Consider the following 103,776-nt stretch of genomic DNA (forward strand, 5'->3'; position numbering starts at 1 on the left):
TTTTTATTTTTAAACATATTAATAAATATGGTTTAACTTTGTTAGTTTTTATTAGAATATTTTTATAACTGTAATTAAATGTAATAAATTATAGATGAAAATAAAAAAAACAGTGAGTTATTATGACAAAATTTTGAAAAGAAACAGTTTATAATTTAAGTACAAGGGGGGAATGAAAATGGTTATATATATTGATATACTTTTAGCTGAGAATTTTATAATTAATTTATTTTTGTTGTTAATATCGTTAAAGATTTTAAGATATAAATATTTTAAAACAATTTATTTAGCTGCAATTTTGGGATCGCTATATACTTTATCTTTATTTATGAATAGTGATATATTAGTATCTTTACCCTTTAAGTTTATTGTAGTTATACTTATGATTATGATTAGTACTAAAAATATAAATATATTAAAACTAATAAAATCAGGAGCTACATTTATTATATTGTCATTTACATTGTGTGGAATAGCTTTTGCATTTTCTATGGTTGAGAATTACAATAGCTTTTTTGAAAACTATTCAATTAATAATTATTCTATAAAGTATTTATTATTATCACTTATGTTACTTTATATAGTTATAGTTAGGGTAGTTGATTATTTAAAAGACAGAGCTTTATTAAATAATTTTATATTTGATATAGAAATAACAAATAAAGAATCATCTCTTATTATTAAAGGCTTATTAGATACTGGGAATGGTCTTAGAGAACCAGTTACAAATTTACCTTGTATAATAATCGAAAGTGATTTACTTAAAGCATTTGATATAAAAAATCATGAGGAGTTTTTGATACCCTATAACACTATTGGTGAAGAGGGAGATTTAAAAGGTTTTAAATACAATAAAGTGAGAATTAGAGGAGAAAACAAAGATTGGAAAAATGTGGAGGTAATAGTTTGCATTTGTAAAAATAAATTAAGTAAGAATAATGAATTTAATGCATTATTATCAAGAGGAGTAATATAGTTATGATAAAAATAAGAATATTGATAAATAGAATTATACAAAAATTGAGGTTTTTAAAAAGTGAACTTTATTATGTTGGAGGAAGCGAAGCTTTACCTCCTCCACTTAAAAAAGATGAAGAAGAGGAACTAGTTAATAAATTGATTCAAGGTGATGAATCAATAAGAGATATTCTTATTGAAAGAAACTTAAGATTAGTTGTGTATATTGCTAGAAAGTTTGAAAACACAGGTTTTGGAGTTGAAGATTTGATTTCTGTTGGAACTATAGGGTTAATAAAGGCTGTAAATACTTTCAACCCTGAAAAAAAAATAAAACTTGCAACGTATGCATCTAGATGTATAGAAAATGAAATATTGATGTATTTAAGAAGAAATAGTAAGGTGAAAGCTGAAATTTCATTTTATGAACCATTAAATATAGACTGGGATGGGAATGAACTTTTATTATCAGATATTTTAGGTACTGAAAATGATATAGTTTATAATTTGATAGAAGATGAAATTGATAAAGAATTATTATTTTTGGCTCTTAAGCATTTAAATGATAGAGAGAAGGAAATTGTAAGATTAAGATTTGGTTTAAATGGAGCAAGAGAAAAAACTCAAAAGGAAGTAGCTGATATGCTTGGTATATCACAATCCTATATTTCTAGGTTAGAAAAGAAAATAATTAATAGATTAAAAAAAGAAATCAATAAGATGATTTAGTTTGTCTTTAGTATAAAACATATCACTCTCGGGGATACTTTTTAATGCAGTATGATATTACTTCCGAAGGGGATGATAACTTGATTATTAATAAGGTAGAAATCTGTGGTGTTAATACTTCGAAACTACCTATCTTAAAAGAGAAAGAAAAAAGAGAATTGCTATTAAGGATGAGAGATGGGGATAGAAGTGCAAGAGAAATATTTATAAAAGGCAATTTAAGATTAGTTTTAAGTGTAATACAAAGGTTTAATAATAGAGGAGAAAATGTAGATGATTTATTTCAAGTAGGGTGTATAGGCTTAATGAAGTCTATCGATAATTTTGATTTAGGTCAAAATGTTAAGTTTTCAACCTATGCTGTACCTATGATAATTGGTGAAATTAGAAGATATCTAAGAGATAATAACTCAATAAGAGTAAGCAGGTCATTAAGAGATATAGCATACAAAGCTTTATTAGTAAGAGATAAATTAATAAAGGAAAATAATAAAGAACCAACTGTTTCACAAATAGCAAAAGAATTGAATTTACCTAGAGAAGAAGTAGTATTTGCATTAGATGCCATTCAAGATCCAGTATCCTTATATGAACCAATATATCATGATGGTGGAGATGCAATATATGTTATGGACCAATTAAGCGACTCTAAAAATACTGATGAAAGTTGGCTTGAAAATATATCAATAAAAGAAGCGATGAAAAAGTTAAATGATAGAGAAAAGCTTATATTAACACTAAGGTTTTTTAATGGTAGAACACAAATGGAAGTAGCTGATGAAATAGGAATATCTCAAGCTCAAGTATCAAGATTAGAAAAAACTGCATTAAAGCATATGAGAAAATATGTTTAGAGCTCATTTATGAGCTCTATAAAAATAAAATTAAGTGTACATGCTTTATAACTTAAGGAGGTTTATATGGGTTTTTTTGATAATGTTAAAGTTGAAGATGAGAAAATAATAGATGAAAATGAGTTTTTATTACATTCTTTAAATGCTCTAAGAACAATGGAAGTAATAGATATTAAAACAGGAACAAAACTTGGATTTATTAAAGATTTTGTGATAGACACTAAAGAAAGTAAAGTAGTATCTATATTACTACCTGGGATGGCAAAAGGTTGGTTTACTAAAGACGAAGATATAGAAATACCTTGGGATAAAGTGAAAAAAGCTGGAATTGAAGTTATATTAGTAGATAGTACAGATATAGAAACATTAAAATTATAAAAAAATATAGAAATAATTGAGTAAAATATGTATAATTTATACTAGGCAAAAGAAACTAAGAAAGGCGTGAAAAAGATGAGATGTCCATTTTGCTCATTTGAGGAAAGTAAGGTGGTAGATTCTAGATCAACAGATGATAGCACTACAATAAGGAGAAGAAGAGAGTGTCTAAAATGTGGTAAAAGATATACTACATATGAAAAAGTAGAAGATATTCCAATTTTAGTTGTTAAAAGAGATTCAACTAGAGAAAATTTTAATAAAGAAAAAATTATAAATGGTCTTATTAGAGCTTGTCAAAAGAGACCGGTATCTAGACAACAAATTGAAGATTTAGCAGAAGATATCGAAAAAACAATTTCTAATAAAATGATAACAGAGGTTAATTCTAAATTAATTGGTGAAATGGTAATGGAAAGATTAAAAAATGTTGATGAAATATCTTATGTAAGATTTGCTTCTGTATATAGAGAATTTAAAGATATAAATACTTTTTTAGAAGAAATAAAAAGTTTAGTTTCCAAAAAGTAAAAACTGTTAAAATGATTTTTATCATTTTAACAGCTTTTATTTTTTTTATTTTATAGGAATTTATAAAAAATAACCTTCTGAATAATTTTTTATAAGTTAAAAATAAGTTAAATAATTAAATAGTAGTTCAAAAAAATAGATAATAGACTTAATCAATGGTAAAATATATTAAAACATTTAAATGAGGTGACTAAATGATTAGATTATACAAAGAAGATTTTAAAAGAGAAAAGGATTTTCTTATTTATGATTTAGGAAAAATAAATGTAGTTTTTTCAACAGCAGAAAATAATAGAAGCTTTAATAGACATACGGATTATGGAGTAGAGAATTTAAATAGCATAGTAGAGGATTTAGAATTAAGTAATATCCAATATTTAAATCAAATTCATAGCGATAATGTATTTATATACAGTAACTTAAAGGGAGATATAAAAAATAAAGAAGGAGATGCTTTAATAACAAATGAAAAAAATACTGCAATAGGTGTTTTTACAGCAGATTGTGTTCCTATTATTATAGTAGATGTAAAAAATAATATTATTGCATCTATTCATAGCGGTTGGAAAGGAACTTTTAATTCAATAGTTATAAAAACTTTAGATAAAATGAGAAAAGAATTTAATATAGATATAAATGAGACAAAAGTATTTATAGGTCCTCATATAAGGCAATGTTGTTATGAGATATCTGAAGAATTAAAAAAATCTTTTATTGATAAAACAAAAATAGATGAAAAAATATTATTTAAAGATAGAAATTTGAGTATGGAGGAATGTATACTAAAGGATATAAGAGAATTTGGAATAAAGGAAAGTAATATTTACTCTTTAAAATTGTGCACTCACTGTGAAGAGGATATTAATTTATATTCTTATAGAAAATCAGTAGGAACTTATGGAAGATTATTTTCATTTGCTTTTATAAAGTAAGGGGGGATAGGAATGGCATCAGAAAAAATACTAGTGGTAGATGATGAAGATCATATTGTTGAATTAATTAGCTATAATTTAATAAATTCTGGATATAGTGTTCTTACAGCAAATAACGGAATAGATGCTGTAAGAATAGCAAAGGAAGATAATCCAAACTTAATTTTATTAGATTTAATGATTCCAGGACTAGATGGATATGATGTTTGTAAAGCTATTAGAAGTGATGTAAATACTAAGAATATATCAATAATAATGTTAAGCGCTAAGGGTGAAGAGTTAGATAAAATATTAGGATTAGAACTTGGAGCGGATGACTATATTACAAAACCATTTTCTATAAGAGAACTTCTAGCTAGAATTAAGGCAATACTTAGAAGAACAAAGTCTTTATCTGAAAGTGAAGAAATATATAGATGTAATGATATGTGTATCAATTTTGAAAGAAGAGAGGTTACTATTTTAGATAATAAGATAGATTTAACTTTAAAGGAATTTGAATTACTTGAAATATTAGTTAAAAATAGAGGGAAAATATTAACTAGAGAAACTCTTTTAGATAAAATATGGGGTTATGAATATGTTGGTGAAACAAGAACTATAGATGTTCATATTAGATATTTAAGAAAAAAAATTGAGGTAGATGATAAAAATCCAAGATTTATTGAAACTATAAGAGGAGTAGGATATAGATTTAATCCTAACAATTAGTTATGAAGAAAAGAATAGTAGTATCATCATTAATAACAGTAATATTTGCATTGATAGTAGTGACTTCTTCTTTCATAGCATTATTAAATGTTAAAGAAATAGAAAGAACAAAAGATATTCTATCAAGTTATAATGATATGGTTATAAGACATATTAAGCTAGGAGATGATGACTTAGTTGGTTTTAAAATTAATAATTCTAGAGTTAGATTTACAATAGTAGATAAAGCAGGAAATGTAATAAAGGATTCAGAAAATAATAATCTTGAAAATCACTCTAGTAGAGAAGAAATAATAGGTGCTTTTAAGAATGGGAAATCAACTTCAACAAGATATAGTAGGACTGAAGGCGTTAATGTTATTTATTATGCAACAAAAATAGATGAAAATACAGTATTAAGATCCTCAGTTCCTATAAGTAATATTAAATTTTTTACTGAAGGCTATATAAAATATTATCTTATAATAATAATCTTTGTTATTTTATTATGTTTAGGACTTTCCTTAAAATTAATTAGAGCTATTATATATCCTTTAAAGGAATTAGAAATAGTAACTGATAAAATTGCTAATGGAGATTATAGTAGAAGAGTTGATATACATACAAATGATGAAATTGGATCACTAGCCAATACTTTTAATAATATGGCTGATCAACTTAATTCAAAGATTATAGATTCAATAGATAAACAAAACAAGTTAGAAGCTATACTAGAAAGTATGGAAAGTGGTGTAATAGCAGTAGATAATAAACAAAATGTTATTTTAATAAATCCATATGCTCAAAACTTATTAGGAATTAATAAAGATATTATAGGTAAGAATATATCAGAATATATCATTGATTATGATATTATTTCTTTTATGAGAAGTATACATGAGATTGAAACAAAGGAAATTAAACTTATGCATCCTATTCCAAGGGAGCTTAGGATAAAAAAATCACCTATAATTAATACTAAGAAAATACCAATAGGAGTAGTTTTATCTATTTTAGATATTACTGATATAAAAAGACTAGAGAATATTAGAAGCCAATTTGTTGCAAACGTATCTCACGAACTTAAAACTCCCTTAACATCTATTAAGGGATTTGCAGAAACTTTAAAATATGTTGAAGATATTGAAACTAGAAATAAATTTTTAGACATTATAGATAAGGAAACAGAAAGATTAACAAATTTAATAAATGATATATTAGTTTTATCAAATATAGAAAATAACAAAATGAAAGAAGAGGAATTTAATCCTTCTGAAGTTATAGAGGATGTAATTAATATGTTTATTAATCAAGTTAATAATAAAGATGTTGAGATATATTTTCATGATAAAGGAAGTAATGTGCTTCTTGGAGATAGAGATAAATTTTATCAAATGATGTTAAATTTAGTTGAAAATGCAGTGAAATATTCAAATAATAAAGCAATAATTAATATAAGAACTTATGAAAGTCAGTATTATGAGTATATAGAGGTAGAGGATAATGGAATAGGAATTCCAAAAGAAGACTTACCAAGGATTTTTGAAAGGTTCTATAGAGTAGATAAGTCACGGGCAAAAGGAGGAACTGGATTAGGATTAGCTATAGTAAAGCATATTGCTAAGATGTTTAATGGAGAAGTTTATGTGGAGTCAGTACTTAATAAAGGCACAAAATTTACTATTAAGCTTAGAAAGATTAAAAAATTAAATGAATTATAGAACTAAAAAGTTGTTCCAAAAGCAATTATAAATTGTTTTTGGAATAACTTTTTTTATATATTTGTTAAATACATTTAACATAATCCTAACTTTTCTTAACATACAAATAATATTTACTTAACCTTTAAAGATTAATATTAAAATGTAAGATAAATTAATAAAATATTAATTTGGAGGAGTAAATATGAAAGGAAAGAGTTTAAAAATTATATGTACAGCATTATTAGTAAGCATAGTGGGACTTAGCTTTTATGGTTGTGGAAATTCTTCATCTGAAGAAAATGGTAGTTTAGAGAACTCTAAAAATAAAGAAACTATATCTATTTCTGGATCAACATCTGTTGGACCATTAATGGGGAAGCTAGCGGAAAGCTATGAAAGTAAGAATAGTAATATCTCCATAGAAATAAATGAAGTTGGATCATCAGCAGGAATTAAGGATGCTATAAATGGTGTTTCAGACATAGGAATGTCATCAAGAGAACTAAAATCTGAAGAAGCAAGCTTGCTTAAAGCAACAACAATTGCTTATGATGGTATAGCTATAATAACAAACAAAAATAACCCAATTAAAAATATAACTATTGATGAAATTAAAGATATATATACAGGGAAAATAACAAATTGGAATCAAATACAAGATGGAGAGGATTCACCAATAGTTGTAGTATCAAGAGAAGAAGGTTCAGGAACTAGAGAGGCTTTCCAAGAAATAGTTAGATATAAATCAGAAGAGTTAATATCAAATGCAATGATTGCTAATGCAACAGGAGCTGTTAAACAAATGATTATAGGGAATAAAAATGCAGTAGGCTTTGTATCTTTTGAATACTTAGATGATGAAGTAAATGTGGTAAAGGTGGAAAATGTTGAGCCAAAGGCTGAATTAGTTCAATCTGGGGAATATAAAATATCAAGACCCTTCCTTGTAGTAAATAAAGAAGGTAGCTTAAGTGAAGAGGGGCAAAAGTTTATAGACTTTATTTTAAGTGAAGAAGGCCAAACTATGGTTAAGAATAACAAAGCAATTCCAGTTAAATAACTGATTTATTAAGAATGTTAAGGTGTGCATTCTTAATTTTATAGGAGAGGATAAACATGTTAAATGTTAATAGAAAAAATAATGGTAAGTACATTATAGAAAGTATTTCAAAAGGAGTGTTTTTAGCAAGTGCTCTTATTGCAGTAATAAGTTTAGTAGTAATTATAGGATTTGTATTTTATAAAGGATTAACACCATTTATTAATAAAGGGTATTCCTTTAGTGATTTTTTCTTTGGTACTAAGTGGGTACCAAGTTCTGATAAATATGGAGTTATGCCTATGGTAATTGCATCAATACTCGGAACTTTAGGTTCTTTAATAGTTGGTGTACCAATTGGTATTTTAACAGCTATTTTCATAGCAGAAATTGCACCAAGAAGAGTGGGAAGGATTATATCAGGAGCTGTTGAACTTTTAGCTGGAATTCCATCAGTATTATATGGGCTATTTGGTCTAGTAGTAATAGTTCCTTGGATTATGAATACATTTAATCTTCCTAAGGGGCAAAGCCTATTAGCAATAATAATAGTTCTATCAATTATGATGTTACCAACAATAGTAACAGTTTCAGAAACTGCAATAAGAGCAGTTCCTAAATCATATAAGGAAGGATCATTAGCTCTAGGAGCTTCACAGATAGAAACAACATTTAAAGTAGTTGTTCCAGCAGCTAAGTCAGGGATTTTAGCAGCTGTAGTGTTAGGTATAGGAAGGGCCATTGGGGAAACTATGGCAATAATATTAGTAGCAGGAAATTCTCCAATTATCCCCACATCTATTATGGATTCTGTAAGGCCACTTACTACTAATATAGCCTTAGAAATGGGATATGCTTTTGGTACTCATCAAGAAATGCTATTTGCAACAGGTGTTATATTATTCTTATTTATATTAATGTTAAACTTAGTGTTAAGTAAACTTTCTAGTAAGGAAGGTAACTAGTTATGAGAAAATTTAAAGAAAACGTATTAAAAATATTACTATGGCTATCTGCAGCCATTACAGTGGGTATGTTAATTTTCATATTAGGATTTATATTTTTAAAGGGATACAAATTAATAAATATAGATTTCATTACCCAAAATTATTCTGCTTTAGGAGATGGTGGGATTTTACCTATGATAGTATCTACTTTATATACTGTATTTATTTCAATAATAGTAGCAACCCCTATAGGAATATTAGCAGCCATTTATTTAACAGAATATGCTAAGCAAGGTAAGATTGTAAAAATTATTAGATTTGCCACAGAAAGCTTATCTGGAATACCATCAATTGTTTATGGATTATTTGGATCAATATTTTTTGTAGTTACATTAAAACTTGGGTATTCATTACTTGCAGGATCTCTCACTGTTGCAATTATAATATTACCTGTAATTATTAGAACTACAGAAGAAGCTTTAAAAGCTGTACCACCAGCATATAAAGAAGCATCATTAGGTCTTGGAGCAACTAGGTTTCAAACTCTTTATAAAGTAATAGTTCCAAGTGCTATACCAGGAATATTAGTTGGTGTAATATTATCTGTTGGACGTGTGGTTGGTGAGTCAGCAGCTATCTTATTAACAGCAGGTACAGTTGCAAAGATGCCAAAGGGAATTATGTCTAGCGCAAGAACTTTAACAGTTCAATCTTATTTAGTAACTCAAGAAGCCGGTGATATAGGACAGGCAGCGGCAGTTGGAATAGTCTTAATAGTTATAATACTTTTATTAAATATATTAGCAAAGATAATAAGTAAGAAATTTAATAAGGCAAATTATTAATTTATAAATACTAAGAGGTGTAAGTATGTCAAAAGAGGATTTAAAAAAGATTCAAGTGAGAAATTTGAATTTATATTATGGAGATAATCATGCTTTAAAAAACATAAATATAGATTTAGAAGAAAATAAGGTTACAGCATTTATTGGACCTTCAGGATGTGGGAAATCTACATTTTTAAGAACAATTAATAGGATGAATGATTTAATCGATAATGTAAAAATAGAAGGAGAAATCTTTGTTGATGGAGAAGATATATACAAAAGTAAGGATGTTATTGCATTAAGAACAAAGGTAGGAATGGTTTTTCAAAAACCAAATCCATTTCCAATGTCTATTTATGATAATATAGCTTATGGACCAAGATTACATGGTATAAAAGATAAAAAATCCTTAGATGAAATAGTTGAAAAAAGCTTAAAAGGAGCTGCTCTTTGGGATGAAGTAAAAGATAGACTTAAGAAAAGTGCTTTAGGATTATCTGGAGGACAACAACAAAGGCTTTGTATAGCAAGAACAATAGCAGTTTCTCCAGAAATAATATTAATGGATGAACCAACTTCTGCTTTAGATCCAATTTCTACAAATAAAATGGAAGAATTAATGGAAGAATTAAAGAAAAAATACACAGTAATAATAGTTACTCACAATATGCAACAAGCAGGAAGAATTGCAGATAAAACAGCATTCTTTTTAAATGGCGAGATAATTGAGTATGGTGCTACAGAAGATATTTTCTATAAACCTAAAGATAAGAGAACAGAAGATTATATTACTGGAAGATTTGGTTAAAATTATTAAGAGGTGAGAAAAATGATGAGAGAAGTAATGAGTAATAAGATAAAATTACTTAATTCAGAATTAATTGAAATGGCAAGTTTAGTAGAAAAACAAATATATGAAAGCATGGTTGCATTAAAAAATCAAGATGTGGAATTAGCTAAAGAAGTTATAAAAAATGATGATAAAGTAGATGACCTGCAAAAAATTATAGAAGAAAAATGTATAAAATTTATGGCTACAGAATCACCTTTAGCAAGAGATTTAAGAAGTATTTATACAACAACTAAAATTGTAACTGATCTTGAAAGAATGGCAGATTATGCTGTTGACATATGTAAGATAGTTCCTAGGATAAAGGGAGTAAATTTCTCAGATGAAATAACTCCAATTTGGGAATTAGTTGATATTGTTAATAATATGATAAAATTATCTATAGAAGCATATATAAATGGAGATGATAAGGCAGCTTATGAAATTTGTCATATGGATGATAAGGTAGATGCAATTTATCAAGGGATGTTTAGTATAGTTCTTAAAAAGATGGGTAAAGAAACTGAAATGATAAATCAAGGTACTCAAATACTTTTTGCTTCAAAGTATTTAGAGAGAATTGGAGATCATGTAACTAATATATGTGAATGGATAATATTTTCTAAAAAAGGTAATTATGTTGATTTAAATGAATAAATATCACCTTCAGTATATAAGGAGCTGAATATTATATCACATTGACTTGGATTTAATTCAAGATTACAAGGAAATAATATTTAGTTCCTTTTTATTGACTAGAATTTATTAATAATGTAATATAACATCAAGTGATTATTAAAATTAGGGTAACTATGCTTATAAGAAAATTAAAAAATTTAAATTATTATTATAAAAATATGTCTGATTTTATAAATATAAATTTTCGTCAATAATATAATATTGACGGATACTGAGGTGAAAAAAAGTGAAAAATTTAATTAAAAAAGTTGATGTAGGAAGTATAGCTGAAGAAGTTGGTATTGAAGTCAACGACGTATTAATATCAATTAATGGTACTCCTATTGAGGACATTATAGATTATAAATTTTTAGCCGTAGATGAAGAAGTGGTTCTTGAAGTTGAAAAACCGGATGGGGAAATTTGGGAATACGAAATAGAAAAAGAATATGGTGAAAATTTAGGGCTTGAATTCCAGGGTGGAATAATGGATAAGGCAAAAAGATGCTCTAATAATTGTATGTTTTGTTTTATTGATCAGAATCCAAAAGGAATGAGAGATACTTTATACTTTAAAGATGATGATTCAAGATTATCATTTTTACAAGGAAACTTTGTTACATTAACCAATATGAAGGATGAAGATATTGATAGAATAATAAGATATAAAATAAGTCCTATAAATATTTCAGTACATACTACAAATCCAGAACTTAGAGTTAAGATGTTAAAAAATAGATTTGCAGGATCTATTATGGAAAGACTTAAGAAATTAAGAGATGCAGAAATTCAAATGCATGCACAAGTTGTATGTATACCTAACATAAATAATGGTGAGGAATTAAGAAAAACTGTAACTGATTTATATGAATTACATCCTCATGTAAAAAATGTAGCAGTAGTTCCAGTAGGTATTACTCAATTTAGAGAAAATTTACCTAAGCTAGATACCTTCAATCATGAATCAGCAAAAAATGAAATATTGATGATTGAAGATTTACAAAAGAAGTATATTGAAGAAACAGGAGCTCCATTTGTAAGACTTTCTGATGAGTTTTATATAACAGCAGGAATAGATGTACCAAATGAAGAATTTTATTCAGAGTACGATCAGCTTGAAGATGGAGTAGGAATGATAAGATATTATAGAGAAGTTGTAAAAAGATCTATAGAGTTTTTAAACAAAGATCTAAAGGGAAGTTTTTCTATGGTAACTGGAGAATTAGCTTATAATGAAATAAAAAGATCAGCAGACCTTATAATGAAGCATAATTCTAAAATTCATATAGATGTATATAAGGTTATAAATAACTTCTTTGGAAATACTATAACAGTAGCGGGGCTTTTAACAGGTACTGATATAATAGATCAGCTAAAAGGTAAAATTAAAACAGATTATTTAATTATGTCAAGTAATATGTTTAGAAAAGGTTATGAACTAGCTCCAGCTGATATGGTTATGTTAGATGACTTAAATATTCATGACATAGAAGAAGCTTTAAATGTTAAGGTTATAGTTTGTGATTATACAGGTGATGACCTTATTGATTTAATAAATGCAAATTGTAAGGAGGACTAAAAATGGCAAAACCAATAGTTGCAATAGTTGGAAGACCAAATGTAGGGAAATCTACTTTATTTAATAAATTAGCAGGTCAAAGGATATCAATAGTACAAGATACTCCTGGAGTAACTAGAGATAGAGTATATGCTCAAGCTGAGTGGTTAAATCATAATTTTACAATGATAGATACAGGTGGTATTGAACCAGAAAGAGAAGATATAATTGTTAAGCAAATGAGAAGACAGGCTAATATTGCTATAGAAACAGCAGATGTAATAGTATTTGTTGTTGATGGAAAGGAAGGATTAACACCAGCTGACCATGAAGTAGCAAGTATGCTTAGAAAAAGTAAAAAAGAAGTTGTTTTAGTAGTAAATAAAGTAGATAACTTAAAAGATGAAGATAATGCTTGGGAGTTTTATAATTTAGGTATTGGTGATCCAATAACTATATCAGCATCACAAGGATTAGGACTTGGAGATATGCTTGATAGAGTAGTTGAGAACTTCGATAGATTTAATGAAGAAGAGGAAGAAGATGAATATATAAGAATAGCTATGATAGGTAAGCCTAACGTAGGTAAATCATCTTTAATCAATAGATTACTAGGAGAGGAAAGATTAATTGTTTCAAATATTCCTGGAACTACTAGAGACTCAATAGATAGTACTTTAGAAACTGATATTGGTAAATTTGTACTAGTAGATACTGCAGGTCTTAGAAGAAAGAGCAAGGTTAAGGAAGAGATAGAAAGATACTCTGTAATAAGAACTTATACAGCTATAGAAAGAGCAGATGTATGTATATTAATGATAGATGCAACTGAAGGAGTAACTGAACAAGATGAAAAAATTATAGGTTATGCTCATGAAATGAATAAAGCCATTATGGTTATAGTTAATAAGTGGGACTTAATAGAAAAAGATGATAAGACAATGCAAAGATACAAAGAAGACTTAGAAATGAAGTTAAAGTTCTTAAAATATGCGAAGTACTTATTTATTTCTGCAAAAACTGGTCAAAGAACACATAAAGTTTTAGAAATAGCGAAAGAATGTTATGATAATTATTCAAAGAGAGTTCCAACTGGGATATTAAATGAAGTTATAAATAAAGCTGTATTAATGAAGGAACCACCAATTGTAGGTCTTAAAAGATTGAAGATTTACTATGCAACACAAGTAGCTTCTAAACCACCTAAATTTGTATTCTTTGTTAATGATTCAAATGCAAAACATTTTTCATATGAAAGATATATTGAGAATCAATTAAGAGATAGCTTTGATTTTAGTGGTACTGGACTTCAAATAGAGTATAGAGAAAGGAAGGAATAATTTATGAGTAATGTGGCTTTTTTGGGAGGAGGTAGTTTCGGTACTGCCTTAGGGATATTATTAGCTAATAAGGGATATGAAGTTAGCATCTATGATAGAGATAAGTCTGTAGTGGATGATATAAATTATAATAGGAAAAATGATAAATATATCAAGGAACTGAAAATACCTAAAAATGTCACTGCTTATAATGATTTGGATGATACATTAGAAAATGCTAAGTATGTAGTTTTGGCTGTGCCTTCACATGTTATAAGAGCAATTTCTAACTCGCTAAAAGGTAAGATTGATAAAGATGTTATAGTAATAAGTATAGCCAAAGGTATTGAAGAAGGTAGCAATTTAAGATTATCAGAAGTTATAGCAGAAGAGTTACCAAACAATAAAGTGGTAATTTTATCTGGACCAAGTCATGCTGAAGAAGTAGCATTTGATATTCCAACAACGGTTGTTGTTTCTTCTAAAGATGAAAAGGCTTCAAAGGAAGTACAAGATTTATTTATTACGAAAGAATTTAGAGTATATACAAATGATGATTTAGTAGGTGTTGAAATAGGAGGAGCCGTTAAAAATATAATTGCTTTAGCAGCAGGAGTTTGCGATGGAATTGGATATGGTGATAATTCTAAAGCTGCACTTATGACAAGGGGAATGGCTGAAATAGTTAGAATTGGTATAAAATTAGGTGGTAAGCCAGAGACTTTCCTTGGACTTACTGGAATGGGAGATTTAATAGTTACATGTACTAGTCTTCATTCTAGAAATAGAAGAGCTGGTTTCTTAATAGGAAAAGGTGAGAGCGTTGATGAAGCTATCAAAGATGTAGGAATGGTAGTTGAAGGAATTAAAGCTTGTAAAGCCTTTTATGAATTAAAAGAAAAATTAGATATAGAAATGCCTATTACTGATGTTTTATATAAAATTTTATTTAAAAGTAAAGATCCTAAAGATGCAGTAGTTGAACTTATGGAAAGAGAAAAGAAAAACGAAATATATTAAGATTAATTAAATAAGGGAAATTTATATCCACTATAAAATTTCAGATATTAATGTCTGGAATTTTATAGTGGATTTTTTATGGTAAATAAATATATTTATATATAATAAGTTAAAAAGAAAAAAGTTGTATATTTTTTTGGGCTTTAGAATATATATATAGTGTTAAAAATAATAGGAGGGTACACTGTGGACAGCTTTAATATATACAAAGATATAGCTGAAAGAACACAAGGGGACATATATGTAGGCGTTGTTGGACCTGTTAGAACTGGAAAATCAACATTTATTAAAAAGTTTATGGACCTTATGGTAATACCAAAGATTGATAATAATTATAAAAAGGAAAGAGCTAAAGATGAATTACCTCAAAGTGGTTCAGGAAAAAGTATTCATACTACAGAACCTAAGTTTGTACCTAATGAGGCAGTAGAAATAACAATTGATGAAGATATAAAATTTAAAGTTAGAATGGTAGACTGTGTTGGTTATATTGTAAAAGCTGCAATAGGCTACATGGATGGAGAAGAAGTCAAGATGGTAAATACTCCATGGTATGAATATGAAATACCTTTTGAAGATGCTGCAGAAATAGGAACGAGAAAGGTTATTACTGATCATTCTACTATAGGTCTTGTAGTTACTACAGATGGAAGTATAACAGGTATTGAAAGAGATGAGTACTTAGAAGCAGAGGAGAGGGTAATAGATGAATTAAAGGCAATCAAGAAGCCATTTATAGTGGTACTTAACACAAAACATATAAATTCTCCTGAAACTAGAGCTTTGAAAAAAGATCTAGAAGATAAATATGATGTTACAGTTCAAGTTATGGATGTAGCTAATATGAATGAAAATGATGTGGAAGATATTTTTAAACATGTACTTAAAGAATTCCCAATTAAGGAAATAAATATTGATATGCCTTCTTGGGTTGAAAAATTGGAGTCTGATAATTGGCTAAAGAAAGATTTCTTTAATATTATCAAAAAAATGTGTGAAAATATTAATAGGGTAAGAGATATTAAATCTTTTGTGAATTTATTAGGAGATGAAGAAAATTTAGCTCCTATTGAAATGAATTCAGTTAAATTAGGAGAAGGGACGGCTAATATAAAATTAAAACCAAAGGATGGAATATTCTATAATATATTAAGTGAAATGTGTGATTTGGATGTTAAATGTGAAAGTGATTTATTAGCTTTAATAAAGGATTTAAATTTTGCTAAGAAGGAATATGATAAGATAAAAGATGCTTTAAATGATGTTAGAGAAACTGGTTATGGTTTGGTTCCACCTCAACTTTCAGAAATGAAATTTGAAGAACCAGAAAAAATTAAACAAGGAAATATGTTTGGAGTAAAATTAAAGGCTTCAGCTCCATCATTGCATTTTATTAAAGCTGATATTAGAACAGAAATAAGTCCTATTATGGGGTCAGAAAAAGAAAGTGAAGAACTTGTAAAATCTTTAATGGATCAATTTGATAATGATCCCACATCTTTATGGCAAAGTAATATGTTTGGAAAGCCTTTAGAAGTGCTTATTAGAGAAGGATTGCAAAATAAATTGTATAAAATGCCAGAAGATGTACAGTTAAAAATTCAAAAGACATTACAAAAGATAATAAATGAAGGTAGTGGGGGATTGATTTGTATTATACTTTAGAATATTAGGGTTGGCATAAAAACCAACCTTTTTTGTATAATATTATTAGTATTTTACAGATGAATAATGTATCCTATAACTAATTGAAAGATAGATAGTAGATTAGATAGTTGTAAATTAATTCTTTGGAGATAATTAAATAAGTTGAAAGATTAATATAATAAATATATAATGTACAGAGTAGATTTTAGTAATTATATTTGTTAAAGAAATGTAGGATATAGTGCCTACAACAAATAATTTTAATTTGAACTTTTGGGTAACCAAGAGTTTTATTTTATTTATATAGATATATTAATGATATTATGTATTATAAACTTTAGGAGGAAATTATGAAGAAAGTAGCAGTTGTATTTAATGGTGGAACTATATCTATGAAAGTTGATGAAAGGATTAAAGCAGCAGTGCCAAGTTTAACTGGAGAAGAAATAATGTCTATGGTAACAGGTATTGAAAATTATGCAAAAATAGAATCATACAGCTTTTCTAGCAAACCATCACCACATATGACTATAGAAAATATGTTAGAACTTAGCAAATTTATAAAAGAGCTTATTAATAGAGAGGATATTGATGGAGTTGTATTAACTCATGGAACAGATACTTTAGAAGAAACAGCATATTTTTTAGATTTAACTATTGACACAGAAAAAGTTATTGTAGTTACAGGTGCTATGAGAAGTAGTTCGGAACTAGGCTATGATGGACCATTTAATTTAGCTACATCAATTTGTACAGCTATTTCAGAAGATGCAAAAGGAAGAGGAGTATTAGTATGTTTTAATGGTGAACTTAACTCTGCAGCTGAAGTTACGAAGGTAAGTTCTATGGCTCTTAATGCCTTTAAGACTCCAAATTTTGGACCAATTGGAATAGTAGATAATAATAAAGTTTTATTTTATAGGAATACTATTAAACATAGAGTTTATAATGTAGAAAATATAAAAGATAATGTAGCATTAATAAAATGTGTTGCTGGAATGGATTCTGATTTTATAGACTTCGCTATAGAAAAAGGATATAAAGGTATAGTTATTGAAGCTTTAGGAAGAGGAAATGTACCACCTACAATGGTAAGCGGAATTAAAAGAGCTCTCAATAATAATATTCCAGTAGTAATTGTATCAAGATGTTTTGAAGGTAGAGTACACGAATCTTATGGATATGATGGTGGTGGGAAAATGCTTAAGGATTTAGGAGTGTTTTTTGAAGAAAGTATGCCTGGTCAAAAAGCGAGAATTAAGTTAATTGTAGCACTATCAAGTGAAAAAGCTATAGATATCAGAGAATCATTTCTTAATAATACGAATTTTACACTAATATAGTATATATTTATACGGAAATATTGACAAAAATAATACCGAGATATATAATAATGTTCGGAGAAGGCTTATATAATTTTTATAATAAGGGTGAAAAGTTTCTATCAGGATTCCGTAAATATATTTACTATTAATTCAATGCTAAAAATACACTAACTTAGCATATACAAAACCCTTAAGGTATATTAATGATAATCTTAAGGGTTTTTATAATTATAAATACAAGGAGGATAAAAATGAAAAATTCTTCAAAAAAAGAAGGTTTATTACCTATATTAACAAATGAGAATGTTAATTTGAAAAAAGAAATTGTTGCAGGTATTACAACGTTTTTAACAATGGCATATATAATAGCAGTAAATCCTAATATATTATCAGCTGCTGGAATGCCAGCAGGTGCATTAGTAACATCAACATGTTTAGCAGCAGCTATAGGTTGTATTTTAATGGGTATTTTCGCTAATCTTCCATTTGCTTTAGCGTCAGGAATGGGGCTTAATGCATTTTTTGCTTATTCTGTTGTAATTGGAATGGGAATATCATGGCAAATGGCTTTAACTGCTGTTTTTATAGAGGGTATTATTTTTATTATCTTATCAATATTTAAGGTAAGAGAGGCAGTTGTTAATTCAATTCCTATGACTATGAAACATGCAGTAACAGCTGGTATTGGAATATTCATTGCTTTTATAGGTATGGTTGGATCAGGTTTAGTAATTAATGATGAGTCAACATTAGTGAAAATGGGTGAATTTTCTCCAACAGTGATAATAGCTTTAATAGGAGTAGTTATTATTGCAGTTTTAGATAAGAAAAAGATTAAAGGCTCTATATTATTTGGAATATTAACTAGTACATTTCTAGCTTGGGGATATGCTTTAATAAAACCTGAAGCAGCTATGAACTTAGGTATATATTTACCAACAGGTTTATTTAAGTTTGAAAGCATTGCACCAATAGCAGGAAAAATGGATCTTACACATTTATTCAACAGAGAAACTGTAGGACAATTAATTGTTGTTGTTTGTACATTCTTATTTGTGGACTTTTTTGATACAGTTGGAACATTGGTTGGTGTTGCATCAAGAGCAAATATGTTAGATGAAAAAGGAAATGTTCCTAATGCGGGAAGAGCTTTATTAGTAGATGCAGTTTCAACAACAATAGGAGCAGCATTAGGAGTATCTACTGTTACTACATATGTTGAAAGTTCAACAGGTGTAGCTGCAGGTGGTAGAACAGGATATACTGCTATTACTACTGGATTATTATTTTTAGCTGCTATGTTCTTTTCACCAATTTTTATTGCTATACCTTCATGTGCTACTGCACCGGCTTTGATATATGTTGGATATTTAATGCTTGGCGCTGTAAAGAATATTGAGTTTGATAATATAACAGAAGGTGTGCCAGCCTTTTTAACAATTTCATCTATGGCTTTAACATATAGTATTGGTGATGGTTTGACTATAGGGATATTGTCATATGTAATTATTAATATAATTTATAATTTATTCTGCAAAGAAAAAGAAAAGAAAACTAATTTATCTATTGTGATGATTATTTTAGCTATAATATTTATAATAAAATTAATTTTTATATAAATATTAGTTTTAAATTTTATTTAATAAAATATAAGGAGTTATATTCAATTGTAGAAAATAATATAACTCCTTATATTTTTTTTATTAAAATGTTAATATTTTGTGAACAAATCATTGACATTTTTATTAGAAAAAATTATATTGGATATAGTCTAAAAACAGTATAAAAATATAGTCTTGGAGGAGAATATGGTTAAAAGTATGACTAGCTTTGGAAGAGCTAGCAATGAAGAGGGAAGTAAGCATTTGTTTTCAGTTGAAATGAAAAGTGTTAACAGCAGATATTTAGATGTTAATGTTAGACTACCTAAAAGTATTATTTCATTAGAAGAAGAAATAAGAAAATTAGTTAATTCAAAGCTTTCTAGGGGAAAAGTAGATATTTTTATTAATCAAAAAAGCTATTCTCAAGGGGATGGATTAGCAAAGCTTAATTTGAGCTTAGCACGAAGTTATTATGAATGTTTAAAAGAAATTGAAAAGGAAATTGGAATTAAAAATGACATTACAGCTACTCAAATTGCAAGATTTCCAGATGTAATTGAAATAGTGGAGAAAGAAGATTCAATTGAAGAAATTTGGATGTTAATAAAGCCTCTTATATCATCTTCTTTAGATATGATGGAGGAAATGAGATTAATTGAAGGTGAAAAATTAAAAGAAGATATATTATTAAAATTAAAAGAAATAGAATCTATAGTTAATAAAATTGAAGTAATTTCAGATGTAATACCTGATACGTATAAGAAAAAGTTGGAAACTAGACTTAAAGAACTTTTAGAAGCAGTTGAAATAGATGAAGCTAGAATTGCACAAGAAGTAGCAATTATTTCTGATAAAGCTTCAGTAGATGAAGAAATTATAAGATTAAGAAGTCATTTAAATCAAATGAGAATTACTTTAAATGAAGGCGGTCAAATAGGAAGAAAACTTGACTTTATAATTCAAGAAATGAATAGGGAAGCAAATACTATAGCTTCAAAATCAAGTGATATGGATATGACTAATTATGTCATTAACATAAAAAATCTAATAGAAAAAATAAGAGAACAAGTGCAAAATATAGAATAAATAGGAGGAAGAAAATGGGAATAAAACTAATTAATATTGGATTTGGAAATATAGTATCAGCAAATAGACTTGTAGCTATAGTAAGTCCAGAATCAGCTCCAATAAAGAGAATAATTCAAGAAGCTAGAGATAGAGGTATGCTTATAGATGCCACATATGGTAGAAGAACTAGAGCTGTAATAATAACTGATAGTGACCATGTTATTTTATCAGCAGTTCAACCAGAAACAGTTGCACATAGATTAGTAGTTAAAGATGAAGCTGTAGATGAGGTAGATGAATAATGCAAGGTAATAGAGGGATATTAATAGTTATTTCAGGTCCATCAGGAGCGGGGAAAGGAACTATTTGTAAAGCTTTATTAGAAAAGCATGATAATATTTTTATCTCAGTTTCTGCAACTACTAGAAACCCTAGACAGGGAGAAATTGAGGGTGTAAATTATTATTTTTTAACTAAAGAAGCTTTTGAAGAAAAAGTTAAAGAAAATGGTTTCTTAGAATATGCAAATGTTCATGGAAACTTTTATGGTACACCAAAGGTAAATGTAGAAAAAATGTTAGATGAAGGAAAAGATGTTATTTTAGAAATAGATATTCAAGGAGCATTACAAGTTAAAGATAACTTTAAAGAAGGAGTATTTATTTTTATACTTCCTCCATCAATGGAAGAATTAAAACAAAGAATAATAAAAAGAGGAAGCGAAACTGAAGAATCCTTAATGACTAGATTTAAAAATGCCTATAAGGAAATTAACTATGTTTCAAAATATAATTATGCTGTAGTTAATGATAAGCTAGAAGTAGCTGTATCAAAGGTAGAGTCAATTATAGCAGCTGAAAAATGCAGAGTTGATAGAATAAAGGAAAATACAATATTAGATTCTAAGGAGGGCTTAATTCATGAACAACTCTATGATTAATCCATCAATTATTGATTTACTTAAAAAGGTAGATGACAGATATTCATTAGTAATAGTAACTTCAAAGAGAGCTAGACAAATAATAAACGGAAGTGAACCGTTAGTTGCAACAAAATCTAAAAAACCACTTACTATAGCTATTAATGAAGTTAATGAAGGAGAAGTGGGTTACGAACCTACTTTTACAAAAGAAGGTTTAAAATAACATGGATAATAAAAAATGTGTATGCATAGGAGTAAGTGGTGGAATTGCTGTTTATAAAGCATTAGATGTTGTAAGCGCTCTAAGGAAAAAAGATATAGATGTTAGGGTTATTATGACAGAATCTGCAACAAAATTTGTTACACCATTACCCTTCCAATCTCTTAGTCAAAATATGGTTGTAACTGATATGTTTGCAGAACCAAAGGCTTATGAAATTCAACATATTTCTTTAGCAAAAAGAGCAGATGTTTTTTTAGTAGCTCCTGCAACTGCAAATATTATTGGAAAGGTTGCAAATGGAATTGCAGATGATATGCTTTCTACAACTATCATGGCAACTAGAGCCAAGGTTATTTTTGCTCCAGCTATGAACACGAAGATGTATGAAAATCCAATAGTTCAAGAAAATATAAATAAATTAAAGAAACTTGGATATGAATTTATTGAGCCTGCATCTGGAGTGCTTGCATGTGGAGATGAGGGAAAAGGAAAGTTAGCAGATGTAAATACTATAATAGATAGTGTTTTAAATGCACTTGAAAGTAGAGATATTGAAAAAGATTTACTTGGAAAAAATATATTGATAAGTGCAGGACCTACACATTCCAAGATAGACCCCGTAAGATTTATAACAAATAGATCTACTGGGAAAATGGGCTATTTCTTAGCAGAAGAAGCAAGAGATAGAGGAGCTAATGTTATTTTAGTTTCAGGACCTACAAATTTAACACCTCCACAAGGAGTAAAAGTAATTAACATTACTACAAATGAAGAAATGAAAAATGCAATTTTAGATAATTACGATAATAGTGATATAGTAATTAAATCTGCAGCAGTTGCAGATTATAAGATAAAACAGTATAGTAATGAAAAAATAAAAAAAGGCGATAATGATTTAGTTTTAACCTTTGTAAGAGATAATGATATATTAAAAATTTTAGGTGAAAGAAAAAAGCAACAAATACTAGTTGGATTTGCAGCAGAAAGTAATAATGTCATTGAAAATGCAAAGAAAAAGCTTGTTAATAAAAACTTAGATTTCATTGTAGCAAATGATATAACAAGTAGTGATACAGGATTTGCTAGTGATGATAATAAAGTTATTATCCTTAGTAAGGATGGAGAAGAGAAACATTTAGAGAAGATGAATAAAAGAAAAGTTGCATCAGAAATCTTTCAAACTATATTAAGAAAGCGCTAAAATGCGCTTTCTTTTATATGGAGTATAATAGAACCTAATAAAAGGGTGATGAATTTGAAAATATATGCAGAAATTGTTATAAATAGTGATGCGTTAGATATAGATAAACCTTTTACTTATGAGGTACCTAAAGAGATGCATGATGATATAAAAATAGGGCAATGGGTAAAGGTTCCTTTTGGTATTAAAAATTCTATTACAGATGGATTTATATTATCTATAAAGAATGATGAAATCTCCGGAATGAGGATAAAAAAAATAAAGTCTATAGTTAAAAATGAACCTTTATTAAATAAAGATGACATAAAGATAGTAGAATTTTTAAAGGAAAATTATTTGTGTAGATATATTGATGGTATTAGGCTTTTAATTCCTCAGGGTTTGTTAAAGGGAATTAATAATAAACATAAGATGGTGGTTTCAATAGCAGAATTGGAAGTTCCAGAAGAGGTTTTAAGAAAATACGAAGATATTTTTAAATTTTTAAAGGATAATAATGGGAAATATAATAAAGCTGAATTAAGTAAAGAGTACGGTTTTTCTATATATAAACTTAACAAGCTTATTAAAGAAGGTTACTTAAAAGTAGATGAAGAAGTTATATATAGATATAACTATAGAGAATATGTTGATTATAAAGAAAAAAATTTAACAGAAGAACAAAATAATGCAATTAAATTAATTGAAAAATCTACAAAAAATATAATTTTACTAAAGGGAGTAACTGGATCTGGTAAAACTGAAGTTTATATGAATCTTGTAAAAAATGCTATTATAAATGGAAAATCAGCTATAATATTAGTGCCTGAAATCTCTTTAACACCACAAATGATAGAACGTTTTAAAGGAAGATTTGGTAGAGAAGTTGCAGTATTTCATAGTAAACTTTCTGAAGGTGAAAGATATGATGAATGGTACAGAATAAAAGAAGGTAAAGCTAAAGTTGTAATAGGTGCAAGAAGTGCATTATTCTTGCCACTAAGGAATTTAGGAGTAATTATTATAGATGAAGAGCATGAAAATACATATAAGTCTGAACAAAACCCTAAATATGTTACTAGGGAAGTTGCTGAGTTTATAAGTGAACTAAAAGGATGTAAAGTTATTCTTGGTTCAGCTACACCATCTATAGAGACTTATTATCGAGCTATTTCTGGAGAGGTAGAACTTGTTGAATTGAAGAATCGTATTGATAATAAACCTATGCCACAAATAGAAATTATAGATATGAGAGAAGAACTTACTAAAGGGAATATTTCTATGTTCAGTAATAAACTTTTTTTAGAAATGAAAGAGGCTTTAAAAAGAAATGAACAAATCATTTTATTTTTAAATAGAAGAGGTTTTTCTACTTTTGTATCCTGTAGAAGTTGTGGATATGTATTTAAGTGTCCAAAATGTGATATATCTATGACATTTCATAAGAATGGATACTTAGTATGTCATTATTGTGGTCATGGAGAAAAACAACCCAATATTTGTCCAAAATGTAAAAGTAAATATGTTAAGCATTTTGGGGCTGGGACTGAAAGAGTTGAAGCAGAAGTAAAAAAATATTTTAAAGATGCTAAGATATTAAGGATGGATATGGATACCACAAGAAATAAGAATTCTCATGAATCTATATATAATTCTTTTAAAAATAGAGAAGCAGATATTTTAATTGGTACACAAATGATATCTAAAGGATTAGATTTTGAAAATGTTACATTAGTGGGAATATTAGCTGCTGATATGTCTCTAAATCTTCCTGATTATCGATCAGCAGAAAAAACCTTTCAAATTATAACTCAAGTTTCTGGAAGAGCAGGAAGAGGAGAAAAAGAAGGTAAAGTAATTCTTCAAACATATAATCCAAATCATTACAGTTTGAATTATGCTAAAGATTATGATTATGAGGGTTTTTATAAGGAAGAATTTACAACTAGAGGTTTGATGTATTATCCTCCTTTTGGTAGAATACTATTAATAAATGTTTCATCTAAGAATGAAAATGCTTTAAAATCTTTCATGAATTTATTAAAAAAAGAATTAAGTAAGGTATATGAAGATGAGATAAATATAGAAATGCTTGGGCCAGTTCCATGTATAGTTTCAAAAATAAAAGATAATTTCAGATGGCAAATTATATTTAAAGGTGATTTATCTTTAGATTTCTGTAAAAAAATTAAAGATAACCTTTATCAATTAAATAAGAATGTATATAATGAAATAAAAGTAACTATTGATATTAATCCAAACAATTTGCTTTAGGAGGTAAAATTAATAAATGGCAATTAGAAATATTAGAATAAATGGCGATGATGTATTAAGAAAAAAATGTAAGGTTGTAACAGAAATTACACCTAGAACTTTAAAATTAATTAAAGATATGGCTGAGACTATGTATGAAGCAGATGGAGTAGGACTTGCAGCACCACAAGTAGGAATATTACAAAGAATATTCGTAATAGATGTATTTGATGATTATGGTCTTAGAGTATTTATTAATCCTGAAATATTAGAAGTTTCAGGTACTCAAATAGGAGAAGAAGGCTGTCTAAGTGTTCCTGGTGAAGCAGCAGAAATTGAACGTCCAAATTATGTTAAGGTAAAGGCCTTAAATGAAAAAGGAGAAGAATTTGTACTAGAAGCAACTGAACTTTTAGCAAGAGCAATATTACATGAAAATGATCACTTAAATGGGAAACTATTCATAGATTATTTAAAATAAAAGGAGGCTTAACATGAAGATAGTATTTATGGGAACTCCAGATTTTGCAGTACCATCCTTAAAAAAAATAATAGAAGTATTTGGCGTAGAGGCAGTATTTACCCAACCAGATAAGCCAAAAGGAAGAGGTAAAAAAATAGCCTATTCACCAATAAAAGAAGTAGCATTAGAACATGATATAAAAGTGTTACAGCCTATTAAGTTAAAAAATGATATTGAAGCTATAAACTATTTAAAGGAATTAAATCCAGACTTCATTATTGTAGTAGCATTTGGTCAAATATTAAATAAAGAAGTTCTTGATATTCCTAAGTATGGATGTATTAATTTACATGCTTCATTATTACCTATGTATAGAGGAGCAGCACCTTTAAATTGGGCAATAATTAAAGGTGAAAAAAAATCAGGAAATACTACAATGCTAATGGATGTAGGTTTAGATACTGGAGACATGCTTCTTAAAGATGAAGTTGAAATAACTGAAGATATGACTGCTGGTGAACTTCATGATATTTTAATGGAAAGAGGAGCAGACTTATTAATTAAAACAATAGAGGGAGTATATAATGGAACTATAATTCCTGAAAAGCAAACAGATGAAACTTTCTATGCTAAAATGTTAAATAAAGATTTGGCATTAATAGATTGGAATAATAAGGCAGAAGATATTCACAATTTAATTAGAGGACTTAATCCATGGCCAATTGCGTATACTAATTATGAAAATAATTATATGAAGGTTTTTGAAAGTAAGGTTTTAAATGAAACTACAGCTAAGGAACCTGGCACTATAATTGGTGTATCAAAAGAAGGTATAAGAGTTGCTACTTCAAAAGGAGTATTACTTATAAAGAAAATTCAATTTCCAAACGGTAAACCCTTAACTGTAGAGCAATATATTAATGGACATGAAATTAAGGTAAATAATAAGCTTTATTAAAAACTGTTATAAAGGAGATGCATATATATGTTTTATCCAGGGTTTTATTTTGATTCAACTTATTTGTTGTTAGTACCAGCTATAATTATAGCTTTTTGGGCACAATTAAAAATAGATAATGCTTATAAAAAGTATAAAAATGTTAGAACAGCAAGTGGGGTTACTGGTAGTGAAGTTGCAAGAAGTATATTAGATGGAGCAGGACTTTTTGATGTTAGGGTTGAAAGGTATAATAAGCAATTAGGCGATCACTATGATCCATCTTCAAGGGTAATAAGGCTTTCACCAGAAGTTTATGATGGAGCAACAGTAGCAGCTGCTGGAATAGCAGCACATGAGTGTGGTCATGCAATACAACATCAAACTCATTATTCACCTTTAGTTCTAAGAACTAAAATTGCTCCAGTTGTTAATATAGGTAGTAATTTATCTATATGGTTATTTATGATAGGAATATTTTTTGGATTTCCTCTATTTACACAAATAGGAATTGTATTTTTTGGAGGAGCTGTAATTTATCAACTTGTTACTCTTCCAGTAGAATTTAATGCATCTACTAGAGCGTTAAGTATATTGAAAACAAGAACTTTTCTATATGGTGATGAGTTAAAAGGAGCACAAAAGGTCCTAGATGCAGCTGCGATGACATATGTAGCAGCAACTTTAATGGCTATTTCTCAATTAATAAGATTAATAGCTTTAAACAACAGATATAATGATAATTAATGAGGTAGTGAAATGAATAGTAGAAAACTTGCAAGACAAATAGTACAAAGAGTATTAGAAGAAGGAGCATATTCTAACTTAGTTCTTTCCAAAGAATTAAATAGAGAAGAAATAGATGATAAGGATAAGGGACTTATAACAGAAATAGTCTATGGTACTTTAAGAAGAAAAAGAACTTTAGATGTGCTAATAGGAAACTTTGTAAAAGATATAAATACATTAGATTCAACTGTATTAAATATATTAAGAGTAGCAATATATCAAATGTATTTTTTAGATAAAATACCTGAATATGCAGCTTGTAATGAAGCAGTTGAAGAAGCAAAGGAAGTTTCTCTAGAAGCATCTAAGCTTGTTAATGGAATCCTAAGAAATTATATAAGGGATGAAAAAGAAATAATTGTTCCTGGAAACAGAATAGATGAATTAGCTTATAAATTTTCTTTTCAACCATGGATGATAAGACTATTTATAAAACAATATGGTGAAGAAAGAACAATGAAAATTATGGCTGGTTTAAATGAAACGCCTAAAGTAACAGTAAGAGTAAATGAGTTTAAAAGTGAGTTTGAAGAAGTATATGAGAAATTAGAAGAAATGGGATATAGTGTAGAAGAAGGATATGCTTGCCCAGAAGCCATTGCAATTCATGGGGGGAAAGGTATTGAAAGTAATGAGCTTTTTAAAGAAGGCTTAATTACAGTTCAAGACGAAAGCGCTATGCTAGTAGCTCCACTATTAGATTTAAAAGAAGGGGAAAAAGTTTTAGATTTATGTGCAGCTCCAGGTGGGAAAACTACTCATATTGCAGAATTATTAGGAAATACAGGGGAAGTTGTAGCCTTTGATTTGCATGAAAATAAATTATCTTTAATTGAGGAAAATGTAAAAAGACTTGGATTGAGCAATGTAGTATGCAAAGCTATGGATGCTACAAAGCTTAACCCAGATTATATATGCTATGGGGATAAAGTATTGATTGATGTCCCTTGTTCAGGTCTTGGTATAATAAGAAAGAAACCTGAAATAAAATGGAATAAAACAAGGCAAGATTTAAGAGATCTAGTTGAAGTACAAAGAGAAATAATGGAAAATGCTTGGCAATACTTAAAACCAGGTGGAACTTTAATTTATTCAACTTGTACATTAAATAAAGAAGAAAATGAAGATAACTTAAAATGGTTTTTAGCTAAACATAAAGATGCTGAAATTGAAAATATATATTTAGGTAACAATAATAATTTTATATACAATGCTGATAAAAGTTTAACTATATTACCAAATGATTCTATGGATGGTTTCTTTATAGGAAAAATAAAGAAAATAAAATAGGTGATAGAATGAAAAATTTATTAGATTATAGCATGGAAGAAATTTCAGCTTGGATGAAAGAAAATGGGGAAAGTGCTTTTAGAGCAAAGCAAGTATTTTCATGGATATACAATAATGTTTGGGAATTTGAAAATATGAAAAATTTACCTAAGGCTTTGATTAATAAACTAAAGGAAAATTTTTATATAGGCATTCCTGAAATAGTTGCAGAATATAATTCTACGACAGACGAAACAAAAAAAATATTGTTTGCTTTTCAAGATAAAAATATTATTGAAAGTGTAATAATGAAATATAATTATGGAAATACGATATGCATTTCTACTCAAGTAGGTTGTAGGATGGGATGTAAATTCTGTGCATCTACGTTAGAAGGAAGAGTAAGAAACTTAACAGCTGGTGAAATATTATCAGAAGTTATTGTAGCTCAAAAGGTTCTAGGAGAAAGAATTTCTAATATAGTATTAATGGGAAGTGGTGAACCATTAGATAACTATGAAAATGTTACAAAATTTTTAGATTTGGTCAATGCTGAATATGGATTAAATATTGGCCAAAGGCATATTACTCTTTCTACTTGTGGTCTTGTACCTAAAATTTATGATTTAGCTAATAAAGGGTATAGCATAACTTTAGCAATATCTTTACATGCCTTCAATGATGAAAAGAGAAGAGAAATAATGCCAATTGCAAAAAAATATTCTATTAAAGAAATTTTAGAAGCATGTGATTACTACTTTGAAAAAACAGGTAGAAGAATATCTTTTGAATATTCTTTAGTTTCTGGAATAAATGATGGTAAGGAAGATGCACTATCATTATCAAAATTATTAAAGGGAAGACGATGCCATATAAATTTAATACCTGTAAATGAAATTAAGGAAAATACATTGAAAAGACCTTCTAAAAAGACTATAGAAGAGTTTGAAAAAATAGTGAGTAATCATGGATTAGATGTAACTGTTAGAAAAGAAATGGGTAATGATATTAATGCTGCTTGTGGTCAATTAAGGAGGAACTTCTTAAAGACTAAAAATTAGAGGAGTGGGTGTTGTGATTGGTATAAAAAGTGATTTAGGTAATATAAGGAACTTAAATGAGGATTATGCTGACTTTTATGAAGATATAAATTATAAAGTTTATGTATTAGCCGATGGGATGGGTGGCCATAATGCTGGCGAGATTGCTAGCAAGGCTGCCTCAAAGGCATTAATAAAATACATAAGAGATAATATGGATATATACAATACTAAGGAATTATTAGAAAATGCAGTAAAGCATGCTAATTCAAAAGTTTTTAATCTTTCTCATTGTTCAGAGTCATATACAGGAATGGGTACTACTTTAGTTGCATGTCTAATTACAAAGGATATTATTTTAGTAGCTAATATTGGTGATAGTTCTTGTTATGGAATTAAGGGGAAGGAAATAGTGAAAATAACAAAAGATCATTCATTGGTACAAGAACTTGTAGATTGTGGTAGTATTTCTTTAGAAGAAGCAGTGAATCATCCACAAAGAAATGTTATTACAAGGGCTATAGGGACAGAAAAAGATGTGAATGCAGATATATTTGAAATAAGAGTGAAGGAATATGATTTTTTCCTAATGTGTAGTGATGGATTAAGTAATGAAGTTGATTTATCTATTATTAAATCTTATAATTTTGAAGAAACAGAGCTACAGAATATTTGTGAAAAGCTGGTGGAAAGTGCAAAACTTAATGGTGGAAGAGATAATATTACTGTAATGCTATTTGGAGGAGAGGTGTAACATGAAAGGAATTATTTTAGGTGGTAGATATGAGCTTCTTGAAAAAATAGGCGAAGGTGGAATGTCAGAAGTATATAAAGCTAGATGTAATAAATTAAATAGATTTGTTGCAGTTAAAATATTAAAAAAGCAGTTTGCTGATAATGAAGATATCTCACAAAAATTTAAAAGAGAAGCAACTGCCATTGCAAATTTATCAGATACTAATATAGTTAATGTACTTGATGTAGGAACTCAAGATAATATGGACTATATAGTAATGGAGTATGTAAGTGGAAAAACATTAAAGGAACTAATTAATTATAGTGGGAAACTTAGCTACAATACTGCAATAAAAATAGCTTTACAAATTGCAAAAGCTTTAGATTGTGCTCATAGAAATAATATAATTCATAGAGATATTAAACCACAAAATATTTTAGTTACAGAGGATGGAGAAGTTAAGGTTAGTGATTTTGGAATAGCAAAATCTACTGATTCACAAACAATAACAAATACAACTAGTATCATTGGGTCAGCTCATTACCTTTCACCTGAACAAGCAAAAGGAACTTATATAGATTTTAGATCTGATTTATACTCTTTTGGAATAGTATTATATGAAATGGTGACAGGAAGATTACCTTTTGAAGGTGATTCACCAGTTACGGTAGCATTAAAGCATTTACAAGAGGAACCTGTTCCACCTAAAAATATAAATCCTGCTATTCCAGATAGCTTAAATAAATTAATACTTAAGGCTATTCAAAAAGAACCTATAAAAAGATATCAAAATGCTAAAGAAATAATTCAAGATTTACAAAAGATACAGGAAAATCCTGATGTAATAATAGGTCAAAATAAAAGTAATATTGACAATGATAGTACTATTGTTATGACTCCGATTAATACTAACAATACATCTCATATATCTAAATTAGAAGATGATTATTATGATGATGAAGATTACGATGATTATGATGATGAAGAAGATAAACCTAAGAAGAAAAAAAATAAGACTGGTTTAAAGAAAACTTTAATAGTAATTGGAGCTATATTAGCAATTTTACTCTTAGGTTCTGTTGGCTTTTTTTTAGCAGGGGGAGCTGGAGTAACCAATGAGGTGGAAGTTCCAAATATAGTAGGTAAATTAACTGATGATGTTAAAAATCAAGTTGAACAATTAGGATTAAAATTAGAAGTGAAATCTACAGAAAAAAGTGATGAACTTGAAAATACTATATTAGAAATAGATCCTAAAGCAGGAACAAAGGTGAAAAAGGGATCTGTAATAAATGCTATAGTTTCAGCAGGTGAAGAGCAAATTGAAATGCCTGATTTGAGAACTTATGAAAGAACAAATATTGAAAAAACACTAAAAGCTAAGAATTTAAACAATTATGAAATAACGGAAGAATATAGCGATGAAGTAGAAAAAGGCTATTTAATTAAGCAAAGTCCAGATGCTGGAACAAAAGTAAGTAAGAATACTGAAATAAAAATAATAGTTAGTAAGGGACCAGAAACTAAATTCGTTGATATAGTTGATGTAACAGGAAAAACTTTATCTGAAGCAAAAGAATTGTTAAAAGGTCTTGATGTTGAGGTTGAAGAGAAAATTACGCATGATAAATCTCAAGATGGTATAGTATTAAAACAAAGTATTGCTCCTACACAAATAAAAGAAGGAACACCTATTACAATAACAATAGGAAAATATGAGGAACCAACAATAGATGTTTCATCTTATGGAATTACAGAAGGAATGCAACTTAATGATGCCATTAAGATACTTGAGAGAAATAAGATTAATTATAAGGTCATTGGTAGTGGTGACATAGTCGAAAGCTTCACTAAAGAAATAAAAGCTAGTGGCACTGTAGAAATAAAGGCTAAAAAATCTGATACACAAAAGCCACCTGAAAGTAATAGTGTTAATAATGATACAAACAATAATAATGAATAACGAATCGGCCTTTTGGCCGATTATTTTTTATAAAATTTATTTGCATTTTTCACTTAAATCTGTTTATTATAAATATGAAGATAAAATTGTTTGGAGGAATTATGGAAGGAAAAATAATAAAAGGAATTGGTGGGTTTTACTATGTTAAAACTAAAGAAGAAGTTATAGAATGTAAGGCTAGAGGAAAGTTTAGGCATAAAGATATGAAGCCTATGGTTGGTGACAATGTGCTTATTAATGTATCTAATGGCAAAGGGGTAATTGAAGATATACTTGAGAGAACCTCAGAATTAATAAGACCCACTGTAGCAAATGTTACTCAAGCTTTTGTAGTATTTGCAATAAAAAATCCAGATTTAAATTTTGACCTTTTAAATAGATTTTTAATTTTATGTGAATATAACAATATTAATTCTATAGTGTGTTTAAATAAAATGGATTTAGCTTCGGAAGAAGAAAAAGAAGAAGTGAAAAAGAAAATAAATGATATTGGATATGATGTTTTATTTATAAATGCAAAAAAAGGCTTAGGAATAGAAGTTCTTAAAGAAATGTTATCAGGAGAAGAAACGGTATTATGTGGGCCTTCAGGTGCTGGTAAATCAACTCTTATAAATACTCTTTTAAATAGAACACATATGGAAACAGGAGTAGTTTCTGAAAAAATTGGAAGAGGTAAACATACAACTAGACATAGTGAACTAATTGAAATAGAAAACGGATACTTAGTAGATAGTCCTGGATTTTCTAATATAGATATTAGCTTTATGGATAAGGAAAACCTTAGATATAGCTTTCCAGAGTTTGAAGAATACAATCATAACTGCAAATTTAGGGGATGTCTTCATAATAAGGAGCCACAATGTGCAGTTAAAAAAGCTTTAAGTGAAGGTAAAATAAACGAATACAGATATAATTTTTATATTAGAATATTAGAAGAATTACAAGAGGGGGAAAAGTACAAATGGTAAAAATATCACCATCAATATTATCAGCAGATTTTTCAAAATTAGGTGAAGAAATAATAAAAGTAGATGAGGCAGGAGCAGATTATATTCATATAGATGTAATGGATGGAAATTTTGTACCTAATATTACTATTGGAATACCAGTAATAAAATCAATCAGAAATAAAACAAATAAAGTATTTGATGTTCATTTAATGATTGAAAATCCATCAAGATATATAGATGAATTTGTTGAAGCAGGAGCAGATATTATCACTATACATTATGAAGCAGAAAAACATATAGATAGAGCTATTGAATATATTAAGTCTAAAGGAGTTAAAGCTGGAGTTTCTTTAAATCCAGGAACACCAACCTTTGTTTTAAAGGATATAATAGAAAAACTAGATTTAGTATTAATAATGTCAGTTAATCCTGGTTTTGGAGGACAAAAGTTTATTCCATATTCTTTAAATAAAGTAAAAGAAGTAAAAGAAATGAGTATGAAGGTAAATAAAGACTTGCTTATAGAAGTAGATGGTGGAGTTGATAGAAATAACTCAAAGGCCTTAATTGAAGCAGGGGCAAATGTATTAGTTGCTGGTTCAGCTATATTTGGTGATGGAAACCTTAAGGAAAATATAAAAGCAATAAGAGGATAATTTAATGAAAGCTGTAATAATTTCAGGTGGAAAAGAGCCTTCAAAGGATTTATTGTTTAGAGAAGTAAAAGATGCAGATATAATTATTGGAGCTGACAAAGGCTGTGAAGTATTATATAAATATGATATAACACCAGATTATATTTTAGGAGACTTTGATTCTGCAAATGAGGATATAATAAATTCAATTGAAGCTAAATCAGGGAAAAAAATAAAATATAAGAGAGAAAAAGATTATACAGATACTGAAATTGCATATAATTTAGCTGTTGAAAAAGGAGCAGATGAAATAATATTATTAGGTGCAACTGGCACTAGATATGATCATACATTAAGTAATTTCGGGCTTATGCTAAGAGGACTTAAAAAATCTAAAAAAGTTAAAGTAATTGATGATAATAATTATATATTTTTAACTGATAAATCAATTATTTTAAAAGGAAATAGAGGAGAGACTATTTCTTTCCAAGCTTACTGTGATGAAGTTAAGAATTTTAATATAAGTGGAGCCAAATATAACTTGACTAATTTTGATTTGAAATTAGGTGATAGTATAACTACATCTAATGAATTTTTAGATGAAGAAATAGAAATAACTTTTGATAGTGGCATTGTAATGATTCTTTATACAAATGATTAAAAAAAGTAATCACTCATTTTGCTTATTTGCATACAATGTATAAGAGATGAGTGATTTTTTTATGGAGGTCTAATATGAAGATAATAGCTATAAAGTTACCTAAGTTTTTATCTAATTTAATTAAATTTTTTAGAAGAAAAAGATAATACATATGAAAAATAATAAAATTATATTGTATTAAAAATAAAAAATGCAATTGTTTAACAATTGCATTTTTTATTTGAACTTATATTGCTCTTTGAACCTTACCAGATCTAAGGCATCTTGTACATACATGAACTGTTTTTGGTGTTCCATTAACTAAAGCCTTTACTCTCTTTATGTTAGGAGCCCAAGTTCTCTTTGATTGACGATGTGAGTGGGAGTATTGAGTTCCAGATACAACCCCTTTATTACAAACTTCGCATCTTCTTGCCACTTGAAAACACCTCCTTGTTTTTGAAGATAATTTCTCTTCAATAGGACAGATTAAATTTTAACATAGGAACCCTTATAAAAGCAAGGGAAAATAAGAAAAAAGTAAAAAAACTTTTATAATCAAGATTTTAATATATTTTATAATATCTTCATATAATAAGCTATGTAATATTTACTTGATGTAATATTTACTTGAATAATAAATATAAGTAATATAAAATATAGTGTATAGATATTGATAAGGAGGTTTCTATATGGTAGGATATTCAAATGAACTTGGAAATATACATTACTCTGAAGAGGTGCTTGCAAAAATAGTTGGTTTATCAACTATGGAGTGCTATGGAGTTGTAGGTATGGTTTCTAAGAATGCAACTGAAGGACTATGGGAATTAATGAGAATAGAAAATTTAAGCAAAGGCGTTAAGCTGAAATTTGATAATGATAAATTAATAGTGGAGTTATTTGTTATGGTTGAATACGGAACAAAAATTTCTGAAATAGCAAATAATATAATACAAAAGGTACGTTATAGTGTGGAAAACTTTACTGGATTAAAAGTTTCATCTGTTACAGTAAATGTTCAAGCAGTGAGAGTCTAGGAGGTAAAAAGATGAAATATCAGACAATAAATGGCCATGATTTTTATAACATGGTTGTTAATGCTAGCAATATATTGTTAGAAGAAAGTGAGTATGTTAACTCGTTGAACGTATTCCCAGTACCAGATGGCGATACAGGGACTAATATGTCTGCAACTTTTAAAGCAGCTGTTAAAGAAATAGAAGGATTAAATACAGAATCTATTGGAGAAGCTTCAAAAAAACTTGCTAAGGGAGCTTTAATGGGAGCAAGAGGTAACTCAGGTGTTATTCTTTCACAAATACTTAGAGGAATTTCAAAGGGATTAGAAGGAAAAACATCAGTAGATTCAGTTGAACTTGCTATAGCTTTACAAGAAGGTAGCAAAGCTGCTTATAAGGCTGTTATGAGACCGACAGAAGGAACTATATTATCAGTAATAAGAGCTGCATCTGAAGCTGCAATAGACACAGATGTTAAGGATATAGTTGAATTAATGGATGTTGTTGTAAAAGAAGCTAAGATAATGCTTGATAAGACACCAGAACTTTTACCAGCACTTAAGAAAGCAAAAGTAGTAGATTCAGGTGGAATGGGATTATATATTATATTAAAAGGAATGCTTGAAGCATTAAGAGATGATATTAAAGCTGAGATTAAAGATATAAAACCATCAGAAGCTAAAATGCAAGGGGCTCAAGGAACTGAGGACATAGATATTAAATTTGGTTACTGTACAGAGTTCATTATTTTAGCAGATGCTAGTAAAGCAGATAAATTTAGAGATGATATAACACCTATGGGAGACTCACAGGTTGTAGTTGGATATGAAGATGTTATTAAAGTTCATATTCACACTAATGATCCTGGTGCTGTATTAGCAAAAGCAGTACAATTAGGAGAATTATCTAAAATTAAAATAGATAATATGAGAGAAGAACATAGAGAAGTTCTTTTATCAAAAGAAGAATATAAACTTAAAGATGAACATAAAGAAGAAGCTGTAGAAGTTGAAAAGAAAAAGTATGCTTTTGTTGCAGTAGCAATGGGAGAGGGAATCACAAACATATTTAAAGATCTTGGAGTAGATTATGTTATTGAAGGTGGTCAAACTATGAACCCTTCTACTCAAGATATAATGGAATGTATTGCTAAATTAAATGCAGACCATATATTTGTATTACCAAATAATAAAAATATAATAATGTCTGCAAAGCAAGCAGCTGAAATATCTGATAAAGATGTTAGAGTAATACCTACAACTTCAATACCTCAAGGAATTACTTGTGTTACAATGTTTAATTCTGAAGTAGAAGTCGATGAAAATGAGGAAGCTTTAAAAGAAACTATTGATATGGTTAAAACAGGATCTGTAACATATGCAGTAAGAGATACTGAAATGGATGGGATACAAATTAAAGAAGGCAACATGCTTGGATTAATTGAAGGAAAAATCAAGAAAGTTGGATCATCTTATGTTGATGTAGCAGAGGAAGTACTTTCTGAAATGGTAGATGATGAAAGTGAGCTTATTACTATATTATATGGTTCAGATGTTTCAGAAGAAGAAGCAAATGAATTTGTAAATAAGATAGAAGAGAAATATGAAGATTTAGATGTCCAATGCTATAGAGGTGCACAACCACTATACTATTTCTTAATGTCAGTAGAATAATACTAAAAGGAGCTGATTTTAACAGCTCCAAATAAATTTATATGAAAACTCCGAAAGGAGTTTTTTCTTTAATTTTATAATATTCTTTTTCTTATGTTTAAATAAGAAATAAATACTTAATGAATAAAAGTTCGAGGTGAGTAAATGAATATATCAATGGAAGTCTCAACTTTGAAAGGTGTAGGTCCTAAACTTACTGAAAAGTTAAATAAATGTGGAATTTTTACAATATATGATTTGCTTTTATACTTTCCAAGAGATTATGAATTTATCAAAGGTGATGTAGAATTTGATGAAATAGATGGTGAAGAAAAACAAATATTAAGCTGTAGAGTAATAGGCTATGATAGAGATATAAAAACTAAAAATGGTAAAATTATATCAACAATTAAATTCGATTATAAAGGGCATGTTGTTGTAGGAAAATGGTTTAATCAAAGATATATAAAAAATAATTTTAGGTTTAATACTACTTATGATTTATTAGGGAAATTCAAAAGAAATGGGAAAACGTTAGAGGTAATTAATCCTATAATAGGGTGTAATGATGCTAAGAAAAGTGAGATAATACCTAAGTATCCTTTAAAAGGTGATTTAAATGATAAAGTCATTACAAAAATAATTAATCAAGTGTTAGATAAAGTTATCATTTCTGATAATTTACCAAAAGATATTATTGATAGATATAAAATGATAGACTTAGATACTGCAATTAGAAATATACATTTTCCTAAAGGTAAAATGGAATTAAGCAATGCTGTTTCAAGACTTAAATTTCAAGAGCTTTTTACTTATTCAATGAAGCTATTATTACTTAAAAATAAATTAAGAAGTAATGATGGAATTTCTTTTTATTGGCATGAGGAACTAAAGGATTTAAAGGAATCATTACCTTTTAGCCTAACGGATGCTCAAACTAGTGTGGTAAGAGATATTTTAAGAGATCAAAAAAGTCAATATTCTATGAATAGGTTAATACAAGGAGATGTAGGAAGTGGAAAGACTATAGTAGCATTAATAGCACTCTTTAATGTATTAAAAAATGGATATCAAGGAGCCTTAATGGCACCTACGGAAATCTTGGCAAATCAACATTATTTAGAGGCATTAAAAATTTATAAGAATTTTAATTTAGACGTAGAGATTTTAACAGGAAGCACTAGTTTAAAGGAGAAAAAAAGAATAAAAGAAAAGATAGCAGAAGGTAAGCCTATGCTTGTTATTGGAACACACGCCTTAATTCAAGAGGATGTAGAATTTAAGAATTTAGGATTAGTAATAACTGATGAGCAGCATAGATTTGGTGTTGAGCAAAGAAATAAATTAATAAATAAAGCTAAAAGACCAGATGTGTTAGTAATGACAGCAACTCCAATTCCTAGAACATTAGCATTATATATGTATTCAGATTTAGATGTATCAATAATAGATAAGCTTCCACCTGGAAGAAAAAAAATAGATACAAGATTTTATTCTGAAAATGAAAGAATGTCAGCTTATTCACTAGCTTTAGAAGAAATAAATAAAGGAAGGCAAGTATATATAGTTTGTCCTTTGATTGAAGAAAATGAGAAGATGGAATTAAATTCTGTAGAAAAATTATACGATGAATTAAAAGAAAATGTGTTTAAAAATGTTAGTGTTGAGATATTACATGGAAAAATGAAACCAAAAGAAAAAGATGAAATAATAGGAAGGTTTAAAGAAGGTGAAGTTAAAGTTATAATTTCCACTACAGTAATAGAAGTTGGCGTAAATGTTCCTAATGCATCTGTTATGATAATAGAAAATTCAGAGAGATTTGGATTGGCTCAGCTTCATCAATTAAGAGGAAGAGTTGGTAGAGGTGAATATGAATCATTCTGTATTTTAATAGGAAAAGCTAAAAATGAAAAAACAAAAAAAAGAATGGAAATAATGACAAGCTCTACTGATGGATTTTATATTTCAGAACAAGACTTGAAATTAAGAGGAGCAGGTGAAATGTTTGGACTAAGACAAAGTGGAGATATAGGATTAGTATTGGCAGATTTTTATGAGGATATTGATATTTTAAAATGTGCAAGATATGAAGCAAGTCAATTAATTAATTCTAAAGATGTGAAAAATGTAAAACTATGTAATGAAATATCTAAATCTCTTGAAAGATATAGTCGATATATTTGTTTTAATTAAAAAAATTGTATATAAATAAATATTATGTTAAAATTGTATTAACAGTACCTAAGGAGGAAATTTAAATGAGAATAATAGCAGGAAAAGCAAGAGGACGTAAGTTACTACCTCCAGATACAATGGAAACGAGGCCAACTTTAGATAGGGTTAAGGAAGCAATGTTTAGTATTATACAAAACTATGTGCCAGAATCTGTGGTAGTTGACGTTTTTGCAGGAACTGGAAGCCTTGGTCTTGAAGCAGCAAGTAGAGGTGCTAAAGAAGTATATTTAATTGATAAAAGTAATACAACTTTTCCAATTCTAAAGAAAAATATTGAGAATTTAAAGTTTGAAGAATTTTGCTTTCCACTTAATTTAGATTCATATGATGCTTTAAATATGTTAAGCAATAAAGGAAAGGTATTTGATATTATTTTTATAGATCCACCATATTGCAAGGAAATGATTCCAAAAGCAATAGAAATTATAAAAGAAAAAAATCTTTTAAAAAAAGACGGTATAATAGTAACAAAGATAGACTCTATAGAAGAAATTTATAAAGGATATAAAGAAATAAAATTACTTAAAAGTAAAAAATATGGGAATACAACAGTGTGTATATATTATAATGAGGAGTAAATAAAAGGTGAGAGAAATGAATATTGCTATTTATCCGGGAAGCTTTGATCCGATAACAAACGGACATTTAGATATTATAAGTAGAGGTGCTAAAATATATGATAAAGTAATTGTAGCAGTTTTAGTTAATATGGATAAAAACTGTTTGTTTACTATAGAAGAGAGAGTAGATTTAATAAAAAGAGTTACTAAAAATATAGATAATGTTGAAGTTTTAAGTTTTGATGGACTTTTAGTTGATTTTGCAAAAATGCATAATTCCAGAGTTATTTTAAAAGGTCTTAGAACTATGTCAGATTTTGAATATGAGTTCCAAATGGCACTTATGAACTCAAAACTTGATTCTGATATTGAAACTGTATTTATGATGACTTCATCAGAATTCTCCTATGTAAGTTCATCTTCAGTGAAGCAAGTGGCTAAGTTTGGTGGGAATATTAAGGGACTAGTACCTGATGAATTGATTTCAGAGCTTATGGAGAAATTTTAATGTTTAAGTTTTCTAGGAGGAAGTAGAAATATGGATAAAATAGAAGTTAATATTATTGAGCTTTTAGAGTATTTAGAAGAGTTGATAGAAACTGCACCAAAGGTGCCTATAACAGGTAAAAGTGTAATAGATAAAAAGGAATTTTTAGAAGTAATAGATCAAGTAATAAACTATTTACCAGATCAAATTAGAAAAGCTCAATGGGTTATGAATGAGAAGGATAGAATATTAGAAGATGCTCAAAAACAATATGAATCTACTAAAAGTGAAATTATGGAAATGATGAAACAAAATGTAGAAAATCATGATTTAGTTAAAGAAGCAAAAATAAGGGCAAATGAAATAATTGCCCTAGCACAAAGAGATGCTAAGGCAATTAGACTTGGTTCTAGAGAGTATTCAACTGAAATTTTATCTCAACTAGATAGAGAAATTGAAGAAAAGAAAAATAAACTTATTGCAGATATGCAAAAATCCTTTGAAATGGTTGCTAAAGAAATAGATGAAAATTTAAGTAAAACTGGTTCAAGGATTAAAGAAAACATATCTGAATTAAGAGGAATGTAGTTTTCTTTTAATAAAGCTAAGGGTTATAGAAACTAAAAGGGATATACTTAATAGTAATATTAACGGAATAAATAATTTATATATAACTAATTTATAGTTGTAGATTGGTGCAATACTAAAGGTTGGTATTGAAATTAATATAATATTACTAGAAATAAATGTTATTATAAAACCTATTATTCCTTGTAGAAATTTAAGTGAAATATATTTCTTAAAATTTGGATTATCTATACTTATAATAGAAGATACTTGAGCTATAACAGATAAACTAGAAAAACATAATATAAAACTTATTAAACTTAATTTTAAAGTAATAGATAAATTTATAGTAGAAATAATTTTGCAACCATTAGTAAATTCAATACTACCTAAAAAAATATTATACATAATTCCAGTAGGTAATTTAAATAAATTTTCTAAAAAGGTGAAAGCAGCACTTATTGAAGTGGTGCTTTTTATTATGCTTATTACTACAGAAAAAATTATTACAAAAGCACCTACATTTAATGTAGTATTAACAGCTCCTTCTATAGAAAACTTTAAATTTGTTCCGAAATTAGAATTCTTTTGCGTTGAATCAATTTTTAATTCATTGAAAGTAGATTTATTTTTTCTTTTTGTAAGTAGCCCTATTATTATAATTGATAAATAATTTGCAATAAGAAGTATATATCCAAATTTAATATTATTTAGCATAGCAACGGAAACTGAACCTAAAATAAAAATTGGACCAGCATTAGAGGCTATATTTAGTAGTCGTTCATATTCATCTTTATGTATATATCCTAAATTATAAATGTCAGAAGAATATTTTGCACCTAAAGGATAACCACAAATAAAACTAGCAGCAAGTGGAAAAGAAGAACTTTTCGAAAGACCTAAAGGCTTACAAATAAGTGGACCTAGTATTTTAGAATAAAGTGTTATTCCATCATAGCATATTAGTAGATTGCATATTACACTAAAGGGGAAAATAGTTGGCAATATTGCAGATACAACAAGCTTTACTCCGTTTATAGCTGCTTCAATACTAGTTTTTAAATTAACTACAAATATAATTATAAAAATAGTTATAAAAAAACATATTAGAAAATTTTTTTTTATATTAATAAGTTTCAGAAGAATTATAACAAGAATAAAAATTAAAAGCCATAAAATATATATACTAATCATGAGACATACCTCCTATAGTATTTATATGCTTATGGCTTTATAATATTATTATTTTATTATAGGTGAAAGTAAATAATCACTTAATGGATTTACCTTATTATTTAAAATAGAGTAAGCTTTTGTGCTTTGAATATCTAACTGTAAAAGCTTATTAGAATTATTCTTTGGAACTTTTGTAATAATAGGAATAGAAGATTTTTTTTTCATTTCCTTTAAAATAAGCCTTCCAGTATCGTTAAATCCAAGAACTCTTGCGTATAAATTTTCCTCTTTTGATAATTCTTCAAAACTATAATTATCTAATGAAAAAAATAATTGAGATAACAGTCTTGAGATTTTTGTGTAAGTATATCTTTTACTTTTTACTCTAAAAATAAAATTTTCATAGGAGGAACTATGATAAATTTCTTTAATAAATTTATTATCTATCCCTTCTTTTGATTCAAAAAGATTGTTAAAGTTTATACAATTTGTTAACAGTCTATACTTAATAAATTTATACATATCTTCTTCAAAAATAAAAGGATAATTATTTTTTAATAAGTTAATAAGTACATCTAAAGAAGGAGATGGCATATAAGATTCTAGTAAATTTAAATTATAATTATTTTTAATATTTTCTCTTATGCTAGTAGCTGAAGAAAATACAGTGTGAAATTTTTTATCGTTATATTTAGAACCTTCTCTCTTCATAGTTAGAGGTGTTATGGAACTATTACTTTTAATAATAGCTTTAATATACTCAATTCCAAGTATATTATTTGAATTTGAAAGAATCTCATTTAGATCTTCATTATCTAAAATATCTATTAGAGTTTTTTCTCTAGCCTTAGCATATGTAACACCAGATTTTAAATTTTCTTTAATTTTAAGCTTAAATTCTTTAGGTTCTTTGGTTAAAACTTCAGCGATTTTATAGAGTAAATTTATATCTCCACATTCACTTCCAAAAAATATATTGTCAACAACTCCAATATTATTTAGAATGTCAACAGCTCCTTTTGCAAAAAATTCTGCAGAAGATACTGCATAGAAAGTAGGAAGTTCAATAACTAAATCAACTCCGTTTAATAAAGCCATTTCAGTTCTTTTCCATTTATCTATTATTGCAGGTTCGCCCCTTTGTACGAAGTTTCCACTCATAATACAAACTATGCCACGGCAGTTTGTAACCTTCTTTGCTGTGTTAAGATGATATAAGTGCCCGTTATGAAAGGGATTGTATTCAGTAATTATTCCAGTTATTTTCATAAATACACTCCTTAATGGGAATTATAAAATCATTATAACATATTAATGTTTTTTATATAATTATTTGTATAACATTGTTAAAAATTAGATATTCTTTCTGGATATTTAGAAATATTTAGAAAACTTTGAATAAAAAGAATTAAAACTTTTGAATATTTAAGGTTGAAAAATATAGTTATTTAGGAGTATATTAGATTATGGAAAGAAGTTTATACTTTTTTTGAAAGGAGAAGTTTATTATGGAACTTATGAAAAAATTATGGGAATCAGCAAAAGCTGATAAGAGAAAGATAGTTCTTCCAGAAGGTGATGAAGAGAGAACTTTAGTTGCCGCTCAAAAAATAGTAGAGTTAGGATTAGCTCATATAGTTTTAGTAGGAGACAGCAACAAAATTCAAGAAAATGCACAAAAATTAAATGTTAATTTAGACGGCGTGGAAATAGTAGACCCGAATAAATCAGATAGACTAGAAACTTATATCAATTCATTTTACGAATTAAGAAAAAATAAAGGAATGACTTTAGAAAAAGCAGAAAAAATAGTTAGAGATCCATTATATTTTGGTACTATGATGGTTAAGCTAGATGATGCAGATGGTATGGTATCAGGTGCTGTACATACAACTGGGGATTTGTTAAGACCAGGGCTTCAAATTATTAAAACTGCACCAGGCGTTTCAGTAGTATCAAGTTTCTTTATTATGATGGTTCCAGGTTCAAAATATGGTGAAGAGGGTATGCTATTATTCTCAGACTGTGCAGTTAACCCTAATCCAACATATGAACAATTAGCAGCTATAGCTATAGCTACAGCTGATACAGCAAAGAGACTTTGCAAAGTTGAACCAAGAGTAGCTATGCTTTCTTTCTCAACAATGGGAAGTGCAGACCATGAAATGGTAGACAAAGTAAGAAAAGCAACTGAGCTTGCTAAAGAATTAAGACCTGATCTACAAATAGATGGTGAATTACAATTAGATGCAGCTATAGTTGATAAAGTAGCAGCTCAAAAGGCACCTAATAGTACTGTTGCTGGAAAAGCTAATGTATTAATTTTCCCAGATTTACAAAGTGGAAACATAGGCTATAAATTAGTTCAAAGATTTGCAAATGCAGAAGCAATTGGACCTATGTGTCAAGGTTTTGCAAAACCAATTAACGATTTATCAAGAGGATGTAGTTCTGATGATATAGTTAATGTTGTTGCATTAACTGCAGTTCAGGCTCAAGCTCAAAAATAATTATTCATCAAGAAGGAGTATAACACAAATGAAAGTATTAGTAATCAATTGCGGTAGTTCATCGCTTAAGTATCAATTAATTGATATGTCTACTGAGGAATCTTTAGCTCAAGGATTAGTAGAGAGAATAGGAATTGAAGGTTCTGTTTTAACTCAAAAGGTAGAAGGAAGAGACAAATATATAGTTAAGCAACAAATGCCAGATCATAAAGTTGCAATAAAATTAGTTTTAGATGCATTAGTAGATAAGGAAAATGGTGTAATTTCTTCAATGGATGAAATTACAGCTGTTGGACATAGAGTTGTTCATGGAGGAGAAAAGTATAAATCTTCAGTTCGTATAAATAAAGAAGTTAAAGATTATATTAAAGAGTGCTTTAAATTAGCGCCTTTACACAACCCTGCAAATATGATAGGTATAGAAGCTTGTGAAGAACTTATGCCAAACACTCCAATGGTAGCTGTGTTCGATACTGCCTTCCATGGAACAATGCCAGAAGAAGCATATCTTTATGCTCTTCCATATGATTTATACACTAAGCATGGAATAAGAAAATATGGATTCCACGGTACTTCTCATAAATATGTTTCTCAAAAAGTAGCAGAAGTTATGGGAAGAGATATAAAAGATTTAAAAATAGTAACTTGTCACTTAGGAAATGGTGCAAGCTTAGCTGCAATTAAAAATGGTGTTTCTATAGATACTTCAATGGGCTTCACACCACTTGAAGGAGTAGCTATGGGAACAAGATCTGGTAATATAGATCCTGCAATTGTTACTTTCTTAATGAAAGAAGAAGGATTATCAGCTGATGAAGTAAATGACTTATTAAACAAAAAGTCAGGTGTTCTTGGAATATCAGGAATTAGTTCAGATTTTAGAGATATTGAAGATGCTGCATTTAAAGAAGATGTTTATAGAGCAAAATTAGCTCTTGCTATATTTGAATATAAGGTTAGAGCAACTATTGGATCTTATGCTGCTATTATGGGTGGTGTTGATGTAATAGTATTTACAGCTGGTGTAGGTGAAAATGGACCTGAAACTAGAGAATCTATACTTACAGGATTAGAATTCCTTGGAGTTGAAGTAGATAAAGAAAGAAATAAGGTAAGAGGAAAAGTAAGAGAAATTTCAAAAGAAGGATGCAAAGTTAAAGCATTCGTAATTCCAACTAATGAAGAATTAGTTATAGCAAGAGATACAGTTGAATTAATTAAATAATTAATTTACTAAGTGCATAATTATTAGTTGAGTTATTTATGTAAAATTGCTTGACTTTTAATCATGCACTTTATATAATAAATTGTGTTTATTCGGCAAATATTTATCTAAGGAGTGAAATAAAGCTTGGCTCAAGCTATGTATATAAAGTACATAATGTATCCAAAAGGATATGAGGACAGGGTCTAGAGCAAGTAGATATGATTATACAATTTTCAGATCTTATTTCATCAAAAAATAGAAAAAAAGAAGTTAATATAACATATGATTTAGCTCCATTTCATTTTGATGGAGAAAAAATAGAAGCTGTAGAATGTTTAAATGTAGTTGGAAATGTTACTTCTGTTGGAGATGTTTTAACTCTAAGAGCTTCAATAAAAACAAAATTGAAACTGCATTGTTCAAGGTGTCTAGATGCCTTTATCTATCCAATAGATATTGATATAGAAGAAAGGTTTACAAATAATAAGGAACTTCAAGATGATGAAGAAATTATTTTTGTAGATAGCGATATTTTTGATATTGCTAAAACAGTTGAAAATATTATTATTTCAACCTTACCTATTAAGAGACTTTGCACAGATAGCTGTAAGGGACTTTGCTACCAATGTGGTAAAAATCTTAATGAAGATTCTTGTCATTGTGAAACAAATGATGTAGACTTAAGACTGGCAAAGTTACAAGAGTTATTTGGAAATAAGGAGGTGTAGTAATGGGAAATCCTGCAAGAAAAACATATAGAGCAAAGAGAAATTCAAGAAGAGCTCAAACTTTTAAGGCGAGCTTACCTGGAATAGTTGAATGTCCACAATGTCATGAAATGAAGTTAGCTCACAGAGTTTGCAAGAACTGTGGATTCTATAAAGGTAAAGAAGTAGTTGCTTCTGTAGAAGAATAAAGAAAGTCTAATGACTTTCTTTTCTTTATATATAAGGAAAAGGGGTGAAGGTTTATGAAAATAGCTATAGATGGAATGGGTGGAGATCATGCACCAAAGGCTGTAGTTGAAGGAGTAATTAAATCTATTAATGAATACCAAGGAATAGAATACTATATAACAGGACCCAAAGAACAAATAGAAGAGGAATTAAAGAATTATACATATGATAAATCTTTAATTAATATAGTAGATGCTAGAGAGGTAATTTCACCAAATGAACATCCTGTAATGGCTTTAAAGAAGAAAAAAGATTCTAGTTTATATAAAGCGTTAAAACTTGTTAAGGACAAGGAATGTGATGCTGTAATATCGGGTGGTAGTACAGGGGCCTTTTTAGCAGGTTGTACACTAGTTGTAGGTAGAATTAAAGGTATTGAAAGACCAGCCCTTGCTCCTATAATGCCAGGGAAGAATGGAAGTTTTATGATAGTTGATGCTGGTGCAAATGTTGATTGTAAGCCAAACTATTTAGTTCAATTTGCAAAAATGGGAAAAATATATTATCAAGGAGTATTAGGTTCTAAAAATCCTACAGTAGGACTTGTTAATATTGGAGCAGAAGAGGAAAAAGGAAATGAATTAACTAAAGCTGCTCATAAACTTCTAAAAGAAGAACAAGATTTAAATTTTGTAGGTAATGTGGAACCACGAGATACTTCAAAGGGAGATATAAACGTTTTAGTTTGTGATGGATTTGTTGGGAATACATTATTGAAGATGTATGAAGGCGTTGCATCTACATTATTAGGAATGATAAAGGAAGAAATTTTATCAAGTGGATTAATTAGTAAGCTAGGAGCAGTATTATTAAAGCCTGTCTTTAAAAGTTTAAAGATAAAATTTGATTATAAAGAAGTAGGTGGAGCTCCATTTTTAGGTGTTGACGGTATTTGTATTAAAGCTCATGGAAGTTCAGATGGAAAGGCATTTAAAAATGCTATAAGACAAACAAAAACTTTCCATGATAATGGTGTGCTTGAAAAAATTAAGAAAGAGATACAAAATAATATATAATAAATGCCAATATGTATATTGACTAGATAAATAATATATAATATTATCTAAATGATGTATGTAGGAGGTGATTTTAATGTTCGAAAGAGTTAGAGAAATTATAGCAGAAAAATTAAGCATTAATGAAGATGAAATTACAATGGAATCTTCTTTCCTAGATGATTTAAACGCAGATTCATTAGATTTAGTTGAACTTATGATGGCTTTAGAAGATGAATTAGATACTGAAATTCCAGATGAAGAAGCAGAAGGCTTTAAAACAGTTGGAGATGTTGTTAAGTATTTAAAAAATCACGTAGAAGAGTAATTTAATCCCGCAAAAGTGCGGGATTTTATATTTAAAATTTATAATTAAATTAGTTTATTCTTGAATTTGTTTTAAAAAGCTATAAAAAGCAAATTGAAGAATAAACTTTGAGGAGTTGTAAAAGATGGCAAAGTTTAATATTAGTGAAGTTGAAGAGCATATAGGAGTTAGCTTCAATGAACCAAGAGTTCTAAAAACTGCACTAACTCATAGCTCATATGCAAATCAACATAAAGATGAGGAGTACAATGAAAGATTTGAATTCTTAGGCGATTCAATTCTTCAGTTATGTATTACGGAATATTTATTTTTAAACTATAAAAATAAAAGTGAAGGTGAGTTAACTAAAATAAGAAGTTTAATTGTTTGCGAAAATTCACTTTATGAAATAGGAAAAAAATTAAATTTAGGTTATTTTATAAGAATGAGCAAGGGAGAGGAATTAACTGGAGGAAGAGAAAGAGTTTCAATTATAGCTGATTCTGTTGAAGCTTTACTTGCTGCAATTTATTTAGATAAGGGATTAGAATTTGTTAAAGACTATATATTAGGTCATTTTAGAGAAATAATAGATAAAGCTATAAATAATGATATAATTTTAGATTATAAAACTAAACTTCAAGAGGAAATGCAAAAGTCAGGAGAAGTTAGTATAGTTTATGAACTTTTAAAATATGAGGGACCTCCTCATAGAAGAAAGTTTTACACTTCTGTTATAGTTGATGACAAAGAACTTGGAACAGGTGAAGGGTATAGCAAAAAAGAATCAGAGCAAAATGCAGCTAGGGAAGCATTAAAGTCTTTGGAGGGATAATATGAATAAGAGACATTATATAATTCCTATATTTATATCTCATATAGGGTGTCCACATCAATGTGTATTTTGTAATCAAGATAAAATTGCAAAGAAAGTAGAAGAAGAAGTTACAGCTAAAGATGTAAGAGAAACAATTGAAAGTTATTTAAAAACTATTGAACATAGTAATTCAACTGTTGAAGTCTCATTTTTTGGAGGAACCTTTACTGCTATTAATGTAAATAAACAAAAGGAATTATTATCAGTAGCAAAGGAATATAAAGATAAGGGATTAATAGATAAGATAAGAATGTCTACTAGACCGGATGCAATTAATAAATATATATTAAGTTATCTAAAAGAATACAGTGTAGATATTATAGAACTTGGAGTACAATCTTTAGATGATGAAATATTAAAGTTATCTGGAAGAGGACATACTTCAAAAGATGTTGAAGAGGCTTCAAAATTAATTAAAGAATATAAATTTACATTAGGTCATCAAATTATGCCAGGGCTTCCTGGAGATACTTTTGAAAAAGATATTGAAACTGTAAATAAATCAATAAATATGAAGCCAGATATATGTAGAATTTATCCTGCTTTAGTGATAAAAGATACTCCTATGGAAGTGATGTATAATAGAGGAGAATATAGGCCGTATTCTCTAGAGGAAGCAATAAATATTTCAAAAGAATTATATAAGTTGTACATGAAGGCTAGAATAAATATAATTAGAATAGGACTACAACCTACAGATAACATTACATGGGGTGGAGATCTTGTTGATGGACCATTTCATCCAGCTTTTAGAGAACTAGTAGAAGGTAGCTTAATATGTGATAAAATTAAAAGCGAAATTAATGAAGATGAAGATATAATTATAGAGATTAATTCTAAGGATCTTAGCAAATTATATGCTAATAAAAAAGTTTATTTTAATAATTTAAAGAATAATCATAAAGGGAAAATACTAGTTAATACTAAAGATAAATTAAAAAGAGGTAATCTTAATATTATTGTTATAAAGAGAACTAGAGAGATAAGTATAAGGTAGGCGATATTTTGCCTACCTTATATTGATATTTTATAATCTTTACTATAAACTAAAATAGGACAGGAGTGTTGATTATGAAAAAGAAAACAAGACAAAAACTAATGCGAGTAATAACCGTATTTTTAGCTATTATGCTCTCAGTGAGTTTACTAGTATCATTGATTAGTTAAGGAGTGTATCTATGTTTTTAAAATCCCTAGAAATAAGAGGTTTTAAATCTTTTGCAGATAAAACCAATTTAAACTTTAAAAAAGGAGTAACAGCAGTAGTTGGTCCAAATGGAAGTGGGAAGAGTAATATTTCTGACTCTGTAAGATGGGTTCTTGGAGAACAAAGTGTTAAAACTTTAAGAGGCGGAAAGATGGAAGATGTAATTTTCGCTGGGACACAATTTAGAAAAGCAGTAGGGTTAGCACAAGTTTCACTTACTCTAGATAATTCTGATAACTCTTTAGATACTGATTACTCAGAGGTAACTATAACTAGAAGAATTTTTAGATCAGGAGAAACAGAATATTTAATAAATAATCAAAAGTGTAGACTTAAAGATATTCATAGCCTTTTTATGGATACAGGTATAGGAAAAGAAGGTTATTCCCTTATAGGGCAAGGGAAAATTGAAGCAATACTAAGTGGAAAAGCTGATGATAGAAGAGCAATTCTTGAAGAGGCGGCAGGTATTGTTAAATTTAAATCTAGAAAAGAAGAGGCAGAAAGAAAATTATCTAATACTGAAAATAATTTAACAAGAATTAGAGATATAATTTCTACATATGAAGAGAGAATTGAACCTTTAAAAGAGGAAAGAGAAAAAGCATTAAAGTATAATGTTCTTTCAGATGATTTAAGGGTAAGGGAAGTATCTTTACTTGTAAATAATATAGGTGTCATAGATAAAGATATTAAGTCAATAAATGTAGAAATAACAAATAAAAGTGAAAATATCAAAGAAAAAAGAGAAATATTAAATAAGCTAAAGGAAGAACTTGTTCATTTAGAAGAAGAAATTGAAACTATTGAAAAGAAAAATAATGCTGAAAAGACAGAGTATTATACAAAAAAGGAAGAAGTAAATAAAAGCTTAAATGATATTGAGATATACAAAGAAAGAATAAAAAACTTTGAAGAAGTTATAAAAAAAGATAATGAAGAAATATTAAGATTGGAAGAAGTATTAATAAAATCAAGAAAAGAGAAGGATTTATTATTAATAGAACTTGAAGAAAAAATAAAAGAACAAATTAATAAGGAAAATTTAATTAAGGAATTTGAGTCAACTAATTATAAATTAATTAATGAAATAAAAAAATTAGAAGAAGATTCTGAGAAAATTAAAGAAGATGAATTTGAAATTTTAAGAAGAACTTCAGAAATAAATAATGATATAGCTATTATTAATAAGGAAATAGTAAATAAAGAAGAACTTAGTACAAGCGGTGAAAATAACTTAAAGGCTATAGAAGGCAATATAAGTATTAACATAGCAACTATATCAAGTATTAATGAGAAAATTAATACTATAAAGAAACTAAAGGAAGAAATTGAAGCTAATATTATAGATAATAGAAAAAAAATAGGAGCATTAAGTAGTCAATTAACTAGAAAAGAAAGATTTATTAGAGAAATAGCAAAGAAGATAAATATCTTAGATGGTAAATTAACTACTCTTAGAGACTTAGAAAAAAGCTATGAAGGGTATCAATTATCTATTAAAAAATTAATGGAAAGAATTGAAAAGGGTCAAATACCTTATGGAAAAGGAGCTAGTGTATTAGGAGAAATTTTTACAGTTGATAAAAAATATGAAACCGCAATAGAAATATCTTTAGGTGGAGCTATATCAAATGTAATAACAGAAGATGAAAATACAGCAAAGCTTTTAATAGAATATTTAAAGAAAAATTCTTTGGGGAGGGCAACTTTCTTACCTTTAAATATAATTAAGGGAAGCAGAATAAATGTATCTAATGATATAAAGAATGTAAAGGGATATATTGGCCTTGCATCTGATTTATTAAATTATGATAATAAATATAAAGAAATAATGGATTATTCACTAGGGAAAACTATTATAGCTGAAAATATGGAAGCAGCTTTAATAATATCTAGATTAGGAAACTATAAAATAAGAATAGTAACCTTAGATGGTGAAGTAATAAGTCCTGGTGGAGCTTTAACTGGAGGAAGTATATATAAGAAAAATAATTCTAGTATTTTAGGTAGAAGAAGAGAAATTCAAGAATTAGAGGAATCTATAAATACTAATAAGAGTAGTTACAACTCTGAATTATTACTTTTAGATAAAATAAGAGATGAAATAAGAGAAATTGATGAAGATATATTAAATAAAAGTGATGATATACACGAAAAAAATATTGATATAACAAGATTTGAAAGTGAAGTTAGAGCCTTAGAAAATGAAAGCTTGAAGTTGAAGAATTCATTAGAAGTTTCTAAAAAAGAAATATCTTTAAATAATGAAACCTTAGTAAAATTAAGAGATGAAATTGTAAAAAAGGAAGAAAATTTAAGATTACTACAAAATACTAAGGAAGAAAATAAGGAAAGAATTGAAATTATTCAAAGGGAACTTATAGAAAAGAAAGAAGTTTTTGATAAAATAAAAGAAGAAAATATCCAAGTAAAGATAGAGAAAGCTAAATTAGATGAAGTAGTTTATTCAAGGCAATCAGATCTTAGGAGAAAAGAAAAAGAAGAAAAAGAAAAAGAAGAAAGAATTTTCTCTCTTAAAAAAGATAATGATGAAAAGAGTAGTAATATAAACTATTTAAGAAAATTAATAGAAGATAAAACAATGTTTATTTCAGAAGTTAATAAAAGATTAAATGAATTAGAAGATGTTTTTAAATTTGATGAAGCTAGTAGAATAAGTTTAAAAGATAAGCTAAAAATAAAGGATGGAGAATCAAATCTAATAATTGAAGAAATAAGAGTATTAGAAATTGATTTGAATAGAAAAGAAATATCTTTTGCAAAATTAGAAAGTGAAAGAGAAAATTACTATATTAAATTAAACGAAGAATTAAATTTAACTTTAGCAGAAGCAATGGAAATAGCAGTGAAAATTGAAAATATATCCAAGGTGAAGGAAGAGATTTTTAAAATAAAAAATCAAATTACTGAATTAGGAACAGTAAATCTTGCTGCTATAGCAGAATATGAAGAAGTATGTGAAAAGTATCAATTTATGTCTTCTCAAGAAGAAGATCTAAACATGGCTAAAGAAGAATTAATGACAGTTATAAATGAAATGACTATAAAAATGCAAGAGTTATTTAGAGAAAACTTTACAATATTAAATAAAAATTTTAATGAAACCTTTAAAGATTTATTTAAGGGGGGAAATGCAGAACTTATTTTAGGAGAAGGTGATGAACTTACAGCAGATATAGAAATCAATGTTCAACCACCAGGAAAGAAACTTCAAAATATTAATTTAATGTCTGGTGGAGAAAAAGTTCTTTCTGCCATTGCTCTATTATTTGCTATATTAAAGATGAAGCCTACTCCATTTTGCATATTAGATGAAATAGAAGCTGCTCTAGATGATGCAAATGTATATAGATATGCTGAATTTTTAAGAGAATTTTCAGAGAATATACAATTTATAGTTATAACTCATAGAAAAGGAACCATGGAAGCTAGTGATGTTATGTATGGAATTACTATGGAGGAAAAAGGTGTTTCTAAGGTAGTATCAGTAGACTTAAGTAAAGAAAATTAGGAGGTAAATCATGGCTATATTCGGAAAAATATTTGATAATTTAAAAAATGGACTTTCAAAAACTAAAGATGCGTTAACAGATAAAATTAATGAAACATTAAAATTAGCTATTACTATAGATGAAGATTTATATGAAGAACTTGAAGAAATATTAGTTATGTCTGATATTGGAATGGATACAACTATAGAAATAATAAATAGATTAAAAGATAAGATTAGAAAAGAAAAAATAAATGATCCAAGTGAAGTATATCCTGCTTTAAAAGAAGTTATTAAAAATATGTTACTTGAGGGAACAGAAGAAATAAGAAGTGAAGATGAAACAGGTAAAAAGGTATTATTAGTTATAGGAGTAAATGGAGTAGGTAAAACTACCTCAATTGGTAAACTTGCAGCAAAAAACAAAAAGGAAGGCAAGAGAGTTATTTTAGCTGCTGCTGATACTTTTAGAGCGGCTGCAATAGATCAACTAGAAGTATGGAGTGATAGAGCTGGTGTGGATTTAATAAAACATAGTGAAGGATCAGATCCAGCAGCTGTAGTATTTGATGCAGTGAACGCTGCAAAAGCAAGAAATATAGATTTATTAATATGTGATACTGCAGGAAGATTACACAACAAGAAGAATCTTATGGATGAATTATCTAAAATAGGTAGAATAATAGATAGAGAATTTGATGGAGCTAAAAAAGAAACATTATTAGTTTTAGATGCTACTACTGGACAAAATGCAGTAATACAAGCAAAACAGTTTATGGAGGCTTGCCCAATAGATGGTATAATACTAACTAAGCTAGATGGTACTGCAAAAGGTGGAGTAGTAATATCCATTAAAAATTCATTAAACATTCCTGTAAAATATATAGGGGTAGGAGAAGGAATAGATGACCTTCAAGAATTTGATGCAGAAAGCTTTGCAGAAGCACTGTTTTAGAATAAAAAATGTAAAATTAATGTTGAAATTTAGCTTTTGCTGAATTTCATTAAAATCTATAACTTAGCAAAGCTAAGTTATTTCCTTAATTCTACATTCTACATTTCAAATTTTAAATTTTTTATAGGGTGTTAAGTAAAAATACTTGACAGCATAGAGTTGTTTTGTTAAAATCTCATTTGTGGGTAAGGTGATGAAATGGAAGATAGGGTTGAGATTTCATTATTGATGGATTTATACGGTCCATTATTAACTGAAAAACAATATAAGATTATGGAGCTTTATTATAATGAGGATTTATCCTTAGCTGAAATTGCTGAATTGAATAACACAAGTCGTCAAGCTATCCATGATTTAATTAAGAGATGTTATAAACAATTTCTATCCTATGAAGAGAAACTTAATTTGCTTAAAAAAAGTTTTGAGCAAGAAGTAATAATAAATAATCTTCTTAATGAGTTAAGAGAAAAGTATTCTATTAGTGAAGAGGATTATGAAAAGTACAAAAGTAATTTAGAAGAGTTATAAAATCATAGGAGGGGATAATATGGCTTTTGAAGGTTTATCCGATAAATTACAGGAAGCTTTTAAAAAACTTAGAAGTAAGGGGAAGCTAACTGAAAAAGATATAAAAGAAGCCATGAGGGAAGTAAAATTAGCTTTACTTGAAGCAGATGTTAACTTTAAAGTTGTTAAGCAGTTTATTTCAAGAGTAAGTGAAAAGTGCGTTGGAAATGATGTGCTAGAAAGCTTAACTCCAGCTCAACAAGTTATAAAAATTGTTAACGAAGAACTTACTGAACTTATGGGTGGTAGTGAAAGCAAGTTAAACTTTAACTCAGTAGGTCCAACTGTAATAATGATGGTTGGTCTACAAGGAGCAGGTAAAACTACTATGAGTGGAAAACTTGCACTACAACTTAGAAAGCAAAATAAAAAACCTCTATTAGTAGCCTGTGATATATATAGGCCAGCTGCTATAAAGCAATTAGAGGTAGTTGGAAAGCAGATAGATATTCCAGTTTTCCAAATGGGTGATAAGGTTAATCCTGTAGATATAGCAAAGGCAGGGATAGCTCATGCAAGAGAAAATGGAAATAATGTAATAATAATAGATACTGCTGGTAGACTTCATATAGATGAAAATCTTATGGATGAATTAAAATCAATAAAAGCTGAAGTTAAACCTCAAGAAATCTTGCTTGTAGTAGATTCTATGACAGGTCAAGATGCAGTAAATGTTGCTGAAAGTTTCAATAATACTTTAGATATTTCTGGTGTTATTTTAACAAAACTTGATGGTGATACTAGAGGGGGAGCAGCATTATCAATTAGACATATTACAGAAAAACCAATAAAATTTATTGGTGTAGGAGAAAAAATGAGCGACTTTGAAGTTTTCTATCCAGATAGAATGGCTTCAAGAATATTAGGGATGGGAGATGTCTTATCTTTAATAGAAAAGGCTCAGCAAGCTTTTGATGACAAGGAAGCTCAAGAATTAAGTTCTAGAATGTTAGAAAATGATTTTACTTATGAAGATTATTTATCTGCAATGGAACAAATGAAAAAATTAGGTTCTTTGAGCAAGATTATGGAAATGATACCTGGAATCCCTAAGGAAATGAAAAATATAGATTTTGATGCAGGCGAAAAAGAGCTAAACAAAGTAAAATCTATAATTTATTCTATGACTCCAAAGGAAAGAAGAAATCCAAAGCTTATTTCTGGTTCTTCTTCAAGAAAGAAGAGAATAGCAAAAGGATCAGGTACATCATTGCAAGATGTTAATAAACTCATTAAGGGATTTGATGTAATGAGAAAACAAATGAAACAAATGAAATCTATGCAAAAGAAATCTAAAAAAGGATTCTTTGGTAAATTACCTTTTATGAGTTAAGATAAATTATATTTTTTAAAGGAGGTGAAAAACATGGCAGTAAAAATCAGATTAAGAAGAATGGGTGCTAAGAAAGCTCCTTTCTATAGAATAGTTGTTGCTGATTCAAGATCACCAAGAGATGGTAGATTCATCGAAGAAATTGGATACTACAATCCTTTAACTGAACCAGCTGAAATCAAAATCAACGAAGAAAAAGCTACTAAATGGGTACAAAATGGAGCTCAACCTACAGATGTAGTTAAGAGACTATTTACTCAAGCAGGATTAAATAAGTAATTTTTTAGGAGGTGAACTCTGTAATTATATATAATTACAGGTGTTTATGAAGGAATTAATTGAAAATATAGCTAAGTCCCTTGTGGATAATCCGAATGAAGTTCATGTAAATGAAGTACAAGGAGAGCAATCAATTATTCTGGAACTAAAGGTTGCTCCTGCAGACATGGGAAAAGTAATAGGCAAACAGGGAAGAATAGCTAAAGCTATTAGAACTGTTGTAAAAGCAGCAGCCATGAGAGAAAATAAAAATGTAGTAGTTGAAATTATTGATAAGAAGAGTTAGGGTTTTCCTAGCTCTTTTTAAACATTATTTTAAGATAAGATGTAATACTTCTAATGTATCTATATAATTATAGATAGGTATAATAGAAATATTAATATATTTGCCTATACTAATTAAATAACAAATATGTATATTTGTTTATGTACAATTCTAATGAATAATGGATAATTAAATAAATAGTTTAACCTAAATTATACATTATGCATTATAAATTATTAATTTGTAATAAGAGGTGTAAAGATGAAAGATATTTTAAGAGTTGGAAAAATAGTTAACACTCATGGATTAAGGGGAGAAGTAAAGGTTATACCCTTAACAGATGATCCAAAGAGATATAATGAGTTAGACTTTGTATTAATAGATGGTATTGAAAGAAAAATTCAAGGCTGCAAATATCAAAAAGATAGAGTAATAGTTAAAATTGAAGGTATAAATACAATAGAAGAAGCAGAAAAATATAAGAATAAGTATATGGAAATACCAAGAGAATATGCTGTTCCTTTAGAAGAGGATACATATTATATAGCAGATATTATAGGTTGTACTGTTTTTGATACCAATGGTAAAGATTTAGGCGAAGTATATGATGTAATTCAAACTAAAAATAATGATGTTTATTGGATTAGAAAACCAAAGGAACTATTAATACCAGTATTATTAGAAATAGTTACAGATATTGATATTGAAAATAGGAAAATAACTATAAAGCCTGTAGGAGAATGGCAAGATGAAGATTAATATTCTTACATTATTTCCAGAGATGTTTGATATTTTTAATCATAGTATAATTGGAAAAGCAAAAGATAAGGGAATTGTTGAAATTAATACAATGAATATAAGAGATTTTACATTAAACAAGCATAAAAAAGTTGATGATTATCCTTATGGTGGAGGAGCTGGAATGGTAATGACTCCTCAACCAATTGTTGATTCTATAAGAGCTTGTAAAAAGAATAATAGTGGAAAGGTAATATTCTTAGGACCTAGAGGAAAAACTTTTAATCAAGAAATGGCTAAAGAATTAGCAAAAGAAGAAGGCCTTATTTTTCTATGTGGACATTATGAAGGAATAGATGAAAGAGTGTATAAACATATAGATTTAGAGATTTCACTTGGTGATTTTATATTAACAGGAGGAGAAATGGCTGCAATTCCAGTAATAGATTCTATTTTAAGATTAAAAAGTGGAGTTTTAGGAAAAGAAGAAAGCTATGAAGATGAATCCTTTTCAGAAGGTTTATTAGAATATCCTCAATATACTAGGCCAGAAGAGTTTGAAGGAGATAAAGTTCCTAAAGTGTTACTTTCTGGGCATCATGAAAATATAAGAAAGTGGAGAAGGGCAAAATCTTTACTTATTACAAAGGAAAGAAGAAAAGATTTATATGATAAAATAACCTTAAGCAAAGAAGATAAAAAAATTTTAGAAAAGTATAAATAAAAATATTGTGCTATAAGATTAATTATGTTAAAATTAGCTTTGTGTTAGTACGGGCGGTCCTCTGTCAAGTATTTGTTAAGAACGTCTAATAAAAAATCAAGGAGGGACTTACACAATGAACGAAATAATAAGAGCTATAGAAGCAGAACAATTAAGAAACGATCTTCCAAACTTTAATGTTGGAGACACTGTTAAAGTTTATGTTAAGATCAAAGAAGGAACAAGAGAAAGAATTCAAATGTTCGAAGGAACAGTTATCAAGAAGCAAAACGGTGGATTAAGAGAAACTTTCACTGTAAGAAGAGTTGCTTACGGAACTGGAGTAGAAAGAACTTTCCCAATGAACTCTCCAATCATTGATAAGATGGAAGTTGTAAGAAAAGGTAAAGTTAGAAGAGCTAAGTTATTCTACTTAAGAGATAGAGTAGGTAAGGCTGCTAAAGTTAAAGAATTAAACGTTAGATAATTTCTAATTACTAAGTAAGGGACTTGTTTAAGTCCCTTTTTCTTTTATAATTATGATTTATAAACTTAAATTTTGATATAATAATAATAAATAAATTTTACGGAGGAGATAAATAATGGGTAAAATAAACTGGTTTCCAGGGCATATGAAAAAAACTCAAAGAGAAATTAAAGAAAACTTAAAATTAGTAGATGCAGTAATTGAAATAAGAGATGCTAGAATACCAAGAAGTTCTGCAAACCCTGATATAGATAAGCTTTGTGATGGAAAACCTAGAATAATACTGCTAAATAAAAGTGACTTATCTGAAAATAGAGTTACAAAGATGTGGATAGATAGTTTATCATCAGAAACTGTAAAAGTTTTAGAAGTAAATTGTTTAAGTGGTAAGGGATTAAACCAAATTAAACCAACTTTAGAAGCTTTATTAAAAGAAAAACATGATAGATTAAAAGCTAAGGGATTAGTAAAAATTCAAATGAGAGTTATGGTGGTTGGTATTCCAAACGTTGGCAAATCTACATTTATAAATAAGATGGCAAAGAATAATATTGCAAAAACAGGGGATAGACCTGGGGTAACTAAAAGTAAGCAATGGATAAAAACAAAGATGGATATTGAAATGTTAGATACACCTGGAGTTTTATGGCCTAAGTTTGAAGATGATGAAACTGCATTAAACTTAGCCTTTACTGGTGCCATAAAGGATGAAATTATGGATATAGAAGAACTTTCATATAATTTAGTAAAGAGATTACAAGAATATTACAAAACTAACCTTATTGAAAGATATAAAATAGAAGATGTAAATGAAGATCCTTTAGAAACTTTAAATAGTATTGCTAGGAAAAGAGGTTGTTTAATAAAAGGTGGAGAAATAGATTATAATCGTATTGCTGTTATATTATTAGATGAATTTAGAGGTGGAAAAGTAGGTAATATTTCATTAGAATATCCTACTAAAGAAAAAGAGGATTAGTATGTTAGAATTATTAAATAAAGAAATAGAAGCCTTAAGTTATAAAGAGATAAAGAATTTAGTTGATGAAATAAATATAGCAGAAGAAAAGAATAATGCAGAGCTTGTTTATTTAATAGATAAATTAGCTATAGATAAAAGAAAAAATGTAAAAGCTTTAAGTGAAAAGATAAAAAAAGAAAGAGATAAATTAAAAGCAGAATGTGAAAGAGTTAGGAAAATGTATAATTTTGACAAAGGGTTTGGAAATTATACTTATATAGCTGGTGTAGATGAGGTTGGAAGAGGACCCCTTGCAGGGCCTATTGTAGCTTGTGCTGTTATATTAGATTTAAATGTAATAGATGATGAACTTATACTTTGGCTTAATGATTCAAAAAAATTATCTGAAAAGAAAAGAGAAGAGTTAGCAAAGGAAATTAAGAAGAAAGCCTTAGCTTATCACATATCAGAAAAATCTAATGCTGATATTGATGAAAAAGGCGTAGCTTATTGTAATAATAGTATATTTTTAGAAGCGTGTACATCAATGAATATAAAACCAGATTTAGTTCTATCAGATGGTTATTTAGTTAAAGGTATAAATATAGAAAACAAATCAGTAATAAAAGGAGATTCAAAATCAGCATCTATAGCTGCAGCATCTATATTAGCTAAAGTTTATAGAGATAATTTAATGAAAGATTACTCTAAAAAATACCCACATTATGGGTTTGAAGAAAATGCTGGTTATGGTACTATTAAACATATTGAAGGAATTAAGAAGTTTGGAACCTGCCAGATACATAGAATGTCATTTTTAAAAAATATATTATAATTTTTAATAAGGTCTAAAGGCATCTTTTATATGTTCTATATAATATGAATTATTATTTTTGTTAAAATAAATTTCAATAACATCAAATCTACAATTGTGATTTAATAATTTATATTTATATAAAAAATAATTAGAAATATAAATAATTTGTTTTTGTTTAAAGTAGGTAACAGACTCACGGGGCAAACCAAAGTGATAACTGTACCTACTTTTTACTTCTATAAATATTATAGTATCTGATTCTTTAAAGATTAGATCTATTTCACCATGTCTATTTCTAAAGTTTTTAGCTAGTAAGTTATAATTTTTTTTTGCTAAATAATCTATAGCTAAATTTTCTCCATAGGAACCAATGTCTTTATTATATTTTTTCATAAAATCACCCATTTAAAATATTGACTAAAATAATATAAATAATTCTTTATAATATGGTTAGTAATTATTTTTTATTGTCAATAATCTTTAAAGAGGTGATTAGTTTGTCAATTGAAATAATAAGTGCCACTCATAATGGGTTAGACGGAATGTTAATTACTGTGGAAGTAGATATTAATAAGGGGATGCCAACTTTCAGTATTGTAGGTCTACCAGATGCAGCAATAAAAGAATCTAAGGAAAGAGTAAGATCTGCAATAGTTTATAGTGGATATGAATTTCCTCTTGGAAGAATTACTATTAACCTAGCTCCTGCTGATATTAGAAAAATAGGATCATTATTAGATTTGCCAATAGCAATAGGAATACTTATGAAATCGAATCAAATAAAAACAATAGATTTAAAAGAGTATATTATTTTTGGAGAGCTATCTTTAGGAGGAGATTTAAAAGAGATAAAGGGAATTCTACCTATTATATTTGAAGGTGATAGCAAAAAAAAGAATAATTTTATATTTCCAATAAATAATTTAAAGGAACTTAGAAATTTTAATATTGGAAATTTCTATCCTTTTAAAAATCTAAATGAAGTTATTTCATTTATAGAAAATAAAGATTTACTACCTTATATATTTGATGTAGAAGGGAAAAGCTTAAAAAAAGAAGTATTTAATTATTCAGATATTATTGGGCAAAATACATCAAAGAGAGTTATGCAAATATCTGCAGCTGGAAGACATAATGTGCTTTTATATGGCACACCTGGATCTGGAAAAACAATGCTTGCAAGAGCTTTACCTTCCATAATGCCACCATTATCTAACAAAGAAGAAATTGAAATTGCTAAGATATATAGTGCATCAGGTCTATTTTCAGGTGATAATGATATAATTAGGCCATTCAGAAACCCTCATCATACAATAACAAGGACTGCTTTAGTTGGAGGTGGAAAGGAAATAAAGGCTGGCGAAATAACTTTAGCTCATAATGGGGTTTTGTTTTTAGATGAAATATTAGAATTTAAAAGAGAAGTATTAGAAGTATTAAGAGAACCATTAGAAGAAAAAGTTATAAATATAAATAGAATTAATGGTAGCTACAAATTACCTTCAAATTTTTTATTTATAGCTGCATGCAATACCTGCCAATGTGGAATGTACTTAGGTGGAGCAAGTGACAGCAAATGTATTTGTAGTGAAAGTGAAAGAAAAAGGTATATGTCTAGATTATCTAGAGCATTACTTGATAGAATTGATTTGTTGAATTTTGTACCTAAAATAAAATATGATGAAATAAATAATAGAAATAATAATATAAGTTCAAAAAAAATGAAAGAAAATGTTCTAAGATCAAGAGAAATACAAAAATTTAGATTTAAAAATACAATATATAATTATAATTCTGAAGTTAAAGGAAAAGATATCGATAATTTATTTAATATATCAAAGTCTTCAAAGCTGTTAATTGGAAGTTTTTATAAAAATTTTGACTTAACCATGAGAGGTTATGATAAATTATTAAGAATATCAAGAACTATAGCAGATTTAGATGGATGTGAAAATGTATTTGATTATCATATTATTGAAGCATTAGGTTATAGAAAGAATATAGAAGGGGAAATAGTATAAAAGGAGATTATATGGATAATAATGAGATTTGGTTTATATTGACAAAACTTTCAAATGATAAGAAAATTAATATTATTAAAAAATACAATGATGAATTAAATATTAGAAGAAATAGTAGTATAATAAAGGAATTAAAAAAAATAAATGTAGAAGAAGTAACAGAAGAAAAAATAGAAAGATTTAAAGAATACATAAATAAAAATAATATAAGTTATATAACAATAAGATCTAAAGAATATCCAGAAAAATTAAAACATTTAAGTGAACCACCTTATGTAATTTTTTATAAAGGTAATTTGGAGTTGTTAAAAGGAGATTTAATAGCAGTTATTGGTGCTAGAAAGTGTAGTTCCTATGGTGCAGAGGTAGCTAAGATAATAGGAAAAGAAATAAGTGAAAATAATTTTACTGTAGTAAGTGGGTTAGCTATTGGAATAGATTCTATTGCACAAAAAAGTGCTATAAATTATATCGGAAGAACTATAGGTGTTTTAGGATGTGGTATAGATGTGATATATCCTAAGAATAATAAAATATTATATGAAGACATACTAAGAAATGATGGGTTAATAATTTCGGAATTTTTACCAGGAACTCCTCCGGCTGCTTATAATTTTCCGAGAAGAAATAGAATAATTAGTGGAATAAGCAGCAAGTTAATTATAATAGAAGCAAATGTGAAAAGTGGTAGCTTAATTACAGTAAATTATGCCTTGGATCTTGGTATGGACATAATGGCAATACCAGGACCAGTTTTTAATGGAAATAGTGAAGGTTGTAATAAATTAATTAGAGATGGTGCCAAACCTTTTACAGAAATAGAAGATTTATACGATTTTTTAAGTATAATTAAAGAAAAGTATAAAAATGAAGTAGAAAACACATATAAATTAACAATTTTAAATGTAATTAATAATGAACCTATACATTTAGATGATATTATAGAATCTGTAAATGTTGACAGAAAGGTATTGTTTGAGTTATTATTTGAAATGCAAAATAGAAATGAAATTATTTGTCTTCCAGGCAATTATTATGCTAAATCAATATAAGTTAAGGGGGGTGTAAACTCCATATAAAGTGGAGTTAGTGACGTATGGGACAAAATCTTGTAATAGTAGAGTCACCTGCAAAGGCTAAGACTATAGGGAAGTATCTTGGTAAAAATTATATAGTAGAAGCATCTATGGGGCATGTTAGAGATTTGCCTAAAAGTACATTAGGCGTTGATATAGAAGATAATTTTAATCCAAAGTATATAACTATAAGAGGAAAAGGCGATTTAATAGCTAAATTAAAGAAGGCTGCTAAAAAAGCTGATAAAGTTTTTCTTGCAACTGACCCCGATCGTGAGGGTGAAGCTATCTCTTGGCATTTAGCAAATATATTAAAAATATCAGAAGATAAAAAATGTAGGATTGTTTTCAATGAAATAACAAAAAGTGCTGTAAAATCATCTCTAAAAGAAGCTAGACAAATTAATAATAATTTAGTTGATGCTCAACAAGCAAGAAGAGTTTTAGATAGATTAGTTGGTTATGAAATAAGTCCTATTTTATGGAAAAATGTTAAATGGGGTTTAAGTGCAGGAAGAGTTCAATCTGCAGCATTAAAGCTAATATGTGATAGAGAAACAGAAATAAAAGCTTTTGAGCCTAAGGAATATTGGACTGTAGAATGTATTGCAACAAAGGATAGAAAAAAATTTCCTATTAAATTAACACAATACAAAGGTAAAAAAATAGAAATAAATTCAGAAGAAGAAAGTAATAAAATAATTGAAGAGCTAAAAAAAGATAAATTTATAGTTACTAAAGTTAAAAAGGGAACAAAAATAAAAAATCCTTTACCACCTTTTACTACTAGTACACTTCAACAAGAAGCTTCAAAAAAGTTAAATTTTATGACTAAAAGAACTATGTCTATTGCACAGGTATTATATGAAGGTGTTGAGGTGAAAGGATATGGAACAGTAGGTCTTATTACTTATATGAGAACAGACTCTGTTAGAATATCTGATGAAGCGCAAGGGAAAGCTCTTGATTTTATAAATTCTAATTTTGGTGAAAAATATATACCAAGTACACCAAGAGTTTATAAAAGTAAGAAAAATATTCAAGATGCACATGAAGCAATTAGACCATCTGTAATTGAAATAACTCCAGAGATAGCGAAAAGCTCATTAACTACAGAACAATATAAATTGTATTCTTTAATTTGGAATAGGTTTATGGCAAGTCAAATGGCATCTTGTGAATTAAACACTAATAGTATAGAAATAATGAACGGAGATTATAAATTTAAAGCAACTGGATCTACAGTAAAATTTGATGGATTTATGAAGCTTTATGAGTATATGACTGAAGAGGATAATGAAGATGTTTCATTACCTGTATTAGAAGAAAATGATGAATTGAATAAAGTTAATATAGAAGGAAAACAACACTTTACTCAACCACCAGCAAGGTATACTGAAGCGTCATTTGTTAAGTTGTTAGAAGAAAAAGGCATTGGAAGACCAAGTACTTATGTTCCTACAATTTCTGTTTTATTAAGCAGAGACTATGTTAATAGAGAAAAGAAAAATTTATTTCCTACTGAACTTGGATTTATTGTTAACAATATAATGGGAGAATATTTTGAACAAATTGTTGATGTAGATTTCACAGCAGAAATGGAAAGAAATTTAGATTATATTGAAGAAGGTAAAGAGGATTGGAAAAAAGTTGTAGAAGAATTTTTTAGTCCATTAAAAATAGCTTTAGAAAAAGCAGAAAAAGAAATATCTAAAGTTGTAATAGAAGATGAAGTAAGTGATGTTCCATGTGATAAATGTGGTAGGATGATGGTTATAAAACGTGGTAGGTATGGAAAGTTTTTAGCATGTCCTGGATATCCAGAATGTAAAAATGCAAAACCTATAGTAGAGGAAATTGATGCACCTTGCCCGAAATGTGGAGGAAAGATATTAGCTAAAAAAAGCAAAAAAGGAAAAAAATTCTTCGGGTGTTCTAATTATCCTAATTGTGACTTTGTAAGTTGGAATGAACCATTAAAAGATAAATGTCCAGATTGTGGTGAGTATATGGTTTTGAAATATAGTAAAACTAAGGGAAACTATGCACAATGTTCAAATTCAAATTGTAACAAAATTGTTAATATGAATAACACCAAAGATGAGGAATGAGTAAAAGAAACTGATTACACATTGATAAAATATTAAAATTAAATATTTTTTCAGGGGAAATGTCGAAATTGCTAAGAATTTTGTTGAAAATAAAAAAATCCTATGATAGTATAAATAAGTAATAAATATGTTTTTGGAAAATTTATATAATTCCAAATTTTCTAAAAATTTAATGGTCTATTCGTAGGAGGAAGAGTGAATGTCAGCATTGTTAAATAAGACTAGAATGTTAAATAAGATATTACAAAAGTCAGGAACGGATCCTGTTGCTTTTGAAGATATATGTGAGTTGTTAAGTGATGTTTTATCATGTAATGTATATGTGACTAGTAGAAAAGGTAAAGTGCTTGGATATGCATTTTCTAAAAATTTCGAATGTGATATAATGAAAAAACAAGTATTAGATGAAAAAAGATTTCCAAAAGAGTATAATGAAAATTTATTAAGCATTAATGAAAGTATTGCTAATTTACCTAATGAAGGTGTATGTGTATTCGAAGATGCAGGTAAATGCATAATGGAAGATAAGATTACTACTATTGTTCCAATAATGGGAAATAGGGAAAGATTAGGGACATTGATACTTGCAAGATTTGCAGAACATTTTACTGATGATGATTTAGTTCTTGCTGAATATAGTGCAACTATAGTTGGAACAGAAATATTAAGAGCAAAACAAGTTGAAATTGAAGAAGAAGCTAGAAAAAAAGCAGTAGTTCAATTAGCAATAGGAACTTTATCTTATTCAGAACTTGAAGCTGTTGAGCATATTTTTGGAGAATTAGAAGGAAATGAAGGTCTTTTAGTTGCATCAAAAATAGCTGATAAAGTTGGAATAACTAGAAGTGTAATTGTTAATGCATTAAGAAAATTTGAAAGTGCAGGGGTTATTGAATCAAGATCTCTTGGAATGAAGGGAACACATATAAAGATTTTAAATGATAAATTATTAGATGAATTAAAAAAAATAAATTAACATAAACTAAAAACGTTAAATTAATAAGATTAATTTAACGTTTTTTAATATTAGAATAATTATTTGATTTATTAATATTTATATTAAAAAAATTGTTGATACTGTTAAAAGCTTGTGATATACTAACAAAGGTAAGAAATACACACATTATCCAATTTGTAGAGATGGTGCCTAAAAGGAAGCTTTACAAGAAGATAATGGAGGAAATAACCAGGAGGTAAGGAAATGTCAGTTATATCAATGAAACAATTATTAGAAGCAGGTGTTCATTTCGGACATCAAACAAGAAGATGGAACCCTAAGATGGCTCCATATATATTCACAGAAAGAAATGGAATATATATAATAGATCTTCAAAAAACTGTTAAAAAAGTAGATGAAGCTTATGAATTCATTAAAGAAGTTGCTGCAGAAGGAAAAGATATCTTATTTGTTGGAACTAAAAAGCAAGCTCAAGAAGCTATAGAAGAAGAAGCAATAAGATCAAACATGCACTTCGTTAACAATAGATGGTTAGGTGGTATGTTAACTAACTTCAAGACTATCAAAACTAGAATTAACAGATTAGAAGCTTTAAAGGCTATGGAAGAAGACGGTACTTTTGAAGTTTTACCTAAGAAAGAAGTTATAAAATTAAAAGGTGAAATGGAAAAACTAGAAAAGAACTTAGGTGGTATTAAGAACTTAGATGCTAACAATATAGGTGCTATATTTGTAGTAGATCCAAGAAAAGAAAAGAATGCTATCTCAGAAGCTAGAATTTTAGGAATTCCAGTAGTAGGTATTGTAGATACTAACTGTGATCCAGAAGAAGTTGATTACGTAATTCCAGGTAACGATGATGCTATAAGAGCTGTTAAATTAATAACTGCTAAAATGGCTGATGGTATACTTGAAGGAAGACAAGGCGAACAATTAGCTGAGTAATAATATTTAAAAGGTAGGTGAGACATCTCATTTACCTTTTAACCTAGATTATAAGGTTTACAATAAGTTAGGAGGAATAACATTATGATAACTGCTCAATCAGTTAAAGAATTAAGAGAAAAAACTGGCGCAGGAATGATGGACTGCAAAAAAGCTTTAACAGCATCTGAAGGAGATATGGAAAAAGCTATTGAAATATTAAGAGAAAAGGGTCTTGCTGCTGCTGCTAAGAAAGCAGGAAGAATTGCTGCTGAAGGAATTGTAAAAACTTACATATCAGAAGATGGTAAATCAGCTGGTATAGTTGAATTAAACTGTGAAACAGATTTCGTTGCAGCTAATGAAGAATTTGTTAACTTTGCAACTAGATTAGCAGAAATGGCTTCTGTTACTGCTGCTAAAAACGTAGAAGAATTTGTTGCTGAAAAGTTTGATGCTGAAAACACAGTGTCAGAAGCACTTACAGCTTTAATAGCTAAATTAGGCGAAAACATGACAGTAAGAAGATTTGATAAATTCAATGTTGCTAATGGTGTGGTTGAAAGCTATATCCACGGTGGCGGAAGAATTGGTGTTGTTGTTGAATTAAACTGTGAAGCTGATAACACTGCTGTATTAAAGGAAGTAGCTAAAGATGTTTGTATGCAAGTTGCAGCTGCTAATCCATCATTCTTAAGCAGAGAAGATGTTGATACAGAAGAATTGGAAAAAGAAAAAGAAATTTATAGAGTTCAAGCTTTAAATGAAGGAAAACCAGAAAACATTGTAGAAAAGATGGTAATGGGAAGAATTCAAAAGTACTATAAAGAAGTATGTCTTTTAGATCAAGCATGGGTAAAAGATGGCGATAAGAGCATAAGCAAATACCTTCAAGAAAAATCCAAGGAAGTTGGTTCTCCTATAACTATCAATAAGTTTGTAAGATTCGAAAGAGGAGAAGGTATCGAAAAGGCTGAAGATAACTTTGCTGAAGAAGTAGCAAAGATGAGTAAGTAATACAAAGGAGGACACATATTGTGTTCTCTTTTTTTAGGAAACAACTTATATGAATGGAGGTACTAAGAATGGAAAAAAGTCAATATAAGAGAGTTATACTTAAGGTTTCAGGGGAAGCATTAGCAGGAGAAAATGGATTCGGTTTTGATTTTGATATTGTAAAAAGAATAACATTAGAAGTAAAAGATCTAGTAAACATGGGTGTTGAAGTAGGTTTAGTTGTAGGTGGCGGAAATATATGGAGAGGTAGAAGTGGAGAAGGTATGGATAGATCACAAGCTGATCATATGGGAATGCTTGCTACTTGCATAAATGCATTAGCACTACAAGATTCACTTGAACAAAATGGTGTAATGACTAGAGTTCAAACTGCTATAGAAATGAAAGAAATTGCAGAACCATTTATAAGAAGAAGAGCTGTAAGACATTTAGAAAAGGGAAGAGTTGTTATTTTTGCAGCTGGTACAGGAAATCCATATTTCTCAACTGATACTACAGCAGCTTTAAGAGCAGCTGAAATAGAAGCTGATGTAATACTTTTAGCTAAAAAAGTAGATGGAGTTTATGACAAAGATCCACATAAATATGACGATGCTAAAAAATATGATACTCTTACTTATATAGAAGTACTTGAACAAGGATTACAAGTTATGGATTCTACAGCTACATCTTTATGTATGGATAACAATATTCCAATCTTAGTATTTGGATTAGATGAACCAGGAAATATAAAAAGAGCTATTTCTGGTGATAAAATAGGAACTTTAGTTTCATCTAAAAAATAGGAGGTTATTATGATTAAAGATATTATAGTAAAAGCAGAAGAAAAAATGAAAAAGACTATTTCTGTACTTAAATCAGATTTATCAACTTTAAGAGCTGGTAGAGCTAACCCAACAATGTTAGATAGAATTAAAATTGATTATTATGGAAGCCCATGCCCATTAAGTCAAGTAGCTAATATTTCAGCACCAGAGCCAAGAGTATTAGTTATATCACCTTGGGAAAAAAGCTTAATTAAAGAAATAGAGAAAGCTATATTAGTATCAGATTTAGGAATTAATCCATCTAATGATGGAAGTGTTATTAGATTAGTAGTTCCAGAATTAACAGAAGAAACTAGAAAAAATCTAGTTAAGGTTGTTAAGAAAACTGGAGAAGAAGCAAAGGTTGCTTTAAGATCTATAAGAAGAGAAGCTAATGATAAAATCAAAACATTGAAAAAAGATGGTGACATAACTGAAGATGAATTAAAAACTTCAGAAGAAAAAGTTCAAAAAATTATAGATGGCTATGTTAAAGAAGTTGATTCTTTAGTTGCGGCAAAAGAGAAAGAGATTATGTCAATTTAAAACCTGCCATTAAGCAGGTTTTTTCCATATAAAATGGTGGAGGAACATAGAATTATGTTTAATGTTTTTAAAACTAGTAAAAGTAAAAATAAAAAGTTTGAAATAGCTATAGATAAAAATAATATTCCTGAGCATATTGCTATAATTATGGATGGAAATGGCAGGTGGGCTAAACAAAGAAAGCTTCCAAGAACAATGGGCCATAAAGCAGGTGTAGAGACAATTAGAAGAGTTATAAAAGAAGCTCATATTTTAGGAATAAAATATCTTACTTTATATGCTTTCTCAACTGAAAACTGGAAAAGACCTCATGATGAAGTTTCTGCACTAATGAAGTTATTAGTAGAGTATTTAAGAAGTGAACTTGCTGAACTAAATAAAAATGATGTTGTCATTAGAGTCTTAGGAGATATAAATAAACTTCCAGGAGATGCACAAAAAGAAATATTAGAGGCTATTGAAGTTACAAAGAATAATAAAGGAATAGTACTTAATATTGCCTTTAATTATGGTGGAAGAGATGAAATAATTAGAGCAACAAAACTTATTGTAAAGGAAGTAGAAAAAGGTAATATAGATATAAAGGATATCAATGAAGAAGTATTCCAAAAATATTTGTATACAAGTGATATTCCAGACCCAGATTTAATTATAAGACCATCAGGAGAGCAAAGAATAAGTAATTTCCTATTGTGGCAATGTGCTTATTCAGAGTTTTGGTATTCAAATGTTTGTTGGCCTGATTTCAAAAAAGAACACTTACATCAAGCTATTTACGATTATCAAAATAGAGACAGAAGATATGGTGGAGTATAATATTGAGGTGGAAAAATGAAAATAAATAGTAGATATATAGGAGCGGCAATGATAGCACCATTTATAGTGTTTATTTTACTAGGTGGTGTTTGGCTTAAGGGATTTACAATCCTACTATCAATATGTGGATTATATGAATTTTATAATGCTTTAAAGGTAAAAAAATTTAACCCTATATCTGTAATAGGATATATAGTTTTAGCAGTATTTTATTTAATAGGAAATGATTTTAGCAATTTGATATATATATTTGTATTAGCTGCTATAATTTTATTAATAATACCTGTAATTAATTTAAAATATACATTTATTGATGCTTCAATAACCTTATTAGGGTTTTTATATGTAGGAGTACTATTTAGTTTTATTCCTATTGTTAATAATAAAACAGGTGGTAACTTTTTAGTATGGCTTATATTTATAGGCTCTTGGGGAGCTGATACTTTAGCATATTATTCTGGAAAATACTTAGGGAAGAAGAAATTATGCCCTGAAGTAAGTCCTAAAAAAACTATAGCTGGAGCTGTAGGAGGACTTTTAGGAAGTACAATAGGATGTGGAGTGTTTGGAATTGTAATATCTTCTTATTTACCAGAGATTCAAATAATACACTTCTTTCTAATTGGAGCTTTATGTGGAATTATGGGGCAATTTGGAGATTTAGTTGCCTCATCAGTTAAAAGATATGTGGGAATTAAAGATTACAGCAATTTAATACCAGGTCATGGTGGTATCTTAGATAGATTTGATTCTATATTATTTAATTCAGCAGTAGTTTTTTATTACCTAACATTTATTATAGGTATTTAGATTTATCCCTTGGTGGAGCTGATATAAAGCAGCTCCATATTAATATATAAAATTAATATAATAGGTATTTTATAAGCTCCTAAGGGGAGCTTTTTTCATTTTATGATTATTTTTAAATTAAGTAAATTGTAATAATTAATTTAAAGGTAATGTATTATAATTTTAATTAATATAATCATAGTATGAAAAAATAAGGAGTAATGCTATGAAATTATATAATACCTATGGGAAAATAATTAATTTACTTATAATCTTTATTATTATTTCTATAATAACCATAATAATAAAAAATTATTTTAAGCCTTTTTTTATATTGTTAATTCTGGTATTTATAACTAATCCAATATATAAATTGCTTTTAAGAAGTAATATTACTAAATCACTTTCAGCAATAATAAGCATTATATTGGTTAATTTAAGTTTTTTTATAATATTATTTTATTTTGGGAATAGACTATTTGAGTTTTTTTATAAATTTTATAGAAATAATATGGTGACTGTAGATTCATTTATTAATAGTATTAAGGTGTTTTTAAATTTAGATATAAATAAAACATTACAGAGTATAGGTAACTTTTTTAATAGTAATATGTTAATGAAAAGTGCTATATTTACTGGAGATGGGGTAATATCATATTTTTTAGCTAATGTAATTAATTTTTTTATATTAATTGATAAGGAAAAAATATATAATGTTATAAACAAAGTCTTTCCAGAAAATCTAGTTGTAAATATTATTAGTAAGAGTAAAAACTTACGAGATGTATTTAAAATAGAAATAAAGCTTATATTATTTAGTGCTTTAATTATTACAATAGGCTTCAAAATTTTAGGTATACCTAATAGTTTATTTCTTGGAAGTTTATGTGCAATTTTTGATATACTTCCTTTTGTGGGAACAACAATTGTTTTTATACCAATTATAATATACAATATTATAATGAAGAGGTACTTGTTAGTAGTTGGATTAATTTCTTTGTATATATTAGAAAGATTTACTAGAGAAATTTTAGAAGCTAAATTTTTAAGTAGTAAACTTGATATTCATCCAATTATAGTAATAGTATCTATTTACGTAGGTGTAAATATGTTTGGATTTATTGGTATAATTGCAGGTCCGATTTATAGTATAATAGCAAAAGACTTAATTTATAAAGATTAGGTTAAACAGGAGGAAAACATGAAAAACATTTCAATTTTAGGAGCTACAGGCTCAATAGGGACTCAAACCTTGGATGTAATTAGAAATTCTAATAAGGAGATAAATTTAATTGGTATTAGTGCTAATTCGTCTGTTAATAAAATAATAGGGATTATAAATGAATTTAATCCAAAATATGTTGCCATGATGGATGAGCAAAGTGCTAAAGCTGTTAAGGAGTATTGTTTATCTAATAATTTGAATATAACAGTTTATTCAGGAATTGAAGGGTTAGAAAAAATAGCATCTTTAAAAGAAATAGATATGGTTGTAACTTCAGTTGTTGGAATGATAGGATTAAGACCTACACTAAAAGCTATAGAAGCCAAAAAGGACATAGCCTTAGCGAACAAAGAAACACTAGTAGTTGCTGGTGAGTTAGTTATGAAGAAAGCAAAGGAAATGGGCATAGATATTTTACCTGTTGATTCAGAACATAGTGCTATATTTCAAGCTTTGAATGGATATACTGAAAAGGATGTAAATAAAATTATTTTAACAGCTTCTGGTGGACCATTTAGAGGAAAAAATATAGAATTTCTAAAGAATGTTTCTGTAGAAGATGCATTAAAGCACCCAAAATGGAACATGGGTCAAAAAATATCAATAGACTCTGCTACTTTAATGAATAAGGGGTTAGAAGTTATAGAAGCACATTTCTTATTTAATTGTCCTTATGAAGATATAGAAGTAGTGGTTCATCCACAAAGTATAATACATTCAATGGTTGAGTATAAGGATGCTAGTGTTATAGCTCAATTAGGATCACCTGATATGAAGCTACCAATACAATATGCAATAAATAAAAAAGAAAGAAAAAATGCAGTTGCAAAGAAGCTTAATTTTTATGAAGTTGGTACTTTAACTTTTGAAAAGCCTGATTTAGACACCTTTAAATGTTTAAAACTTGCTTATGAAGTTGGTAAGGAAGGTGGTTTAGCTCCATGTATATTAAATGGTGCCAATGAAGAAGCTGTTGCCTTATTATTAGAAAGGAAAATAAAATTCTTAGATATACCTGAAATAATTGAAGAGGCATTAGAGGAGTTTAAAGATGAAAAGAATAAAGAAATAACAATAGAAAATATAATACATTTAGATAATAGGGTTAGAAAATATATAAGAGCTAGATGGAGTTAGGAGGAAAATAAGTTGTATATTATTTATGCTATATTAGGTTTTAGTTTACTTATAATAGTACATGAACTTGGACATTTTATAATGGCAAAAGTAAATGGAATAAAGGTTGAAGAATTTGCAATAGGTATGGGTCCAAAGATATTTTCTACTGAGGGAAAAGAAACAAAATATTCAATTGGTTTGTTTCCTATTGGTGGATATGTTAAAATGATGGGGGAAGAGGAAGCTGTTTATGACGAAAGAAGTTTTTCTTCAAAATCACCTCTTAGAAGAATAAGTGTAGTTATAGCAGGTGCATTTATGAATTTCTTACTAGCTATAATTATCTTTACAGTATTTTTAAATAAGTTTGGATATAGTTTGCCAAAGGTAGATAGTTTAATAGAAAATATGCCTGCTATAGAAGCTGGTTTAAAAGAGGGAGATAAATTCTTAAAAGTTAATGGTAGTAAAGTATTTTCATCAGATGACTTGACTATTGGTATTAATTTAGCTAAGGATAATCCAATCAATTTCTTAATAGAAAGAAATGGGGAGAAAAAAGAAATTGTTGTTACTCCTAAGTTAGTAGAGGAAAATGGAAGGGAAAAGTATATGATTGGCTTTGGATTTGAAAGAGTAGAAAATCCAGGCATAGTTCAAAGTTTTAAACAAAGTTTTAAAGAAACTGTAGCTGTAATAAATCAAACTTATAAAAGTCTTAAAATGATGCTTACTGGCAAAGTTAACTTTAAAACTGATGTTGGTGGTCCTGTTTCTATTATTAGAATGTCTGGAGAAGCCGCAAAAAATGGTATATGGAATCTTATGTACTTTATAGCCTTTATTAGTATAAATTTAGCAGTATTTAATATGTTACCATTCCCTGCTTTAGATGGAGGATGGACAGTGCTGTTAATTATAGAGCTTATTACTAGAAGAAAAGTTCCAGAAAAAATTGTTGGAGTTATGAATTATGTTGGACTTATGCTTTTATTTGGACTTATGATTGTAGTAACTATAAAGGATGTACTATTCCCTATACAATTATAGGAGATGAAATAAAATGGAAAGAAAAAAAACAAGAAAAGTTAAAGTTGGAACTTGTTATGTAGGTGGCGATGCACCTGTATCAATCCAATCAATGACAAATACAGATACTAGGGATGTGGAAGCTACATTAGCTCAAATTAATACATTATATGAAGCTGGATGTGAAATAATAAGATGTGCAGTTCCAGATAAAAAGGCTGCAGAAGCATTAAAGGAAATTTGTGAAAAATCACCAATTCCAGTAGTTGCAGATATACATTTTGATTATAAGCTTGCTTTAGCAGCAATTGAAAATGGTGTTTCAGCATTAAGAATTAATCCAGGTAATATTGGTAATATAGAGAAAGTTAAAATAGTTGTTGAAGCTGCTAAATCTAAAAATATTCCTATGAGAATTGGTGTTAATTCAGGTTCTCTAGAAAAGGAAATATTAGAAAGAGATGGAAAGCCAACAGCAAAAGGATTAGTTGAATCAGCTTTAAAACATGTTAAGATACTAGAAGAACTAGATTTTTATGATATAGTTGTATCTATTAAATCTTCAGATGTAACTATGATGATAGATGCATATAGGTTAATGAGTGAAAGCTGTGATTATCCATTACACTTAGGAGTAACAGAATCAGGAACTCCTTTTAGAGGAACTATTAAATCAAGTATTGGACTTGGAACCCTTTTAGCAGAAGGTATTGGAGATACTGTTAGAGTTTCCTTAACAAGTGATCCAATAGAAGAAATAAGAGTTGCTAAAGAAATATTAAAAGCCTTAAAACTTAGAAAGAGTGGATTACAATTTATATCTTGTCCTACTTGTGGAAGAACTCAAATAAATTTAATAAAAATAGCCCAAGAAGTAGAGAGCAGATTAGAAAAAATAAATAAGAATATTAAGGTTGCTGTTATGGGATGTGCAGTTAATGGACCAGGAGAAGCAAGAGAAGCTGATATTGGAATTGCTGGAGGAAATGGCGAAGGCTTAATATTTAAAAAAGGCTTAATAGTTAGAAAAGTAAAAGAAGAAGACTTAGTAGAAGAGTTAATGAAAGAAATAGAAAACATGTAATGGGATTAATTGACAATGAATAATGAATAATTAAGGTGATATAATACTTAATAGTCATTTTACATTGTCAATTTCTTATTATATATGCTTAGAAGGGGGTGCTTCATTGAGTGAAAATGCTTTAAAGCTTATAAAGAAAGAAATTAACAAAGAGGATTCTTTAGAAGATAAAGAAATCAATATTATAAAATTTCAATTTTTTAAAAAAAGTAATATTCTTAAAGTTGTCCTTAGGGGTAAAGATGGATTAAATAACGAAGAAGAAGATAAAGTAAAAAAAGCTATTAAAAAAGCTTTAAATATAGATGTTAATATTGAAGTCCTCTTTTATAGAGATATTTCTTCCTTAAGTATAGAAGAGGTTGTTGAAAAACATTGGCTTGAAGTTATAGGAAATATTTTAAAAAAAGTTCCATTATCAAAAGCAGTTTTAACTAAAGGAATAAAGAAAATAGATGGTAATACTATTACTATAACTAGTGGATATGAAAAGATAAATGAGCATTTAAATACTAAAGGTGTACCAAAACAAATTGCTTTAAATATAGAAAGTGTTTTTGGACTAAAGACAAAGGTTAATTTAGATTATGATAGTACTTTAGAAATAAAAAATAATTATGAAGAAAAAATAGAACAAGAAAGAGAAGTATTAAAAGAAATATTTAGTGGAAGAACAGTGTCAAAGGAAGTTACTCATAAAAATGAAAAAACTGATGATAATAAAGGTCAAAAGCCTAAGAAAACTTATGAGAAACGTGAATTTAAGAGAGAAGCAAAAAGTGAAAATAGTATTTTAGGAAGATCTATAAGTCAGGAAGCTACATCAATTAATGAAATTGATGAAACATCAGGTATTGTTGCAGTAATTGGTGAAGTATTTAAAACTGATATAATAGAAACTAAAACAGGTAAAACTATTCTTACTTTCTTTATTACTGATTATACAAGTTCTATTACAGTAAAATGCTTTTTAAAACCACAAGAAACAGAAGAAGTGTTAGATGATGTAAAAAAAGGATTGTATTGCAAGGTAAGAGGAGAAGCGGTTTATGACACCTATGCTAGAGAAGTAGTTATAATGGGAAGAGATATACTAAGAATGAGCAAAATTGAAAGGATGGATGGAGCAGAAGAAAAGAGAGTGGAGCTTCATTGCCATACTACAATGAGCGCAATGGATGGTGTTGCTTCTGCAACTAAAATAATTGAAAGAGCTGCCAAATGGGGACATAAAGCAATTGCTATTACAGATCATGGTGTGGTTCAGGCTTTCCCAGATGCACAAATAGCTGCAAAGAAAAATAAAATTAAGGTGTTATATGGAGTAGAAGGATATTTAGTTAATGATGGTATTCCTATAGCTATTAATGATAAAGGTGAAGATTTTAATGATACATTTATAGTATTTGATATTGAAACTACTGGTTTTTCATCTTATAATGATAAAATTATAGAAATTGGCGCTGTAAAAATTCGAAATAAGGAGATAATAGATACTTTTAGTGAATTTGTTTATCCAAAATGTAGAATACCATATAAAATAACAGAATTGACTAGTATAACTGATGAAATGGTAAAAGATGCAGATCCAATTGAAGTAGTATTACCTAAGTTTATGAAATTTATTGATGGTTGTGCAGTAGTTGCTCATAATGCAGCCTTTGATACAGGATTTATAAAGAAAAATTGCAATGATTTAGGTTTAGAATTTACATCAACAATTGTAGATACAGTACCATTAGCAAGATTTTTGTATCCGGATTTAAAAAGGGTTAAGCTAAATTTAGTTGCTAAATACTTAGGTGTATCACTTGAAAATCATCATAGAGCAGTTGATGATGCTAAAGCTACAGCAGAGATTTTTTTGATTTCAATTAAAAAAATGATTGAAGAACTAAATATAAACAATATTGAAGAGTTAAATAAAGAATTCCTTCAAAAAATGGATATTAAAAAGGAAAAAACATTCCATATAATTATTTTTGCTAAAACTCAAAAAGGAATGAAAAATTTATATAAGTTAATTTCAGAAGCTCATCTTGATAATTTCCATAAGCATCCGAGAACTAGAAAAAGTAGACTTATGGAAATGAGAGAAGGACTTGTTATAGGATCTGCTTGTGAAGGTGGAGAAGTTTATAGAGCTGTATTAGATGGAAAATCTGATGAAGAAATTAAAGAAATAATGAGTTTTTATGATTATTTAGAAATTCAACCAATTGCAAATAATAGATATTTAATAGAAAAAGGAAATGTTAAAGACGAAAATGAACTTAGATCTTTAAACGAAAAGATATATAAATTAGGAAAAGAACTTAATAAAATAGTAGTAGCAACAGGAGATGTACATTTCTTAGATCCACAAGATGAATTTTTTAGAAGAATAATAATGGCAGGACAAGGATTTTCGGATTGTGATAATCAGCCTCCTCTTTATTTAAAAACTACAGAGGAAATGCTTAAAGAGTTTTCTTATCTAGGGCAAGAAGTAGCAAAGGAAGTTGTTGTAACTAACCCTGGAATTATAGCAGATTCTATTGAGGTATTAAAACCAATTCCAGATGAAACTTATCCACCTAAGATTGAAGGTGCTGATGATGAGATTAGAGAAATGACCATGAAGAAGGTCCATTCAATATATGGAGATCCATTACCTGAAATAGTTCAAAAAAGACTTGATAAAGAATTAAATTCTATTATTAATAATGGATACGCAGTGCTTTATTTAATTGCACAAAAATTAGTTGCTAAATCATTAGCAGATGGATACTTAGTTGGTTCAAGAGGTTCTGTTGGATCTTCCTTTGTTGCCACAATGTCAAACATAACTGAAGTTAATGGACTTCCACCACATTATGTTTGTCCTAATTGTAAGAATTCAGAATTCTTTTTAGATGGTTCAGTTAGTTCGGGAGCAGATTTAGAAGATAAGAATTGCCCAAAATGTGGAGCACAATATATTAAAGATGGTCATGATATTCCATTTGAAACCTTCTTAGGTTTTGAAGGTGATAAGGAACCTGATATAGACCTTAATTTCTCTGGAGATAACCAAGGTGAAATACATAAATATACAGAAGTTTTATTTGGTAAGGGATATGTATTTAAAGCTGGAACTATAGGTACTATAGCTGAAAAGACAGCTTATGGATATGTAAGAAAGTATTTAGATGAAAGAGGAATTAGAGCTACAAGTGCTGAGATAGAAAGATTAACTATTGGATGTACAGGTATTAAAAGAACTACTGGTCAGCATCCAGGTGGAATTATGGTTGTTCCAAGTGATAACGAGATTTTTAATTTTACACCTATTCAAAGACCAGCAGATGATCCTACATCAGATGTAACTACTACACATTTTGATTACCATTCAATATCTGGTAGACTGTTAAAGCTTGATATACTAGGACACGACGATCCTACTATGATTAGGATGCTTCAAGACTTAACTGGTGTAGATCCCAAAACTATACCTTTAAATGATAAAAAAGTTATTTCTTTATTTACCTCTCCAGATGCTTTAGGTGTAACTAAAGAAGAGCTTGGATGTGAAGTTGGTAGTTATGGTCTTCCTGAATTTGGTACTAAGTTTGTTAGAGGGATGTTAGTGGATACTCAACCAAAAAGCTTTGCAGATTTAGTTAGAATTTCTGGGCTTTCACATGGTACAGATGTTTGGCTTAATAATGCACAGTATTTTATAAAGGAAGGTTATACTACATTAAAAGATTGTATTTCTACAAGAGACGATATTATGGTTTACTTAATGTATGCTGGTGTACCGCCTAAGATGGCTTTTACAATAATGGAAAGTGTAAGAAAAGGTAAGGGTTTAACAGAAGAATTTGAAAAAACAATGAAAGAAAATAATGTTCCAGATTGGTACATTGAGTCTTGTAAAAGAATAAAATATATGTTCCCTAAAGGCCATGCAGTTGCATATGTAATGATGGCTGTGAGAATAGCTTATTTTAAAGTTTATTATCCAGAAGCATATTATGCAACATATTTTACTGTTAGAGCTGATGACTTTGATGCAGACCTAATATGTAAGGGGGCTGGTGCTATAAAAGCAAAATTAGATGAACTTTATGCATTAGGTAATAAAGTAACAGCAAAAGATAAAGGCTTAATTACAGTGCTAGAACTTTCATATGAGCTTTACGCAAGAGGTCTTAATTTTAAGAGAGTTGATTTATATATTTCTGAAGCTACAAAATTTACAATAGAAGAAGATGGGATTAGACCACCTATTAGTGCACTTCAAGGTGTAGGTGAAAATGCAGCAAAAAGTATTGTTGAAGCAAGAAAAAATGGAGAGTTTATATCTAAAGAAGATTTAAGACTTAGATCAAAAGTTTCAAAAACAGTAATAGAAACATTAAGTAATCATGGATGTCTTGAAGGAATGTCAGAAACAAATCAATTATCTTTATTTTAAACTAGTATAATAATTATATATAAGGGAAGTAATAAATATAATGGGATTAATAAATTGCTGTCTACCCCCTTGTATTAATTAGGAAATTGTGTTAGGATAAAAAAGAAGTAATTTACTAATAGCTGAAAATGTGAGTGGGAGTGAAAATGCCCGCTCTTTCTATTTAATTGCAACTACCATTTAGTTGCTTTTTTTATAGAGTGCTAAGCTAGTAAAGCTTTATAAAATTGAATATAAAGGAGGTTAATATGAAAGTTGATGCATTATTAGAAAAAATTTATCAATTAGTAAGACCTGTAGCAGAAGAATTAAATTATGAAATTTATCACATTGAGTATGTAAAAGAGAATGGAGAATATTATTTAAGAATATATATTGATAAAGATGGTGGAATAACTTTGACAGATTGTGAAAAGTTATCAAGAAGAGTAAGCGATATTATGGATGAAGAGGATCCTATTCCAGTTGCATATTTTCTTGAAGTATCATCTCCAGGTTTGAATAGAGGATTATTTACCGATGATCATTATAAAAAGCAAATAGGAAAAGAAGTTCTTATTAGATTTACAAAGTCATTTGAAGGCAGAAAAAATGTAAAAGGTATATTAAGGGAAGTAAATGAAGATTCAGTTGTAGTTGAATATGAAACAGAAAAGTTATTTACTATTCCAAAAGATAAAATAAAGACAGCAAATTTAGAAGGGGAAATATAATAAGGAGGAAATTAATATGAACCAAGAGTTTATAGTTGCTCTTAAAGAAATTGTAAAAGATAAGGGGATTAGCGAAGATTTAATTTTTACTACTATAGAAGATGCATTAGTTGCAGCTTATAAGAAGAATTATGCAAGCCCAACTACTTCTGCACAAAATGTAAAAGTAAGCATAAATAGAGAAACAGGAGAAATACATGTATATGCTCAAAAAGTAGTAGTTGAAGATGTATATGATTATGTAACTGAAATAAGTATAGAAGAAGCTAAAGAGATAAGTCCAAGATATGATCTTGATGATATAGTAGATTTAGAAGTTACTCCTAAAAACTTTGGTAGAGTTGCAGCACAACTTGCAAAGGGAGTAGTTACTCAAAGAATAAGAGAAGCAGAAAGAAATATAGTATATTCTGAATATAAGGAATTGGAATATGATATTATAACAGGAACAGTTCTTAGAAAAGATAAGGGAAATGTTTTTGTTAATCTTGGTAGAATAGAAACATCTATTGGACCAAACGAACAAATTCCGAGAGAAGAATATAAGTTTAATGAAAAAATAAAACTATATGTTGTAGAAGTTAAGAATGGATCAAAAGGTGCTCAAATTTTAGTTTCTAGAACTCATCCAGGATTAGTAAAAAGATTATTTGAATTAGAAGTGCCTGAAATTTATGAAGGAATAGTTGAAATTAAGAGTATTTCTAGAGAAGCTGGTTCAAGAAGCAAAATAGCTGTTTACTCAAATGATGAAAATGTTGATCCAATGGGGGCTTGTGTAGGACCTAAAGGAATAAGAGTACAAAACATTGTGAATGAACTTAAAGGCGAAAAAATAGATATAATTAAATGGAGCAAAAATCCAGAAGAATTTATAGCAGCTTCTTTAAGTCCTGCAAAAGTTTTAGAAGTTGTAGTTTCTGAGGAAAATAAATGCGCTAAAGTTGTTGTAGATGATAATCAATTATCACTTGCAATAGGTAAAGAAGGTCAAAATGTAAGACTTGCAGCAAAATTAACTAACTGGAAGATAGATATAAAAAGCAAATCACAAGCAGAAGCTTTGAAAAAAGAAGAATTAGATGATTTAAATGAAGAAATAGAAATATTAGAATAAGGGAGGATTTTTTTATGAAAGTAAAGAAAATTCCTTTGAGAATGTGTACAGGATGTATGGAAATGAAGCCCAAAAAGGAACTTATTAGAATAGTTAAAAGTCCAGAGGGAGAAGTTTCCGTTGATTTAACTGGAAAAAAGTCTGGAAGAGGAGCTTATATATGTAAGGATATAGAATGCTTAGAAAAGGCTTTTAAAACTAAAAGACTTTCAAGAAATTTAGACACAGCTATAGATAATGAAATATACGATAGATTAAGGAAAGAAATAAATGAGTAAGTTTTTTAATTTTCTTGGTTTAGCAAAAAGATCAGGAAGTGTAATTGAAGGCTATAGCAAATGTGATGAAGAAAGAAATAGAAAAAATATTTTCTTATTTATAATATCTAATGATGCTTCAAATAGTACAAAAAAGAAATTTAAAAATCATTGTTTAACAAAAAATATAGTGTTTATAGAAGATTTCTCAAAAGAAGAGTTAGGATCTTCAATTGGAAGAGAAGAGGTTAAAATATTAGCTATTACTGATAAAAATATGGCTAATAAACTTTATACACTTTATGAAGAACAAAGTACAAAAATTTAACCGGGGGTGATTTTATTGTCAAAAATCAGAGTATATGAATTGGCAAAAGAACTTAACATAAGCTCAAAAGAACTTATAGAACTATTAATGAATGAATTTAGCGTTGATGTAAAAAATCATATGAGCGTAATAGAGGATGAAGATGCAGAGTTAATTAAAGAACTGCTTGGAGAAACAGCTAAGGATAGTGAAAAGACAATAGTTGACGAATATGAAGAAATATTATCTGAAGAAGTTAACAATCAAGCTAAAAAGAAGAAGAAAAAGAAAAATGATGATGCTTCAGATGCAATTGGTGAAGGTGGATCAGGAGTAGTTGAAATTGGAGAAACTATAACTGTTAAAGAATTAGCAGAAAAAATAGGTAAACCTACTGCTGACGTTATAAAAACTCTTATATTCACAGGAGTAATGGCAGGTATAAATCAAGAAATAGATTTTGCTACAGCTGAAAAAGTGTGCGAAAAATATGAGTGCTTAGTAGTTAAAAAAGAAGAAAAAGAAGAATTAGAAGTTGTAGAAGATGAAGAAGTAATAGAAGAAAATCTAGTTAAGAGACCTCCTATAGTTACAGTTATGGGTCACGTTGACCATGGTAAAACATCACTTTTAGATTCAATTAGAAAAGCAAATGTTACTGCACAAGAAGCTGGTGGTATTACTCAACATATAGGTGCTTATACTGTAAACTTAAATGGAGAAAAACTAACATTCTTAGATACTCCAGGTCACGAAGCATTTACTGCTATGAGAGCAAGAGGAGCACAAGTTACAGATGTAGTTATTTTAGTAGTTGCAGCAGATGACGGAATAATGCCACAAACTAAAGAAGCTATAAGTCACTGTAAAGCTGCTGAAGTTCCTATGATAGTTGCTATAAATAAAATAGATAGACCAGGAGCAAATATTGATAGAGTTAAGCAAGAATTAACTGAATATGAATTAGTAGCTGAAGACTGGGGTGGAGATACTATTTGTGTTCCTGTATCAGCTAAAACAGGAGAAAATATAGAACAATTACTAGAAATGGTTTTATTAACAGCTGAAATGGCAGAATTAAAAGCAGATCCTAAGAGAAAAGCAAAAGGAACTGTAATTGAAGCAAAACTTGATAAAGGAAGAGGTGCAGTTGCAACTTTACTTATTCAAAATGGTACACTTCATGTTGGAGATTCAATTTTAGTAGGTTCTACTTATGGTAGAATAAGAGCTATGTTTGATGATAAAGGAAAGTCAATTAAAAATGCTGGTCCATCAATACCAGTAGAGATTTTAGGACTTTCAGAAGTTCCATCAGCTGGAGATAGATTTGCTGTTGTTAAGGATGAAAAGACAGCTAGAAATATGGCTGAAATTAGAAAGCAAAAACTTAAAGATGAAAGTTTCCATTCAGCAAATAGAGTTTCACTTGAAGATTTATATAGCCAAATTCAAGAAGGAACTGTTAAAGAACTTGGCATAATTGTAAAAGCTGATGTACAAGGTTCAGTTCAAGCTATAAAGCAATCTTTAGAAAAATTATCTACTGATGATGTAAAAGTTAGAGTTATTCATGGTGGTGTAGGTGCAATTACTGAAACAGATGTTACACTTGCTACAGCATCAAATGCCCTATTAATTGGATTTAATGTAAGACCGGATTCAAATGCTTCTTCAATTGCAGATAAAGAAGGCGTAGATATTAAAACTTATAGAATTATATATGATGCTATAGAGGATGTTAAATCAGCAATGATTGGAATGCTTGATCCAGAGTATAAAGAAGTTATTAATGGTAAAGCTGAAGTTAGAATGGTTTACAAAATTTCTAGTGTTGGAACAATTGCAGGATGCTATGTTTTAGATGGTAAAATTATAAGAAATTCTGAAGTTAGAGTTATTAGAGATGGAATAGTAATATTTGAATCTACATTAGCATCATTAAAGAGATTTAAAGATGATGCAAAAGAAGTTAATGCAGGATATGAATGTGGTCTAAGTGTTGAAAGATTTAATGACTTAAAAGAAGGAGATATAATAGAATCATTTACTATGCAAGCAACTGAAAGAAAGCAGCTTTAATTAAAGAGGTGATTTTAAATGGCTAATTATAGAGGCGGAAGAATTAACGAAGAAGTTAAAAGAGAAATAAGTATAATTATAAGAGATGAAATAAAAGATCCAAGAATGACTGCTATGGTGTCTATTACATCAGTTAAGGTTAGTAAGGATTTAAGATATGCAAAGGTATTTGTAAGTATATTTGGTAAAAATGAAGAAGAAAAAAATGAAACCTTTGCAGCATTAAAGAGTGCAAGTGGATATGTTAGAAGAGAAGTAGGTCAAAGAATGAATTTAAGAAATACTCCTCAAATTATTTTTGAATTAGATGATTCTATAAGTTACAGTATGAGAATAGAAGAACTTATAGATAAAGTTAAGGATAAATAATGAATACATTATCTGATATTAGTAAAATAATATCAAATAGTAATAAAGTAGGCATTACCTATCATGTATCACCAGATGGTGATGCAGTAGGTAGTGCACTTGCACTATTAAATGGATTAAAATATCTAAATAAAAATGCTTATTTAATTTCAAACGACATTATTTCAGACAATCTACAATTCTTAAAGTCTTCTAATGAAGGAAATGGTTTAGTTACTGTACCAACTGAAGACACTGACATAGTGATTGTTGTAGATTGCGGAAATTTTGAACGTATATCTGCCGATCTTGAAAATTTCAATAAAACTATAATAAATATAGATCATCATTTATCCAATAATAAATATGGTGATTATAATTATGTTGATACAAATGCAGCAGCTACTGCTGAAATTATTTTTGAATTACTAGAAATATTAGGGGTAAATTTTAAAACCCCAAATAAAGAAATAAATGAAATAGGAACTTGTCTTTATACTTCACTAGTAACAGATACAGGTGGCTTTAGACATTCAAATGTAACTTCAAGAACACATAGAATTGCGTCAATATTAAAAGAAGTTGGTGTAAACAATACTTATATATATCAAAGCCTTTTTGATAATAATAGTTTTGAAAAGATAAGATTAATAGGAAAATCTATTAATAATATGGAGCTTCTATTTGATAGAAAGGTTTCTTTAATTATGATACCATTATCCTATGGAGAAGAGCTTGGAATAGAAATTGGTGATACATCAGATATAATATCTTTTGGCTTACAAATAAAAGGTGTAGAAGTGGCTGTTTTAGTAAAAGAAACTGATACTGGCGCTAAAGCAAGCTTAAGATCTAAAACTGATTTTGATGTTAGAAAAATAGCAGAAAAATTTGGTGGAGGGGGTCATTCTAAAGCAGCTGGAATAAAATTTAATGGAGTTACTTTAGAAGAAGCTAAGGATAAAATTTTAGATGAAATTAAGAAAGAGTTGTTATAATGGATGGAGTAATTAATATTTTTAAAAACACTGGTATGACTTCTTTTGATGTAGTGAGAATAATAAAAAAAATTGCTAATACTAAGAAGGTTGGACATACAGGTACATTAGATCCAGAAGCTTCAGGAGTTCTTCCGGTATGTATAGGAAAAGCTACTAAGATTATAGACTATATTATGAAATGTGATAAAGTCTATGAAGTAGAATTTAAACTTGGAATTAAAACTACAACTTATGATTTGGAAGGCGATATTATTGAAGAATTAGACCCATCCAGTTTAACTAATGAAAATATACTTCTTGCCATTAATTCATTTATAGGAGAATATAACCAAATCCCACCTATGTATTCAGCTTTAAAACAAAATGGCGTAAGATTATATGAACTTGCAAGGCAAGGAATTGAAGTTGAAAGAGAAGGAAGGCCTATAAAAATAATTAATATAGAAGATGTTAAAATAAATAATCCATATGTAAGCATGAAAGTAACATGTTCTAAAGGAACATATATTAGAAGTCTTTGTTATGATATAGGTAATTACTTAGAGGTTGGAGCTGCTATGACAAAACTAAAAAGAACTCAAACTTCTAAATTTACTGAAGAAGAATCGATTAATATTAAAGATATTAATTCGGAAAACATAAAGGATTATATAATAAGTATAGAAGATGCTTTAGATGCTTATGATAAATTAGTTGTTATAAACAAATATTCAAAACTTTTAATTAATGGAGTTAGAGTTTTTGATAGAAGGTTTACAAAAGAAGATTTTAAGCTAGAAAAACTATATAGAGTCTATGATGAGGATGGAATATTTATAGGACTTGGAAGAGCTAATCATCAAGGCTTTAAGATAGAAAAATTGTTAATTAATTAGGGGAGCAGGATATGATAGTAATAGATGATATTATTATGGATAATAAAGAAAGTGACAACTATGTTGCATTAGGTAGTTTTGATGGACTTCATTATGGACATTTATCCCTTGTAAGAAAAACAGTTGAAGTGGCTAGAGAAAAGAATGGTAAAAGTATGGTTTTCACTTATAAGAATCATCCTAAAACAATAGTTAAGCCTGACAGTGTACCTAAGCTAATTATGGATTTAGATACAAAGCTTGAGTATTTAGAGGAAGAAAATGTAGATATAGTAGTACTTAGAAGTTTTACAAAAGAATTTATGTCAATGGAAGCTGAAAATTTTATTAAATTACTTTGTGAAGATTATAATGTAAAAGGAATAGTTGTAGGATTTAATTTTAGGTTTGGACATAAAAATCTTGGAAATGTAGATGTGTTAAAAAATCTTCAAAAGAAGTATGGATATGAATTGTATATTATGGATCCATATACATATAAAGGCAATGCGATAAGTAGTACTAGAATAAGAAATTGCATTTTAGAAGGTGAAGTAAAGGAAGCTACTAATATGTTATCAAAGCCATATTCTATTAAAGGAAAAGTTATTCATGGAAGGCATATTGGAAGAACAATAGGATTTCCTACAGCAAACTTAGAATTTAATGATAAAATGGTGATCCCAGGTAAGGGGGTATACTATACTAATGTTAAATATAAAGATAGAGTTTTTAAAGGCATTACTTCAGTAGGGAATAATCCAACAGTAAATGGGAAAGAATTAACCATAGAAACTTTTATATTAAATTTTGATAAAATGATTTATGATGAAGAACTTAAAGTATATTTTATTGAAAAGATTAGAGGAGAAATGAAATTTGACTCAATAGATAAACTTGTTGCTCAAATCAAAAAAGATGAAGATTTTGCAATGAGTAAAGATATAATAATTTAATTATTATAAATTTATAATTTACAATAATAATATGATTTGTTATAATATCAAGGAAGAACCTAAACCTAAGATTTGAGGGTGCTATCTCATTTCATGGATTTAGGGGATAATTATACGGAGGTGCGAGTAATGGACGCAATAAGAAAGCAAGAAATAATTAAAGAACATGGAAGACATGAAGGAGATACTGGATCACCAGAAGTGCAAATAGCTTTATTAACAGAAAGAATTAATTCTTTAACTGATCACTTAAAGATGCACAAGAAAGACCACCACTCAAGAAGAGGTCTTTTAATGATGGTTGGTAGAAGAAGAGGTCTTCTAAACTACTTAGCTGAACAAGATATCGAAAGATACAGAGCTATAATCAAAAAATTAGGCTTAAGAAGATAGTCTTTAGAGCGGTTTTTAAGCCGCTCTATTATTTTAACATTTTTAAATGATAAGATATGAACCTTGAAGGGAGGTTACAAAATGAACAATGTAATGAAAACTACTGTAGCAGGCAGGGAACTTAAGTTGGAATTTGGTAATATTGGAATGTTATCAAATATAGCAGCCTTTATTAGCTATGGTGACACAGTAATTTTAACTAATGTAAATGCTTCAGAAAAACCAAGAGAGGGAATAGACTTTTTCCCATTAAGTGTAGAATATGAGGAAAGACTATATTCTGTAGGGAAAATACCAGGTGGATTTATAAAAAGAGAGGGAAGACCTTCAGAAAATGCTATATTATTTGGAAGAGCAGTAGATAGACCACTAAGACCTTTATTTCCAAAGGGATATAGAAATGATGTGCAAGTAGTTTGTACAGTAGTATCAGTTGAAAAAGATAATTTACCAGAAATTCTAGCAATTAATGCAGCGTCATTATCTTTATGTTTATCAAGCATACCATTTACAACACCTGTTGCAGCAGTACAGGTAGGGCTAATCGATGGAAACTTCATTTTAAATCCAACATCTAAAGAAAGAGAAGAAAGCACTCTTCAATTAACTGTTTGTGCTACAAATGAAAGAGTTATGATGATTGAAGCAGGTGGTAAAGAAATACCAGAAGAAGTAATGCTTAATGCTATTAAATTTGGTTTTGATAGCTGTCAAGAGATAATTAAATTCCAAGAAGAAGCAATGGCTAAATTCGGTAAAGAAAAGCAAGTGCCAGAATTGTATAAGCCTAGTAAAGAGTTAGAAGTAGAAATTAAAGAATTTGCTGGCAATATGATTAAAGAAGCTATGTGGATTACTGATAAGGATGAAAGAAATGCTGCTATGGACGAAGTTAATGAAAAAGTTTATGCAGAATTTGAAGAAAAGTATCCAGAGAACTTAGGTGATATTAAGGAAATAATATATGGACTACAAAAAGAAGTTGTAAGAGATATGCTTTTAAATCACCATAGAAGACCAGATGAAAGAGCTTTTGATGAAATTAGACCTATATCCTGTGAAGTTGGAATTTTACCAAGAACTCATGGAACAGGTTTATTTACGAGAGGATTAACTCAAGTTATGACTGTAGCTACTTTAGGTGCTGTTGGTGATATTCAAATAATAGATGGTATCGGAGAAGAAGAATCTAAAAGATATATGCATCACTACAATTTCCCAGGATACTCAGTTGGTGAAGTTAAACCTTTAAGAGGACCAGGAAGAAGAGAAATAGGTCATGGTGCTTTGGCTGAAAGAGCTTTAGAACCATTAATACCTTCAGAAGAAGAATTCCCATATACAATTAGATTAGTTTCAGAAGTATTGAGCTCTAATGGGTCAACATCTCAAGCATCTGTATGTGGAAGTACTTTAGCTTTATTAGATGCTGGTGTACCATTAAAGAGACCAGCTGCAGGAATAGCTATGGGTCTTATAACTTCAGAAGATTTATCAAGAGAAGAAGTGCTAACGGATATTCAAGGTATTGAAGATTTCTTTGCTGATATGGACTTTAAAGTTGCTGGTACTGTAGAAGGTATTACATCAATACAAGTAGATACTAAAATTAAAGGACTTAGCTTTAAAGTAATAGAAGATGCAATAATAGGAGCAAGAAAAGCTAGATTAGAAATTTTAGATAAGATTGAAGCTTGTATTCCAGAAGCTAGAACAGAAGTATCTAAATATGCACCTAAGACAGCTATAATAACTGTAGATACTGAAAAGATAAGAGATATAATTGGTGCTGGAGGTAAAGTAATAAATAAGATAATAGAAGAAACTGGAGTTAAAATAGATATTAAAGAAGATGGAACAGTATTCGTTTCTTCCCCAGACCATGAAGGTGTAAAAAAAGCAATATCAATTATCGAAGGACTAACTAAAGAAGTTAAAGCTGGAGAAGTTTACTTAGGTAAGGTTACGAAAATTGCTACTTTTGGTGCCTTTGTTGAAATACTTCCAAATAAAGAAGGATTATGCCATATATCTAAGCTAGACAAAGCAAGAGTTAATAAGGTCGAAGATGTTGTTTCAGTTGGAGACGAAATATTAGTTAAGGTAACTGAAATAGATAATCAAGGAAGAATTAATCTTTCAAGAAAAGATGCTTTAATAGATAGTTCTGAAGAGAAAAAAGAAGAATAATAAATATTAGTAAAGGGCAATTTATTGCCTTTTTTTCTTTATATGATAAAATTTTTAATATATCTACATAACTAATTATTAAATTAGAATAATACTAATATAGTATATTAAAAAATAGAAGGAGAAATTATGTATAATGTTTATAAGTTAAAAAATGGTTTGAGAGTTGTCACTGAATATATAGATCATGTTAATTCTATAAGTGTTGGAGTTATGGTACAAAATGGTTCTAGAAATGAAGATCTATCAGAAAATGGGATATCACACTTTATTGAGCATATGTTTTTTAAAGGAACAGAAAAAAGAAATTCAAAGGAAATAGTGCAGCAGATAGAAAATGTAGGTGGGCAAATTAATGCATATACTAGTAAGGAAGCTACTTGCTATTATATAAAAGCTTTAAATACTCATTTAGATTTATCTATAGAAATACTAGCAGATATGCTTATAAATTCTAAGTTTGATGATGAAGAAATAGCAAAAGAGCAAGGTGTAGTAATTGAAGAAATAAATATGAGTGAAGATATGCCAGAAGATGTGTTAGATAACAATCAGGCAAAGGCTATATTTGGAGATAATCCATTATCATATCCTATATTAGGGACTATTGATAATATTAAATCTTTTAATAGTAATAAAATTAAAAAATTTGTAAAGTCTCATTACACACCTTATAATTCAGTAATTTCTGTATGTGGTAAATTTGATGAAAAAGAATTAATGAAAATTCTTCAAGAAAACTTTGAAAATTGGGAAGGGGATAAGGATTATATACCAACATATGAAACCCCAATTTTACTTAATAATAGTAAATATACTAATAAACAAATTGAACAAGTTCATATAAATTTATCTCTAAAGGGATTACCTTATGCACATGAAAAAGCTTATGCTTTAGTACTACTTAATAATGTTTTTGGTGGTGGTGCTTCATCAATTTTATTTCAAAAAGTAAGAGAAGAACTAGGACTTTGTTATACTATATATTCATATGGGCATCCATACTTAGGTGTTGGAATAAATAATATTTATACAGGTGTAAGTAAACAGTCAGCAGAAAAAGCTTTAGATGTTATAAATAAAGAGTTGAAAAAATTTGTTAAAGAAGGAATTTCTAATGAACTACTTGAAATAAATAAAGAAAAAATTAAAGCTAATTATATATTAGGCCTTGAAAGTACTTCATCAAGAATGTTTTCCAATGCTAAAAATATGTTATTACAAAATAAAATTAAAACTCAAGAAGAAGTTATAAATAAAATTAACAATATAAATAATGAAGACATAAATTATGTATTAGATACATGCTTTAAACCAGGTATAATAAGCTCAGCTTATGTAGGTCAAGATATAGATTATGAAAAGTTAAATCAAATTATAGAGCCTGCTATAAAAGCATATGATAATTCTATAAATAAAGAAGCTTTAAGACTTTAATTTATATGTAATAAATAATGTATTTCTATCATAAGATTTACATAAGATGGTATGGAGGTGTTCTTATGTTTAAAGATGATAGAAAAAGAGATAGCTTTTATGAAGAAGAAGTGAAAAAAGAATCAAGATATAGGCTCTTAAGTGATTTAGAGAGATATGAAATATTTAATACAGAAGAAGCAGAAAAATATGATACTCAACAAGCATTAGATTTTATAATTGATGAAAATGGAAGTTTACAATTTATAGTGGCTGCTGTTGCTGGAAGTAAATTTGGCTTTTTTGGTAATAGAGAGTATGTTGAAATTCCATGGAATTATATTACTAAAATTGGAACTAACGTAATTGTAGTTTCAGCTGATAAAAATAAGATAAAAAGAGCAAGAGCATAAACTTAGGGAGGTTATTGCTTGAAAATAGTTATACAAAAGTTCGGAGGAACTTCAGTTTCTACGGAAGATAGAAGGAGGAAGGTAGTTTCTAAAGTAAGAGAAGCATTAAAAAATGGCTTTTCTCCTGTTGTAGTAGTATCAGCTATGGGTAGAAGGGGAGATCCTTATTCAACGGATACATTACTGTCTTTAGTAGATATTAATTTTAAGAAGAATAACCTACAAGCTACAGATATGCTTATGTGCTGTGGAGAATTAATAAGTTCAGTTATAATGAGTAATTCATTAATAAATGAAGGTATAGAAGCAATTCCACTTACTGGTGGGCAGGCAGGTATCATAACTAATGAAAAATTTTCAGAAGCAGAACCTATTTATACAAATGTGAAATATATTTTGAAGTTAATAGAATTAGGAAAGGTTCCAGTAGTAACTGGCTTTCAAGGAGTAACAGAAGATGGGTACTTTACTACACTTGGTAGAGGTGGTAGTGATACATCTGCTTGTATATTAGGAGAAGCTTTAAAAGCAGAAAAAATAGAAATATATACAGATGTTGATGGAATTATGACTGCAGATCCAAGAATAGTAAAAGATGCAACATTAATTTCTTCAATAAGCTACAATGAAATTTTTCAACTTGCAGACCAAGGTGCTAAAGTTATACACCCAAGAGCAGTTGATTGTGCTAGAAAAGCTAATATACCTATATTAATTAAAAATACTATGAATAATTGTAAAGGAACTTTAATTAATAGTAATGGAAATCAAAATACTAACAAGATAATATCTGGTATAACTCATTTAAATAATAGAACCCAAGTTACAGTTAGATTTAAAGATAATAAAGATAATAGAAGTTATAGATACTTGTTAGATATATTAGCAAAAAATAAGATAAGTTTAGACTTAATAAATATATTTCCTACAGAGCAAATCTTTACTATTGACTCTAATAGAAAAGAAAAACTTCAAGAAGTATTGAATAAGGTAAATATCGTATATAAATTTACTGATGAGTGTAGCACTATTGCAATAGTTGGAATGGGAATGAGAGGAGTTCCAGGAATTATGGCTAAAATAATAAATGCTTTAGCCGAAAATTCTATAGAAATACTTCAAACAGCGGATTCTAACATGACAATTTGGTGTTTAATAAAGTCAGACTTTGTTGAAATGGCCTTAAATTTACTTCATAAAGCCTTTAAGCTAAGTGAATAAATTAAAATCCTCTTGTACAAAATATTAATGTATAGGAGGATTTTATTATGTATGATAATTATAAACAACTTAATAATAATATAGAAAAAGAAGAAGAGAAGCTTAAAGAAGAAAAAGAAAAAAGAGAAGAAATTATAGAATTTGGTACTTCCAATGGAACAGCACAAGATGAAAGTATTCAAATTTTGCCTATTATTGGCCAAATTGAAGGTCATCAAGTGTTACCAGCTCAAACTAAATCAACTAAATATGAGCATGTAATTCCATTATTAATAGCAATTGAAAGAAATGATAAAGTTAAAGGAGTTTTAATAATCTTAAATACAGTAGGTGGTGATGTTGAGGCTGGACTTGCAATTGCTGAAATGATTAATTCCTTATCTAAGCCTACAGTTTCTATTGTTATTGGTGGAGGCCATTCTATAGGAGTACCACTTGCAACTTCATCTAGTCATTCTTTTATTACACCATCCGCAACTATGATAGTTCACCCTATTAGAATGAATGGATTTGTAATTGGAGTTGCACAAACCTTCAATTATTTTCAAAAGATGCAAGAAAGAATAGATAATTTTATAGTAAGAACTTCTAAAATTAATAAAGAAAACTTAAAAGAAATGATGTTAAGGTCTGATGAATTGCTTAACGATATGGGGACAATATTAATAGGAAAGCAAGCAGTGGAGTGTGGTCTTATAGATGAAGAAGGTGGAATAAAAGACGCATTAAGTAAATTGAAAGAATTAATAAAAGAAAAAGAAAGTAATAAGGAATTATAGCAAATACATATAGGTAAATATTAGCAATTTAAATAATATAAATTTTATTTAAATTGCTTTTTTTTTATTAATGTTTATAATAATATTATGTAAAGAATTAACTTACAAAAAGTGGAATAGTGCGAGGTGATTCTGTGTCTAGAAGTAAGGTAAAAAAGAATAGCAGTAAAAGAGACACAAGTAAAAAAAATAATAAAAAAGAAAATGGAGATATTAAAGGAGTAATATATATAGCTTTAGGATTTATATTATCTATAGCAATATATACAACTTGGGCGGGAGCCTTATCAACATTATCTAGAGAAGTGATTTATAAGATTATAGGTGTTAGTGCTTTTATTCTACCGTTATATTTAATATATTTTGGTTATTGTACTATAGTCTCAAAAGGCAGTATTAAAATAACAAGAAGAGTTTTGGGATTAACATTAATTATAATATCAATTACACTAGGTTGTGCTACAAGTAGCATAAATATATTAGAAAAAAAAGAAGGCTTTTATGAAACTTGGAAGTTAATATTGGATACTCAAGGAATTCATGGGGGGCTTATAGGTCACATAATAACTTATCCTTTAAGTATGCTAATTGGTTTTATTGGATCGTATATTTTATATTTAGCAATAATATCAATTGGTGTTATTCTTATGTCAGATATTACACTATATGATATAGTCGTAATGTTTAAAAGTAAATTTAGCAAAGAAGTTAAAGGTAAAAGAATAAAGGAAAATAATATTAAAGATAAGTCTCCTTTAATTAATGTTGTACCTAAAGAAGAGGAAAAAGAAAGAGAAGATTTTATAAATGGAATAAATAATAAAATAAAGATTTTAGATTTTATGAAAAATTCTTCTTTAGGAGATAGTATGTTAGAAGCGTCTATTGATGAAAGCGCTAAAAATAATAACCTTAATGAAGATAATCCTTTTAATATAGAAGTATTTGATGAAGAAAAACAAGATAAAAATAAAGAACCTATATATGAAGAAAATAATAAGAAAAAAGAAAAGCTAGATAATTCTGTTAAAGCTGTAGTAAGTAAAGAGATAGAAGAGAGTTTAACTACAGAGAAAAAAGAAGAAAAGGTTTATATTCATCCATCAATAGAATTATTGAATATTAATAGTAAAACAAAGTTAAAAAGTGAAGATAAGAAAGAATTAATAGAAAATGCAGGTAAACTAAAAGAGATATTAAATGATTTTGGAGTTGATGCTAATGTTCTTCAGGTAACCAAAGGTCCATCTGTAACAAGATTTGAGATACAGCCAAGTCCTGGAGTTAAAGTATCTAAGATTGTTAATTTGCAAGATGATATAGCTTTAGGACTAGCTGCAAGTGGAGTAAGAATGGAGGCACCAATTCCAGGAAAAGCTGCAATAGGTATTGAAGTACCTAATAATAAGCAAACAGCAGTATTTTTAAGAGAAGTCTTAGATTCCGAAGAATTTAAAATAGCGAAAAAAAAATTAGCTTTTGCACTAGGAAAGGATATATCAGGAAAGTGTGTTGTTGGGGATTTAGCAACTATGCCACATACATTAATTGCAGGGGCAACTGGTTCTGGTAAGTCTGTATGTATAAATACATTAATAATAAGCTTATTATATAAATATAGTCCAAATGAAGTGAAATTATTAATGGTGGATCCTAAAGTAGTTGAACTTAGTGTTTACAATGGAATTCCACATCTTTTAATACCAGTTGTAACAGATCCTAAGAAGGCTGCAGCTGCTTTAAATTGGGCGGTTAATGAAATGAATAAAAGGTATAAGCTTTTTGCAGAAGCATCTGTAAGAAATATAGAAAGCTATAATTCATTATTTGAAAAAGGATTAATAGAAGAAAAGTTACCATATATAGTGATAATTGTAGATGAGCTTGCTGATTTAATGATGGCATGCCCAAATGATGTGGAAGACTATATTTGTAGATTAGCTCAAATGGCTAGAGCAGCAGGAATGCATTTAATAATAGCAACGCAAAGACCATCTGTAGATGTTATTACTGGCGTAATAAAGGCAAATATTCCATCTAGAATTTCATTTGCTGTTTCATCTGGTATAGACTCTAGAACTATTCTAGATCAAACTGGAGCAGAAAAGCTACTTGGAAGGGGAGATATGCTTTATTATCCAATAGGAGAAAATAAACCTATAAGAGTTCAAGGAGCTTTCATATCTGAAGAAGAAGTAGAAAAAGTAGTTAATTTTATTAAAAATGAAGAAGAAGAAAATAAATATGAAGAATCAATTATAGAGCATATAGAAAGCGAAAGTAAAGATAGTGGGAAAGTATCAGAAGATAGCGAAAGTGATGAACTTGTAAATGAAGCAATTAAAATAGTTGTTGAATATAATCAAGCATCTACATCTTTTCTACAAAGAAAACTTAGAATTGGTTTTAATAGAGCATCTAGGATAATGGATGAACTTGAAGAAAGAGGAATAATATCGGAGAAAGATGGAAGTAGACCGAGACAAATATTGGTAACCAAAGAAGAACTGAATATTGAAGAGTAAAAAAACTTGTAAATATTATTTATCTACATTAAAATAAGATTTAGGTAAAAAAAGAATATACTTTAAAACTTAGGAGGAAAGACTTTGGAAAAATATAAAGTTGGTATGGTAAGTTTAGGTTGTGATAAGAATAGAGTAGATTCTGAACTTATTTTAGGAACAATAAATAAATTTTATGAGATAACAAATGACCCTAAAGAGGCTGAAATAATAATTGTAAATACATGTGGTTTTATAGAAAGTGCAAAACAAGAGTCAATTGACACTATTCTTGAAATGGCTGAATATAAAACTAAATATAAATGTAAGATGTTAATTGCAACAGGATGTTTAACACAAAGATATGGCGAAGAATTATTAGAGTTAATGCCTGAAATAGATATACTTATGGGAGTTAATGATTATATGAAAATCCATAAGTTAATCTTAGATTTTATAAAAGGTGAAAGAAAATTATTTGCAGCAAATTATAGTGATGAGAATATTAATGAAGGAATAAGATTACTTACTACTGATAAACATACAGCATATGTTAGAATAGCAGAAGGATGCGATAACTATTGTACTTATTGCATAATTCCAAAAATAAGAGGTAAATTTAGAAGTAGAACAAAAGAATCTATATTAGAAGAAGTCAATTTACTTGCCAAAAATGGAGTAAAAGAAATCATATTAATAGCTCAAGATTTGACTTACTATGGAATGGATCTATATAAAGAAAATAAATTGCATGAGTTAATTAATAGTATTTCAAAGGTAGAGGGAGTAGAATGGATTAGGCTTCTATATTGTTATCCTGAAGAAATTACTGATGAACTAATAGAAGAAATGGCTAATAATAAAAAGGTTGTTAAATACTTAGATTTACCAATTCAACATATTAGTGATAATATTCTAAGGAAAATGGCAAGAAGAACAAATAAAGAAACTATAATTGCTAAAATAGAAAAGCTAAGAAAAAAAATACCAGGAATAGCATTAAGAACTTCTTTAATAGTTGGCTTTCCAGGTGAAACAGAAGAAGATTTTAAAGAACTATGTAAGTTTTTAGAAGAATATAAATTAGATAATGTTGGAGTGTTCAAGTATTCAAAAGAAGAGGGGACACCTGCTGCAAATATGGCAGAGCAAATTGATGATGAAACAAAGGAACGTAGACAAGATGAACTTATGCTAATTCAAAAAAAGGTAGTAGAGAAATTAAACAAATTGAAAATATCAAAAGTTTATGATACTATTATAGAAAGAGAAAAAGGTAAATTTTTCATTGGAAGAAGTTCAGAAATGGCACCTGAAATTGATGGAACCATATTAGTCAAGAGTAAAGATAGATTAGAAAAAGGTGATATGGTAAAAGTAATAATTACAGAAGCTTTAGAGTATGATTTAGTGGGAGAGATATATGATGAATTTAGCAAATAAGCTAACTATGTTGAGAATATTTTTAGTTCCTTTATTTTTGATTTTTATTGCAGTTAAGAATATTCCTTATGGAACCTTTATAGCAACTTTTATATTTATAATTGCTTCATTAACGGATCAATTAGATGGATATATAGCAAGAAGTAGAAATCAAGTTACAAACTTTGGTAAGTTTATGGATCCTCTTGCAGATAAACTTTTAGTTACGGCGGCTTTAATATCATTGGTAGAACTTCAAGTTATACCAGCATGGGCAACAGTAGTTATAATAGCAAGAGAGTTTGCAGTTTCTGGTCTTAGAACAATAGCTGCATCAGAAGGAAAAGTTATAGCTGCAAGTATGTGGGGGAAAGCTAAGACAGTAACTCAAATTGTTGCTATAATTGCTTTATTAATACAAGTTAATATAGGTTCATCTAAATATTTGATAACATTAGTAGAAAGTAGTAATACAATTAAATATGTTCTTAACTATGGACCTAAAGTATTATTACTTTTAGCAGTAATAATGACATTAATATCAGGTTATGATTATTTTAGAAAAAATATAAATATAATAAATTCTAATAAGTAGTTTAAACTGTTTAAAATAGGATATAATTTATAAGAGTTCCGGCTTCTTAAGCTGGAACTCTTACTACTAAAAAATAAATAAATTATAAACCATATTGACTATAGTCAATATATGTTTTATAATTTACATACAGAACAAACGTTCTTACAGAGAGGAAGGTGCTATATGGGAAATATAGATATGGATAAGCTAAAAGCTATAGAAAATGCAATGAGTCAAATTGAAAAACAATTTGGTAAAGGTTCAGTTATGAAACTAGGAGAAAATAGTTCTTTAAATATTGAAGCTATTTCAACTGGATGCCTTGATTTAGACATAGCTTTAGGTGTAGGGGGAGTCCCTAAAGGAAGAATAGTAGAAATATACGGACCTGAAAGTTCAGGTAAAACAACAGTTGCATTGCACATTGCAGCTGAGGCACAAAAAAGAGGCGGAGCAGTTGCATTTATAGATGCTGAACATGCTTTAGACCCAAGTTATGCTAGAAATTTAGGTGTTGATACAGAAAATCTTATAGTTTCACAACCAGATACAGGAGAGCAAGGACTTGAAATTGCAGAAGCTTTAGTTCGTTCAGGAGCTATAGATGTTATAGTAGTTGACTCTGTTGCAGCATTAGTTCCTAGAGCAGAAATAGATGGTGAAATGGGAGATTCTCACGTTGGGCTTCAAGCAAGACTTATGTCACAAGCTTTAAGAAAACTAACAGGTACAATCCAAAAAACTGGATGTGTAGCTATTTTTATTAACCAATTAAGAGAAAAAGTTGGTGTTATGTTTGGTAACCCAGAAACAACAACTGGTGGTAGAGCATTAAAGTTCTATGCATCTATAAGGCTTGATGTAAGAAGAATAGATTCTATTAAGCAAGGAGAAAGCATAGTAGGAAACAGAACAAGAGTTAAGGTAATGAAAAATAAAGTTGCTCCACCATTTAAACAAGCAGAATTTGATATTATGTATAATGAAGGAATATCAAGAACAGGTAACATAGTTGATGTCGGAGTAAAAGAAGGAATAGTACAAAAAAGTGGTGCTTGGTTCTCTTATGGAGATATAAGATTAGGACAAGGAAGAGAAAATGCTAAGCAATACTTAAAGGATAATCCTGAAACTGCATTAGATATAGAAAATCAAATTAGAAGCAAATATGAGTTGCCTATAATGGTAGAACCTTCTGTTAATTTAAAGAAAGATAAAGAGAAGGATAAAGAGTAATAAATCTAGTTAATTTGAATATAATTATATAAATATGATAATAATATAATCGATAGTATAATTTATTATACTATCGATTTTTTAAGTTATTAATATAATAACTTAAAACTTAATACTAATATTAAAATGAAATAAATTAATATTAACTATTGAATGTATCATATAAGTAACTTGACATAATTTTAATTTTAATATAAAATAATAACAAATACTGGTTTTATCATATTTCATATATCAGTTAGGTTAAATATGATACCTCTACATTTTCATTTAAGCATAATTGTTTATATGAATGGAGGAGGTGTTGTTATGGATTATATTCTTATAGGTATAATAGATATTTTAGTATTAGCTGTATTTGGCTTATTACTATATAAAGCTATACAAAGTGCTTCTAAAAAGAAGATAGAAGGCTTAGAAAAAGAAGCTGAAATCCTTTTAGAAAATGCTAAGAGGGAAGCAGAAGCTACTAAGAAAGAGTCAATATTAGAGGCTAAAGAAGAAGTTCATAGACTTAGAAATGATTTAGAAAGAGATTCAAGAGAAAGAAGAAATGAAATTCAGAGGCTTGAAAGAAGAATAATTCAAAGAGAAGAATCTTTGGATAAAAAGGGAGATCTTTTAGAAAAGAAAGATGAAGCTCTAAATAAAAGATTACAAGAAATCGATGAAATGGAAGCAAATGTACAGGAACTATATTCTAAAAGGAGAGAGGAACTTGAAAGAGTTTCATCTTTATCTACTGATGAAGCTAGAGAAATCCTATTAGAAGAAGTTAGAAGAGAAATAACTCATGAAACTGCTATTATGATCAAAGACATAGAAGCTAGAGCCAAAGAAGAAGCAGATAAAAAGGCTAGAGAAATTATAACAACTGCCATTCAAAGATGTGCAGCTGATCATGTATCAGAATCAACAGTACATGTTGTTGCCCTTCCAAATGATGAAATGAAGGGTAGAATAATAGGTAGAGAAGGTAGAAATATCAGAACTCTTGAAACATTAACAGGAGTTGATTTGATTATAGATGATACTCCAGAAGCTGTTATTTTATCAAGTTTTGATCCAGTAAGGAGAGAAATTGCTAAAATAGCGTTGGAAAAGTTAATTGTGGATGGTAGAATTCATCCAGCTAGAATCGAGGAAATGGTAGAAAGAGCTACTAAGGATGTCGAAAATGATATCAAAGAAGAAGGAGAACAAGCAACTCTAGAAACTGGAGTTCATGGAGTTCATCCAGAAATTATAAAATTACTTGGTAGATTAAAGTATAGAACTAGTTATGGACAAAATGTGTTAAAACATTCAATTGAAGTTTCATATTTAGCTGGTGTTATGGCTGCAGAATTAGGATTAGATGTAAACCTAGCAAAAAGAGCAGGTTTATTACATGATATAGGTAAAGTAGCAACACAAGAAGAAGAAGGTCGTCATGCTATTATAGGTGGAGACTTAGCAAAGAAATATGGAGAATCACAAGTAGTAGTAAATGCTATTGCAGCTCATCATGGAGATGTTGAAATGTTAACACTAGAAGCCGTGTTAGTTCAAGCAGCTGATGCCATATCAGCAGCTAGACCAGGCGCTAGAAGAGAAACATTAGAAGCTTATATTAAGAGATTAGAAAAGCTGGAAGAAATTGCAAATTCTTATGAAGGTGTAGAAAAGTCATATGCAATTCAAGCTGGTAGAGAGATTAGAATTATGGTTAAACCAGAACAGTTAGATGATGCTGGATCTGTAGAATTAGCTAGAAGTTTAGCTAAAAATATAGAAGAACAATTGGAATATCCAGGTCAAATTAAAATTAATGTTATTAGAGAAACAAGAGCGGTAGATTACGCTAAATAATATAAAGTACATTTTGTGTTAAACAAAATGTACTTTATTTTTTTAAAAAAAATTTCATAATAAAGAAGGATTTTATAAGAAAGTATAGAATATATATCAATAAGAGTAATTTCTTAAAAATTGTAAACGATTTTTATCTAGGAGGTAAAGACAAGTGGAAGTATTAAAAGTTTCAACAAAATCAAATCCAAATTCTGTGGCAGGTGCTTTAGCTGCCATTATTAAAGAAAAAAATATAGTAGAAATTCAAGCAGTAGGAGCAGGTGCTATAAATCAAGCAATAAAAGCAATTGCTATAGCAAGAGGCTTCGTTGCTCCTAGCGGAAAAGATATTGTTTGTGTTCCAGCATTCACTGATATAGAAATAGATGGTGAAGAAAGAACAGCAATTAAACTAATTGTTCAACCAAGATAATATTTTGTGAGTAATTATTAGAAAGTAAATTATTTTAGGGAAAAAAGAAAAGGACTACATTTAAGTAGTTCTTTTTCATTATATATTGAAATTAGCACTTATAAGCCTTGAATTTTTTTTAGATTACATATATAATGAAATAGTTAATAGATAACTATTTCAAAAAATTAGTAAAGAGGTGTGTATAATGGTATCTAAAGAAGTTGTAGTTAACAACGGAACTGGTTTACATGCTAGACCAGCAACTTTATTAGTTAAGAAAGCTTCATCTTTTAAATCAGATGTAAGCATAGAATTTAACGGAAAGAAAGCAAATGTTAAAAGCTTAATCGGAGTTCTTTCTTTAGGAGTTACTAAAGGAGCAACTATTACAGTTTTAGCTAATGGTGATGATGAAGCTTTAGCAGTAGAAGAAATATCTAATTTAATAGCAAATTTAGAAGATTAATAAAAAAGTGCCATAAGGCACTTTTTTATTTTATATATTTTTATAGATTACTAAATAAAATTATTTATGTAGTGAGTTATTAATATCAAAAAGATTACATTTAAATACTAATATAATTAAATCTATAGCAGCAGCAAAAATAGTAGTATAAATTAATCTTTGTAATATTACAGAGCCTGATACAAGTAAACTAACAAGATTTAAGCTTAAAATTCCAATAAGTCCCCAATTAATTGCACCAAGTAAAACTAAAATAAAAGATATCTTATCTAATAAGTTTATTTTACACATAATTA

General features: G+C 28.5%; 102 protein-coding genes and 1 riboswitch. Of the genes, 97 read left to right on the forward strand and 5 right to left on the reverse strand.

What is annotated here, in order from left to right; translation table 11 throughout:
* The first annotated feature begins 178 nt into the window (after positions 1 to 178).
* From ACQRD5_RS03195 to ACQRD5_RS03365, 35 genes are all read left to right on the forward strand, one after another.
* The gene (locus tag ACQRD5_RS03195) at positions 179 to 976 is read left to right on the forward strand and encodes a sigma-E processing peptidase SpoIIGA (protein ID WP_291631426.1); all 798 of its coding nucleotides are present in this window, start codon (positions 179 to 181) and stop codon (positions 974 to 976) included.
* Between the two features lie 2 nt (positions 977 to 978).
* The gene (gene sigE, locus ACQRD5_RS03200) at positions 979 to 1,686 is read left to right on the forward strand and encodes an RNA polymerase sporulation sigma factor SigE (protein ID WP_291631425.1); all 708 of its coding nucleotides are present in this window, start codon (positions 979 to 981) and stop codon (positions 1,684 to 1,686) included.
* 80 nt (positions 1,687 to 1,766) lie between these two features.
* On the forward strand, positions 1,767 to 2,540 hold the full coding sequence (sigG, locus tag ACQRD5_RS03205; protein WP_291631424.1) for an RNA polymerase sporulation sigma factor SigG: 774 nt from the start codon (positions 1,767 to 1,769) through the stop codon (positions 2,538 to 2,540).
* Between the two features lie 66 nt (positions 2,541 to 2,606).
* The gene (locus ACQRD5_RS03210) at positions 2,607 to 2,918 is read left to right on the forward strand and encodes a YlmC/YmxH family sporulation protein (protein ID WP_291631422.1); all 312 of its coding nucleotides are present in this window, start codon (positions 2,607 to 2,609) and stop codon (positions 2,916 to 2,918) included.
* A 75-nt stretch (positions 2,919 to 2,993) separates the two neighbouring features.
* Positions 2,994 to 3,449 (forward strand): transcriptional regulator NrdR, encoded by a 456-nt coding sequence (gene nrdR / locus ACQRD5_RS03215; protein ID WP_291631427.1) that lies wholly within the window; start codon positions 2,994 to 2,996, stop codon positions 3,447 to 3,449.
* A 194-nt stretch (positions 3,450 to 3,643) separates the two neighbouring features.
* On the forward strand, positions 3,644 to 4,381 hold the full coding sequence (pgeF, locus tag ACQRD5_RS03220) for a peptidoglycan editing factor PgeF (protein WP_291631420.1): 738 nt from the start codon (positions 3,644 to 3,646) through the stop codon (positions 4,379 to 4,381).
* A 12-nt stretch (positions 4,382 to 4,393) separates the two neighbouring features.
* Complete coding sequence (locus ACQRD5_RS03225) at positions 4,394 to 5,092, forward strand: response regulator transcription factor (RefSeq protein ID WP_291631416.1); 699 nt, start codon at positions 4,394 to 4,396, stop codon at positions 5,090 to 5,092.
* A gap of 2 nt (positions 5,093 to 5,094) precedes the next feature.
* Entirely contained in the window at positions 5,095 to 6,792 is a 1,698-nt protein-coding gene (locus ACQRD5_RS03230; RefSeq protein WP_291631414.1) for a HAMP domain-containing sensor histidine kinase, read from the forward strand.
* Positions 6,793 to 6,976: 184 nt separating this feature from the next.
* Positions 6,977 to 7,834 (forward strand): phosphate ABC transporter substrate-binding protein, encoded by an 858-nt coding sequence (locus tag ACQRD5_RS03235; protein ID WP_427746508.1) that lies wholly within the window; start codon positions 6,977 to 6,979, stop codon positions 7,832 to 7,834.
* A gap of 56 nt (positions 7,835 to 7,890) precedes the next feature.
* The gene (gene pstC, locus ACQRD5_RS03240; RefSeq protein WP_294169326.1) at positions 7,891 to 8,778 is read left to right on the forward strand and encodes a phosphate ABC transporter permease subunit PstC; all 888 of its coding nucleotides are present in this window, start codon (positions 7,891 to 7,893) and stop codon (positions 8,776 to 8,778) included.
* Positions 8,779 to 8,780: 2 nt separating this feature from the next.
* Positions 8,781 to 9,605: a phosphate ABC transporter permease PstA gene (pstA, locus tag ACQRD5_RS03245; RefSeq protein WP_291625269.1), complete on the forward strand. Its 825-nt coding sequence runs from the start codon at positions 8,781 to 8,783 to the stop codon at positions 9,603 to 9,605.
* 25 nt (positions 9,606 to 9,630) lie between these two features.
* On the forward strand, positions 9,631 to 10,395 hold the full coding sequence (gene pstB, locus ACQRD5_RS03250; protein WP_291625267.1) for a phosphate ABC transporter ATP-binding protein PstB: 765 nt from the start codon (positions 9,631 to 9,633) through the stop codon (positions 10,393 to 10,395).
* Positions 10,396 to 10,416: 21 nt separating this feature from the next.
* The gene (phoU, locus tag ACQRD5_RS03255) at positions 10,417 to 11,073 is read left to right on the forward strand and encodes a phosphate signaling complex protein PhoU (RefSeq protein ID WP_291625260.1); all 657 of its coding nucleotides are present in this window, start codon (positions 10,417 to 10,419) and stop codon (positions 11,071 to 11,073) included.
* 268 nt (positions 11,074 to 11,341) lie between these two features.
* Positions 11,342 to 12,673, forward strand: coding sequence for a DUF512 domain-containing protein (locus ACQRD5_RS03260; RefSeq protein WP_291625258.1), 1,332 nt, complete (start codon positions 11,342 to 11,344; stop codon positions 12,671 to 12,673).
* 2 nt (positions 12,674 to 12,675) lie between these two features.
* On the forward strand, positions 12,676 to 13,992 hold the full coding sequence (der, locus tag ACQRD5_RS03265; RefSeq protein ID WP_291625256.1) for a ribosome biogenesis GTPase Der: 1,317 nt from the start codon (positions 12,676 to 12,678) through the stop codon (positions 13,990 to 13,992).
* A 3-nt stretch (positions 13,993 to 13,995) separates the two neighbouring features.
* Positions 13,996 to 14,991 carry an NAD(P)H-dependent glycerol-3-phosphate dehydrogenase gene (locus ACQRD5_RS03270; RefSeq protein WP_291625254.1) on the forward strand — a complete coding sequence of 332 codons (996 nt, stop codon included), beginning with the start codon at positions 13,996 to 13,998 and terminating at the stop codon, positions 14,989 to 14,991.
* 186 nt (positions 14,992 to 15,177) lie between these two features.
* Positions 15,178 to 16,656: a stage IV sporulation protein A gene (gene spoIVA, locus ACQRD5_RS03275; RefSeq protein WP_291625252.1), complete on the forward strand. Its 1,479-nt coding sequence runs from the start codon at positions 15,178 to 15,180 to the stop codon at positions 16,654 to 16,656.
* A gap of 332 nt (positions 16,657 to 16,988) precedes the next feature.
* Positions 16,989 to 17,981: an asparaginase gene (locus ACQRD5_RS03280; protein WP_291625250.1), complete on the forward strand. Its 993-nt coding sequence runs from the start codon at positions 16,989 to 16,991 to the stop codon at positions 17,979 to 17,981.
* A gap of 45 nt (positions 17,982 to 18,026) precedes the next feature.
* Positions 18,027 to 18,128: riboswitch (purine riboswitch) on the forward strand.
* 86 nt (positions 18,129 to 18,214) lie between these two features.
* Positions 18,215 to 19,582, forward strand: a complete 1,368-nt coding sequence (locus ACQRD5_RS03285; protein ID WP_291625249.1) for an NCS2 family permease — start codon at positions 18,215 to 18,217, stop codon at positions 19,580 to 19,582.
* A gap of 189 nt (positions 19,583 to 19,771) precedes the next feature.
* Positions 19,772 to 20,653, forward strand: coding sequence for a YicC/YloC family endoribonuclease (locus ACQRD5_RS03290; RefSeq protein ID WP_291625248.1), 882 nt, complete (start codon positions 19,772 to 19,774; stop codon positions 20,651 to 20,653).
* 14 nt (positions 20,654 to 20,667) lie between these two features.
* Positions 20,668 to 20,937, forward strand: coding sequence for an extracellular matrix/biofilm regulator RemA (gene remA / locus ACQRD5_RS03295; RefSeq protein WP_042396960.1), 270 nt, complete (start codon positions 20,668 to 20,670; stop codon positions 20,935 to 20,937).
* Complete coding sequence (gene gmk / locus ACQRD5_RS03300; RefSeq protein WP_291625241.1) at positions 20,937 to 21,575, forward strand: guanylate kinase; 639 nt, start codon at positions 20,937 to 20,939, stop codon at positions 21,573 to 21,575. The genes remA and gmk overlap by 1 nt, the downstream gene beginning before the upstream one ends.
* Positions 21,556 to 21,780 carry a DNA-directed RNA polymerase subunit omega gene (gene rpoZ / locus ACQRD5_RS03305; protein ID WP_291625239.1) on the forward strand — a complete coding sequence of 75 codons (225 nt, stop codon included), beginning with the start codon at positions 21,556 to 21,558 and terminating at the stop codon, positions 21,778 to 21,780. The genes gmk and rpoZ overlap by 20 nt, the downstream gene beginning before the upstream one ends.
* Position 21,781: 1 nt before the next feature.
* A complete protein-coding gene (coaBC, locus tag ACQRD5_RS03310; protein WP_291625237.1) occupies positions 21,782 to 22,981 on the forward strand; it encodes a bifunctional phosphopantothenoylcysteine decarboxylase/phosphopantothenate--cysteine ligase CoaBC in 1,200 nt (399 codons plus the stop codon).
* A 48-nt stretch (positions 22,982 to 23,029) separates the two neighbouring features.
* Positions 23,030 to 25,234: a primosomal protein N' gene (gene priA, locus ACQRD5_RS03315; protein ID WP_291625235.1), complete on the forward strand. Its 2,205-nt coding sequence runs from the start codon at positions 23,030 to 23,032 to the stop codon at positions 25,232 to 25,234.
* Positions 25,235 to 25,250: 16 nt separating this feature from the next.
* A complete protein-coding gene (gene def, locus ACQRD5_RS03320) occupies positions 25,251 to 25,694 on the forward strand; it encodes a peptide deformylase (RefSeq protein WP_291625233.1) in 444 nt (147 codons plus the stop codon).
* Between the two features lie 13 nt (positions 25,695 to 25,707).
* Entirely contained in the window at positions 25,708 to 26,634 is a 927-nt protein-coding gene (gene fmt / locus ACQRD5_RS03325; RefSeq protein ID WP_291625231.1) for a methionyl-tRNA formyltransferase, read from the forward strand.
* A gap of 27 nt (positions 26,635 to 26,661) precedes the next feature.
* Positions 26,662 to 27,360 carry a zinc metallopeptidase gene (locus tag ACQRD5_RS03330; protein ID WP_291625229.1) on the forward strand — a complete coding sequence of 233 codons (699 nt, stop codon included), beginning with the start codon at positions 26,662 to 26,664 and terminating at the stop codon, positions 27,358 to 27,360.
* A 12-nt stretch (positions 27,361 to 27,372) separates the two neighbouring features.
* Positions 27,373 to 28,692 carry a 16S rRNA (cytosine(967)-C(5))-methyltransferase RsmB gene (gene rsmB, locus ACQRD5_RS03335; protein WP_294169335.1) on the forward strand — a complete coding sequence of 440 codons (1,320 nt, stop codon included), beginning with the start codon at positions 27,373 to 27,375 and terminating at the stop codon, positions 28,690 to 28,692.
* A gap of 8 nt (positions 28,693 to 28,700) precedes the next feature.
* Complete coding sequence (gene rlmN, locus ACQRD5_RS03340; RefSeq protein ID WP_427746509.1) at positions 28,701 to 29,732, forward strand: 23S rRNA (adenine(2503)-C(2))-methyltransferase RlmN; 1,032 nt, start codon at positions 28,701 to 28,703, stop codon at positions 29,730 to 29,732.
* Between the two features lie 13 nt (positions 29,733 to 29,745).
* Positions 29,746 to 30,465, forward strand: a complete 720-nt coding sequence (locus tag ACQRD5_RS03345) for a Stp1/IreP family PP2C-type Ser/Thr phosphatase (RefSeq protein ID WP_291625224.1) — start codon at positions 29,746 to 29,748, stop codon at positions 30,463 to 30,465.
* 1 nt (position 30,466) lies between these two features.
* Positions 30,467 to 32,410 (forward strand): Stk1 family PASTA domain-containing Ser/Thr kinase, encoded by a 1,944-nt coding sequence (gene pknB, locus ACQRD5_RS03350; RefSeq protein WP_321129100.1) that lies wholly within the window; start codon positions 30,467 to 30,469, stop codon positions 32,408 to 32,410.
* Between the two features lie 101 nt (positions 32,411 to 32,511).
* Positions 32,512 to 33,381 carry a ribosome small subunit-dependent GTPase A gene (rsgA, locus tag ACQRD5_RS03355; RefSeq protein ID WP_320899680.1) on the forward strand — a complete coding sequence of 290 codons (870 nt, stop codon included), beginning with the start codon at positions 32,512 to 32,514 and terminating at the stop codon, positions 33,379 to 33,381.
* Positions 33,375 to 34,019: a ribulose-phosphate 3-epimerase gene (gene rpe, locus ACQRD5_RS03360; protein ID WP_291625218.1), complete on the forward strand. Its 645-nt coding sequence runs from the start codon at positions 33,375 to 33,377 to the stop codon at positions 34,017 to 34,019. The genes rsgA and rpe overlap by 7 nt, the downstream gene beginning before the upstream one ends.
* 4 nt (positions 34,020 to 34,023) lie before the next feature.
* Positions 34,024 to 34,659: a thiamine diphosphokinase gene (locus tag ACQRD5_RS03365; protein WP_294169343.1), complete on the forward strand. Its 636-nt coding sequence runs from the start codon at positions 34,024 to 34,026 to the stop codon at positions 34,657 to 34,659.
* A 226-nt stretch (positions 34,660 to 34,885) separates the two neighbouring features.
* On the opposite strand, the gene rpmB is transcribed toward ACQRD5_RS03365, so the two are convergent.
* Complete coding sequence (gene rpmB, locus ACQRD5_RS03370; RefSeq protein ID WP_008678335.1) at positions 34,886 to 35,077, reverse strand: 50S ribosomal protein L28; 192 nt, start codon at positions 35,075 to 35,077, stop codon at positions 34,886 to 34,888.
* 253 nt (positions 35,078 to 35,330) lie between these two features.
* Here rpmB and ACQRD5_RS03375 point away from each other — a divergent pair, with 253 nt between their 5' ends.
* The 6 genes from ACQRD5_RS03375 to ACQRD5_RS03400 all read left to right on the forward strand — a co-directional run bounded on the left by ACQRD5_RS03375 (position 35,331) and on the right by ACQRD5_RS03400 (position 41,185).
* Entirely contained in the window at positions 35,331 to 35,678 is a 348-nt protein-coding gene (locus ACQRD5_RS03375; protein ID WP_291625215.1) for an Asp23/Gls24 family envelope stress response protein, read from the forward strand.
* A gap of 11 nt (positions 35,679 to 35,689) precedes the next feature.
* Positions 35,690 to 37,333 (forward strand): DAK2 domain-containing protein, encoded by a 1,644-nt coding sequence (locus ACQRD5_RS03380; RefSeq protein WP_294362684.1) that lies wholly within the window; start codon positions 35,690 to 35,692, stop codon positions 37,331 to 37,333.
* A 144-nt stretch (positions 37,334 to 37,477) separates the two neighbouring features.
* A complete protein-coding gene (recG, locus tag ACQRD5_RS03385; protein ID WP_294169349.1) occupies positions 37,478 to 39,508 on the forward strand; it encodes an ATP-dependent DNA helicase RecG in 2,031 nt (676 codons plus the stop codon).
* A 65-nt stretch (positions 39,509 to 39,573) separates the two neighbouring features.
* Positions 39,574 to 40,128, forward strand: coding sequence for a 16S rRNA (guanine(966)-N(2))-methyltransferase RsmD (gene rsmD / locus ACQRD5_RS03390; protein WP_291625209.1), 555 nt, complete (start codon positions 39,574 to 39,576; stop codon positions 40,126 to 40,128).
* 16 nt (positions 40,129 to 40,144) lie between these two features.
* Positions 40,145 to 40,618: a pantetheine-phosphate adenylyltransferase gene (gene coaD / locus ACQRD5_RS03395; RefSeq protein WP_291625280.1), complete on the forward strand. Its 474-nt coding sequence runs from the start codon at positions 40,145 to 40,147 to the stop codon at positions 40,616 to 40,618.
* 30 nt (positions 40,619 to 40,648) lie between these two features.
* On the forward strand, positions 40,649 to 41,185 hold the full coding sequence (locus ACQRD5_RS03400) for an ATPase (protein ID WP_291625207.1): 537 nt from the start codon (positions 40,649 to 40,651) through the stop codon (positions 41,183 to 41,185).
* On the opposite strand, the gene ylbJ is transcribed toward ACQRD5_RS03400, so the two are convergent.
* Together ylbJ and ACQRD5_RS03410 are read right to left on the reverse strand one after the other, a co-directional pair.
* The gene (gene ylbJ, locus ACQRD5_RS03405) at positions 41,171 to 42,358 is read right to left on the reverse strand and encodes a sporulation integral membrane protein YlbJ (protein ID WP_291625205.1); all 1,188 of its coding nucleotides are present in this window, start codon (positions 42,356 to 42,358) and stop codon (positions 41,171 to 41,173) included. The two genes, ACQRD5_RS03400 and ylbJ, sit on opposite strands and share 15 nt — an antisense overlap.
* Positions 42,359 to 42,406: 48 nt before the next feature.
* Positions 42,407 to 43,609: a nucleotidyltransferase gene (locus ACQRD5_RS03410; RefSeq protein ID WP_291625203.1), complete on the reverse strand. Its 1,203-nt coding sequence runs from the start codon at positions 43,607 to 43,609 to the stop codon at positions 42,407 to 42,409.
* A gap of 239 nt (positions 43,610 to 43,848) precedes the next feature.
* On the opposite strand from ACQRD5_RS03410, the gene pta reads away from it, so the two are divergent.
* From pta to ACQRD5_RS03505, 19 genes are all read left to right on the forward strand, one after another.
* Positions 43,849 to 44,850, forward strand: a complete 1,002-nt coding sequence (gene pta / locus ACQRD5_RS03415; protein ID WP_291625201.1) for a phosphate acetyltransferase — start codon at positions 43,849 to 43,851, stop codon at positions 44,848 to 44,850.
* A gap of 28 nt (positions 44,851 to 44,878) precedes the next feature.
* The gene (locus ACQRD5_RS03420) at positions 44,879 to 46,075 is read left to right on the forward strand and encodes an acetate kinase (RefSeq protein WP_291625199.1); all 1,197 of its coding nucleotides are present in this window, start codon (positions 44,879 to 44,881) and stop codon (positions 46,073 to 46,075) included.
* 200 nt (positions 46,076 to 46,275) lie between these two features.
* The gene (locus ACQRD5_RS03425; RefSeq protein WP_291625197.1) at positions 46,276 to 46,785 is read left to right on the forward strand and encodes a YceD family protein; all 510 of its coding nucleotides are present in this window, start codon (positions 46,276 to 46,278) and stop codon (positions 46,783 to 46,785) included.
* A gap of 2 nt (positions 46,786 to 46,787) precedes the next feature.
* Complete coding sequence (gene rpmF / locus ACQRD5_RS03430; RefSeq protein ID WP_008678357.1) at positions 46,788 to 46,973, forward strand: 50S ribosomal protein L32; 186 nt, start codon at positions 46,788 to 46,790, stop codon at positions 46,971 to 46,973.
* Positions 46,974 to 47,027: 54 nt separating this feature from the next.
* On the forward strand, positions 47,028 to 48,029 hold the full coding sequence (gene plsX, locus ACQRD5_RS03435; protein ID WP_291625190.1) for a phosphate acyltransferase PlsX: 1,002 nt from the start codon (positions 47,028 to 47,030) through the stop codon (positions 48,027 to 48,029).
* A 76-nt stretch (positions 48,030 to 48,105) separates the two neighbouring features.
* The gene (gene acpP, locus ACQRD5_RS03440; protein ID WP_291625189.1) at positions 48,106 to 48,336 is read left to right on the forward strand and encodes an acyl carrier protein; all 231 of its coding nucleotides are present in this window, start codon (positions 48,106 to 48,108) and stop codon (positions 48,334 to 48,336) included.
* Positions 48,337 to 48,460: 124 nt separating this feature from the next.
* Positions 48,461 to 49,150 carry a ribonuclease III gene (gene rnc / locus ACQRD5_RS03445; RefSeq protein ID WP_291625188.1) on the forward strand — a complete coding sequence of 230 codons (690 nt, stop codon included), beginning with the start codon at positions 48,461 to 48,463 and terminating at the stop codon, positions 49,148 to 49,150.
* 1 nt (position 49,151) lies between these two features.
* Positions 49,152 to 50,189 carry an elongator complex protein 3 gene (locus ACQRD5_RS03450; protein ID WP_291625187.1) on the forward strand — a complete coding sequence of 346 codons (1,038 nt, stop codon included), beginning with the start codon at positions 49,152 to 49,154 and terminating at the stop codon, positions 50,187 to 50,189.
* A 181-nt stretch (positions 50,190 to 50,370) separates the two neighbouring features.
* The gene (smc, locus tag ACQRD5_RS03455) at positions 50,371 to 53,934 is read left to right on the forward strand and encodes a chromosome segregation protein SMC (RefSeq protein WP_320899670.1); all 3,564 of its coding nucleotides are present in this window, start codon (positions 50,371 to 50,373) and stop codon (positions 53,932 to 53,934) included.
* Between the two features lie 16 nt (positions 53,935 to 53,950).
* The gene (gene ftsY / locus ACQRD5_RS03460; RefSeq protein WP_291625278.1) at positions 53,951 to 54,868 is read left to right on the forward strand and encodes a signal recognition particle-docking protein FtsY; all 918 of its coding nucleotides are present in this window, start codon (positions 53,951 to 53,953) and stop codon (positions 54,866 to 54,868) included.
* A gap of 198 nt (positions 54,869 to 55,066) precedes the next feature.
* Positions 55,067 to 55,396, forward strand: coding sequence for a putative DNA-binding protein (locus ACQRD5_RS03465; RefSeq protein WP_294167842.1), 330 nt, complete (start codon positions 55,067 to 55,069; stop codon positions 55,394 to 55,396).
* 19 nt (positions 55,397 to 55,415) lie between these two features.
* Positions 55,416 to 56,768 (forward strand): signal recognition particle protein, encoded by a 1,353-nt coding sequence (gene ffh, locus ACQRD5_RS03470; RefSeq protein ID WP_291625184.1) that lies wholly within the window; start codon positions 55,416 to 55,418, stop codon positions 56,766 to 56,768.
* Positions 56,769 to 56,801: 33 nt separating this feature from the next.
* Positions 56,802 to 57,047, forward strand: coding sequence for a 30S ribosomal protein S16 (gene rpsP, locus ACQRD5_RS03475; protein ID WP_291625183.1), 246 nt, complete (start codon positions 56,802 to 56,804; stop codon positions 57,045 to 57,047).
* Between the two features lie 46 nt (positions 57,048 to 57,093).
* Positions 57,094 to 57,333, forward strand: coding sequence for a KH domain-containing protein (locus tag ACQRD5_RS03480; RefSeq protein WP_291625182.1), 240 nt, complete (start codon positions 57,094 to 57,096; stop codon positions 57,331 to 57,333).
* Positions 57,334 to 57,573: 240 nt separating this feature from the next.
* Positions 57,574 to 58,071, forward strand: a complete 498-nt coding sequence (gene rimM, locus ACQRD5_RS03485) for a ribosome maturation factor RimM (RefSeq protein ID WP_291625181.1) — start codon at positions 57,574 to 57,576, stop codon at positions 58,069 to 58,071.
* Entirely contained in the window at positions 58,061 to 58,774 is a 714-nt protein-coding gene (gene trmD / locus ACQRD5_RS03490; RefSeq protein WP_291625180.1) for a tRNA (guanosine(37)-N1)-methyltransferase TrmD, read from the forward strand. Before rimM ends, trmD begins: the two co-directional genes overlap by 11 nt.
* A gap of 115 nt (positions 58,775 to 58,889) precedes the next feature.
* Positions 58,890 to 59,240, forward strand: coding sequence for a 50S ribosomal protein L19 (gene rplS, locus ACQRD5_RS03495; RefSeq protein WP_291625179.1), 351 nt, complete (start codon positions 58,890 to 58,892; stop codon positions 59,238 to 59,240).
* A 115-nt stretch (positions 59,241 to 59,355) separates the two neighbouring features.
* A complete protein-coding gene (gene ylqF, locus ACQRD5_RS03500; RefSeq protein WP_291625178.1) occupies positions 59,356 to 60,219 on the forward strand; it encodes a ribosome biogenesis GTPase YlqF in 864 nt (287 codons plus the stop codon).
* Position 60,220: 1 nt separating this feature from the next.
* Positions 60,221 to 61,036 carry a ribonuclease HII gene (locus ACQRD5_RS03505; protein WP_291625177.1) on the forward strand — a complete coding sequence of 272 codons (816 nt, stop codon included), beginning with the start codon at positions 60,221 to 60,223 and terminating at the stop codon, positions 61,034 to 61,036.
* A gap of 3 nt (positions 61,037 to 61,039) precedes the next feature.
* Here ACQRD5_RS03505 and ACQRD5_RS03510 read toward each other — a convergent pair whose 3' ends face one another.
* On the reverse strand, positions 61,040 to 61,411 hold the full coding sequence (locus ACQRD5_RS03510) for a YraN family protein (protein WP_291625176.1): 372 nt from the start codon (positions 61,409 to 61,411) through the stop codon (positions 61,040 to 61,042).
* Positions 61,412 to 61,515: 104 nt separating this feature from the next.
* Between ACQRD5_RS03510 and ACQRD5_RS03515 the strand changes: the two genes are divergently transcribed.
* The 37 genes from ACQRD5_RS03515 (at position 61,516) to ACQRD5_RS03695 (ending at position 103,480) form a co-directional block, all read left to right on the forward strand.
* Positions 61,516 to 63,039: a YifB family Mg chelatase-like AAA ATPase gene (locus tag ACQRD5_RS03515; protein WP_427746510.1), complete on the forward strand. Its 1,524-nt coding sequence runs from the start codon at positions 61,516 to 61,518 to the stop codon at positions 63,037 to 63,039.
* An 11-nt stretch (positions 63,040 to 63,050) separates the two neighbouring features.
* On the forward strand, positions 63,051 to 64,091 hold the full coding sequence (gene dprA / locus ACQRD5_RS03520; protein WP_291625174.1) for a DNA-processing protein DprA: 1,041 nt from the start codon (positions 63,051 to 63,053) through the stop codon (positions 64,089 to 64,091).
* Between the two features lie 44 nt (positions 64,092 to 64,135).
* Entirely contained in the window at positions 64,136 to 66,226 is a 2,091-nt protein-coding gene (gene topA, locus ACQRD5_RS03525; protein WP_291625173.1) for a type I DNA topoisomerase, read from the forward strand.
* Between the two features lie 199 nt (positions 66,227 to 66,425).
* Positions 66,426 to 67,202, forward strand: a complete 777-nt coding sequence (codY, locus tag ACQRD5_RS03530; RefSeq protein WP_291625172.1) for a GTP-sensing pleiotropic transcriptional regulator CodY — start codon at positions 66,426 to 66,428, stop codon at positions 67,200 to 67,202.
* Between the two features lie 225 nt (positions 67,203 to 67,427).
* Positions 67,428 to 68,129, forward strand: a complete 702-nt coding sequence (gene rpsB, locus ACQRD5_RS03535; protein WP_291625171.1) for a 30S ribosomal protein S2 — start codon at positions 67,428 to 67,430, stop codon at positions 68,127 to 68,129.
* A gap of 84 nt (positions 68,130 to 68,213) precedes the next feature.
* Positions 68,214 to 69,125, forward strand: coding sequence for a translation elongation factor Ts (tsf, locus tag ACQRD5_RS03540; RefSeq protein WP_291625170.1), 912 nt, complete (start codon positions 68,214 to 68,216; stop codon positions 69,123 to 69,125).
* A gap of 68 nt (positions 69,126 to 69,193) precedes the next feature.
* Positions 69,194 to 69,910 (forward strand): UMP kinase, encoded by a 717-nt coding sequence (gene pyrH / locus ACQRD5_RS03545; protein ID WP_291625169.1) that lies wholly within the window; start codon positions 69,194 to 69,196, stop codon positions 69,908 to 69,910.
* Positions 69,911 to 69,919: 9 nt separating this feature from the next.
* Positions 69,920 to 70,477, forward strand: a complete 558-nt coding sequence (frr, locus tag ACQRD5_RS03550) for a ribosome recycling factor (RefSeq protein WP_291625168.1) — start codon at positions 69,920 to 69,922, stop codon at positions 70,475 to 70,477.
* Between the two features lie 54 nt (positions 70,478 to 70,531).
* The gene (locus ACQRD5_RS03555) at positions 70,532 to 71,293 is read left to right on the forward strand and encodes an isoprenyl transferase (protein WP_291625167.1); all 762 of its coding nucleotides are present in this window, start codon (positions 70,532 to 70,534) and stop codon (positions 71,291 to 71,293) included.
* A gap of 15 nt (positions 71,294 to 71,308) precedes the next feature.
* Positions 71,309 to 72,103: a phosphatidate cytidylyltransferase gene (locus ACQRD5_RS03560; RefSeq protein ID WP_291625165.1), complete on the forward strand. Its 795-nt coding sequence runs from the start codon at positions 71,309 to 71,311 to the stop codon at positions 72,101 to 72,103.
* Positions 72,104 to 72,308: 205 nt separating this feature from the next.
* Entirely contained in the window at positions 72,309 to 73,265 is a 957-nt protein-coding gene (locus ACQRD5_RS03565; protein WP_291625164.1) for an AI-2E family transporter, read from the forward strand.
* Between the two features lie 18 nt (positions 73,266 to 73,283).
* Positions 73,284 to 74,444, forward strand: coding sequence for a 1-deoxy-D-xylulose-5-phosphate reductoisomerase (gene dxr / locus ACQRD5_RS03570; protein ID WP_291625163.1), 1,161 nt, complete (start codon positions 73,284 to 73,286; stop codon positions 74,442 to 74,444).
* A gap of 12 nt (positions 74,445 to 74,456) precedes the next feature.
* Complete coding sequence (locus ACQRD5_RS03575) at positions 74,457 to 75,476, forward strand: M50 family metallopeptidase (RefSeq protein ID WP_291625162.1); 1,020 nt, start codon at positions 74,457 to 74,459, stop codon at positions 75,474 to 75,476.
* 13 nt (positions 75,477 to 75,489) lie between these two features.
* The gene (gene ispG / locus ACQRD5_RS03580; protein WP_291625161.1) at positions 75,490 to 76,539 is read left to right on the forward strand and encodes a flavodoxin-dependent (E)-4-hydroxy-3-methylbut-2-enyl-diphosphate synthase; all 1,050 of its coding nucleotides are present in this window, start codon (positions 75,490 to 75,492) and stop codon (positions 76,537 to 76,539) included.
* Positions 76,540 to 76,645: 106 nt separating this feature from the next.
* Positions 76,646 to 80,980 (forward strand): PolC-type DNA polymerase III, encoded by a 4,335-nt coding sequence (locus ACQRD5_RS03585; RefSeq protein WP_291625160.1) that lies wholly within the window; start codon positions 76,646 to 76,648, stop codon positions 80,978 to 80,980.
* A 248-nt stretch (positions 80,981 to 81,228) separates the two neighbouring features.
* Positions 81,229 to 81,693, forward strand: coding sequence for a ribosome maturation factor RimP (rimP, locus tag ACQRD5_RS03590; RefSeq protein WP_291625159.1), 465 nt, complete (start codon positions 81,229 to 81,231; stop codon positions 81,691 to 81,693).
* A gap of 16 nt (positions 81,694 to 81,709) precedes the next feature.
* On the forward strand, positions 81,710 to 82,810 hold the full coding sequence (nusA, locus tag ACQRD5_RS03595; RefSeq protein ID WP_291625158.1) for a transcription termination factor NusA: 1,101 nt from the start codon (positions 81,710 to 81,712) through the stop codon (positions 82,808 to 82,810).
* Positions 82,811 to 82,824: 14 nt separating this feature from the next.
* Positions 82,825 to 83,088: an RNase P modulator RnpM gene (rnpM, locus tag ACQRD5_RS03600; RefSeq protein ID WP_291625157.1), complete on the forward strand. Its 264-nt coding sequence runs from the start codon at positions 82,825 to 82,827 to the stop codon at positions 83,086 to 83,088.
* Positions 83,081 to 83,395 (forward strand): ribosomal L7Ae/L30e/S12e/Gadd45 family protein, encoded by a 315-nt coding sequence (locus tag ACQRD5_RS03605; protein WP_291625156.1) that lies wholly within the window; start codon positions 83,081 to 83,083, stop codon positions 83,393 to 83,395. The genes rnpM and ACQRD5_RS03605 overlap by 8 nt, the downstream gene beginning before the upstream one ends.
* Positions 83,396 to 83,410: 15 nt before the next feature.
* On the forward strand, positions 83,411 to 85,456 hold the full coding sequence (infB, locus tag ACQRD5_RS03610; protein WP_291625155.1) for a translation initiation factor IF-2: 2,046 nt from the start codon (positions 83,411 to 83,413) through the stop codon (positions 85,454 to 85,456).
* An 18-nt stretch (positions 85,457 to 85,474) separates the two neighbouring features.
* Positions 85,475 to 85,825, forward strand: coding sequence for a 30S ribosome-binding factor RbfA (gene rbfA / locus ACQRD5_RS03615; RefSeq protein WP_291625154.1), 351 nt, complete (start codon positions 85,475 to 85,477; stop codon positions 85,823 to 85,825).
* Positions 85,825 to 86,802, forward strand: a complete 978-nt coding sequence (locus ACQRD5_RS03620) for a DHH family phosphoesterase (protein ID WP_291625153.1) — start codon at positions 85,825 to 85,827, stop codon at positions 86,800 to 86,802. Before rbfA ends, ACQRD5_RS03620 begins: the two co-directional genes overlap by 1 nt.
* Positions 86,802 to 87,680: a tRNA pseudouridine(55) synthase TruB gene (truB, locus tag ACQRD5_RS03625; RefSeq protein ID WP_291625152.1), complete on the forward strand. Its 879-nt coding sequence runs from the start codon at positions 86,802 to 86,804 to the stop codon at positions 87,678 to 87,680. The genes ACQRD5_RS03620 and truB overlap by 1 nt, the downstream gene beginning before the upstream one ends.
* Before the next feature lie 11 nt (positions 87,681 to 87,691).
* Positions 87,692 to 88,615, forward strand: coding sequence for a bifunctional riboflavin kinase/FAD synthetase (locus tag ACQRD5_RS03630; protein ID WP_291625151.1), 924 nt, complete (start codon positions 87,692 to 87,694; stop codon positions 88,613 to 88,615).
* A 129-nt stretch (positions 88,616 to 88,744) separates the two neighbouring features.
* Entirely contained in the window at positions 88,745 to 89,008 is a 264-nt protein-coding gene (rpsO, locus tag ACQRD5_RS03635) for a 30S ribosomal protein S15 (RefSeq protein ID WP_136004902.1), read from the forward strand.
* Positions 89,009 to 89,089: 81 nt separating this feature from the next.
* Positions 89,090 to 91,198, forward strand: coding sequence for a polyribonucleotide nucleotidyltransferase (locus tag ACQRD5_RS03640; RefSeq protein ID WP_291625150.1), 2,109 nt, complete (start codon positions 89,090 to 89,092; stop codon positions 91,196 to 91,198).
* A gap of 129 nt (positions 91,199 to 91,327) precedes the next feature.
* The gene (locus ACQRD5_RS03645; RefSeq protein ID WP_291625149.1) at positions 91,328 to 92,635 is read left to right on the forward strand and encodes a M16 family metallopeptidase; all 1,308 of its coding nucleotides are present in this window, start codon (positions 91,328 to 91,330) and stop codon (positions 92,633 to 92,635) included.
* A gap of 65 nt (positions 92,636 to 92,700) precedes the next feature.
* Positions 92,701 to 93,027 (forward strand): YlmC/YmxH family sporulation protein, encoded by a 327-nt coding sequence (locus ACQRD5_RS03650; protein ID WP_291625148.1) that lies wholly within the window; start codon positions 92,701 to 92,703, stop codon positions 93,025 to 93,027.
* A gap of 18 nt (positions 93,028 to 93,045) precedes the next feature.
* Positions 93,046 to 94,248, forward strand: a complete 1,203-nt coding sequence (gene dapG, locus ACQRD5_RS03655; protein ID WP_291625147.1) for an aspartate kinase — start codon at positions 93,046 to 93,048, stop codon at positions 94,246 to 94,248.
* Positions 94,249 to 94,295: 47 nt separating this feature from the next.
* Entirely contained in the window at positions 94,296 to 95,027 is a 732-nt protein-coding gene (locus tag ACQRD5_RS03660; RefSeq protein WP_291625146.1) for a ClpP family protease, read from the forward strand.
* Positions 95,028 to 95,161: 134 nt separating this feature from the next.
* Positions 95,162 to 97,552, forward strand: coding sequence for an FtsK/SpoIIIE family DNA translocase (locus ACQRD5_RS03665; RefSeq protein WP_291625145.1), 2,391 nt, complete (start codon positions 95,162 to 95,164; stop codon positions 97,550 to 97,552).
* Positions 97,553 to 97,636: 84 nt separating this feature from the next.
* Positions 97,637 to 98,974, forward strand: coding sequence for a 30S ribosomal protein S12 methylthiotransferase RimO (gene rimO, locus ACQRD5_RS03670; RefSeq protein ID WP_291625144.1), 1,338 nt, complete (start codon positions 97,637 to 97,639; stop codon positions 98,972 to 98,974).
* Positions 98,958 to 99,548, forward strand: coding sequence for a CDP-diacylglycerol--glycerol-3-phosphate 3-phosphatidyltransferase (gene pgsA / locus ACQRD5_RS03675; protein WP_291625275.1), 591 nt, complete (start codon positions 98,958 to 98,960; stop codon positions 99,546 to 99,548). Before rimO ends, pgsA begins: the two co-directional genes overlap by 17 nt.
* Before the next feature lie 165 nt (positions 99,549 to 99,713).
* Positions 99,714 to 100,766 (forward strand): recombinase RecA, encoded by a 1,053-nt coding sequence (gene recA, locus ACQRD5_RS03680; RefSeq protein WP_291625143.1) that lies wholly within the window; start codon positions 99,714 to 99,716, stop codon positions 100,764 to 100,766.
* Between the two features lie 309 nt (positions 100,767 to 101,075).
* Positions 101,076 to 102,617, forward strand: a complete 1,542-nt coding sequence (rny, locus tag ACQRD5_RS03685; RefSeq protein WP_291625142.1) for a ribonuclease Y — start codon at positions 101,076 to 101,078, stop codon at positions 102,615 to 102,617.
* A 154-nt stretch (positions 102,618 to 102,771) separates the two neighbouring features.
* On the forward strand, positions 102,772 to 103,032 hold the full coding sequence (locus tag ACQRD5_RS03690) for a stage V sporulation protein S (RefSeq protein WP_291625141.1): 261 nt from the start codon (positions 102,772 to 102,774) through the stop codon (positions 103,030 to 103,032).
* A gap of 187 nt (positions 103,033 to 103,219) precedes the next feature.
* Positions 103,220 to 103,480, forward strand: a complete 261-nt coding sequence (locus tag ACQRD5_RS03695) for an HPr family phosphocarrier protein (protein ID WP_291625140.1) — start codon at positions 103,220 to 103,222, stop codon at positions 103,478 to 103,480.
* A gap of 60 nt (positions 103,481 to 103,540) precedes the next feature.
* Here the strand turns inward: ACQRD5_RS03695 and ACQRD5_RS03700 are convergent.
* A partial coding sequence (locus tag ACQRD5_RS03700) for a DUF378 domain-containing protein (RefSeq protein WP_427746511.1) occupies positions 103,541 to 103,776 on the reverse strand: 236 nt, incomplete at its 5' end.

The sequence above is a fragment of the Clostridium sp. SGI.024 genome (assembly GCF_050315195.1).
In the GTDB taxonomy this organism is placed as follows: domain Bacteria; phylum Bacillota; class Clostridia; order Clostridiales; family Clostridiaceae; genus Clostridium.

Coding starts and splice junctions, on each gene's coding strand:
- ACQRD5_RS03195 (WP_291631426.1), top strand. CDS start 179: ATGGTTATATATATTGATATACTTTTAGCTGAGAATTTTATAATTAAT.
- sigE (WP_291631425.1), top strand. CDS start 979: ATGATAAAAATAAGAATATTGATAAATAGAATTATACAAAAATTGAGG.
- ACQRD5_RS03210 (WP_291631422.1), top strand. CDS start 2,607: ATGGGTTTTTTTGATAATGTTAAAGTTGAAGATGAGAAAATAATAGAT.
- nrdR (WP_291631427.1), top strand. CDS start 2,994: ATGAGATGTCCATTTTGCTCATTTGAGGAAAGTAAGGTGGTAGATTCT.
- pgeF (WP_291631420.1), top strand. CDS start 3,644: ATGATTAGATTATACAAAGAAGATTTTAAAAGAGAAAAGGATTTTCTT.
- ACQRD5_RS03225 (WP_291631416.1), top strand. CDS start 4,394: ATGGCATCAGAAAAAATACTAGTGGTAGATGATGAAGATCATATTGTT.
- ACQRD5_RS03230 (WP_291631414.1), top strand. CDS start 5,095: ATGAAGAAAAGAATAGTAGTATCATCATTAATAACAGTAATATTTGCA.
- ACQRD5_RS03235 (WP_427746508.1), top strand. CDS start 6,977: ATGAAAGGAAAGAGTTTAAAAATTATATGTACAGCATTATTAGTAAGC.
- pstC (WP_294169326.1), top strand. CDS start 7,891: ATGTTAAATGTTAATAGAAAAAATAATGGTAAGTACATTATAGAAAGT.
- pstA (WP_291625269.1), top strand. CDS start 8,781: ATGAGAAAATTTAAAGAAAACGTATTAAAAATATTACTATGGCTATCT.
- pstB (WP_291625267.1), top strand. CDS start 9,631: ATGTCAAAAGAGGATTTAAAAAAGATTCAAGTGAGAAATTTGAATTTA.
- phoU (WP_291625260.1), top strand. CDS start 10,417: ATGATGAGAGAAGTAATGAGTAATAAGATAAAATTACTTAATTCAGAA.
- der (WP_291625256.1), top strand. CDS start 12,676: ATGGCAAAACCAATAGTTGCAATAGTTGGAAGACCAAATGTAGGGAAA.
- ACQRD5_RS03270 (WP_291625254.1), top strand. CDS start 13,996: ATGAGTAATGTGGCTTTTTTGGGAGGAGGTAGTTTCGGTACTGCCTTA.
- ACQRD5_RS03280 (WP_291625250.1), top strand. CDS start 16,989: ATGAAGAAAGTAGCAGTTGTATTTAATGGTGGAACTATATCTATGAAA.
- ACQRD5_RS03285 (WP_291625249.1), top strand. CDS start 18,215: ATGAAAAATTCTTCAAAAAAAGAAGGTTTATTACCTATATTAACAAAT.
- ACQRD5_RS03290 (WP_291625248.1), top strand. CDS start 19,772: ATGGTTAAAAGTATGACTAGCTTTGGAAGAGCTAGCAATGAAGAGGGA.
- remA (WP_042396960.1), top strand. CDS start 20,668: ATGGGAATAAAACTAATTAATATTGGATTTGGAAATATAGTATCAGCA.
- gmk (WP_291625241.1), top strand. CDS start 20,937: ATGCAAGGTAATAGAGGGATATTAATAGTTATTTCAGGTCCATCAGGA.
- rpoZ (WP_291625239.1), top strand. CDS start 21,556: ATGAACAACTCTATGATTAATCCATCAATTATTGATTTACTTAAAAAG.
- coaBC (WP_291625237.1), top strand. CDS start 21,782: ATGGATAATAAAAAATGTGTATGCATAGGAGTAAGTGGTGGAATTGCT.
- priA (WP_291625235.1), top strand. CDS start 23,030: ATGAATTTGAAAATATATGCAGAAATTGTTATAAATAGTGATGCGTTA.
- def (WP_291625233.1), top strand. CDS start 25,251: ATGGCAATTAGAAATATTAGAATAAATGGCGATGATGTATTAAGAAAA.
- fmt (WP_291625231.1), top strand. CDS start 25,708: ATGAAGATAGTATTTATGGGAACTCCAGATTTTGCAGTACCATCCTTA.
- ACQRD5_RS03330 (WP_291625229.1), top strand. CDS start 26,662: ATGTTTTATCCAGGGTTTTATTTTGATTCAACTTATTTGTTGTTAGTA.
- rsmB (WP_294169335.1), top strand. CDS start 27,373: ATGAATAGTAGAAAACTTGCAAGACAAATAGTACAAAGAGTATTAGAA.
- rlmN (WP_427746509.1), top strand. CDS start 28,701: ATGAAAAATTTATTAGATTATAGCATGGAAGAAATTTCAGCTTGGATG.
- pknB (WP_321129100.1), top strand. CDS start 30,467: ATGAAAGGAATTATTTTAGGTGGTAGATATGAGCTTCTTGAAAAAATA.
- rsgA (WP_320899680.1), top strand. CDS start 32,512: ATGGAAGGAAAAATAATAAAAGGAATTGGTGGGTTTTACTATGTTAAA.
- rpe (WP_291625218.1), top strand. CDS start 33,375: ATGGTAAAAATATCACCATCAATATTATCAGCAGATTTTTCAAAATTA.
- ACQRD5_RS03365 (WP_294169343.1), top strand. CDS start 34,024: ATGAAAGCTGTAATAATTTCAGGTGGAAAAGAGCCTTCAAAGGATTTA.
- ACQRD5_RS03375 (WP_291625215.1), top strand. CDS start 35,331: ATGGTAGGATATTCAAATGAACTTGGAAATATACATTACTCTGAAGAG.
- ACQRD5_RS03380 (WP_294362684.1), top strand. CDS start 35,690: ATGAAATATCAGACAATAAATGGCCATGATTTTTATAACATGGTTGTT.
- recG (WP_294169349.1), top strand. CDS start 37,478: ATGAATATATCAATGGAAGTCTCAACTTTGAAAGGTGTAGGTCCTAAA.
- rsmD (WP_291625209.1), top strand. CDS start 39,574: ATGAGAATAATAGCAGGAAAAGCAAGAGGACGTAAGTTACTACCTCCA.
- coaD (WP_291625280.1), top strand. CDS start 40,145: ATGAATATTGCTATTTATCCGGGAAGCTTTGATCCGATAACAAACGGA.
- ACQRD5_RS03400 (WP_291625207.1), top strand. CDS start 40,649: ATGGATAAAATAGAAGTTAATATTATTGAGCTTTTAGAGTATTTAGAA.
- ylbJ (WP_291625205.1), bottom strand. CDS start 42,358: ATGATTAGTATATATATTTTATGGCTTTTAATTTTTATTCTTGTTATA.
- ACQRD5_RS03410 (WP_291625203.1), bottom strand. CDS start 43,609: ATGAAAATAACTGGAATAATTACTGAATACAATCCCTTTCATAACGGG.
- pta (WP_291625201.1), top strand. CDS start 43,849: ATGGAACTTATGAAAAAATTATGGGAATCAGCAAAAGCTGATAAGAGA.
- ACQRD5_RS03420 (WP_291625199.1), top strand. CDS start 44,879: ATGAAAGTATTAGTAATCAATTGCGGTAGTTCATCGCTTAAGTATCAA.
- ACQRD5_RS03425 (WP_291625197.1), top strand. CDS start 46,276: ATGATTATACAATTTTCAGATCTTATTTCATCAAAAAATAGAAAAAAA.
- rpmF (WP_008678357.1), top strand. CDS start 46,788: ATGGGAAATCCTGCAAGAAAAACATATAGAGCAAAGAGAAATTCAAGA.
- plsX (WP_291625190.1), top strand. CDS start 47,028: ATGAAAATAGCTATAGATGGAATGGGTGGAGATCATGCACCAAAGGCT.
- acpP (WP_291625189.1), top strand. CDS start 48,106: ATGTTCGAAAGAGTTAGAGAAATTATAGCAGAAAAATTAAGCATTAAT.
- rnc (WP_291625188.1), top strand. CDS start 48,461: ATGGCAAAGTTTAATATTAGTGAAGTTGAAGAGCATATAGGAGTTAGC.
- ACQRD5_RS03450 (WP_291625187.1), top strand. CDS start 49,152: ATGAATAAGAGACATTATATAATTCCTATATTTATATCTCATATAGGG.
- smc (WP_320899670.1), top strand. CDS start 50,371: ATGTTTTTAAAATCCCTAGAAATAAGAGGTTTTAAATCTTTTGCAGAT.
- ACQRD5_RS03465 (WP_294167842.1), top strand. CDS start 55,067: ATGGAAGATAGGGTTGAGATTTCATTATTGATGGATTTATACGGTCCA.
- ffh (WP_291625184.1), top strand. CDS start 55,416: ATGGCTTTTGAAGGTTTATCCGATAAATTACAGGAAGCTTTTAAAAAA.
- rpsP (WP_291625183.1), top strand. CDS start 56,802: ATGGCAGTAAAAATCAGATTAAGAAGAATGGGTGCTAAGAAAGCTCCT.
- ACQRD5_RS03480 (WP_291625182.1), top strand. CDS start 57,094: ATGAAGGAATTAATTGAAAATATAGCTAAGTCCCTTGTGGATAATCCG.
- rimM (WP_291625181.1), top strand. CDS start 57,574: ATGAAAGATATTTTAAGAGTTGGAAAAATAGTTAACACTCATGGATTA.
- trmD (WP_291625180.1), top strand. CDS start 58,061: ATGAAGATTAATATTCTTACATTATTTCCAGAGATGTTTGATATTTTT.
- rplS (WP_291625179.1), top strand. CDS start 58,890: ATGAACGAAATAATAAGAGCTATAGAAGCAGAACAATTAAGAAACGAT.
- ylqF (WP_291625178.1), top strand. CDS start 59,356: ATGGGTAAAATAAACTGGTTTCCAGGGCATATGAAAAAAACTCAAAGA.
- ACQRD5_RS03505 (WP_291625177.1), top strand. CDS start 60,221: ATGTTAGAATTATTAAATAAAGAAATAGAAGCCTTAAGTTATAAAGAG.
- ACQRD5_RS03510 (WP_291625176.1), bottom strand. CDS start 61,411: ATGAAAAAATATAATAAAGACATTGGTTCCTATGGAGAAAATTTAGCT.
- dprA (WP_291625174.1), top strand. CDS start 63,051: ATGGATAATAATGAGATTTGGTTTATATTGACAAAACTTTCAAATGAT.
- topA (WP_291625173.1), top strand. CDS start 64,136: ATGGGACAAAATCTTGTAATAGTAGAGTCACCTGCAAAGGCTAAGACT.
- codY (WP_291625172.1), top strand. CDS start 66,426: ATGTCAGCATTGTTAAATAAGACTAGAATGTTAAATAAGATATTACAA.
- rpsB (WP_291625171.1), top strand. CDS start 67,428: ATGTCAGTTATATCAATGAAACAATTATTAGAAGCAGGTGTTCATTTC.
- tsf (WP_291625170.1), top strand. CDS start 68,214: ATGATAACTGCTCAATCAGTTAAAGAATTAAGAGAAAAAACTGGCGCA.
- pyrH (WP_291625169.1), top strand. CDS start 69,194: ATGGAAAAAAGTCAATATAAGAGAGTTATACTTAAGGTTTCAGGGGAA.
- frr (WP_291625168.1), top strand. CDS start 69,920: ATGATTAAAGATATTATAGTAAAAGCAGAAGAAAAAATGAAAAAGACT.
- ACQRD5_RS03555 (WP_291625167.1), top strand. CDS start 70,532: ATGTTTAATGTTTTTAAAACTAGTAAAAGTAAAAATAAAAAGTTTGAA.
- ACQRD5_RS03560 (WP_291625165.1), top strand. CDS start 71,309: ATGAAAATAAATAGTAGATATATAGGAGCGGCAATGATAGCACCATTT.
- ACQRD5_RS03565 (WP_291625164.1), top strand. CDS start 72,309: ATGAAATTATATAATACCTATGGGAAAATAATTAATTTACTTATAATC.
- dxr (WP_291625163.1), top strand. CDS start 73,284: ATGAAAAACATTTCAATTTTAGGAGCTACAGGCTCAATAGGGACTCAA.
- ispG (WP_291625161.1), top strand. CDS start 75,490: ATGGAAAGAAAAAAAACAAGAAAAGTTAAAGTTGGAACTTGTTATGTA.
- rimP (WP_291625159.1), top strand. CDS start 81,229: ATGAAAGTTGATGCATTATTAGAAAAAATTTATCAATTAGTAAGACCT.
- nusA (WP_291625158.1), top strand. CDS start 81,710: ATGAACCAAGAGTTTATAGTTGCTCTTAAAGAAATTGTAAAAGATAAG.
- rnpM (WP_291625157.1), top strand. CDS start 82,825: ATGAAAGTAAAGAAAATTCCTTTGAGAATGTGTACAGGATGTATGGAA.
- ACQRD5_RS03605 (WP_291625156.1), top strand. CDS start 83,081: ATGAGTAAGTTTTTTAATTTTCTTGGTTTAGCAAAAAGATCAGGAAGT.
- rbfA (WP_291625154.1), top strand. CDS start 85,475: ATGGCTAATTATAGAGGCGGAAGAATTAACGAAGAAGTTAAAAGAGAA.
- ACQRD5_RS03620 (WP_291625153.1), top strand. CDS start 85,825: ATGAATACATTATCTGATATTAGTAAAATAATATCAAATAGTAATAAA.
- truB (WP_291625152.1), top strand. CDS start 86,802: ATGGATGGAGTAATTAATATTTTTAAAAACACTGGTATGACTTCTTTT.
- ACQRD5_RS03630 (WP_291625151.1), top strand. CDS start 87,692: ATGATAGTAATAGATGATATTATTATGGATAATAAAGAAAGTGACAAC.
- rpsO (WP_136004902.1), top strand. CDS start 88,745: ATGGACGCAATAAGAAAGCAAGAAATAATTAAAGAACATGGAAGACAT.
- ACQRD5_RS03640 (WP_291625150.1), top strand. CDS start 89,090: ATGAACAATGTAATGAAAACTACTGTAGCAGGCAGGGAACTTAAGTTG.
- ACQRD5_RS03645 (WP_291625149.1), top strand. CDS start 91,328: ATGTATAATGTTTATAAGTTAAAAAATGGTTTGAGAGTTGTCACTGAA.
- ACQRD5_RS03650 (WP_291625148.1), top strand. CDS start 92,701: ATGTTTAAAGATGATAGAAAAAGAGATAGCTTTTATGAAGAAGAAGTG.
- ACQRD5_RS03660 (WP_291625146.1), top strand. CDS start 94,296: ATGTATGATAATTATAAACAACTTAATAATAATATAGAAAAAGAAGAA.
- pgsA (WP_291625275.1), top strand. CDS start 98,958: ATGAATTTAGCAAATAAGCTAACTATGTTGAGAATATTTTTAGTTCCT.
- recA (WP_291625143.1), top strand. CDS start 99,714: ATGGGAAATATAGATATGGATAAGCTAAAAGCTATAGAAAATGCAATG.
- rny (WP_291625142.1), top strand. CDS start 101,076: ATGGATTATATTCTTATAGGTATAATAGATATTTTAGTATTAGCTGTA.
- ACQRD5_RS03695 (WP_291625140.1), top strand. CDS start 103,220: ATGGTATCTAAAGAAGTTGTAGTTAACAACGGAACTGGTTTACATGCT.